Origin of the sequence: Sphingomonas sp. Mn802worker, assembly GCF_000382485.1 — a bacterium.
Classification (GTDB): domain Bacteria; phylum Pseudomonadota; class Alphaproteobacteria; order Sphingomonadales; family Sphingomonadaceae; genus Sphingomonas.
In genome coordinates, this window is sequence record NZ_AORY01000012.1 from 1 (window position 1) to 112,171 (window position 112,171).

Annotated in this window: 108 protein-coding genes and 6 tRNA genes (1 of these 114 cut by a window edge); 49 read left to right on the top strand and 65 right to left on the bottom strand. The window is 66.4% G+C overall.

Translation table 11 applies throughout. The features are described 5' to 3' along the window. Positions 1–268 precede the first annotated feature (268 nt). The 9 genes from SMN802W_RS0109945 to mazG all read left to right on the top strand — a co-directional run bounded on the left by SMN802W_RS0109945 (position 269) and on the right by mazG (position 9,001). Positions 269–1,231 (top strand): lytic murein transglycosylase, encoded by a 963-nt coding sequence (locus SMN802W_RS0109945; protein ID WP_019516760.1) that lies wholly within the window; start codon positions 269–271, stop codon positions 1,229–1,231. Next, complete coding sequence (locus SMN802W_RS16860; protein WP_019516761.1) at positions 1,215–2,042, top strand: SPOR domain-containing protein; 828 nt, start codon at positions 1,215–1,217, stop codon at positions 2,040–2,042. Before SMN802W_RS0109945 ends, SMN802W_RS16860 begins: the two co-directional genes overlap by 17 nt. Positions 2,043–2,081: 39 nt before the next feature. Further along, a complete protein-coding gene (locus tag SMN802W_RS0109955) occupies positions 2,082–3,263 on the top strand; it encodes a D-alanyl-D-alanine carboxypeptidase family protein (protein ID WP_019516762.1) in 1,182 nt (393 codons plus the stop codon). Beyond that, positions 3,263–3,889 (top strand): dTMP kinase, encoded by a 627-nt coding sequence (tmk, locus tag SMN802W_RS0109960; protein ID WP_019516763.1) that lies wholly within the window; start codon positions 3,263–3,265, stop codon positions 3,887–3,889. Before SMN802W_RS0109955 ends, tmk begins: the two co-directional genes overlap by 1 nt. Positions 3,890–3,909: 20 nt before the next feature. After that, a complete protein-coding gene (locus SMN802W_RS0109965) occupies positions 3,910–4,926 on the top strand; it encodes an AAA family ATPase (protein WP_037523911.1) in 1,017 nt (338 codons plus the stop codon). 9 nt (positions 4,927–4,935) lie between these two features. After that, positions 4,936–6,489, top strand: coding sequence for a methionine--tRNA ligase (metG, locus tag SMN802W_RS0109970; RefSeq protein ID WP_019516765.1), 1,554 nt, complete (start codon positions 4,936–4,938; stop codon positions 6,487–6,489). Next, positions 6,489–7,277 carry a TatD family hydrolase gene (locus SMN802W_RS0109975; RefSeq protein ID WP_019516766.1) on the top strand — a complete coding sequence of 263 codons (789 nt, stop codon included), beginning with the start codon at positions 6,489–6,491 and terminating at the stop codon, positions 7,275–7,277. Before metG ends, SMN802W_RS0109975 begins: the two co-directional genes overlap by 1 nt. Next, positions 7,274–8,038 carry an MBL fold metallo-hydrolase gene (locus SMN802W_RS0109980; protein WP_026325976.1) on the top strand — a complete coding sequence of 255 codons (765 nt, stop codon included), beginning with the start codon at positions 7,274–7,276 and terminating at the stop codon, positions 8,036–8,038. The genes SMN802W_RS0109975 and SMN802W_RS0109980 overlap by 4 nt, the downstream gene beginning before the upstream one ends. Before the next feature lie 219 nt (positions 8,039–8,257). Then, positions 8,258–9,001: a nucleoside triphosphate pyrophosphohydrolase gene (mazG, locus tag SMN802W_RS0109985; RefSeq protein WP_019516768.1), complete on the top strand. Its 744-nt coding sequence runs from the start codon at positions 8,258–8,260 to the stop codon at positions 8,999–9,001. Between the two features lie 12 nt (positions 9,002–9,013). Here the strand turns inward: mazG and hflX are convergent, their stop codons facing one another. The 7 genes from hflX to dusB all read right to left on the bottom strand — a co-directional run bounded on the left by hflX (position 9,014) and on the right by dusB (position 18,112). Continuing rightward, the gene (gene hflX, locus SMN802W_RS0109990) at positions 9,014–10,306 is read right to left on the bottom strand and encodes a GTPase HflX (protein WP_019516769.1); all 1,293 of its coding nucleotides are present in this window, start codon (positions 10,304–10,306) and stop codon (positions 9,014–9,016) included. A 28-nt stretch (positions 10,307–10,334) separates the two neighbouring features. Further along, positions 10,335–10,829: an RNA chaperone Hfq gene (hfq, locus tag SMN802W_RS0109995; RefSeq protein WP_019516770.1), complete on the bottom strand. Its 495-nt coding sequence runs from the start codon at positions 10,827–10,829 to the stop codon at positions 10,335–10,337. Between the two features lie 128 nt (positions 10,830–10,957). Further along, on the bottom strand, positions 10,958–12,328 hold the full coding sequence (gene ntrX / locus SMN802W_RS0110000) for a nitrogen assimilation response regulator NtrX (RefSeq protein WP_019516771.1): 1,371 nt from the start codon (positions 12,326–12,328) through the stop codon (positions 10,958–10,960). Positions 12,329–12,332: 4 nt separating this feature from the next. Beyond that, a complete protein-coding gene (locus SMN802W_RS0110005) occupies positions 12,333–14,534 on the bottom strand; it encodes a HAMP domain-containing histidine kinase (RefSeq protein WP_019516772.1) in 2,202 nt (733 codons plus the stop codon). A 91-nt stretch (positions 14,535–14,625) separates the two neighbouring features. Further along, positions 14,626–16,056, bottom strand: a complete 1,431-nt coding sequence (ntrC, locus tag SMN802W_RS0110010) for a nitrogen regulation protein NR(I) (RefSeq protein ID WP_019516773.1) — start codon at positions 16,054–16,056, stop codon at positions 14,626–14,628. Then, positions 16,056–17,117, bottom strand: a complete 1,062-nt coding sequence (locus SMN802W_RS0110015) for a two-component system sensor histidine kinase NtrB (RefSeq protein ID WP_019516774.1) — start codon at positions 17,115–17,117, stop codon at positions 16,056–16,058. Before SMN802W_RS0110015 ends, ntrC begins: the two co-directional genes overlap by 1 nt. Beyond that, positions 17,114–18,112, bottom strand: a complete 999-nt coding sequence (gene dusB, locus SMN802W_RS0110020) for a tRNA dihydrouridine synthase DusB (protein WP_019516775.1) — start codon at positions 18,110–18,112, stop codon at positions 17,114–17,116. The genes SMN802W_RS0110015 and dusB overlap by 4 nt, the downstream gene beginning before the upstream one ends. A gap of 76 nt (positions 18,113–18,188) precedes the next feature. On the opposite strand from dusB, the gene SMN802W_RS0110025 reads away from it, so the two are divergent. The 3 genes from SMN802W_RS0110025 to SMN802W_RS0110035 are packed head-to-tail and all read left to right on the top strand — an operon-like array spanning position 18,189 to position 20,370. After that, positions 18,189–19,313 (top strand): bifunctional 2-C-methyl-D-erythritol 4-phosphate cytidylyltransferase/2-C-methyl-D-erythritol 2,4-cyclodiphosphate synthase, encoded by a 1,125-nt coding sequence (locus SMN802W_RS0110025; RefSeq protein ID WP_019516776.1) that lies wholly within the window; start codon positions 18,189–18,191, stop codon positions 19,311–19,313. Next, positions 19,310–19,837, top strand: a complete 528-nt coding sequence (locus SMN802W_RS0110030; RefSeq protein ID WP_019516777.1) for a hypothetical protein — start codon at positions 19,310–19,312, stop codon at positions 19,835–19,837. Before SMN802W_RS0110025 ends, SMN802W_RS0110030 begins: the two co-directional genes overlap by 4 nt. Then, positions 19,834–20,370 carry a CinA family protein gene (locus SMN802W_RS0110035; RefSeq protein WP_019516778.1) on the top strand — a complete coding sequence of 179 codons (537 nt, stop codon included), beginning with the start codon at positions 19,834–19,836 and terminating at the stop codon, positions 20,368–20,370. Before SMN802W_RS0110030 ends, SMN802W_RS0110035 begins: the two co-directional genes overlap by 4 nt. Here SMN802W_RS0110035 and SMN802W_RS0110040 read toward each other — a convergent pair. Together SMN802W_RS0110040 and lipA are read right to left on the bottom strand one after the other, a co-directional pair. Then, positions 20,310–20,792 (bottom strand): type II toxin-antitoxin system RatA family toxin, encoded by a 483-nt coding sequence (locus tag SMN802W_RS0110040; RefSeq protein WP_019516779.1) that lies wholly within the window; start codon positions 20,790–20,792, stop codon positions 20,310–20,312. The two genes, SMN802W_RS0110035 and SMN802W_RS0110040, sit on opposite strands and share 61 nt — an antisense overlap. After that, a complete protein-coding gene (lipA, locus tag SMN802W_RS0110045; RefSeq protein WP_019516780.1) occupies positions 20,792–21,739 on the bottom strand; it encodes a lipoyl synthase in 948 nt (315 codons plus the stop codon). Before lipA ends, SMN802W_RS0110040 begins: the two co-directional genes overlap by 1 nt. A 51-nt stretch (positions 21,740–21,790) precedes the next feature. Between lipA and SMN802W_RS0110050 the strand changes: the two genes are divergently transcribed. After that, positions 21,791–22,426 carry a carbonic anhydrase gene (locus SMN802W_RS0110050; RefSeq protein ID WP_019516781.1) on the top strand — a complete coding sequence of 212 codons (636 nt, stop codon included), beginning with the start codon at positions 21,791–21,793 and terminating at the stop codon, positions 22,424–22,426. 20 nt (positions 22,427–22,446) lie between these two features. Here SMN802W_RS0110050 and SMN802W_RS0110055 read toward each other — a convergent pair whose 3' ends face one another. Together SMN802W_RS0110055 and aspS are read right to left on the bottom strand one after the other, a co-directional pair. Then, on the bottom strand, positions 22,447–23,832 hold the full coding sequence (locus SMN802W_RS0110055; RefSeq protein WP_019516782.1) for an APC family permease: 1,386 nt from the start codon (positions 23,830–23,832) through the stop codon (positions 22,447–22,449). Between the two features lie 76 nt (positions 23,833–23,908). Beyond that, on the bottom strand, positions 23,909–25,735 hold the full coding sequence (gene aspS / locus SMN802W_RS0110060; protein ID WP_019516783.1) for an aspartate--tRNA ligase: 1,827 nt from the start codon (positions 25,733–25,735) through the stop codon (positions 23,909–23,911). 146 nt (positions 25,736–25,881) lie between these two features. Here aspS and rnd point away from each other — a divergent pair, with 146 nt between their 5' ends. The 9 genes from rnd (at position 25,882) to SMN802W_RS0110105 (ending at position 35,923) form a co-directional block, all read left to right on the top strand. Beyond that, on the top strand, positions 25,882–27,057 hold the full coding sequence (rnd, locus tag SMN802W_RS0110065; RefSeq protein ID WP_019516784.1) for a ribonuclease D: 1,176 nt from the start codon (positions 25,882–25,884) through the stop codon (positions 27,055–27,057). After that, complete coding sequence (locus SMN802W_RS0110070) at positions 27,054–27,335, top strand: I78 family peptidase inhibitor (protein ID WP_019516785.1); 282 nt, start codon at positions 27,054–27,056, stop codon at positions 27,333–27,335. The genes rnd and SMN802W_RS0110070 overlap by 4 nt, the downstream gene beginning before the upstream one ends. Positions 27,336–27,373: 38 nt before the next feature. Next, positions 27,374–28,498, top strand: coding sequence for a metallophosphoesterase (locus tag SMN802W_RS0110075; protein WP_019516786.1), 1,125 nt, complete (start codon positions 27,374–27,376; stop codon positions 28,496–28,498). 81 nt (positions 28,499–28,579) lie between these two features. Then, positions 28,580–29,599, top strand: a complete 1,020-nt coding sequence (locus SMN802W_RS0110080; RefSeq protein WP_037523916.1) for a DHH family phosphoesterase — start codon at positions 28,580–28,582, stop codon at positions 29,597–29,599. 88 nt (positions 29,600–29,687) lie between these two features. Then, positions 29,688–30,215 (top strand): 2Fe-2S iron-sulfur cluster-binding protein, encoded by a 528-nt coding sequence (locus tag SMN802W_RS16865; protein WP_019516788.1) that lies wholly within the window; start codon positions 29,688–29,690, stop codon positions 30,213–30,215. Next, positions 30,212–31,195: an FAD binding domain-containing protein gene (locus tag SMN802W_RS0110090; protein WP_019516789.1), complete on the top strand. Its 984-nt coding sequence runs from the start codon at positions 30,212–30,214 to the stop codon at positions 31,193–31,195. Before SMN802W_RS16865 ends, SMN802W_RS0110090 begins: the two co-directional genes overlap by 4 nt. Continuing rightward, on the top strand, positions 31,192–33,519 hold the full coding sequence (locus SMN802W_RS0110095; RefSeq protein WP_019516790.1) for a xanthine dehydrogenase family protein molybdopterin-binding subunit: 2,328 nt from the start codon (positions 31,192–31,194) through the stop codon (positions 33,517–33,519). The genes SMN802W_RS0110090 and SMN802W_RS0110095 overlap by 4 nt, the downstream gene beginning before the upstream one ends. An 87-nt stretch (positions 33,520–33,606) precedes the next feature. Then, positions 33,607–35,268 carry a GGDEF and EAL domain-containing protein gene (locus tag SMN802W_RS0110100; RefSeq protein WP_019516791.1) on the top strand — a complete coding sequence of 554 codons (1,662 nt, stop codon included), beginning with the start codon at positions 33,607–33,609 and terminating at the stop codon, positions 35,266–35,268. A 169-nt stretch (positions 35,269–35,437) separates the two neighbouring features. Continuing rightward, complete coding sequence (locus SMN802W_RS0110105; RefSeq protein WP_019516792.1) at positions 35,438–35,923, top strand: gluconokinase; 486 nt, start codon at positions 35,438–35,440, stop codon at positions 35,921–35,923. Here SMN802W_RS0110105 and SMN802W_RS0110110 read toward each other — a convergent pair. Then, positions 35,920–36,597 (bottom strand): FadR/GntR family transcriptional regulator, encoded by a 678-nt coding sequence (locus SMN802W_RS0110110; RefSeq protein WP_019516793.1) that lies wholly within the window; start codon positions 36,595–36,597, stop codon positions 35,920–35,922. The two genes, SMN802W_RS0110105 and SMN802W_RS0110110, sit on opposite strands and share 4 nt — an antisense overlap. Before the next feature lie 283 nt (positions 36,598–36,880). On the opposite strand from SMN802W_RS0110110, the gene SMN802W_RS0110115 reads away from it, so the two are divergent. Further along, entirely contained in the window at positions 36,881–37,138 is a 258-nt protein-coding gene (locus tag SMN802W_RS0110115; protein WP_019516794.1) for a response regulator transcription factor, read from the top strand. 36 nt (positions 37,139–37,174) lie between these two features. Here the strand turns inward: SMN802W_RS0110115 and cobO are convergent, their stop codons facing one another. Beyond that, entirely contained in the window at positions 37,175–37,777 is a 603-nt protein-coding gene (gene cobO / locus SMN802W_RS0110120) for a cob(I)yrinic acid a,c-diamide adenosyltransferase (RefSeq protein ID WP_026325983.1), read from the bottom strand. A gap of 38 nt (positions 37,778–37,815) precedes the next feature. Continuing rightward, the gene (gene cobU / locus SMN802W_RS0110125; protein ID WP_019516796.1) at positions 37,816–38,337 is read right to left on the bottom strand and encodes a bifunctional adenosylcobinamide kinase/adenosylcobinamide-phosphate guanylyltransferase; all 522 of its coding nucleotides are present in this window, start codon (positions 38,335–38,337) and stop codon (positions 37,816–37,818) included. 30 nt (positions 38,338–38,367) lie between these two features. On the opposite strand from cobU, the gene SMN802W_RS0110130 reads away from it, so the two are divergent. Genes SMN802W_RS0110130 through SMN802W_RS0110140 form a run of 3 tightly spaced genes read left to right on the top strand, consistent with a single transcriptional unit; the run spans position 38,368 to position 41,823 of the window. Beyond that, entirely contained in the window at positions 38,368–39,384 is a 1,017-nt protein-coding gene (locus SMN802W_RS0110130) for an aminotransferase class I/II-fold pyridoxal phosphate-dependent enzyme (RefSeq protein ID WP_019516797.1), read from the top strand. Then, positions 39,377–40,315: an adenosylcobinamide-phosphate synthase CbiB gene (cbiB, locus tag SMN802W_RS0110135; protein WP_019516798.1), complete on the top strand. Its 939-nt coding sequence runs from the start codon at positions 39,377–39,379 to the stop codon at positions 40,313–40,315. The genes SMN802W_RS0110130 and cbiB overlap by 8 nt, the downstream gene beginning before the upstream one ends. Next, on the top strand, positions 40,303–41,823 hold the full coding sequence (locus SMN802W_RS0110140; protein ID WP_019516799.1) for a cobyric acid synthase: 1,521 nt from the start codon (positions 40,303–40,305) through the stop codon (positions 41,821–41,823). Before cbiB ends, SMN802W_RS0110140 begins: the two co-directional genes overlap by 13 nt. Here SMN802W_RS0110140 and cobS read toward each other — a convergent pair. The 4 genes from cobS to SMN802W_RS0110160 are packed head-to-tail and all read right to left on the bottom strand — an operon-like array spanning position 41,754 to position 44,450. After that, on the bottom strand, positions 41,754–42,470 hold the full coding sequence (cobS, locus tag SMN802W_RS0110145; RefSeq protein WP_026325986.1) for an adenosylcobinamide-GDP ribazoletransferase: 717 nt from the start codon (positions 42,468–42,470) through the stop codon (positions 41,754–41,756). The genes SMN802W_RS0110140 and cobS overlap by 70 nt on opposite strands. Then, the gene (locus SMN802W_RS0110150; RefSeq protein ID WP_019516801.1) at positions 42,458–43,036 is read right to left on the bottom strand and encodes a histidine phosphatase family protein; all 579 of its coding nucleotides are present in this window, start codon (positions 43,034–43,036) and stop codon (positions 42,458–42,460) included. The genes cobS and SMN802W_RS0110150 overlap by 13 nt, the downstream gene beginning before the upstream one ends. Further along, positions 43,033–44,043 (bottom strand): nicotinate-nucleotide--dimethylbenzimidazole phosphoribosyltransferase, encoded by a 1,011-nt coding sequence (gene cobT, locus SMN802W_RS0110155; protein WP_019516802.1) that lies wholly within the window; start codon positions 44,041–44,043, stop codon positions 43,033–43,035. Before cobT ends, SMN802W_RS0110150 begins: the two co-directional genes overlap by 4 nt. Next, on the bottom strand, positions 44,040–44,450 hold the full coding sequence (locus tag SMN802W_RS0110160) for a DUF1636 domain-containing protein (RefSeq protein ID WP_019516803.1): 411 nt from the start codon (positions 44,448–44,450) through the stop codon (positions 44,040–44,042). Before SMN802W_RS0110160 ends, cobT begins: the two co-directional genes overlap by 4 nt. A 233-nt stretch (positions 44,451–44,683) precedes the next feature. On the opposite strand from SMN802W_RS0110160, the gene SMN802W_RS0110165 reads away from it, so the two are divergent. Next, a complete protein-coding gene (locus SMN802W_RS0110165; RefSeq protein ID WP_019516804.1) occupies positions 44,684–46,885 on the top strand; it encodes a TonB-dependent receptor in 2,202 nt (733 codons plus the stop codon). 226 nt (positions 46,886–47,111) lie between these two features. Here SMN802W_RS0110165 and SMN802W_RS0110170 read toward each other — a convergent pair. Both SMN802W_RS0110170 and SMN802W_RS0110175 read right to left on the bottom strand, forming a co-directional pair. Continuing rightward, positions 47,112–47,187: transfer RNA gene (locus tag SMN802W_RS0110170), tRNA-Ala, on the bottom strand. 86 nt (positions 47,188–47,273) lie between these two features. Further along, a complete protein-coding gene (locus tag SMN802W_RS0110175; RefSeq protein WP_019516805.1) occupies positions 47,274–47,597 on the bottom strand; it encodes a TIGR02300 family protein in 324 nt (107 codons plus the stop codon). Between the two features lie 95 nt (positions 47,598–47,692). Here SMN802W_RS0110175 and aroA point away from each other — a divergent pair, with 95 nt between their 5' ends. From aroA to SMN802W_RS0110210, 7 genes are all read left to right on the top strand, one after another. After that, positions 47,693–49,027 (top strand): 3-phosphoshikimate 1-carboxyvinyltransferase, encoded by a 1,335-nt coding sequence (gene aroA / locus SMN802W_RS0110180; RefSeq protein ID WP_019516806.1) that lies wholly within the window; start codon positions 47,693–47,695, stop codon positions 49,025–49,027. After that, positions 49,024–49,650, top strand: a complete 627-nt coding sequence (gene cmk / locus SMN802W_RS0110185) for a (d)CMP kinase (protein ID WP_019516807.1) — start codon at positions 49,024–49,026, stop codon at positions 49,648–49,650. Before aroA ends, cmk begins: the two co-directional genes overlap by 4 nt. 267 nt (positions 49,651–49,917) lie before the next feature. Continuing rightward, positions 49,918–51,624 (top strand): 30S ribosomal protein S1, encoded by a 1,707-nt coding sequence (gene rpsA / locus SMN802W_RS0110190; RefSeq protein ID WP_026325987.1) that lies wholly within the window; start codon positions 49,918–49,920, stop codon positions 51,622–51,624. A gap of 172 nt (positions 51,625–51,796) precedes the next feature. Beyond that, positions 51,797–52,075: an integration host factor subunit beta gene (locus SMN802W_RS0110195; protein ID WP_019516809.1), complete on the top strand. Its 279-nt coding sequence runs from the start codon at positions 51,797–51,799 to the stop codon at positions 52,073–52,075. A gap of 69 nt (positions 52,076–52,144) precedes the next feature. Beyond that, a tRNA-Leu gene (locus SMN802W_RS0110200) sits at positions 52,145–52,228 on the top strand. Positions 52,229–52,245: 17 nt separating this feature from the next. Further along, the gene (locus tag SMN802W_RS0110205; protein ID WP_037523876.1) at positions 52,246–53,676 is read left to right on the top strand and encodes an ABC transporter substrate-binding protein; all 1,431 of its coding nucleotides are present in this window, start codon (positions 52,246–52,248) and stop codon (positions 53,674–53,676) included. 6 nt (positions 53,677–53,682) lie between these two features. Next, a complete protein-coding gene (locus tag SMN802W_RS0110210; protein WP_019516810.1) occupies positions 53,683–54,108 on the top strand; it encodes a DUF4112 domain-containing protein in 426 nt (141 codons plus the stop codon). Here SMN802W_RS0110210 and SMN802W_RS0110215 read toward each other — a convergent pair. Beyond that, on the bottom strand, positions 54,105–55,301 hold the full coding sequence (locus tag SMN802W_RS0110215; RefSeq protein WP_019516811.1) for an exo-beta-N-acetylmuramidase NamZ family protein: 1,197 nt from the start codon (positions 55,299–55,301) through the stop codon (positions 54,105–54,107). The two genes, SMN802W_RS0110210 and SMN802W_RS0110215, sit on opposite strands and share 4 nt — an antisense overlap. After that, positions 55,298–55,828 (bottom strand): DOMON-like domain-containing protein, encoded by a 531-nt coding sequence (locus tag SMN802W_RS0110220; RefSeq protein WP_019516812.1) that lies wholly within the window; start codon positions 55,826–55,828, stop codon positions 55,298–55,300. The genes SMN802W_RS0110215 and SMN802W_RS0110220 overlap by 4 nt, the downstream gene beginning before the upstream one ends. A 50-nt stretch (positions 55,829–55,878) precedes the next feature. Here SMN802W_RS0110220 and rimO point away from each other — a divergent pair, with 50 nt between their 5' ends. Further along, on the top strand, positions 55,879–57,210 hold the full coding sequence (gene rimO / locus SMN802W_RS0110225) for a 30S ribosomal protein S12 methylthiotransferase RimO (RefSeq protein ID WP_026325991.1): 1,332 nt from the start codon (positions 55,879–55,881) through the stop codon (positions 57,208–57,210). Between the two features lie 55 nt (positions 57,211–57,265). On the opposite strand, the gene SMN802W_RS0110230 is transcribed toward rimO, so the two are convergent. The 4 genes from SMN802W_RS0110230 to SMN802W_RS0110245 form a co-directional block, all read right to left on the bottom strand. Then, entirely contained in the window at positions 57,266–57,670 is a 405-nt protein-coding gene (locus tag SMN802W_RS0110230; RefSeq protein WP_019516814.1) for an HIRAN domain-containing protein, read from the bottom strand. A gap of 42 nt (positions 57,671–57,712) precedes the next feature. Then, positions 57,713–57,789, bottom strand: a tRNA-Met gene (locus SMN802W_RS0110235). A gap of 55 nt (positions 57,790–57,844) precedes the next feature. After that, complete coding sequence (locus tag SMN802W_RS0110240) at positions 57,845–58,393, bottom strand: 2'-5' RNA ligase family protein (RefSeq protein WP_019516815.1); 549 nt, start codon at positions 58,391–58,393, stop codon at positions 57,845–57,847. After that, a complete protein-coding gene (locus tag SMN802W_RS0110245; RefSeq protein ID WP_019516816.1) occupies positions 58,390–60,306 on the bottom strand; it encodes a KUP/HAK/KT family potassium transporter in 1,917 nt (638 codons plus the stop codon). The genes SMN802W_RS0110240 and SMN802W_RS0110245 overlap by 4 nt, the downstream gene beginning before the upstream one ends. Before the next feature lie 141 nt (positions 60,307–60,447). Between SMN802W_RS0110245 and SMN802W_RS0110250 the strand changes: the two genes are divergently transcribed. Next, complete coding sequence (locus SMN802W_RS0110250) at positions 60,448–60,663, top strand: DUF3072 domain-containing protein (protein ID WP_026325993.1); 216 nt, start codon at positions 60,448–60,450, stop codon at positions 60,661–60,663. Positions 60,664–60,708: 45 nt separating this feature from the next. On the opposite strand, the gene SMN802W_RS0110255 is transcribed toward SMN802W_RS0110250, so the two are convergent. The 18 genes from SMN802W_RS0110255 to SMN802W_RS0110340 form a co-directional block, all read right to left on the bottom strand. Next, a complete protein-coding gene (locus SMN802W_RS0110255) occupies positions 60,709–61,350 on the bottom strand; it encodes a tetratricopeptide repeat protein (protein ID WP_019516818.1) in 642 nt (213 codons plus the stop codon). Positions 61,351–61,369: 19 nt separating this feature from the next. Beyond that, on the bottom strand, positions 61,370–61,804 hold the full coding sequence (gene ccmE / locus SMN802W_RS0110260) for a cytochrome c maturation protein CcmE (RefSeq protein WP_019516819.1): 435 nt from the start codon (positions 61,802–61,804) through the stop codon (positions 61,370–61,372). 97 nt (positions 61,805–61,901) lie between these two features. Next, positions 61,902–62,627: a heme ABC transporter permease CcmC gene (ccmC, locus tag SMN802W_RS0110270; protein WP_019516821.1), complete on the bottom strand. Its 726-nt coding sequence runs from the start codon at positions 62,625–62,627 to the stop codon at positions 61,902–61,904. Between the two features lie 54 nt (positions 62,628–62,681). After that, complete coding sequence (locus tag SMN802W_RS0110275) at positions 62,682–63,728, bottom strand: Leu/Phe/Val dehydrogenase (RefSeq protein WP_019516822.1); 1,047 nt, start codon at positions 63,726–63,728, stop codon at positions 62,682–62,684. Positions 63,729–63,751: 23 nt separating this feature from the next. After that, positions 63,752–63,828 (bottom strand) — tRNA-His (locus SMN802W_RS0110280). 63 nt (positions 63,829–63,891) lie between these two features. Beyond that, the gene (gene gspN / locus SMN802W_RS0110285; protein ID WP_019516823.1) at positions 63,892–64,608 is read right to left on the bottom strand and encodes a type II secretion system protein N; all 717 of its coding nucleotides are present in this window, start codon (positions 64,606–64,608) and stop codon (positions 63,892–63,894) included. Further along, positions 64,608–65,084 (bottom strand): type II secretion system protein GspM, encoded by a 477-nt coding sequence (gene gspM, locus SMN802W_RS0110290; RefSeq protein WP_019516824.1) that lies wholly within the window; start codon positions 65,082–65,084, stop codon positions 64,608–64,610. The genes gspN and gspM overlap by 1 nt, the downstream gene beginning before the upstream one ends. Before the next feature lie 30 nt (positions 65,085–65,114). After that, complete coding sequence (gspL, locus tag SMN802W_RS16870; RefSeq protein WP_238560183.1) at positions 65,115–65,897, bottom strand: type II secretion system protein GspL; 783 nt, start codon at positions 65,895–65,897, stop codon at positions 65,115–65,117. Further along, positions 65,855–66,211 carry a hypothetical protein gene (locus tag SMN802W_RS18750; protein WP_238560184.1) on the bottom strand — a complete coding sequence of 119 codons (357 nt, stop codon included), beginning with the start codon at positions 66,209–66,211 and terminating at the stop codon, positions 65,855–65,857. The genes gspL and SMN802W_RS18750 overlap by 43 nt, the downstream gene beginning before the upstream one ends. Next, positions 66,208–67,176, bottom strand: a complete 969-nt coding sequence (gspK, locus tag SMN802W_RS0110300; RefSeq protein WP_019516825.1) for a type II secretion system minor pseudopilin GspK — start codon at positions 67,174–67,176, stop codon at positions 66,208–66,210. The genes SMN802W_RS18750 and gspK overlap by 4 nt, the downstream gene beginning before the upstream one ends. After that, positions 67,163–67,828 (bottom strand): type II secretion system minor pseudopilin GspJ, encoded by a 666-nt coding sequence (gene gspJ / locus SMN802W_RS0110305; protein ID WP_019516826.1) that lies wholly within the window; start codon positions 67,826–67,828, stop codon positions 67,163–67,165. Before gspJ ends, gspK begins: the two co-directional genes overlap by 14 nt. Next, a complete protein-coding gene (gspI, locus tag SMN802W_RS0110310; protein ID WP_019516827.1) occupies positions 67,825–68,250 on the bottom strand; it encodes a type II secretion system minor pseudopilin GspI in 426 nt (141 codons plus the stop codon). Before gspI ends, gspJ begins: the two co-directional genes overlap by 4 nt. Next, positions 68,237–68,722: a GspH/FimT family pseudopilin gene (locus SMN802W_RS0110315; protein ID WP_026325995.1), complete on the bottom strand. Its 486-nt coding sequence runs from the start codon at positions 68,720–68,722 to the stop codon at positions 68,237–68,239. Before SMN802W_RS0110315 ends, gspI begins: the two co-directional genes overlap by 14 nt. A 120-nt stretch (positions 68,723–68,842) precedes the next feature. Next, complete coding sequence (gspG, locus tag SMN802W_RS0110320; RefSeq protein ID WP_019516829.1) at positions 68,843–69,313, bottom strand: type II secretion system major pseudopilin GspG; 471 nt, start codon at positions 69,311–69,313, stop codon at positions 68,843–68,845. Between the two features lie 21 nt (positions 69,314–69,334). Beyond that, entirely contained in the window at positions 69,335–70,558 is a 1,224-nt protein-coding gene (gene gspF, locus SMN802W_RS0110325) for a type II secretion system inner membrane protein GspF (protein ID WP_019516830.1), read from the bottom strand. Between the two features lie 8 nt (positions 70,559–70,566). Next, the gene (locus SMN802W_RS0110330; RefSeq protein ID WP_051083602.1) at positions 70,567–72,090 is read right to left on the bottom strand and encodes a GspE/PulE family protein; all 1,524 of its coding nucleotides are present in this window, start codon (positions 72,088–72,090) and stop codon (positions 70,567–70,569) included. Positions 72,091–72,173: 83 nt separating this feature from the next. After that, positions 72,174–74,414 carry a type II secretion system secretin GspD gene (gene gspD / locus SMN802W_RS0110335; protein WP_026325996.1) on the bottom strand — a complete coding sequence of 747 codons (2,241 nt, stop codon included), beginning with the start codon at positions 74,412–74,414 and terminating at the stop codon, positions 72,174–72,176. Further along, the gene (locus SMN802W_RS0110340; protein WP_026325997.1) at positions 74,414–75,214 is read right to left on the bottom strand and encodes a type II secretion system protein N; all 801 of its coding nucleotides are present in this window, start codon (positions 75,212–75,214) and stop codon (positions 74,414–74,416) included. Before SMN802W_RS0110340 ends, gspD begins: the two co-directional genes overlap by 1 nt. A gap of 120 nt (positions 75,215–75,334) precedes the next feature. On the opposite strand from SMN802W_RS0110340, the gene SMN802W_RS0110345 reads away from it, so the two are divergent. Next, complete coding sequence (locus tag SMN802W_RS0110345) at positions 75,335–75,964, top strand: prolyl hydroxylase family protein (protein ID WP_019516834.1); 630 nt, start codon at positions 75,335–75,337, stop codon at positions 75,962–75,964. A 58-nt stretch (positions 75,965–76,022) separates the two neighbouring features. Here SMN802W_RS0110345 and SMN802W_RS0110350 read toward each other — a convergent pair whose 3' ends face one another. From SMN802W_RS0110350 to lon, 6 genes are all read right to left on the bottom strand, one after another. Continuing rightward, complete coding sequence (locus SMN802W_RS0110350) at positions 76,023–78,755, bottom strand: TonB-dependent receptor domain-containing protein (RefSeq protein WP_026325999.1); 2,733 nt, start codon at positions 78,753–78,755, stop codon at positions 76,023–76,025. Positions 78,756–78,830: 75 nt separating this feature from the next. After that, on the bottom strand, positions 78,831–80,423 hold the full coding sequence (locus SMN802W_RS0110355; RefSeq protein ID WP_019516836.1) for a hypothetical protein: 1,593 nt from the start codon (positions 80,421–80,423) through the stop codon (positions 78,831–78,833). 178 nt (positions 80,424–80,601) lie between these two features. Then, entirely contained in the window at positions 80,602–81,585 is a 984-nt protein-coding gene (locus tag SMN802W_RS0110360) for an NADP-dependent oxidoreductase (RefSeq protein WP_019516837.1), read from the bottom strand. Positions 81,586–81,703: 118 nt separating this feature from the next. After that, positions 81,704–81,778, bottom strand: a tRNA-Val gene (locus SMN802W_RS0110365). A 77-nt stretch (positions 81,779–81,855) separates the two neighbouring features. Then, positions 81,856–82,137, bottom strand: coding sequence for an HU family DNA-binding protein (locus tag SMN802W_RS0110370; RefSeq protein WP_019516838.1), 282 nt, complete (start codon positions 82,135–82,137; stop codon positions 81,856–81,858). A 210-nt stretch (positions 82,138–82,347) separates the two neighbouring features. Then, positions 82,348–84,744, bottom strand: coding sequence for an endopeptidase La (gene lon, locus SMN802W_RS0110375; protein ID WP_019516839.1), 2,397 nt, complete (start codon positions 84,742–84,744; stop codon positions 82,348–82,350). Between the two features lie 524 nt (positions 84,745–85,268). Here lon and SMN802W_RS0110380 point away from each other — a divergent pair. Next, positions 85,269–86,984 carry a M1 family metallopeptidase gene (locus SMN802W_RS0110380; protein ID WP_026326001.1) on the top strand — a complete coding sequence of 572 codons (1,716 nt, stop codon included), beginning with the start codon at positions 85,269–85,271 and terminating at the stop codon, positions 86,982–86,984. A gap of 258 nt (positions 86,985–87,242) precedes the next feature. On the opposite strand, the gene SMN802W_RS0110390 is transcribed toward SMN802W_RS0110380, so the two are convergent. The 7 genes from SMN802W_RS0110390 to SMN802W_RS0110420 all read right to left on the bottom strand — a co-directional run bounded on the left by SMN802W_RS0110390 (position 87,243) and on the right by SMN802W_RS0110420 (position 93,867). Further along, complete coding sequence (locus SMN802W_RS0110390) at positions 87,243–88,247, bottom strand: calcium:proton antiporter (RefSeq protein ID WP_019516842.1); 1,005 nt, start codon at positions 88,245–88,247, stop codon at positions 87,243–87,245. Positions 88,248–88,363: 116 nt separating this feature from the next. Continuing rightward, a complete protein-coding gene (locus tag SMN802W_RS18285) occupies positions 88,364–88,723 on the bottom strand; it encodes a hypothetical protein (RefSeq protein ID WP_019516843.1) in 360 nt (119 codons plus the stop codon). 130 nt (positions 88,724–88,853) lie between these two features. Continuing rightward, positions 88,854–90,122, bottom strand: coding sequence for an ATP-dependent Clp protease ATP-binding subunit ClpX (clpX, locus tag SMN802W_RS0110400; protein ID WP_019516844.1), 1,269 nt, complete (start codon positions 90,120–90,122; stop codon positions 88,854–88,856). A gap of 94 nt (positions 90,123–90,216) precedes the next feature. Further along, positions 90,217–90,906, bottom strand: a complete 690-nt coding sequence (locus SMN802W_RS0110405) for an ATP-dependent Clp protease proteolytic subunit (RefSeq protein ID WP_019516845.1) — start codon at positions 90,904–90,906, stop codon at positions 90,217–90,219. Positions 90,907–90,986: 80 nt separating this feature from the next. Further along, complete coding sequence (locus tag SMN802W_RS0110410; protein ID WP_019516846.1) at positions 90,987–91,964, bottom strand: glycosyltransferase; 978 nt, start codon at positions 91,962–91,964, stop codon at positions 90,987–90,989. Positions 91,965–92,033: 69 nt separating this feature from the next. Beyond that, entirely contained in the window at positions 92,034–93,722 is a 1,689-nt protein-coding gene (tig, locus tag SMN802W_RS0110415) for a trigger factor (RefSeq protein WP_019516847.1), read from the bottom strand. A 60-nt stretch (positions 93,723–93,782) separates the two neighbouring features. Then, a tRNA-Leu gene (locus SMN802W_RS0110420) sits at positions 93,783–93,867 on the bottom strand. Between the two features lie 109 nt (positions 93,868–93,976). Between SMN802W_RS0110420 and SMN802W_RS18585 the strand changes: the two genes are divergently transcribed. Next, positions 93,977–94,141: a hypothetical protein gene (locus SMN802W_RS18585; protein WP_019516848.1), complete on the top strand. Its 165-nt coding sequence runs from the start codon at positions 93,977–93,979 to the stop codon at positions 94,139–94,141. A 7-nt stretch (positions 94,142–94,148) separates the two neighbouring features. After that, on the top strand, positions 94,149–94,352 hold the full coding sequence (locus tag SMN802W_RS0110430; protein ID WP_019516849.1) for a hypothetical protein: 204 nt from the start codon (positions 94,149–94,151) through the stop codon (positions 94,350–94,352). A 54-nt stretch (positions 94,353–94,406) separates the two neighbouring features. Here SMN802W_RS0110430 and gatB read toward each other — a convergent pair whose 3' ends face one another. From gatB to gatC, 3 genes are read right to left on the bottom strand one after another with little or no spacing between them, the layout of a single operon-like run. Next, positions 94,407–95,873: an Asp-tRNA(Asn)/Glu-tRNA(Gln) amidotransferase subunit GatB gene (gatB, locus tag SMN802W_RS0110435; RefSeq protein WP_019516850.1), complete on the bottom strand. Its 1,467-nt coding sequence runs from the start codon at positions 95,871–95,873 to the stop codon at positions 94,407–94,409. 31 nt (positions 95,874–95,904) lie between these two features. Then, a complete protein-coding gene (gatA, locus tag SMN802W_RS0110440) occupies positions 95,905–97,389 on the bottom strand; it encodes an Asp-tRNA(Asn)/Glu-tRNA(Gln) amidotransferase subunit GatA (protein ID WP_019516851.1) in 1,485 nt (494 codons plus the stop codon). Next, positions 97,389–97,676 (bottom strand): Asp-tRNA(Asn)/Glu-tRNA(Gln) amidotransferase subunit GatC, encoded by a 288-nt coding sequence (gatC, locus tag SMN802W_RS0110445; protein ID WP_026326003.1) that lies wholly within the window; start codon positions 97,674–97,676, stop codon positions 97,389–97,391. Before gatC ends, gatA begins: the two co-directional genes overlap by 1 nt. Positions 97,677–97,795: 119 nt before the next feature. Here gatC and SMN802W_RS0110450 point away from each other — a divergent pair, with 119 nt between their 5' ends. Genes SMN802W_RS0110450 through trmFO form a run of 3 tightly spaced genes read left to right on the top strand, consistent with a single transcriptional unit; the run spans position 97,796 to position 100,718 of the window. Continuing rightward, entirely contained in the window at positions 97,796–98,896 is a 1,101-nt protein-coding gene (locus tag SMN802W_RS0110450; protein ID WP_019516853.1) for a DUF3089 domain-containing protein, read from the top strand. After that, on the top strand, positions 98,893–99,363 hold the full coding sequence (gene ruvX / locus SMN802W_RS0110455) for a Holliday junction resolvase RuvX (RefSeq protein ID WP_019516854.1): 471 nt from the start codon (positions 98,893–98,895) through the stop codon (positions 99,361–99,363). Before SMN802W_RS0110450 ends, ruvX begins: the two co-directional genes overlap by 4 nt. Before the next feature lie 44 nt (positions 99,364–99,407). After that, complete coding sequence (trmFO, locus tag SMN802W_RS0110460) at positions 99,408–100,718, top strand: methylenetetrahydrofolate--tRNA-(uracil(54)-C(5))-methyltransferase (FADH(2)-oxidizing) TrmFO (protein ID WP_019516855.1); 1,311 nt, start codon at positions 99,408–99,410, stop codon at positions 100,716–100,718. On the opposite strand, the gene SMN802W_RS0110465 is transcribed toward trmFO, so the two are convergent. Continuing rightward, positions 100,715–101,191 carry an EF-hand domain-containing protein gene (locus SMN802W_RS0110465; RefSeq protein WP_019516856.1) on the bottom strand — a complete coding sequence of 159 codons (477 nt, stop codon included), beginning with the start codon at positions 101,189–101,191 and terminating at the stop codon, positions 100,715–100,717. The genes trmFO and SMN802W_RS0110465 overlap by 4 nt on opposite strands. Positions 101,192–101,252: 61 nt before the next feature. After that, positions 101,253–101,762 (bottom strand): hypothetical protein, encoded by a 510-nt coding sequence (locus tag SMN802W_RS18980; RefSeq protein ID WP_156818830.1) that lies wholly within the window; start codon positions 101,760–101,762, stop codon positions 101,253–101,255. A gap of 290 nt (positions 101,763–102,052) precedes the next feature. On the opposite strand from SMN802W_RS18980, the gene SMN802W_RS0110475 reads away from it, so the two are divergent. From SMN802W_RS0110475 to SMN802W_RS0110485, 3 genes are read left to right on the top strand one after another with little or no spacing between them, the layout of a single operon-like run. Then, positions 102,053–103,993 carry a TadE/TadG family type IV pilus assembly protein gene (locus tag SMN802W_RS0110475; protein ID WP_019516858.1) on the top strand — a complete coding sequence of 647 codons (1,941 nt, stop codon included), beginning with the start codon at positions 102,053–102,055 and terminating at the stop codon, positions 103,991–103,993. Next, positions 103,990–104,583, top strand: a complete 594-nt coding sequence (locus tag SMN802W_RS0110480; RefSeq protein WP_019516859.1) for a TadE/TadG family type IV pilus assembly protein — start codon at positions 103,990–103,992, stop codon at positions 104,581–104,583. The genes SMN802W_RS0110475 and SMN802W_RS0110480 overlap by 4 nt, the downstream gene beginning before the upstream one ends. Beyond that, on the top strand, positions 104,580–105,305 hold the full coding sequence (locus SMN802W_RS0110485; protein ID WP_026326006.1) for a TadE/TadG family type IV pilus assembly protein: 726 nt from the start codon (positions 104,580–104,582) through the stop codon (positions 105,303–105,305). The genes SMN802W_RS0110480 and SMN802W_RS0110485 overlap by 4 nt, the downstream gene beginning before the upstream one ends. Positions 105,306–105,324: 19 nt before the next feature. Here SMN802W_RS0110485 and SMN802W_RS0110490 read toward each other — a convergent pair whose 3' ends face one another. Together SMN802W_RS0110490 and pdhA are read right to left on the bottom strand one after the other, a co-directional pair. Then, a complete protein-coding gene (locus tag SMN802W_RS0110490) occupies positions 105,325–106,785 on the bottom strand; it encodes a pyruvate dehydrogenase complex E1 component subunit beta (RefSeq protein ID WP_019516861.1) in 1,461 nt (486 codons plus the stop codon). Position 106,786: 1 nt separating this feature from the next. Next, complete coding sequence (gene pdhA / locus SMN802W_RS0110495; RefSeq protein ID WP_019516862.1) at positions 106,787–107,836, bottom strand: pyruvate dehydrogenase (acetyl-transferring) E1 component subunit alpha; 1,050 nt, start codon at positions 107,834–107,836, stop codon at positions 106,787–106,789. 143 nt (positions 107,837–107,979) lie between these two features. On the opposite strand from pdhA, the gene SMN802W_RS0110500 reads away from it, so the two are divergent. Genes SMN802W_RS0110500 through SMN802W_RS16875 form a run of 3 tightly spaced genes read left to right on the top strand, consistent with a single transcriptional unit; the run spans position 107,980 to position 111,544 of the window. Continuing rightward, positions 107,980–109,260: an MFS transporter gene (locus SMN802W_RS0110500; protein WP_019516863.1), complete on the top strand. Its 1,281-nt coding sequence runs from the start codon at positions 107,980–107,982 to the stop codon at positions 109,258–109,260. Next, positions 109,257–110,177: a cysteine synthase A gene (cysK, locus tag SMN802W_RS0110505; protein ID WP_019516864.1), complete on the top strand. Its 921-nt coding sequence runs from the start codon at positions 109,257–109,259 to the stop codon at positions 110,175–110,177. Before SMN802W_RS0110500 ends, cysK begins: the two co-directional genes overlap by 4 nt. 23 nt (positions 110,178–110,200) lie before the next feature. Next, the gene (locus SMN802W_RS16875; RefSeq protein WP_019516865.1) at positions 110,201–111,544 is read left to right on the top strand and encodes a cell wall hydrolase; all 1,344 of its coding nucleotides are present in this window, start codon (positions 110,201–110,203) and stop codon (positions 111,542–111,544) included. A 25-nt stretch (positions 111,545–111,569) separates the two neighbouring features. Here SMN802W_RS16875 and SMN802W_RS0110515 read toward each other — a convergent pair whose 3' ends face one another. Then, positions 111,570–112,171, bottom strand: partial view of an acyl-CoA dehydrogenase C-terminal domain-containing protein gene (locus SMN802W_RS0110515; RefSeq protein WP_020424625.1) — the 3' portion only. Its footprint extends 1,201 nt past the window's final position; 602 of the gene's 1,803 nt are visible here — the last part of the coding sequence; its start codon lies beyond the right edge, outside the window; the stop codon is at positions 111,570–111,572.

The window sequence follows — 112,171 nt, forward strand, 5'->3', positions numbered from 1 at the left end:
ATTCGAACCCACGGTGAGCGTGAACCCACGGCGGTTTTCAAGACCGCTGCCTTAAACCACTCGGCCATCTCTCCGCACCCGAGGCTCGAGTGCCGGGCGTCGCTTAGGCCGGTTGCGGTGCCGTGTGCAAGCCTGACGACGATTGGCTGTTTGCCTGTCGGCCGCGCTATGTCACAAAGCGCCGATGCGAATAGTGCGAGTGATCTCTTCCCGGCTGCGGGCGGGTGTTGCAGCCGCGGCGTGCCTGCTGCTTGGCGCGCCGTCGGCGATGGCGCAGGACGAGAGCGGGTTCCAGGCCTATCTGAGTGGCCTGCGCTCGACGGCAATCGCACAGGGGGTGAGGCCCGCGACGGTCGCATCGGTGTTCCCCTCGCTCAGCTACAATCCACGCGTGGTAGAACTCGACCGGCAGCAGCCGGAGCAAAATAACAGCAGTGCGATCCCGATGTTTGCGCCCTATCGCACACAGCACGTCGATGCCGCGCGGATCCGGCGCGGTCGCGCCACCTACCAGGAACAGCGCTCCCGGCTTGCGCGGGTCGAGGCGCAGACCGGTGTGCCCGAAGAGATCATGGTCGCGATCTGGGGCCATGAAACCAATTACGGTGCGTACACCGGTAACTTCGACCTGCTGCGCAGTCTTGCTTCGCTTGCGTACGAGGGACGCCGCCGCAGCCTGTTCGAGGGCGAGTTCATTGCCGCGTTGAAGATGATTGATCGTGGCGTACCACGCGCGCGGCTGGTCGGCAGCTGGGCTGGCGCAACGGGTAATCCGCAATTCCTGCCCTCCGCCTATCTGCGGCTTGCCCGCGACGCCGATGGCGACGGGTTTGCCGACATCTGGGGCAGCGCGGCCGATACGCTCGCGTCGATCGGGAATTATTTCACTCAAGCGGGTTGGCGCGCGGGCGAGCCATGGGGCGTCGCCGTCAACGTACCGAGCGGGTTCGACCGCGGTGCCGTCACCAACCGGCTCGTCTCGCCGCGCTGTCCGCGCGTGTTTGCGAGGGCCAGCGGCTGGCGAACGATGGCGGAGTGGCGCGCACTCGGCCTCTCGCCGCAGTCGGGTAACTGGCCGCGCGACCCGGTGCAGGCGGTACTGATCGAGCCTGACGGGCCCGGCCGGACGGCATATCTGCTGACGGGCAATTACCGCGTCATCCTCGACTATAATTGTTCCAACTTCTACGCGCTGTCCGTCGGGCTGCTCGCCGATGAGATCGCACGCTAGCGTCCTGCTGCTCGCGCCGTTGCTCGTCGCGGCGCAGCAGCCCGACGCGAGTGTAACCGGTCCACGCGGCACGGCCGGTAACGGAGAGGCGGGCGTGTACGACCGTGTCGGGCGCGCGGAAACGCGACCCGGAGAAGCCTTCACCGCCGCACACGCACGATTGCCGCTCGGCTCAGTCGCGGAGGTCACCGACCTCGGCACCGGGCACATCATCCTCGTGCAGATAACCACACGACCGACCGACACGAGCGCGGTGGAAATTACGCTTTCCAGCGCCGCGGCCCGCGCGCTTGGTCTGGCAGGCGACCGCGGCACCGTACGCGTGCGCAGCGTGCAACCATCGTCGAGCGATCTCGCGGCGCTTCGGTCCGGCAGCAGTGCGGCACCGCGGCTGCCCGCACCTGACGCGCTGCTCCGCGCGTTGCGACGCGAAGTCGCCGCGCCGGCTGTAGCGGCAGCACCGCAGGCGACCGCCACGTCGGCTCTCACAAGACCTGTCGTGGGTAAGCCGAAGCGAAAAGCCCCGACCTCCGCGGCCCAGACGAAGCCCACCAGCAACGCTGCGCTCACGCGAGCTACCGTCTTATCCTCGAACACCCGCGCGGCCGGTCCGCTGGTTCAGGTCGCCGCCCTGCGCGATGAGGCACGTGCCCGCGCCGTTGCGCGAACCCTCGACGGCCATGTCGAGCAGGCGACGGGATGGTGGCGCGTGCGGCTGGGACCATTCGCCGATCGTGCCGCCGCGCAGCGCGCGCGTGACGCGGCGGTTTCGCGTGGTTATGGTGGCGCCTCGATCATCCAGGCTCCCTGAACGAGCCGCCAGCGAGCGGCCCAGTTGGAAAGTGCGTCAATGTCCAAGTTTCTGACCGCGCTCGCGGTTCCTGCCGTCCTCGTTGGCGTGGCCTTCCCGGTCGCGGCACAGGCACCTGCCGCCCCGCAGTTCGATACGCCGGCGCCGGTCGCGTTCATGGAGGATCTGTCGTCGGGCGCGATCTTGTTCGCGAAGGACGCCGACCGCCGCATGCCGCCCGCCTCGATGGCGAAGATGATGACGGTCTACACCGCTTTCGAGATGCTGCGTAAGGGTGATATCCGCCTCGACCAGGAGCTCGAGGTCAGGCCCGAGACATGGCAGAAATGGCATGGCCCGTCGGCGGGCTCGACGATGTTCCTGTCGTCGGGTGAGCGTGTCACGGTCGCGAACCTGCTGTACGGGATCGTGACGCTCAGCGGCAACGACGCCTGCGTCGTGCTGGCGGAGGGGTTGTCGGGTACCGAGCCGGCGTTCGTCGACCGCATGAATGAGAATGCGAAGAAGCTTGGTCTGACCAACAGCCATTTCGGCACGTCGAACGGCTGGCCCGACAATGGCGTGACCTATGTCACCGCGCGCGACCTTGCCAAGCTCGCCGCCGCGACGATCGAGGAGCATCCCAAGCTTTACAAGCAATTCTATTCGCGTCGGGATTTCACGTGGGGCAAGACGATGGGCGGCAACCAGATCACGCAGGCCAATCGCGACCCGCTGCTCGGACGCGTCGCCGGGGCAGACGGATTGAAGACCGGGCACACCGAGGAGGCGGGCTTCGGCTTCACCGGTTCCGCCGAACAGAACGGTCGCCGTCTCGTCATGGTGCTTGCCGGGCTCACTAGCTTCAACCAGCGCGCGTCCGAGTCGGTCCGCTTCATGGAATGGGGTTTCCGCGCCTGGCAGTCGAAGCCTGTGGTGAAGAGCGGACGCGTCGTCGGACAGGCCAATGTGCAGATGGGTGACGCGACCAAGGTCGACCTCGTCGCGCCACGCGCGGTCGCGGTGTCGGTGCCCGCGGGCACCAGCCCCGCGGTGTCGGGGAAGATCGTCTACCAAGGTCCGCTCAAGGCGCCGATCAAGGCGGGGACGCACGTCGCCGATCTCGTCGTCGCGGCGCCTGGTCTGTCGCCGCAGATCACGCCGCTCAATGCCGCCAGCGACGTCGCCGAGGCCGGCTTCTTTCGTCGCGCGTGGCATGGCCTGACCGGCATGTTCGGCTGATGCGTGGACGCTTCCTGAGCCTGGAAGGGGGCGAGGGGGCGGGCAAATCGACCCAGGTCCGCGCACTCGCCACCGCGTTGCAGGCGCGCGGGTGCGTGACCCGTGTCTCGCGCGAACCCGGCGGCAGTGAGGGAGCGGAGGCGATCCGCGCGCTGCTGATGCAAGGCGACGCGGGCCGCTGGAGCGCGCGAAGCGAGGCGTTACTGTTCGCCGCCGCGCGCGCCGATCACGTCGAGAAGGTGATCCGCCCCGCGATCGCGCGCGGCGAATGGGTCATCTGCGACCGCTACCTCGATTCGTCGCGTGCCTATCAGGGCGCGGCGGGCGGGATCGCCGACGCCGACGTGCTGGCGCTCCACGCCTTCGGATCGGAAGGGCTGCTGCCCGACCGGACCTATGTGCTGACGCTACCGGCCGAGATCGGCGCACACCGTGCTGCCGCGCGTGACGGGGCCGCGGCCGACCGCTTCGCCGCGCGAGACGCGGCGTTCCACGATGCCGTCGCCGCTGCATTCGAGCGTATCGCCGAACATGAGCCGGACCGCGTACGGCGAGTCGATGCCGCGCAGGCACCGGATGCGGTTACCGCCGCGATCCTCGCCGATCTGGAGCCGTGGCTGGCGTGACGAGCGCGACCGGCTCACCTATGCTTCACGGGCATGAAGCCGCCGCCGACGCGTTGCTCGCCGCGATGCGCGGACGCGCTCTACACCATGCATGGCTGATCACCGGCCCGCCGGGGATCGGTAAGGCGACCTTCGCACGCGCTGCCGCCGCGCGCCTGCTTGTGGAAGGAGCAGAGCCCGGAGTGTTGCCGCTGCGGCTCGCGCTGCCGCCGGGTAACCGCACCGCTGCGCTGCTCGGCGCGGGTGCGCATCCCGACTATCGCGAACTCCGGCGTTTGCCGAAGAAGGACAGCAAGGACGGTGAGCTGGCGCGCTCGATCACGGTCGATCAGGTGCGCGCGCTTGCCCCCTTCCTCGGCACGATGCCATCGATGTCGTCGCGCCGTATCATCGTGATCGACAGCGCCGACGAGCTCGAGCGTCCCGGTGCCTCCAATGCGTTGCTCAAAAGCCTCGAGGAACCGCCGGCCGATACGATCTTCCTGCTTGTCAGCCACGCACCCGGGCGATTGCTGCCGACGATCCGCTCGCGCTGCCGCGTTCTGCGCCTCGAGCCGCTCGACGATAGCGCAATGCGGCAGGCACTCGCGCAGGCGCTGCCTGAAGCCGACCGGGACGAGATTGGCGCGCTGGTAGGCGCAGGGGCGGGCTCGCCCGGGCGCGCGCTACGCTACGCCGAGCTCGGCATGGCGGAGATCGATGACGCGCTCCATGCGATCGCGCGCGACGGCGACCCGACCACCAGTCGCCGTGCCAAGCTCGCCAAGGCGCTCAGCCTCAAGGCGGCGCAACCACGTTATGAAGCGTTCCTCGACCGCGTGCCCGGCGTGATCGCAGAAGCGGCGCAGGATCGTCGCGGACCCGCGCTGCAGGTCGCGCTTGATGCCTATGGACGCGCGCGCGACGTGGCGGGTGCCGCACGCGGCTTGTCGCTCGATGCGGGCGGGACGGTGCTCGAACTCGGCGGCTTGGTCGCACGCCTCGCTGGCGACGCACCGACGCAACACGGGGCTGACTTACGCCGAACGCGCGGCTAGGAGCGGCGCATGGGTAAGCCGTTCTACATCACCACCGCAATCAGCTACCCCAACGGGCGCCCGCACATCGGCCATGCTTATGAGGCGATCGCGGCCGATGCGATCGCCCGCTTTCAGCGGCAGGCCGGGCGCGACGTGCGCTTTCAGACCGGAACCGACGAGCATGGGCTGAAGATGGCACAGACCGCCCGCGACCAGGGGCGTGACGTGCGCGAATTTGCGGGCGAGATGTCGGGCCATTTCAAGCAGATGTGCGACACGCTTGCGATCAGCTACGATCGTTTTATCCGCACCACCGACGAGGATCATTATCGCGCCAGCCAGGCGATCTGGCGCGCGATGGAGGCGAACGGCGACCTATATCTCGACCGCTACGAGGGTTGGTATTCGGTTCGCGATGAGGCCTTCTATGACGAAAAGGAGCTGGTCGATGGCGAGGGCGGGGCAAAGCTGTCTCCGCAGAATACCCCGGTCACTTGGACTGCGGAGGAGACGTGGTTCTTCCGCTTGTCCAAATATCAGCAGTCATTGCTGGATCTCTACGCACGTAACCCCGACTTCATTCGTCCCGAGAGTCGCCGCAACGAGATCATGCGCTTCGTCGAGGGCGGATTGTCCGATCTGTCAGTCTCGCGCACGACGTTCGACTGGGGCGTGCCGGTGCCGGACAGCGAAGGACACGTCATGTACGTCTGGGTCGATGCGCTGACTAACTATCTGACCGGTGCGGGCTACCCGGACAGCGAGATGCCATACTGGCCCGCAGACCTGCACCTCATTGGCAAGGACATTGTCCGTTTCCACGCGGTCTACTGGCCTGCGTTCCTGATGTCGGCGGGCATCATGCTACCGAAGACTGTGTTCGGCCACGGCTTCCTGCTCCACCGCGGCGAGAAGATGTCGAAGAGCCTCGGCAATGTCGTCGATCCGATCGGCCTCGCCGACGCATTTGGTGTTGACGCGCTACGGTACTTCCTGCTGCGCGAGGTCAGCTTCGGGCAGGACGGCAGCTATTCGGCCGAGGCGATCGTGACGCGCGTCAACGCCGAGTTGGCCAACGCCTTCGGCAATTTGGCGCAGCGCACGCTGTCGTTCGTCGCCAAGAACCTTGGAGGAGCGTTGCCCGACGCCGGCCGCGCCGACGACGCCGACGCCCAGCTGATCGAGGAAGTAATCGTCGCCTGCGCCGGAATGCGCAGTGCATTCGACGACCTGATGCTCAGCCAGGGGATCGAGGCATGGCTGCGCGGCGTGTTCGCGTGCAACCAATATATCGATGCCCAGGCGCCATGGTCGCTGCGCAAGACCGATCCCGAGCGGATGCACGCGGTGCTCGGCACGCTGATCCGGGCCATCCGAATGCTCGCGATCGCGATCCTGCCGGTGGTGCCGCGTGGTGCCGGCCATGTGCTCGATCTGCTCGGCGCGACCGAGCGCACCCATGCCGCGATCGATGACGACGGCTGGTACGCGCGGCAGGCAGGCTCCGGCTTCACGCTTGCCGCGCCGACGCCGGCGTTTCCGCGGTTGGAGATGCCCGCTGACGCCGAGGCAGCCGCCTGATGCTCGCCGACAGTCATTGTCACCTCAACTACAAGGGTCTGGCGGAGGACCAGCAAGCGGTCCTTTCGCGCGCGCGCAGCCGCGGCGTGACTGCGATGCTCAACATCGCAACGCGTGAAAGCGAGTGGGACGCAGTGCTCGCCACGGCCGAGCGCGAGCCCGACGTCTGGGCCAGTGTCGGCATTCACCCGCACGAAGCCGATCAGCACCCGCACGTTGGCGCCGCCGAGTTGATTGCGCGCGCCGCGCATCCGCGGGTGGTCGCGATCGGGGAGACCGGGCTCGATTATCACTACGATCACTCCGATCGGACACGGCAACAGGAAAGCTTCCGGGCGCACATCGAGGCCGCGCGGGTGGCGAGGGTGCCGCTCATCGTGCATACCCGCGATGCGGAAGAGGATACGATCGCGATCCTGGCCGCCGAGATGCAACACGGCGCCAACACCGGCGTCATCCATTGCTTCACCGCCAGCGATGCGTTCGCGGACCAAGCGCTTGCACTTGGCCTCTACATATCGATCTCCGGCATCGTCACGTTCAAGAATGCGCGTGACCTACAGGCGACCGCCACGCGACTGCCGCGCGAGCGCTTGCTGATCGAGACCGACGCGCCGTTCCTCGCCCCGGTACCGAACCGTGGCAAACCGGGCGAGCCCGCTTTCGTCGCCGACACCGCAGCATTCCTGGCGGACCTGCGCGGCGAGCACGTCGACGACCTGCGTGATTATACCGCGCGCAATTTCCATGCGTTGTTCAGCAAGACCGGGAACAAGGCTGCGGCGTGAAAGTCCGCATCCTCGGTTCGGGTACATCCTCCGGCGTGCCGCGGATCGGCAACGACTGGGGCGCCTGTGATCCAAGCGAGCCGCGCAACCGGCGTTCACGTGCCGCAATCCTTGTGGAGCATCGCGGCGCGCGCATCCTGGTCGACACCGGTCCCGACATGCGCGAGCAGTTGCTGGCGGCCGAAGTTGGTGTCGTCGATGCGGTGATCTGGACGCACGCGCATGCCGACCACGTCTTCGGTATCGATGACCTGCGGCAGATCTACCACGCGCGGGGCGCACCCGTGCCCGCCTATGCGCGACCGCATACCGCCGCCCTGTTGCGCAAGCAGTTCGGCTATGTGTTTGAGGGAAGCGGCGGCTATCCTGCGATCGTTGACCTTCGTCCTCTCAATGACGCGATGGAGATCGCGGGCATCGACGTGCGCGCGTGCGATCAGCCGCACGGTTCGATTACATCGGCAGGTCTGCGTTTCTCCGCGGGTGGGGCCGCCTTCGGCTACGCGACCGACGTGAGCGCGATGACCGACCAGATGCGAGCGTTATATGCCGGGCTGGACGTGTGGATCGTGGATGCGTTGCGACGACGGCCGCATCCGTCGCATGCCGATCTACCGACCGTGCTCGACTGGGTCTCAGCGCTGAAGCCCGAGGACACCGTGCTCATCCACATGGATCAGTCGATGGACTATCGGACGCTGTGTCGTGAGCTGCCGAAAGGGGTGGAGCCTGGCTACGACGGCTGGGAGCGTCGCTGGTGAGCGATCATGCCGGTCAGGCACTACTCTACGCAGTGTTGCTGGTCCTGCCTGTAGCGGCTCTGCTCGGTCGACGCGTTCCGATGGGAACGCTGGTTAGATATGCAGCAATCTGGATCGCTATATTCGTGTTGGGTCTGTTTTTGATCAGGCTGACCTACGGTAACCACCGCGAGTTTACATAATGTATATTATCGCTCGTAGCTTTGGGCGCGTCTTTTAATGATTGACCGACTTCTCACGATCATGCGCCGGCTGCGTTCCCCGGACGGTTGCGAATGGGACCGTTCCCAGACATTCGAGACGATCGCGCCTTACACGATCGAGGAAGCCTATGAGGTAGCCGACGCGATTGCCCGCGGCGATACGGCCGACCTTAAGGATGAGCTGGGCGACCTCCTCCTTCAGGTCGTGTTTCACAGCCGCATCGCCGAAGAAGCCGGTCACTTCACCTTCGACGATGTGGTCACGTCGATCAGCGATAAGATGGAGCGCCGCCACCCGCACATCTTCGGCGACGCACCCGATGGTGGTCATCACCTGTGGGATCAGGTTAAGGCGGCCGAGCGCAGCGCCAAGGGTGCGTCCGGCGCGCTGGACGGCGTCGCGTTGGGGCTGCCGGCGCTGCAACGCGCCGAGAAAATCCAAAAGCGTGCTGCACGAACCGGCTTCGACTGGGCCGACGCGACCGGCCCACGCGAGAAGATCGACGAGGAGCTTGGTGAGGTAATCGCCGCTCAGACCGCAGATGAGCGGGAGGACGAGCTTGGCGATCTATTGTTCGCAACCGTCAACTGGGCGCGACACCTTGGCGTCGATGCCGAAGCCGCACTCAGGCGCGCGACCGCCAAGTTCGAGCATCGCTTCCGCGCCATGGAGCGGATGAACGACGACTTCGCCTCGCTCAGCCTTGATGCGCAAGAGGCGCTATGGCAGCGCGCCAAGCGCCTCGATCAAACGGACTGACCGGCGCCTGTTTTACCCGGCGCGCTGCTGGAAACGTTCATAATCACGCTCCGCCATTCGCACTTCGTAACGCGCATGCTCCGGCTCGATCCGGTGCGACAAGACTTCGCCATGCTGATGCAGCCACGCCGCACCCGCACCGTCGGACGGGTCGAGCGTGATAACGTAGCGACGATGGCCGGTCGTCAACCGCGCCGCTGCGTGGCGGATCAGGTCATCGACCCCCTCCCCGGTCAGCGCGGAGATCGTCATCACGTCATCGCGGCGTTGCGCAGTGGCCGCCATCACCTCCCGCGTGTCCGCGTCGACCAGGTCAAGCTTGTTCCATGCCTCGATGCGCGGGGTGGTCTCTGCGACGCCGATCTCTTCCAGCACCGCCTCGACATCGACGCGCTGCGCCTCGGTATCGGGATGCGCGATGTCGCGCACGTGGATCAAGAGGTCGGCCGACACCACCTCCTCCAGCGTTGCCTTGAACGCCGCGACCAATTGTGTCGGCAGTTCCGACACGAAGCCGACCGTGTCCGACAGGATCGCCTTGTCGATGCCTGGCAAGGAGATCTGCCGCAGCGTCGGATCGAGCGTCGCGAACAGCAGATCCTCCGCCATCACATGGCTGCCGGTCAGCCGGTTGAACAGCGTCGATTTGCCCGCATTGGTATAGCCGACAAGTGCGATGACGGGCCAAGGCGCACGCTGCCGCCGTTCGCGATGGAGCCCGCGCGTGCGCGTCACCTGATCGAGCTCGCGCCGAAGTCGCGCCATGCGATCGCGGATCAAGCGGCGGTCGGCTTCGATCTGCGTCTCGCCCGGACCGCCTAGAAAACCAAAGCCGCCGCGCTGCCGCTCAAGGTGCGTCCAGCTGCGCACCAGACGGCCGGATTGGTAATCGAGATGGGCAAGCTCCACCTGTAACCGCCCTTCGGCGGTCGCCGCGCGCTCCCCGAAAATTTCCAGGATCAACCCGGTTCGATCGATCACCTTGGCCTCAAGCGCGGTCTCCAGATTGCGCTGCTGGATCGGTGTCAGCGCCCCGTCGAATACGACCAGCTGCGCCGCTTCCATCCGTGCACGCGTCGCAAGTTCCTCGATCTGCCCGCTGCCGATCAACGTCGCTGCGCGTGGCGTACGGACCCGCAACGCTACGCGATCAACCACTTTCACGCCGATCGCAGCCGCTAGGCCCGCGGTTTCATCCAGCCTCGCCTCCGCATCGCGCGACGAGCCGCCGAGATCGGGAAATACCACGATCGCCTTTGCGCCGCGCGCGACGTCATCGCGGTCGCGCTCGAACCCGCCGCTCACGTGCGCACCTGCACCACTCGCACCGCGGTCAATCCTCGTCCTGCTCCTCGGCGAGGTTGAGCGGACGCGACGGCTGGATCGTCGATACCGCATGCTTGTAGACAAGCTGCGACATGCCGTCGCGCTGAAGCAACATGCAAAACAGATCGAAGGCCGCGATCGCACCCTGCAACATGACGCCGTTGACGAGGAACATCGTCACCGGGTCTTCCGACTTGCGCACCGCGTTCAGGAAAATGTCCTGCAACAACGGCTGCTTGCGCGTGCTTTCTCCCAGCGAGCCGACGATGCCCTCAACGTCGATCTGCCCGGCCGGCATGATCGTCGAGATCGCGTGCTTGTAGATCAGTTGCGACTGGCCATCGCGCCGCAGCAGCACCGAGAAATTGTCGAACCACGTCACGATTCCTTGCAGCTTGACACCTTTGACGAGAAACATCGTCACCGGCGTCTTGGTCTTGCGGAGCGAGTTGAGGAACAGGTCCTGTAGCGAGGTCTGCTTGTCGGCCATAAGATCGTCCATGTTCTTGGCGGGAGGTTCCCCGCGATGCGCCGGTGCCCGGCGTCGGCATTGCTTGGTCGGTCGTTGCTGAAGCTATGTAACGCGCCCGCCCGCGTCCAGTGCCGGGCGCGGATTTCGCCGGTCCTGTGTCAATCGTCGCGGGTTTCGGTGATGCCGAGCAGCTTCAATTTGCGATGCAGCGCGGAGCGTTCCATGCCGATGAAGCTGGCGGTGCGCGAGATGTTGCCGGAAAAACGCCTGATCTGCACGCGCAGATACTCGCGCTCGAACGTCTCGCGCGCCTCGCGTAACGGCGCTCCCATGATCGCGCTGCTGCCCGCACCGGACGCATGATCGCCGAGCACTTCGGCGGGCAACAGGTCGACGTCGATCCGTCCAATCCGATTGCCGGGGGCCAGGATGATGGTGCGCTCGACCACGTTGCGCAGTTCGCGCACGTTCCCGGGCCAGTCGTACGATTGCAGTGCGACCATCGCCTCGGTCGCGATCTGCGGCACGGCAACGCGCCGTTCGGCGGCGTAGTGCGCGACGAAATGCTCGACCAATGGCGGGATGTCCTCGCGCCGCTCGGAGAGCGACGGCAGCACCACGGGCACCACGTTCAGCCGGTAGAACAGGTCCTCACGGAAACGACCCTCCGCGATTTCGGTCGGCAGGTCGCGAGCGGTCGCGGAGACGACGCGGATATCGACCTTGACGAGGCGCGTGCCGCCTACGCGCGTGAAACTCTGATCGGTCAGCACGCGCAAAATTCGCGCCTGCGTCGCGATCGGCATGTCGGCGATCTCGTCGAGGAACAGCGTCCCGCCGTGCGCTTGTTCGAGCAGCCCAGTCCGCTTGAGGTCGCCGTTCTCCTCGACCCCGAACAACTCTTCCTCAACCCGTTCGGGTGCCATGCCCGCCGCGCTCATCAGGACGAAATTGGCGTGCGCGCGCTGGCTCCAACCGTGCAGCAACCGCGCGGCGACTTCCTTGCCGACCCCTGCCGGCCCCATGATCAGCGTGCGGCTGCCCGTGCCCGCAACCCGCTTGAGCGTCGCGCGCACCGCATTGATCGCGGTCGAGTTGCCGGTCAGGTCGACCGCCCTGCCCACGGCCGCACGCAATGAGGCGACCTCCGCACGCAGCCGCTCGGTTTCGGTCGCGCGTTCCACCATCAGCAGCAGCCGCTCGGCCTGGAACGGCTTTTCGATGAAGTCGGCCGCACCCTTGCGAATGGCGGCGACCGCGGTGTCGAGCGTGCCGTGCCCGGAGATCACCAAGACCGGGATTGATGGGTCACGGTGCTTGATCTCGTCGAGCAATTCGAGCCCATCAAGGCGCGACCCCTGCAGCCACACGTCAAGCAGCACGAGACTGGGACGTCTTGTCGCGATGGCCTCCAGCGTGCTGTCGCTGTCGGCGGCGACGCGCGTGTCATAGCCCTCGTCCTCCAGCACGCCCGCTACGAGTTCGCGGATGTCGAGTTCGTCGTCGACGACAAGGATGTCGATCGCCATGCGTTTAATTCCGGCTCCTGGTCAAAGCGGCGATCGTGCGATCGTCGTCCGAATTGTCTTGCCCGTCATCAAGCGCGAGCGGTTCGAGCAGCGCGGGCTCGAACGTCAACGTCACGATTGTGCCGCCACCCGGACGATCGTCGAAGGCGATCGATCCGTGATGCTCCTCGACGATCTTCTTGACGATGGCGAGCCCCAGACCCGTACCGCGCGCGCGCGTCGTCATGTATGGCTCGACGATCCGCTCGCGCTCGGCCGGCAGCCCGACACCCGTATCGGCCACGCTGATCGTGACCCGCTGATCGGCCCGCGCGAGCCGCATCGTGATTGCCGGATCGGCGCGATCCGCCCCCTCGACCGCCTCGACTGCATTCTTGACCACGTTGGTGAGCGCCTGCCCCAATTGTCGGCGATCGCACACCAGCGCGGGAGCGGGATCGTCATGTTCCAGAGTGAAGCGGATGCGCGGATGCGCGACCTCATGGAGGAACATCGTCTGACGCGCGATGTCGAGCAGCGCTTCGTGCCGGAACACGGGTTTGGGCATCCGGGCGAACGATGAGAATTCGTCGACCATCCGCCGGAGGTCGCCGACCTGCCGCACGATCGTGTCGGTCAGTCGCGCGAACGTCGTATCGCCCTCCTCCACCTTGCTCCCGTAGCGGCGCTGCAACCGCTCGGCCGCGAGTTGGATCGGGGTCAGCGGATTCTTGATCTCATGTGCGATCCGACGCGCCACGTCTGCCCAGGCGGCACGGCGCTGATCGGTCAATTGCTGCGTGATGTCGTCAAAGGTGATGATCGGTCCTGATCCATCGCGTGCCACTCGTGCCGCAAAAGTACGCTGCTCACCCGCCACCAGCACCTGCACCGCGCCCTCGCGCGCGCCGTCCGACAGAAGCTGGTCGAGCTCGGTCGCGACGCGGGCAAGCGGTTGTCCGATCGGCGACGTGTCCAACCCGAGCAGCGTCTGCGCCGAGCTGTTGGCGAGCCGGATGGTACGATCCTCCGCGATCGACAGCACGCCCGCCGACACCCCCGACATCACGGCCTCGATCAGCGCGCGGCGGCTCTCAAGCTGAGTATTGGCGGTGACCAGCGCGGTGTTCTGCGTCTCCAGTCGCGAGGTCATCGCATTGAACGCGTTGGACAGGACGCCGACCTCGTCGAGCTCGCGCGTGTCCGGTACGCGCGCAGCCAGATCGCCGTTCGCCACGCGCCGCGCCGCCTCTACCAACTCACCGACTGGTCGGACGAGGCGATCGGCGACTTGCAACGCGATCCACACCGCAAAGGCGACGATCAACAGCGAGATGATCAGCAACGCCGCATTGAAACGAAGTTGGAGCGACCGCGCGCGTTCGAGCAACTGGCGGTAATCGCCCAGCACCGCCGCGCCGCGATCGATCTGTGCCGACAGCTGCGGGTCGAATACACGCGCCGAATAGAGGTAGGTGTTCGGCTGATAATCGAGCCGGGTCAGCGCACCCGCACGGTCCGCCCCCTGCACGATCACTGTCGGCCCGCCGCGCTCCAGCTTCGCAACCATCTGCGGCGTCACCACACGGTCTAACGGCCGGTCGTACGGATTGAGCAGTGCCAGCGTCCGCAACTCGCCGTCGGCACCGCGGCTCACGATCGCGGCCTCGGACAGGTTGCGCAGGTACAGCTGATACGCGAGCCCTTCGCTGAACCGCTTGCTGTCGATCGTGTCGGTACGCAGATAGTTGGCGAGGTCGCTCGACATCGTCGCAGTTTCCTGCGCCACGCGATTGAGTTCGCTGGTATAATTCTCCTGCGCCAGGCTCGCGGCATTCTCGAACATGCTGCGCGCGCGGTCCGAATACCAGAATTGCACACCGTACTGAAACAACAGCGACGCAAAAATCGTCACCAGCAGCGCAGGCACCGCGGCAACGGCCGAGAACAGCAGCACAAGCCGTACGTGCAACCGCCCCTCGCCCCCGACCGGAGAGCGCGCCGCGCGTCGCCGTGCGATCCGCCGCCCCGCCAGCATCATCAGCGCGATGCCGCCGACCAGATTGGCGACGAGCACGAGCGCAATCACGGGGGGCGCCAGCAGACCCTTCGGATCACCCTCGCCACGAACGATGAAGTAGCTGGCGAGCGCGACCGCGACTACGGCAGCGAGCACGCCCAGCTCGACCGCGGGCGTCACCGACAGCCTGCGCCGCGGGGCGATCATCGCGTGAGAAGCGGGCTGAGCGCCGGCATGCATCACCGGTGCGCTACACCATCAGTGTTGCATGGAAAACACATATTTCGACAGACAGAGGCTAAACCGCCGTCGAATTTGCGTCCGGATCGATGCCGAGCACATCCAGTCGCTTGCGCAGCGTGTTGCGGTTGAGCCCGATCGCACGCGCGGCCCGCAACTGGTTACCGCCATGGCGACGCAGCATCGCCTCGATCATCGGACGCTCCACTGCCGCGACCAGACGGGCATGAAGCGTGCCGTTGTCGAGCGCACGCGGCTCGCTGCGCGCCAGATGGTCAATCATCGCCGCGACCGCTTGGTCGAGATCAATGTCGGCCGGCTCACCTGCTGCCGTTGTCGTGCCAAGCACGCTTCGTATCTCGCCAGCGGTGATGCGATCGTCGCGCGACAAGGCGGCCAGACGCCGCATCAGATTTCCGAGCTCGCGAACGTTGCCGGGCCAGTAGAACGCCTTGAGCTCCGCCACCGCATCGCCGTCGAGCACCTTGTGCGGCAATCCGTCGGCTGCCGCACGGTCGAGGAAATGTCGCGCGAGTTCGGCAATGTCACCGCGCCGTTCACGAAGCGCTGGCAGCGAGATCGGCACGACGTTCAACCGGTAGAACAGATCCTCCCGGAACTGTCCGTCCGCGATCGCCCCGCGCAGGTCGCGGTTGGTCGCGGCGACGATCCGCACCTCGGCGCGGATCGCACGTGTGCCGCCTACGGTTGTGAACTCGCCCGATTGAAGCACGCGGAGCAGGCGCGTTTGTGCGTCGCGCGGCATGTCGCCGATCTCGTCGAGGAACAAGGTGCCGCCCGCCGCCTGTTCGAACCTACCGGCCGATCGTTGCGCCGCGCCGGTAAAGGCACCGCGCTCGTGCCCGAACAGTTCGGCCTCTATCAGGTCGCGCGGGATCGCCGCCATGTTGATCGCGACGAACGGACTGGCGCGCCTCGGTCCCAGATCGTGGATCGCACGTGCGACCAGTTCCTTGCCCGTTCCCGATTCGCCCGAGACCAGCACGGTCAGGTCGTTCGACACTACGCGCGCGATGATGCGGTATACTTCCTGCATCGCCGGTGAGCGACCGATCAGCGGCAGTGACGCGTCCGCGTGCTCGTCGGCGGGCAGGTCGATCCCGTTCTGCCGTGCCAGCGCTGCCGCGACGGTGCGGGTCAGCGTATCGAGATCGAACGGCTTGGGTAGATAATCGTACGTCCCCGCCTCGGTCGCGCGCACCGCGGTCGTCAATGTGTTGCGTGCGGACAGCACCACGATCGGCAATCGCGCATGGTCGGCGGCGATGCGTGCGGCATGATCGATCCCGTCGCCATCGGGCAGCACGACGTCGGTGATCAGTGCGTCGGGCAGCTTTGCGCGCATCTCTCGGTCGAGTTCGGCAAGGCACGTGGCGGTGCGCACCTGATGCCCCGCGCGGCGCAGCGCCTGCGCAACGACGAGGCGGATCGCATCGTCGTCATCGACGAGCAGGATGTCGGCCGCCATCACGCGGCGCGCGGCAGCAGGATGCGGAACACGGTCGCGTTCGGCGTGCCTTCTCTCGAATATTGCACGATCCCTCCCATGTCGCGGATCAGCTTGTCGACGAGCGCGAGGCCAAGCCCCTTCCCCTCCGGGCGGCTCGACACAAACGGGTCGAACAGGTGCTCCGCGATGTCGTCGGGCGCTCCCGGCCCGGTGTCGATGACGCAAATCTCGATCGGCAGCGCGACGCGTCCGGCGCCATCGCGCGCCGCTACGGTAATGCCGTGCCGATAAGCGGTATGGAGCGTGATCCGCCGCTCGCCGATCTCGCCCAGCGCCGCAGCCGCATTCTTGAGCAGGTTTAGCATGACCTGCAGCAACGCGTCATGGTTGCCCAGCGCCAGCGGCAAGGACGGATCGTAGCGTTCCTCGATCGCGATCCCGCGCGCGAAGCCAGCCAGCGCCACGTCGCGCGCATGGGCCAGCAGCGGATAGATGTTGATCGGCCCGGTCTCCCGCGGACGGGTATCGGTGAAATCCTCCATCCGGTCGATCAACGCGACGATGCGGTCGACCTCCTTGACGACCAGGCTGCACAACTCGCCTGCCGAGGCGCCCGAGGCGATCAATTGCGCCGCGCCGCGGATGCTGGACAGCGGGTTCTTGATCTCATGCGCCAGCATCGCCGCCGCCCCGACTGCCGATCGGGCGGCGGCTGCACGGTCGTTGCTCTGGCCGAGCCGGCGCGACGGCGCGGCATGATGAAGCGTCACCACACGCCAGCCGGGCCGGTCGGGCACCTCGGCCTCGACCAGGTCAACGCGCAAGGCCAATCCGCGCGCGGTGGTGACGGTGGTGTCGAAAAAGGCAGCGGCATGGCCCTCGCGACGCGGCGCACCGCCCGGCCATGTCAGTACGTCAGCCAGTCGCTGTCCCACCAGCGCGCGTTGCGACAGGTTGAGCAGCGCCTCACCCTCGGCGTTCACCTGCGCAATCCGCTCTTCGCCGTCGAGTAGCAGCATCGCCACCGGCAACGCCGCGATCAGCTCCGCGTCACTCGGGCTGACGTGCGTCGTCGTCACGCCGCAGCGCGGGTCAGATACGGCGCGTAGAATTCGCGCAACATCGCCTTGACGCGGTTTGCGTCAGGCTCCTGGTTGACGCGGTTGCGGAACTCAGCCGATCCGTTGATCCCCTTGGTGTACCAGCCGATGTGCTTGCGCGCCATGTTGACGCCCGTGACCGTGCCATAATGTTCGAGCATCGAGTCATAATGCTCTACGATCACGTGATATTGTTCATCGAGTGACGGGTCGGCAACGCGACGCCCCTCGGCGAACCACGTCATTAACTGGCCGAGCAACCACGGCCGGCCATAGGCACCGCGCCCAACCATGATACCGTCCGCACCCGATTGCTCCAGCGCTGCCTCGGCGTCCTCGATTCCGCAGATGTCGCCGTTGGCGATGACAGGAATCGACACCGCATCCTTCACCCCGCGGATGAAGCGCCAGTCGGCCGAGCCCTTGTACATCTGGTTGCGCGTGCGGCCATGGACGGTGACCATGCGGATACCCAGATCCTCGGCGATCCGCGCGAGCTCGGGCGCATTCAGACTATCGTGACACCAGCCCATCCGCATCTTGAGCGTGACCGGCACCTCCACCGCCTTCACCACGCCCTCGATGATCGAACGCGCGAGCACCAGATCGCGCATCAGCGCCGAACCCGCGTCTCCGTTGGTCACCTTGCGCACGGGACAGCCCATGTTGATGTCGATGATCGCCGCGCCCTTGTCGCGCGCCAGCTTGGCAGCCTCGCCCATCTCGTAGGGGGCGCAGCCGACCAGTTGCATCGACACCGGCTCCTCCGACAGGTGCCACATCGCCTTTTGCAGCGACTGCCGCGTCTCGCGAATCGCGGCTTGGCTTGCGATCATCTCGGTTACGTTCAAACCGGAGCCGTAGCGGCGGACGAGCGTGCGAAACGGCTGGTCGGTCACGCCCGTCATTGGCGCGAGCACAACGGGCTGGTCGATCCGCACCGAGCCGATCTGGATAGGAGTAAGTTTCTGCATGATGCCTGTTATTTAGGCAGTAATCGCTCAAACCTATGGTGGCAAGGTGAACCGGATGCGACTAATCGCCCGGCCGATGAAGACCGTTGCGATCATCGTCGCCGCCGGAACGGGTTCGCGCTCGGGCCAGACGGGACCAAAGCAGTTCAGTACTCTTGCCGGCCGCCCGATGCTGACGTGGAGCTACCATGCGCTGAACCGCCACGCGCGGATAGATTACGTGGTGGTTGTGGTCGCTGCCGAGCAGCAGGCGAGTCTGGCGACGATGCTGCCGACGGCATCCCACGTCATCGGTGGGGCCGAACGCCACGAGTCGGTAGCGGCCGGGCTCGCGGCGGTTCCCGACGCCGAGGTCGTCCTGATCCACGATGCCGCCCGGCCCTTCGTACCCGCCGAGGTGATCGATCGGCTGCTCGACGCTTTGGTCACGCACGACGGCGCAGTCCCGGTGCTGCCGGTCGCGGACACGCTGGTCCACACCGACGGCACGCTGGTCGCGCGCGACCCCTTGCGCCGCGTGCAGACACCGCAGGCATTCCAGCGCGAAACCCTTCAGCGCGCGCATGATCATTGGACCGGGGATGCGCCCACCGACGACGCGCAGATGGTGCGCGCGCTTGGCGGCCGGGTCGCGTTGGTGCAGGGCGACCAGATGCTCGAGAAAGTCACCTACCCCGCCGACTTCGCCGCCGCCGAGGCGCGCATCGGTTATGAAACACGTGCGGCGAGCGGCTTCGACGTGCATCGGTTGGAGGATGGCGAGGAGCTATGGCTCGGCGGCGTGCTGATCCCGCATCATCAGGGTCTGTCGGGCCACAGCGATGCCGACGTCGCACTTCACGCAATCACCGACGCGGTGCTCGGCACGATCGCGGCAGGCGACATCGGCACGCACTTTCCCCCAAGCGACCCCAAGTGGAAGGGCGCTGAATCGGGTCAATTCCTGTCGCACGCGCGTGAGCTCGTCGAGGCGCGCGGTGGACGCGTGACCTTCGTCGACCTGACGATCATGTGCGAGGCGCCCAAAATCGGCCCGCACCGGCCTGCGATGCAGGCACGGATCGGTGAGCTTCTAAAGCTGCCGATTGACCGCGTCAGCGTAAAGGCGACCACGACCGAGCGACTGGGCTTCACCGGTCGTGGTGAGGGGATCGCAGCGCAGGCAGTCGCCACCATCCGCCTGCCTGGGGCACTCGCGTGAAGAGACTGCTCGCGCTCACTGCGGCGCTGTCGCTCATCGGCTCGCCTGCCGCCGCGCAGGCGCCGTGTCTCAGCCAGTCGGAGGCCGAGTCGATCGCGCTGGTTACCCTGCCCGCGATCATCCGCGACGCCGGTCGCATCTGCGCCGCGTTACCCGCGACCAGCCTGCTGCGGCGCACCTCCGGTCCGTTTCTCGCCAAATACGACGCCGAGGCGGATCGCGCCTGGCCCGCGGCGAGACAGGCGATCACCAAGCTGAGCGATCCGTCGGTGGAACTGCTGCTGATGAGCGATTATGCCCGGCCCATGCTGACCAGCCTGTTCGCGCCGCAGATCACTGGGCGGCTGCAATCGCGCGATTGCCCGACGCTTGACCGGCTCGTCACGCTGCTCGAACCGCTGCCGGCGCGCAACACCGCGGGGATCGTTGTTGCGACGCTCCAGTACATCAAGGCCGAACACGCGCGCGGCGCGATGCGCGATGCACCCGACCTGCCGATCTGCGCGGCGCAGGCTTCGCGATGAGCGCCGATCATAGCGAAAGCGTACTCCCGGGGGAGCTACTCGCCGCCGCACGCCGCGTGGTGGAGGAGAATATTGCCGCCAAACGCCGGATCGCGGTCGCGGAAAGCTGCACCGGCGGGCTGGTGTCGGCCGCGCTGACCGAGATCGCGGGATCGTCCGCGGTGTTCGAATCGGGCTTCATCACCTACGCCAACGAAGCCAAGATCGCGATGCTGGGGGTCAGCCGCGACGTGCTCGACACCTTCGGCGCGGTGTCGATCGCGACCGCGTGGAGCATGGCGCAGGGCGCGCTGGCCAAGTCGGGCGCGGACGTGGCGGTCGCGATCACCGGCGTCGCCGGGCCCGGCGGCGGCAGCGAGAAGAAACCGGTCGGCACCGTCGTCTTCGCGCGCGCGGAGCGGCACGGCGATCCCGCGGACATCATCGCCGATCGCAAGTTCTTCGGGGATATCGGCCGCGGCGGCGTCCGGCTTCAGGCCGCGCTGTGCGCGCTCGAGCTACTGCTGCCGGGGCCTGCCGTCGAGGCGGAGTAGAGCACCGCCGCGCGTGTCTCGAACGCGCCGATCATCCGCCTGAGCGCGACCGAGAAGACCTGCCCCGCCAGCATCTCGAACATCCGGTTCTTGAATGCGAAATCGACCGTGAAATCGACCAAGCAGCCGCCGTTCCCGTCATCGCGAAAACGCCAGTCGTTGTGGAGGTACTTCAGCGGCCCGTCGACGTATTCGACGTGGATCGTCGCGGGCCGCTGCTTCTCGACCTTGGAGGTGAACGTCTCTCGCAGGCCCTTGAAGCCGACGATCATGTCGGCGACCGTCTCGGTGTCGCTGTCCTGACGCACGCGCATCGCGGTTACCCAAGGCAGAAATTCGGGGTAGCGGCGCACGTCCGCCACCATGTCGAACATCTGCTCCGGCGTGTACGGCAGCGCGCGCGTCTCGGAATGCTTCGGCATCAGGCGCGCGCCAGCTTCGCCTCTCGCGCGGCCCGCAGCTTCGCGAAATCGTCACCGGCATGGTAGCTCGACCGCGTCAGCGGCGACGAGGCGACGAGCAGGAACCCCTTGGCGCGCGCAATCGCAGCGTACGCGTCGAACGCCTTGGGCGTGACGAAATCGGCGACCTTGGCGTGCTTGGGGGTGGGTTGCAGATATTGCCCCATCGTCAGGAAGTCGATGTCGGCCGACCGCATGTCGTCCATGACCTGATGAACCTCCAGCCGCTCCTCGCCCAGCCCCATCATCACGCCCGACTTGGTGAAGATCGACGGATCGTGCCGCTTGACGCTCTCCAGCAGCCTGAGCGACGCATAATAACGCGCGCCGGGCCGGATCGTCGGGTAGAGCCGGGGGACGGTTTCCAGATTGTGATTATACACGTCTGGCCGCGCCTCGACGATTGACTCGACCGCGGCCTGCGCCTTGTTGCGGAAGTCGGGTGTCAGGATCTCGATCGTCGTCGACGGCGTGTTGCGGCGGAGAGCCTGGATCACCTTCACGAACTGCGACGCCCCGCCATCGGGCAAATCGTCGCGATCGACCGAGGTGATGACGATATGCTGCAACCCCATCTCCGCCGCGGCCACGGCGACATGCTCGGGCTCGAGCGGGTCGACCGCGCGCGGCATGCCGGTCTTGACGTTGCAGAAGGCGCACGCGCGCGTGCACGTGTCGCCCAGGATCATCACGGTCGCGTGCTTCTTGGTCCAGCACTCGCCGATGTTGGGGCATGCCGCTTCCTCGCACACGGTGGCGAGGTTCAGGCGGCGCATCAGCTGCTTGGTCTCGGCAAAGCCGGTCGAGGTCGGCGCCTTGACGCGGATCCAGTCGGGCTTGCGCGCCCTTGCCGGTGCAACGGCGGCCGGCGCGGTGGTGGGAGCCAGAAGCGAATTACTGTCGTTCATGCGGTGCGAGATAGCGTCGTCTGAGTGTTGAAACAACGTAGGAGCTACAGAATGCCAAGGGATGTTGCCGGTCTGATCGAGGGTTACCACCGCTTCCGCAACGAGGATTGGGAGCAGGAAAAGGCCGAATGGGAAACGCTGTCCAAGGGTCAGAAGCCGAAGGTGCTGGTGATCGCCTGTTCCGACAGCCGCGTCGATCCGACGCAGATCTTCGATGCCAAGCCCGGCGAGCTGTTCGTGATCCGCAACGTCGCCAATCTGGTGCCGCCGTTCGAGACCGGCGGTGGCTATCACGGCGTGTCCGCCGCGCTTGAGTTCGCGGTGACGCAGCTGAAGGTCGGTGAGATCCTCATCATGGGCCACGCCTCGTGCGGCGGCTGCGCGGCGGCATTGTCGCAAGGGTTCAAGGACGCCGAGAAGGGCGCGGGCGGCTTCGTCGCCGACTGGATCAGCCTGCTCGATGAGGCGCGCGAGAAGGTCGTGGCGGAGAAGGGCACTGGCGCCGAGGCACAGACCGCAATCGAGTGGGAGGGCATCCGCTCCTCGATCAAGAATTTGCGGACCTTTCCCTTCGTCAAGGAGCGCGAGGATGCGGGCGAGCTGAAACTGCGCGGCGCGTGGTTCGGCATCGCCGAGGGTCAGCTCCGCGTGATGCAGGATGGCGAAGGCGCGTTCGAGCCCGCCTGACACCTACCGGTGCCGGTCGCTCAGGCGGTCGGCACCACTGCCTGCCACCGGCGCCGCCGCAGTATGAGCAGGTAATAGCCGGCGGCGATGATGATCTGGATGATCGTGGCGATGATCGCCGGCCGCCCCTCCGCCACATCCTGCCACGTCGCGACCGTGATCAACGCCAGCGCGACCAGCGTGACGATCGGCGCCAGCGGGTAGAGCGGCATATGATAGGTCGCGTGGCGTGAGGCACCCGAGTGCCGTCCGACCATCGCGGCAATGGCGATCCCGGCGTAGATGGCAATCAGCCCCGCCCCGCTCCACACCTCTAGCAGGCGCAACGGTAGAAAGCAGAGCAGCATGCCAACGGCGCCGACCAGCAGGGTGCCGAGCCATGGCGATCCCCAACGCGGATGGATCGCGCTCATCCAGCGATCGAGCGGCCGCCCCCACGACCCATCGCGCGCGGTGCCGTAGAAGAAGCGTGCGCAGGCGAGTACCCAGGCGATGATCGCGTTGACGATCGCGAGCGCGACGCCGAGCGCCATCGCCTGCCCGGCGCGCGCTCCCGCCATCGCGGTCACCAGATCGCCGAAAGGATTGGGCGAGGCGAGCATCACTCGCAAGTCCACCGCGCCCACCAGCGCGGCGAGAAGCGGCACGCCCTCGAGCACCAGCGTGAAGATAAGCGCCAGCATGATCGAGCGCGCGATCCGATGCGGCGCCTCGTGCATCTCCTCGCCGAAATATACCGCGGCTCCGTAGCCGTTGAAGGCGAAGATCGCGATCGACGCCGCGACCCCGATCGCGGTCAACGACGCGGGCGCCAGACCCTGCCCCGCCGTCATGACTGGTTGCGTCAGAAAATTGAGCGGGTTGCGCTGTACGTCTATGAGACCGAACGCCGTCACTGCGAGCAACGCCACCACCTCGATCAACAGGAAAAGTCCGGTGACGAGCGCGTTGAAACGGATGTTGAGCAACCCGATGAGCGTGCACACCCCTACCACCACGATGGCGGTCGGCACCTGCGGCAGCGCTGGGATCACGCCGACCAGCACCTCACGGATGCCCAGCCCCGCGACCGGCAGGAAGATCAGGTTGTTGAACACGTTGATGCCGAGCATGACGAAGCCCGCCATCGGCCCCAGCGTATGCGCGACCATCACGTACTCGCCGCCGGCGACCGGCCAGGCAGATGACAGCTCGGCGTAGATATAAGCGGTCGCGACGCACACCAGCCCCGCGATGATCGTCGCCCAGATCGCTCCGGTGCCGGCGACCTGCAACATGCCCGGCACGATCACGAACACCGATGACGCGGGCGTCGTCACCGACAGCGTCAGGAACAGCACGCCCGCCACGCCCAGGCTGCGCGCGAGCGGCACCAGCGCCGCCGATGAAAGCTGTTCCTCTGGCATCGTCCCCCGCCTTAATGGCGCGGGCTTCTTGCATGGTTAACGAGGGGGTGCCAGCCCCTCGTACCTTTGCATTGGCTCAGCCGGCGCGCTTGCTGACCGCGGCGTCGACGTCGGCCTTCGGGCCGTCGACGGTCACGCGCAGGTTGAGCTCGCGCAGCTGCTTGGGCGTCGCGTAGTTCGGCGCGCCCATCATCAGATCCTCGGCCTTCTGCGTCATCGGGAAGACGATCACCTCGCGAATGTTGGGCTCGTCGGCCAGCAGCATGACGATGCGGTCGATGCCCGGTGCCGACCCGCCGTGCGGAGGCGCGCCATACTTGAACGCGTTGATCATGCCCGCGAAGTTGGTGTCGACGTCGGCCTGGCTGTAGCCCGCGATCTCGAACGCCTTGTACATGATGTCGGGACGATGGTTGCGGATCGCACCCGACGACAGCTCCACGCCGTTGCAGACGATGTCATACTGATAGGCGAGGATGTCGAGCGGGTCCTTTGTCTCCAGCGCCTCCATCTCGCCCTGCGGCATCGAGAAGGGGTTATGGCTGAAATCGACCTTCTTGTTGTCCTCGTCATATTCGAACATCGGAAAGTCGACGATCCAGCAGAACTCGAACCGGTTCTGGTCGATCAGGCCGAGCTGGTCCGCGACGCGCGTGCGCGCCAGACCCGCGAGCTTCGCTGCCTGCGCTTCCTTGCCGGCTGCGAAGAACAGGCCATCGTTCGGTCCAAGCCCGAGCGCGTCGGCCATCGCCGACATCTTGTCCTCGCCGTGGTTCTTGGCGATCGGTCCGCCCCATTCGCCGTTCTTGCGCGTGGCATAGCCGAGCCCGGCGAACCCCTCACCCTGCGCCCAGACGTTCATGTCGTCGAAGAACTTGCGGCTCTTCTCGTGCGTACCCGGTGCCGGGATCGCGCGCACCACGTCGCCCGCCTCGACGATGGAGGCGAAGCGGCCGAAGCCCGATCCGACGAACTGCTCGGACACGTCCGAGATGATCAGCGGGTTGCGCAGGTCGGGCTTGTCGTTGCCGTATTTCAGCATCGATTCGCGGTACGGGATACGCTTGAACGGCAGCGCCGAGACGGTCCGCCCCTTGCCCGGCCAGTTGGCGAACTCCTCGAACACGCCGTGAAGCACCGGCTCGATCGCTTGGAACACGTCTTCCTGCGTGACGTAGCTCATCTCGAAATCGAGCTGGTAGAATTCACCCGGTGACCGGTCGGCGCGCGCGTCCTCGTCGCGGAAGCACGGCGCTATCTGGAAATAACGATCGAACCCGGCGACCATCAGCAGCTGCTTGAACATCTGCGGCGCCTGCGGCAGCGCGTAGAACTTGCCCGGGTGGACGCGGCTAGGGACGAGGTAATCGCGCGCGCCCTCGGGGCTCGATGCGGTCAGGATCGGCGTCTGGAACTCGGTGAAGCCCTGGTCGACCATGCGGCGGCGGATCGACGCGATGACGCTCGATCGCAGCATGATGTTCGCGTGCAGCTTCTCGCGGCGCAAATCGAGGAAGCGGTTCCGCAGCCGGATCTCTTCCGGGTATTCGGCGTCTCCGAAGACGGGCATGGGCAGCTCGGCGGCGTGGCTCTGCACGGTCGCGGCGCGCGCGTAGACCTCGATCTCGCCGGTCGCGAGGTTCGGGTTCACCGTCGCCTCCGACCGTCGCTTGACGCTGCCGTCGATCGTCACCACCGACTCGACGCGCAAGCTATCGAGCAGCGCCAGCACCGGGCTGTCGGTATCCGCGACGATCTGCGTGATGCCGTAATGGTCGCGCAGGTCGACGAACAGCACGCCGCCGTGGTCGCGCTTGCGATGCACCCAGCCCGACAGGCGGACGGTCTCGCCATCGTTCTCGGCGGTCAGTTGGGCGCAGGTGTGCGAGCGATAGGCGTGCATGGGCGAGTCTCTTGATCGTCACCCCGGCGAAACCGGGATTGGTGGCGGCTGGCGGGTACGTCTCGTACCCGGCCGATAACCCGCGCGCCCTCCCCTTCCAACCACGCTTTGTCAAGCTGGCGCCGCCCCGCTATGACCCGCGGGATATGCACGTTCATCCCCTGATTACCGACAGCGCGACGCTCGCCAACCTGTGCGCCCGCCTCGCCGATGCGCCGTTCGTGACGGTCGACACCGAATTCATGCGCGAAAGCACCTATTACCCCGAGCTCTGTCTGATCCAGATCGCGGACACGGAAGAGGCCGCCGCGATCGATCCCAAGGCGCCCGGCCTCGACATGACGCCGCTGCTCGAGCTGCTGACCGAGAATGAGGACGTGCTTAAGGTCTTCCACGCGGGCGGGCAGGATATCGAGATCATCTACAATCTGACCGGCCGCACCCCGCACCCGCTGTTCGACACGCAGGTCGCGGCGATGGCGCTCGGACAGGGCGAGCAGATCGGCTATTCCAATCTTGTCGACAGCTGGCTCGGTATCCAAGTCGACAAGGGCGCACGCTTCACCGATTGGTCCCGGCGACCGCTCGACGACCGGCAGGTCGATTATGCGATCGGCGACGTGACTCACCTGTCAAATATCTTCCCCAAGATGCTGGAACGATTGAAGAAGACCGGGCGCGGCGCGTGGCTAGACCAGGAAATGGAGCGGCTCGCCGACCCGGCGAATTACGCCAACGATCCCGATCTCGCGTGGAAGCGCGTGCGCGTCGCGAGCCGCAAGGCCGACGTGCTCGGGCGGTTGAAGGCGATCGCACGCTGGCGCGAGCTGGAGGCGCAGGGCAAGGACCTGCCGCGTGGACGCATCGTCAAGGACGAGACGCTAGGCGACCTCGCCGGCCATCCGCCGCGCAAACAGGCCGACCTCGCCAAGGTACGCGGCCTGTCGCAGACCTGGGGCTCGAACGAGATCGGTGCGCGACTGATGGCGGCAATCGAGCATGCGCGTCCGCTGCCTACCGACGAGATGCCTGCGCGCGACGATCGCAAGCCGGGCCTGGGGAAGGACGGCGCGCTCGTCGCCGACCTGCTCAAGCTCTTGCTCAAGATACGCGCTCGCGACATCGACGTCGCACCGCGGCTGCTCGCGCGATCGGACGATTTGGAAGCCCTGGCGGCAGGCGCGCGCAGCGGGCTGTCGATCCTGGAGGGCTGGCGCTTCGACCAGTTCGGCCGCGACGCGCTCGATCTGGTCGAAGGGCGGATGGCGTTTGCGGTCACCGGCGGCCGGTTGAAGATGACCCGCGCGGAGGCGGCGGAATGATGCGGGTAGCGCTGTTGATCGCCATGGCGGCGATCTCTGCCTGCGCGCCGAAGAACGCCGGTCTCGTTGCGCCGGCTACCGCCTGCAACGCGGACGGCGCTCAGCACCTCGTCGGTCAAGCCGCCGACACCGCGCAGGCAGAGGCGCAGCGGCTGAGCGGCGCGCGCAGCGTCCGCCGCTACGCGACCGGCGACATGCTGACGATGGACTATCGCGCCGATCGCCTCAACATCGAGACCGACGCGAGCGGCCGGGTCGTGAAGCTCACCTGCGGTTGAGCGCCGCCGGCCGAACAGTCCGCCCGGCCGTGTGAGGAGTGACGTCGATCTTTCACCTGTTCTTCTCGATCCCCAGTCTGATCGTCATCGCGCGCTGGCTGGTTCCCTTGTCGCTGCCTGGTTGGATCAAGCTGGTGGGCGTCGTCGCCCTGCTCGCCGCGTCGCAATATCATCTGTGGAGCCGCCTCTCGTCGGGATCGGTATTCGCGCCCGAGTTTCCGCGCACCATCGTGCTGCTGTTCAACTGGGCATTTGGCGCGATTCTGCTGCTGGCGGTGTTCCAGCTTGCGCTCGACGTGGCGGGCGTCATCGGCTGGATCGTGCGACGTGGTGCGTGGGCGATGCCTGACGCCGCGCGCTATGCCGTGGCGGTGCTGGCAATGATCCTCGCCGCGATCGGCGTCGCGAATGCAGCGCGCGTGCCACTGGTCAAGGACGTCGCAATTACGATCCCGAACCTGCCGCCCGCGTTCGAGGGCTATCGACTGCTGCAACTGACCGATCTGCACCTCAGCCGGCTGTTCACCGCGCCTTGGGCTCGCCAAGTCGTCACGCGCGCGAACGCCGCGGGCGTGGATGCGATCGTGGTGACCGGCGACTTCATCGACGGCTCGGTCGCGATGCGCCGCGACGATGTCGCACCACTCGCCGACCTGCGTGCGCTTGACGGCGTCTGGGCGGTGCCGGGCAATCACGAATACTTCTTCGATTATGCCGAGTGGATGCGGCACCTGAGCGCGCTCGGCATCCGCATGCTGCCGAACGCCCACACGGTGGTCGAACGCGCCGACGCGGCGCTGGTCATCGCGGGTGTCACGGATCTGTCCGCGCGTGGCGCGGGCCAAGCAGGTCCCGACCGCGAAGCAGCGCTCGCCGGTGCACCGCCCGCCGCCCCGATCGTCCTGCTCGATCACCAGCCGCGCAACGCACGCGCTGCCGCCGCGCAAGGCGTTGCACTGCAGCTCTCCGGCCACACCCATGGCGGCATGATCGCCGGAATGGCGAAGCTGCTCGAGCCCGCCAATGGCGGCTTCGTCTCGGGCGTCTACCCAATTGGCGACATGACGCTCTACGTCAGCAACGGCACAGGTCTGTGGCCGGGCTTCGCGATCCGGCTTGGCCGTCCATCGGAGATGACATGCTTCACGCTCCATCGGGGGTGAACCTCGCCCGCCCCCGCCGGTTCTGTCGCCATGATCGGTTCGCTTACCAATGATGACCCCCGCGCCGACGCACGCGCCGGCATGGCTCGCTTCCTTGACGACGTACCCACAGGTCGCATCGTCGTAGCGGGTCACTTCGATGCGGACGGCCTGTCGGCTGTCGCGATCCTGCTACGAGCGTTGCGAACGAGCGGGCGCGAGGCCGAGGCGGCGATCGTCGGCAAGGGCGAGACGCCATGGGACAAGTCGTTCGCCGACCACCTGCACGCGATGTCGCCCGCCGGATTGATCGTCACCGATCTGGGTACGCGCGGCGAGCCCGTCCTCTCGGGCGTACCAACGCTGACGATCGACCACCATCGCCCGACCGGCACACCGCCCGATGGCGTGACGCTTAACGGGCACGAACTAAACCCGGAACCCACCAGTGCGCTGATCGCGTGGTGGGCGGCGGCTGCGCTGGGTGACGCGTCCGACCTGCAATGGCTCGCCGCCCTCGGGCTGATCGGCGACATGGCGCCCGAGGACGCCTTTCCCGAACTCGCCGAGGCGCAGGCACGCTGGGGCAAGACCGCGCTGCGCGACGCGACTTCGCTCGTCAATGCGCCCCGGCGCACCGCCGCAGCAGACGCATTACCGGCGCTCCGCCTGCTGCTAACCGCAGACGGACCCAAGATCATCAGCAAGGGCGACAGCGCCGATGCGCAGGCGCTGGTCGCCGCCAAGGCGGAGGTCCGCGCAGCGGTCGAGGCCGCCCGCCGCATCGCCCCACGCGTCGTCGGCGACGTCGCGCTGATCCTTTTCGCCTCACCCTGTCAGATCCATCCGTTGATCGCACAGCAATGGCGCGGGCGGCTGAAGGACAAGATCGTGATCGCCGCCAACAGCGGCTACCGCCCCGGCTGGGTGCATTTCGCCGCGCGTTCGGCGAGCGGGCGCGACCTGCTTGCGTTCCTCGCCGAGCACCGGCCTGAGGGTGCTGACGGCCGCTACGGCAACGGTCATGCTCAGGCGACCGGCGGCGCGCTGACGATTGCGCAATGGAACGACTTCGTGACCGGACTGGGCTTCGACCAAGCGGTGCTGCCCCGCGTCGATTGACGCTCCAGCTACGACCATGAAGCCACCCGCGGTCATTGCTGCGTGATCGTCGCGCGACTATTCTGTCCACCATCATCGGAGAAGCGTCATGCCGATCACCATCAATGGATCGCCCGTTCCCATTCCCAGCGATCCGCGTGTGTCGCTGCTCGACCTGCTGCGAGAGGGGCTTCACCTCTCCGGCACCAAGAAAGGCTGCAATCAGGGCGCGTGCGGTGCCTGCACCGTCCTGGTCGACGGTGAGCGGATCGTCTCCTGCTTGGCACTCGCGGTGCAATATGACGGCCGTGAGGTTACCACGATCGAAGGACTGGCGGACGGCGACACGCTCCATCCGCTCCAGGCTGCCTTCATCGAGCATGACGGGTTCCAGTGCGGCTATTGCACGCCCGGCCAGATCTGCTCCGCCGTTGCGATGGCCGACGAGATCGCGCGCGGCATGCCCAGCCACGTCACCGATGCGCTCGGCGGCGACACGATCACGCTGACCCGCGACGAGGTGCGTGAGCGGATGAGCGGCAATCTGTGTCGCTGCGGTGCGCATAACGGCATCGTCGATGCGATCCTCGAGGTCTACGGCCATGCCGATGAAAAGGTGCTGGAGGCCGCAGAATGACGCCGTTCAGCTTCAACCGCGCTCGCGACACGACGCAGGCACTCGAACTCGCCCGGCACGGTGCACGCTATCTCGGCGGCGGCACCAATCTGGTCGACCTGATGCGTGAGACGGTGGAGCGCCCCGCCGCGCTGGTCGACGTGACCGGCCTGTCGCGCGACATCACCGACACGCCCGGCGGCGGGCTGATGATCGGTGCGGCCGTGACCAACAGCGCGCTTGCTGCACATCCACAGGTCCGCACCCGCTATCCCGTCCTTGCCCGCGCGATCCTGGCGGGCGCCAGCGCGCAGATCCGCAACATGGCGACGGTCGGCGGCAACCTGCTCCAGCGGACGCGCTGCACTTATTTCTACGATGCCGAAGGGTCGCGCTGCAACAAGCGCCAGCCGGGACAAGGCTGCGATGCGAAAGACGGGTTCAACCGCATCCACGCCATTCTCGGCGCATCCGACGCCTGCGTCGCGACGCATCCGAGCGACATGTGCGTCGCCTTCGCCGCGCTCGACGCGGTCGTGCATCTTTCGTCCGCGACCGGCACGCGCACGCTGCCGCTGACCGACTTGCACCGGCTGCCCGGCGACCATCCGCAGCTCGATACTGTGCTGGAGGCGGGAGAGTTGATCACCGCAATCGAGCTGCCCTCCTCGCCGCTCGCCGCGCACTCGACCTATCGCAAGGTACGCGACCGCGCGAGCTACGCCTTTGCGCTCGTCTCGGTCGCCGCCGCTATCCAGGTGGAGGACGGTCACGTCAGCGACGTGCGCCTCGCGCTCGGCGGCGTCGCGCACAAGCCGTGGCGCGCGACCCGCGCCGAAGCGGCGCTGCGCGGCCAAGCCGCAACACCCGATACCTTCCGCGCCGCTGCCGACGCCGAACTCGCCGTCGCGGTGCCGCTGCGCGACAACGGCTTCAAGATAGAGCTCGCGAAACGGACGATCACGGCCGTGCTGGCCGAACTGGCGGGAGTGGACGCATGAAAGCGGTCGAGGACGCCAAACAGGCGGTGCAAGGCGCGGCGCAGGCCGTCATGGCAAAGGCGGTGCAACTCGCACCCGACAGCTGGATGCCCGGCGGCAAGCCCGATCCGCTGATCCGCGCGCAGCACGGTCATGTCGGCCGGGCGATCTCGCGTATCGATGGTCCGGTCAAGGTGCGCGGCGCGGCACCCTATGCGGCGGAGTTTCCGCTCGACGGCATGCTCTACGCTGCGCTCGTGTTCAGCACGATCGCCAAGGGCACGATCACTGCGCTTGAGACCGGTGCGGCAGAGGCTGCGCCAGGCGTCCGGCTCGTCATGACCTATCGCAACGCGCCGCGCATGAAGCGGATGCCGCTGTTCATGACCTCGGAAAAGGCGTGCGGCGGTAACGACCTGCCCGTGATGCAGGACGCGAAGGTGTATTGGAACGGTGAGCCGGTCGCGCTCGTGCTGGCCGAGACGCAGGAACAGGCCGATCACGCCGCCGCGCTGATCCATGTCGCCTACGCGGAAGAACATGCGGTCACCGCGCTGGCCGAGGCCAAGGCGAACGGCGTCGAGCCCGCACAGTTCATGGGGCAGCCGCTCAAGTTCGAGAACGGCACCGCCGAGGAGGCGCTGGCGCGCGCGGCGCACAAGGTCGACCGACGCTACACGACGCCGCGGCACAGTCACAATGCGATCGAGTTGCACGCGGTCACCGTTGCGTGGGACGACGAAACCTTGCGCGTTCACGACGCGACGCAGATGGTCGCGCACACCGCCTGGTCGTTAGGGCATGTGTTTGGAATGGCGGAGGATCAGGTCCATGTCACCTCCCCGTTCGTCGGCGGCGGATTCGGCGGCAAGGGATTGTGGCAGCATCAGGTGCTCGCCGCCGCCGCGTCTAAATTGGCCGGGCGTCCCGTCCGCCTGATGCTCTCACGCGAGGGCGTCTACCGCATCGTCGGCGGGCGTACGGTCACCGAACAGCGCGTCGCGCTTGGCGCGGACGCGGACGGCACCTTCGAGGCGCTGATCCACACCGGCACGACCGCGATGAGCCACCACAACGTCCTGCCCGAGCCGTTCATCCTGCCCGCCCGCAGCGCCTATGCGGCAAAAACGATGAAGCTCGACGTCGAGGTCGCCTATCTCGACATGGTCGCCAACACCTTCATGCGCGCGCCCGGTGAAGCGGTTGGCACCTTTGCGCTCGAAAGCGCGATCGACGAGCTCGCGCACGAGATGGGCGTCGATCCGATCGAGCTGCGGCTGCGCAACGAGCCCGAGAAGGACCCGACCACCGGCGCGCCTTTCTCCTCCCGAGAGATCGAAAAAGCTTATCGTGACGGCGCCGAGCGGTTCGGCTGGTCCGAACGCCATGCACCGGGCACGCGGCGCGAGGGCGAGTGGATGATCGGCACCGGTGTCGCCACCGCAACCTATCCCTATTATCGCATGCCGGGCGGCGCGGCGCGGATCACGCTCAGGCCGGACGGCGCGACGGTCGACATCGCGGCGCACGACATGGGCATGGGCACCGCCACCGCGCAGACGCAGGTCGCGGCCGATCGACTCGGGCTCGACATGGACCAAGTCGCGTTCAACTATGGCGACAGCACGCTACCAGGCACCGTCATGGCCGGCGGATCGCAGCAGACTGCCGCGATCGGCGCGTCGGTGATGGCCGCGCACCGCGCGCTCGTCACCGAGCTGCTGAAGCTCGCCGGCAACGACTCGCCGCTCGCCGGCCTTGATGTCGATGAAGTCGTCAGCGTGAACAGTGGCCTCGCAAAGGTCGACGATCCTTCGGCACATGAGAGCTACGCCTCGATCCTGTCTCGCGCGCAGCGCGACGAGGTATCTGCGGAGGCCGAGCCGCCCGCACCGTTGGAGACGACGCACTGGTCGATGCACTCGCACGGCGCGATGTTCTGCGAAGTGCGCGTGAATGCCGTGACGGGCGAGCTGCGCGTCTCGCGCTTTCTCGGCTCGTTCGACTGCGGCCGAATCCTCAACCCCAAGACCGCGGCGAGCCAGTTCCGCGGCGGCATCATCATGGGACTCGGCCTCGCGCTGATGGAGGAGACGCAATATGACGAGCGCAGCGGGCGCATCATGAACCCCAGCCTCGCCGAATATCACGTGCCCGTGCACATGGACGTGCCCGAGATCGAGGTCATGTGGACCGACATTCCCGATCCGCATGCACCCATGGGCGCGCGCGGCGTCGGTGAGATCGGGATCACCGGCGTTGCGGCCGCCGTCGCGAACGCGGTGTTCAACGCGACCGGCAAGCGTGTGCGCGACCTGCCGATCACGCTCGACAAGCTGCTCTGAAATAACAGGCGAGGCGACGCCCTGGCTTCGTCGCTTCGCCCTCTAGCCGGAGAAACGTTGTTAACCTGCCCGCCGTATGGCTCGCACATGCCCTCGTCGCTCAACGCTGCGGACACGCTGGTGCCGCATCAGGCCCACAACTCCGCGGTGGCGCCGGCACGTATCCTTGATCTGCTTCCCGGGTTGGTCGCCTATTTCGGACCCGATCTGCGCTACCGTTACGCCAATCAGACCTATGCGCGCTGGCGCGGCATGGACCCCGACAAGATCGTCGGCCGCTACGTTCGTGAAATCGTTGGGGAACGTAACTACCCGCTGATCGCCGACCAGCTACGCCGCGCCCTCGGTGGTGAGACGATTTCCTACGACTACCTGCTGTTCGACAACGACGACCAGCGATCGGTGCAAGGAAGCTACGTCCCGGATTTTGACGAAATCGGGCATGTCGCCGGCGTCATCGTCCTAGTGACAGAGACGTGCCGGCGCGACACCATCGATTTCGAAACGGCACGCAGCGAGGCAATGTTCGCCGAAGCGTTCGAAAACGCGCCATTCGGCCGTGCGATCGTCAGCCCGGATGGGCGCATCGTTCGCGTCAACCCGCGCTTCGCGGCGATGATTGAGCGCCCGGCGCAGGACCTTCTCGGCCTTGGCATCTCCGATATCACGCATCCGGACGACCTCGAGTCCGACCTGCGGCAACTAAACGAAATCCTTGCCGGTGTGCGTAACGGCTACAGCATGGAAAAGCGCTACGTGCGCCCGAACGGCACCGCCTTCTCCGCTCGGCTGGAGGTTTCGGCGGTGCGTAACGACTCGGGACAGGTCACCTGCTTCTTCGCTCATGTCGAGGACATCACCCAGCAACGCGAGGCCGAACGCCGATTGATCGAGATGAACGCACGCCTGTCGCTCGTGTCCGAAGCGGTACGCGGCGGATCGTGGCACATGGATGTGGCGAGCGGCACCTTTGAGACATCGCAGCAGCTTGCGCGCTTTGTCGCCGGTCCTGAGGCACAACCCTATGATCTCGATGGTTTCAGCGAGCACATCCTGCCCGAGGATCGCGCCAAGGCCGACCTGAGCGACCTGATCGAGGGGAAGCACGACCGCTCCTCGGTCGAATACCGCCTGCAGACCGCGAGCGGCATCCACTGGATGCGCTGCGACCGGCGGCTTCTACGCGACGAGCACGGCCGGCCCGAGAAGCTCGTCGGCGTGACGATCGACCTGACCGAGGAACACGAACGCCGCATCCGTGCCGAACTGGAGGCGACGACCGATCCGCTCACCGGGCTTCTGAACCGGCGCGGACTGGATCAGCGGCTGGCCGCGCTGCCTGCCGACCTCGCCTGCGGAGTGATGCTGGTCGACCTCGACGGGTTCAAGCAGGTCAACGACACGCTCGGCCACGACGCGGGCGATGCTATACTGGTCGAGGTCGGCGACCGTCTACGCGGTTCGGTACGCCGTGACGACCTGGTCGCGAGGCTGGGCGGCGACGAGTTTGCGGTCGTGCTGGTCGGCGCCGACATAGGCAAGCTCGAGTCGCTCGCGGCGCGCACGGTGACGGTTTTGCAGGGCCGCTTCGACGCATGTGGTGACAGTGGGCTCGATGTCGGCGCCAGCATCGGCGCGGCATGGTCCGCCTCCCCGCTCGTCACCCAGCGCGCGGTGATGACCCGCGCCGACCGGGCGCTCTACCAGGCGAAGGCAGCCGGACGCGGCACGTGGCGGCTCGCCGCCTGATAGCCGTGTGCAAAGAGGCGGTGTCGCCGTGTGATGGCGGCGCTTGCGACCTTGGTCCGGCTTCCGCGTTCCAGCCTCGCCGCCTAACGCTGCGGCGGTGTCGCAGAAGGAGCCGGACGACGTGACCCTTACCCCTGCCCGTGGCGCAGCCCCGCTCGCCATCATCGTCATGGGGGTCAGCGGGTCGGGCAAGTCGACGCTCGGCAGCCTGCTCGCGCGCGCGCTGGATTGCCCGTTCCTTGAAGGGGACGATTTCCATTCGGTCGAGGCGATCGCGAAGATGCGTGCGGGTCACCCTTTGAGCGACGTTGATCGCTGGCCGTGGCTCGACCGCCTGGGGGAAGCGGTCGGGACGGCGGCGCGCACGCATGGCCGCGCCGTCGCGACCTGCTCCGCGCTCAAGCGACGCTACCGTGACCGCCTGATCGCCGCGACCGCAGGCAGCGTCCGCTTTGTCCTGCTCGACACTGATCGCGACGAGCTGGTCGAGCGCCTCCAACACCGCGCACATCACTATATGCCCGCCAGCCTGCTCGACAGTCAGCTGGACAGCCTCGAGCTTCCTGCACCCGACGAGCCGGTGCTGGCGCTCGACGCGCATCACAGCCCGTCCGAACTCTGCTACGCGGCGATCACCTGGGCCCAGGGCACCTAGGGCATCAAGCGCTTGCGCCCTTCCGACAGGTGCCACCGCATCGCGAGTGCGGCCGCATCGCCGTCCTGCGCACCGATCGCGTCGACGATCATCTCATGCTCGCGCATCATCGCCCCGATCACCTCGGGCGGGCGCGAGCGCGAGATATCGACACCGGCCCGCATCACCTTCTCGACCTCGCCGACCAGCGCCTCGAACGCCGCCGGGAACGCCGGATTGGCGGTCGCCCCGACAATGCGGCGGTGCAATTCCATGTCCTCGTCGTGCGCCGGCGCATCGGACAGCAGCGCGCGGCGCAGGTCGGCGAGCGCTGCCTCGATCGCCGCCATCTCCTCGTCAGATCGCCGCGCTGCCGCCAGCCGTGCTGCCTCCGCCTCCAGCACGAAACGAACTTCGTAGGTACCGAGCGTCGCCGCCAGCCCCGAAGCCGGCATGAACGCCAGCATCCTGTGCGATGGCCTGCTCTTCACGAACGATCCCGCACCGCGCCGCGGCTCGGTGATCCCGTCTGACGCGAGCCGCGCCAGCGCCTCGCGCACGATCGTGCGCGACATGCCGAACATCTCCGCCAGCCGCGCTTCCGCCGGTAGCCGATCTCCGACGCTCAGATCCTGGTCGTCGATGATCTCGACGATCGCGGTGTAGGCGCGATCGGTCAGTCGTTCCTGCACCACGTGCACGCCCTCTCCCTTGGTAGCTCAGGATAGCGCGCATTCCGCCGGGACCAAGAGGTACCGCGTCCTTTTACGCTGTCGTTCGGTCTCCGCTTGAAACGGTCAGGCGCGAAACCTGTATGACAAGTCTTTTCTCTATCAGGACGCCGGCGCGCCTAAGATAGCGGTAAATTAGCTTCGGGGATTGAACCTGTCCAACCACTTGTCGTAAGGAATGCAGGAACAGAGTTCGCGCGAAACAAGGCGGACCGCGACCGTACCGTCGATCAAGGGAGGATGACGCATGACAGGCGAACAAGCACATGATCCAGCACACACGCTGGTGCCCCGACCTGCCCGGCTGACCCCGACGCAGCTGAAGGTGATGCACGGCGTCCGTTCCGGCCGACTCAACAAGCAGATCGCCTATGATCTCGGCATCGCCGAGGCGACCGTGAAGGCGCACATGACCGCGCTGATGCGCAAGCTCAACGTCCGCAACCGGACCCAGGTCGCGATGGCGGCGCAGGCGTTGGGTTACGACGCGCGGTTGGCGGGATAGGTTCTTCGGGACCGATGCGTCGGCACCCGCCGCCGGTCAGAACTCGATCCCGGCCTGTGCCTTCACGCCCTGCTCGCGGAACGGATGTTTGACGAGGCTCATGTCAGTCACCAGGTCGGCAAGCTCGATCAGCGCGTCGGGCGCATTGCGTCCCGTTACAATGACATGGGTCATTGCCGGCTTGGCACGCAGCACGTCGAGCACCTCATCCAGCGGCAGATAATCGTAGCGCAGCACGATGTTCAGTTCGTCCGCCAGCACCATGCGATAAGTCGGGTCGGCGATCATCCGCTTGACCTCCTCCCACGCCGCACGCGCCGTCGCGATATCGCGCGTGCGGTCCTGCGTGTCCCAGGTGAAGCCCTCGCCCATCGGCTTGAACTCGACGCCCAGCTGCCGGAACACCGGCGCCTCGCCGGTTTCCATCGCACCCTTAACGAACTGGACGACGCCGACCTTCATGCCATGTCCAACCGCGCGCACCACCATGCCGAGCGCCGCGGAGGTCTTGCCCTTGCCCTTGCCGGTGTGAACGATCAGCAGGCCCTTCTCGACCTGCTTCGATGCGACGATGCGATCGTGCGCGACCTTCTTCTTCGCCATCTTCTCGGCATGTTCTTCGTCACTGCGCATCGACATCGTCTCCATCGATCACGTCGGCCAGGCCGACGCCTTCCCTATCCCTTGATCCGCAGCGGCAGTCCTGCGACCACCAGCTCGACCCGGTCGCACACCGCCGCAACCCGCTGGTTCAAGCGGCCGGCCGCATCACGGAAGCGTCGTGCCAGCGCATTGTCGGGCACGATGCCGAAGCCGACCTCGTTGCTGACGAAGATCAGGTCACCGTCAGCCTGTTCGATCGCGCTCACCAAAGCGTCGCTCGCCTGATCCATATCGGCATCGCCAAGCATCAGGTTCGACACCCATAAGGTGAGACAATCGACCAGCAGCACACGGCCCGCACGCGCCTCCCGCCCGATCGCTCCGGGCAGGTCCGTCGGTGCCTCAAGCGTCGACCAGCGCGCGTCACGGTCGCGCCGATGCGCTGCAATGCGCTCGGCCATCTCGCCATCGAACGCCTGCGCGGTGGCGACGAAGACCAGCTCGCCCGTGCACCCTTCCGCCAGTTCCTGCGCGTGCCGGCTCTTGCCCGACCGCGCACCGCCCAGCACCAATGTCGTCGTCGCGTGCGCGCTCATGTTCCTGCCGACTTGCTCAAGCCCGCGTGAATGGCGAAGGCACACGCCGTGACGCAAGCAGAATCACACCCTTTCGCACACCATGGCGGCCGGCTGGACGACGCGCGCACGCGTTTCCCCGACGCGCCGACGCCCTGGCTCGATCTGTCGACCGGCATCAACCCCCGCGCCTGGACGCCGCCGGCCGCGGCGATCGACAGCGGCTCGCTGCCCGAGGTGAGCGCATTGCGCGCGCTTGAACGCACCGCCGCCGCCTTCTTCGGCTGCGCGCCCGAACAGGTCGCCGCCGTGCCGGGGAGCGAGATCGCACTCCGACTGCTGCCGCAACTCGGCCTTCCGCAACCATTCACCGCGCTCACACCCAGCTACGGCACCCACCACGACATTGCAGAGCATGCTGTCTCGCACGATGCGCTTGACCGATCTGGCTGGACGTGCGGAACGCTGCTCTTGGCAAACCCGAACAATCCCGACGGGTATCGGCGTGAGCCGTCGCGATTGCTCGCCCTGGCGAAGCACGCCGCCACTACAGGCGGTGCACTGGTCGTCGACGAAGCCTTTGCCGACGTCGACCCGGGAACCAGCCTCATCCCTCACCTCGACCAAACCGGCAACGTCACGGTCCTGCGCTCGTTCGGGAAGTTCTTCGGTCTTGCCGGTGTGCGCCTCGGCTTCATCGTCGGTCAAAACGAGGTGATCGAACGAATACGATACCTGCTTGGCGACTGGCCTGTCAGCACACAGGCAATCGTCTGGGGAACCGCGGCTTACAGTGACGCCGTGTGGATCGCACAAACCCGCAGTTGGCTACACGCTCAGGCTGCTCGGCTCGACTCCCTGCTGTCACGCCACGGCCTGTCCGCGACCGGCGCCTGCCCGCTCTTCCGGCTGGTCGAGCATCGCGACGCATGGCGACTGTTTGACCTGCTCGCCCGCGCGGGCATCCTCGCCCGCCCGTTCGCCGCGCAGCCGCACTGGCTCCGCTTCGGCCTGCCCGGCGACGAGGCCGCGTTCGATCGCCTCGACCGCGCGCTTGCCCGTGGCTGATCCGGTCGCGCTCGCCGCCCTCGCGCTCGACGCGTTGATCGGCTGGCCCGGGTCGCTCTACCGCCGCGTCGGACACCCGGTCGGCGGGTTCGCGCGCGTGATCGGCGCGTGCGAGCAACGCTGGAACACACCCGATCGCACCCAGCGGCAGCGTCGCACGCTCGGCGTCGCTGCGATGCTGCTGCTCCTCATCGGAACCGCGCTGTTCGCGCTTCTGCTCGAACTGCTGATCCGTCATGCACTCGGCGCGTCGGCCTGGGTCGCGATCGCACTCCTCGCCTGGCCCGCGCTAGCCCAGCGCAGCCTGTTCGATCACGTCCGCCCGGTCGCAGCCGCGCTCGAAGACGGAAACCTGCCCGCCGCCCGCCATGCGGTCGCGATGATTGTCGGCCGCGACACCGACGCGCTCGATTCCGCCGGCATCGCCCGCGCCGGAATCGAGAGTCTCGCGGAAAGCTTCTGCGACGGCGTCGTTGCGCCGCTGTTCTGGCTGCTCGTCGCCGGTCTGCCGGGCCTGTGGTGCTACAAGGCGATCAACACCGCCGACAGCCTGATCGGGCACAAGGAACCGCGTTGGCGCGCCTATGGCTGGGCGGCGGCACGGATCGACGACGCCGCGAACTGGATCCCCGCGCGACTTGCCGGCGTACTGCTGTGCATCGCCGGCGCAGGCGGCTGGCGCGTGATGTGGCTCGATTGTCGCCGTCACGCATCGCCCAATGCCGGATGGCCCGAGGCGGCGATGGCGGGCGCGCTCGGCGTCGCGCTCGCCGGGCCGATCGCCTATGACGGGCAGATGCAGATGAAGCCTTGGATCGGGGATGGCGCTGCCGCCGCCCGTGCCGCCGACCTGAACCGCGCGCTGGCGGTCTACGTGCGCGCCTGCGCATTGCTGTGGGTTCTCGTCGGGATCGTCGCATGGCTGCGGTGATGCTGCAGGGTACCGGCTCCGACGTCGGCAAGTCGGTGCTGGTCGCAGGGCTTTGCCGCGCGCTCGCCAATCGCGGGCTTCGCGTCCGCCCGTTTAAGCCGCAGAACATGAGCAACAACGCCGCCGTCACCGGCGATGGCGGCGAGATCGGGCGCGCGCAGGCGACGCAGGCGATCGCCTGCCGCGTGCCCGCGCACGTCGACATGAACCCGGTGCTGCTCAAGCCGCAGGGCGACCGCACCTCGCAATTGATCGTCCGCGGGCAGGTGCGCGGCACGCTCGCCGCACGTAACTGGCGCGAAGGGCGCATCGGGCTGCTCGGCGACGTGCTCGAGAGTTTCCGGCGCCTGCACGACGACGCCGACATCGTCGTGGTCGAAGGCGCAGGCTCCCCGGCGGAGATCAACCTGCGCGCTGGCGATATCGCCAACATGGGCTTCGCACGTGCGGCCAACGTCCCGGTCGTCCTTGTCGGCGACATCGATCGCGGCGGCGTCATTGCCTCCCTGGTCGGCACGCACGCGGTGATCGCAGCCGAAGACGCGGCGATGATCCGCGGCTTCCTGGTCAACAAATTCCGCGGCGACTCGGCGCTGTTCGTTGACGGCATGACTGCCGTCTCCGCGCGAACGGGCTGGTCCGCGCTCGGCATCATACCTTGGCTCGCCGCCGCCCGCCGCCTGCCGAGCGAGGATGCGGTCGCGCTGGAGCGTGCGTCCGGTCGCGCCAGCGATCGCCCGACCGACCGACACGTCATCGCCTGCCCGATCACGCCGCGGATCGCGAACTTCGACGATCTCGATCCCCTCCGCCTCGAACCTGCGGTCGATCTCGTCATGGTTCCGCCCGGCCGCCCGATCCCCGACGCGGCGATGATCGTCCTCGCGGGATCGAAGGCGACGCGCGCCGACCTGCAAAGCCTGCGCGATGAGGGCTGGGACATCGACATCCTCGCGCACGTCCGCAAAGGCCGTCCCGTCCTGGGCCTGTGCGGCGGCTACCAGATGCTGGGCCGCACGGTCAGCGATCCGGCTGGCGTGGAGGGTCCGGCGGGTACGACACCCGGCCTCGGGCTGCTCGACATCGACACCGTGCTGACCGGCGAAAAGACCGTTCGACAGGTCAGCGGCGAGGCACTTGGCGCGCGGTTCGATGGCTATGAAATCCATCTCGGCCATACGACCGGACCCGATACGGCTCGACCGCTAGGTTTTCTGTCGGATGGAACACCGGAGGGCGCGATGCGCGCCGATGCGCTCGTCGCCGGCAGCTACATCCACGGTCTGCTCGGTCAGGCGGCACAGCGGCGCGCATGGCTCGAACGCATTGGCATTACAGGATCGGGCGGCGACCATGCCGCCGACGTTGACGCAGCGCTGGATGAGATCGCCGCGCAGCTTGAGCAGCACGTCGACGTCGACGCGCTGATCGACCTCGCTCACACCCACCGATCGACGACGCAGGCGAGCAGCAGCATCGTCTCGGTCAGCTCGATCCCCGCACCGTGAACGTCGCCGGTCATGCCCCCGACCCGCCGCGTGAAGAAGACGCCGAGTACCGCCAGCACGACCGGTGCCAGCAACAACGACGGCACCGGGACACTTGCGCCCAGCAGCACCAGCACCCAGCCGACCAGATCACGCCGCCGCACCGCACCGGTGATCGCCGCGCCCAGGCCGCTCGCCTTGAGCAGCGGAACGAAACGCGCCCAGCCTAACGGACCGAGCCGAGCCACCACCGGGATCAGCACCACCGCCAACCAGCCGCCGGGAAGAATCAGGTGCAGCATCACCAGCTTGGCGGCGAGTTGCAGCACAATCGCGACCACGCCGAAGCTGCCGACGTGCGGATCACTCATTACCGCCAGCAGGCGGGACCGGTCGCCGTGCGCCGCGCCCAGCCCATCGCTCATATCGGCCAGGCCATCGAGGTGAAGCGCCCCCGTCACCCACACCCAGCCGAGCACCGCGGCCAGCGCGCCCAGCCATGGGTCGATCAACGCGCCCGCCCATCCCAGCCCCGCCACGATGCTGCCGACGATCGCGCCGACCAGCGGGTACAGCCGCACCGATGCGGCAAAGTCGCCGTCGCGCAACTTTTGCCGCGGTACCGGCAGCCGCGTCAGGAACGACAGCGCGACGATCAGCCGGCGCACGGCCACAGCCCCGTCACCTGCGCCCGTCTCGGCTCTCCATCCCTTACCCGAATCGAGACGATCGCCGCATAGGGCAGGTCGAACGCCCACACCTGCGCGCGATCGAACCCGCACAGCACGTGCAGCGCCGCGCGTATCGCGCCACCGTGCGTCACCACCAGCGTCGCCGCGGGCGGGGTCGCGGCGAGTGCGTTGCCGACCCGCGCGACCAGCTCGGACCAACGCTCCCCGTCCGGCGGCGGGCACGCGTCAGGATCGTTCCAGAACCGCCCCAATGCTTCCTGATCGAGGTCGCGTGCGAATGCGCCGTCCCACGCGCCGAAATCGAGCTCGCGCCAGCGCGCATCGATCTGCGTCGCACCGATCGCTTGGGCACAATCGTGCGCGCGCCGCAGGTCCGATGCCACAACGCGCGTCACGCGTTCGCCGCGGGCCTCAAGCATTCGCGCCTGCGCCTGACATGCCGCGACCCCGGCCGGAGTCACCGCACAGTCGGTCCGCCCCAGCATTCGTCCCGCCAGCACCGGCTCACCGTGCCGCATCAGATGCAGCGCGAAGCTCGTCACGCGTCCGCGACACCCGCTTCGGCAAAGGTCGCCATCCCGTTATGCGCGGCGAGCGCGGCACGGATCACGCTTACCGCCACCGCAGCCCCGCTCCCCTCGCCCAGCCGCATGTCGAGCGACAGCAGCGGTCGCAGTCGCAGCCGGTCGAGCAGTCTCCGATGTCCCGGCTCGGCCGAACAATGCCCGGCGATCAGGTGATCTACGATCCCCGGCACCGTCCGTGCAAGCGGTGCGACCGCGGCGGAGGCGATGAAGCCGTCGAGCACGACCGGAATTCGCGCATGTCGCGCCGCCACTACAGCACCCGCGATCGCGACGATCTCGCGCCCGCCCAGCCGGCGCAGGATCCCGAACGGCGTGTCGAGCGCGCCACGATGATACGCCAAGGCCGCATCCACCACGCTCGCCTTACGTGCCACGCCGTCGCTATCGACGCCGGTTCCCGGCCCGACCCAGTCGCGCCCGCTGCCGCCGAAGCTCGCCGCCGCCAACGCCGCCGCCGCGGTCGAGTTGCCGATCCCCATCTCGCCCAGCACCAACAGGTCCGCGCCCGCGATCGCCGCTGCGCCGGCGTTCAGCGCATGGAGGCATTCCGCCTCGCTCATCGCCGGGGCATGCGTGAAATCGGCGGTCGGCCGGTCGAGATCGAGCGGCGCGACGCGCAACGTCAGCCCGGCACTCCCCGCCAGCGCATTGATCGCCGCGCCGCCGGCCTCGAAGTTCGCGACCATCTGCGCCGTCACGGCGGGCGGGAACGCGCTGACGCCCTGCGCGACGACGCCGTGATTGCCCGCGAACACGACCGCGCGACCGCGCTCGATCCGCGGACGCGCGACGCGCTGCCATCCGGCCATGAAGATCGCGATCTCTTCCAGCCGGCCAAGCGATCCCGCAGGCTTGGTCAGTTGCGCCTGTCGCGCTTCGGCGGCCGCGCGTGCATTCGCATCCGCCGCCGGCAGGTCGCGCAACGCAGCCTCGAACGCCGCCGCGCTATCGATCCCGATCATTCGACCACGAAGCCCTGTGGCGGCGTCCGCGTGATGAAATGCCCCTTCACCCCTTGCGGCCATTGCTTGAACGGCACCTGTCCCCACTCGCTGTCCGCGTAAGCGCGCGCATAGTCGAGGATCGCGCGTGCCGCGTCCTCGTCGGGGACGAAGCGGCCCATGACATAGCCGACCTTGTCCGGCGCACGCAGGTGCACCGTGCAGAAATCCTGGCACGCGAACAGGCACGGCATCTCCTCGACCGCAACGCCGGCGTAAGCCGGATCATCGGATGCGACCCTGCGCAGCGCCTCGACCAGCCGCGCACCGCCGCGCTTCCCCTCGCCGTCCTCACGCGCGTCACTCGAATGGCGGCACGTATTACAGGCGACGACTGCCACGCCCGAGCTGCTTGGCTTCAACGCCATCGATTATGCTCCCATCACCGAAAAGCCATGCCGCTCGATCCGGTCGATCATCTTATTCGTCTCCGCCGCTAGCCGACACGCCCGCCTCGATTGCCTGCTTCGCCTAGCGACATGCAGCGCCATTGTCGCCCGGCACATGTACGCCGCCACATCAGCTAATGCGATGATGTAACATAGCTCTTGATGTGCGTGGATGCTCCGATTAGGCGATCCATCGAGTGTTCAGGGAAACAATGATGACCAGCTTCTTGCGTGCAACCGTCAGCCTCGCCGTGCTCGCGGCCGCCACGCCGGCGTTCGCGCAATCCTCGTCGGGAGGGACCGGCGCCACCAACGTCCGGCAGGACGGTGGTTCGGCCACGGTCGCGACGTCCGCGCGGCAGCCGAGCGTCGGCGACATCATCGTCACCGCGCCCGTAGAACGCAGCGAGCGCGACGTGCTGCAAGGCACCTCGGTCCTCTCGGGCGAGGCGCTGACGCGCGACCTGCGCCCGACGATCGGCGAAACGCTGTCGCGCCTGCCGGGCGTGTCCGCGACCTCGTTCGGCCCGTCTGCCTCGCGCCCGATCCTGCGCGGTTTCCAGGGCGAGCGTATCCGCGTGCTGACCGACGGCATCGGCGCGATCGACGTGTCGAACACCAGCGTCGACCATGCCGTCGTCGTCGATCCCCTGCTTGCCGAGCGGATCGAGGTGCTGCGCGGGCCCAGCGCGTTGCTGTTCGGCTCGTCGGCGGTCGGCGGCGTCGTCAACGTGGTCGACACGCGCATCCCGCGCACCGTGCCCGACAACGGTTATCGGCTGAGCGGCATCGCCAATTACGGCTCGGCCGCGAACGAGCGTTCGGCCGAGATGGCGGGCGACGTTGCGGTCGGCCGGCACCTCGTCCTCCACGCCGACGGTTCGTACCTGAAGACCGACAATTTGCGCATCGGCGGCTACGCGCTGTCACGTGCCGCACGCGCGGCTGCGCTCAGCCAGGTCGGCCTGCCACAGGATGTCGAACCGGGCGAGGAGCCGATCGACTTTGCCTCCAGTGCTGCGATCCGCGGCAAGCTGCCTAACAGCCAGTCGGAGACGTGGACCGCTGGCGTCGGCGCCAGCATCATCACCGATACCGGTCAGCTCGGCATCAGCTACAGCCATTACGACAGCACCTACGGCATCCCGATCCGCTACGCGACGCAAGTGGGTCAGGAGCAGGAGGCTCCTCGCCTCGATCTCGTGCAGAACCGCGTCGACCTGCGCGGCGAGGTCGAAACCGGTGGCGGCTTCCTCGACCGCATCCGCATCCGCGCTGGCCAAGCGACCTACCGCCACTTTGAGCTCGAACCCGACGGTGCGGTCGGCACCGCTTTCTACAATAATGGTCTCGAAGGGCGGCTTGAACTCGTCCAGGCCAAACACGGCGCCTGGTCGGGGGCGTCCGGCGTCCAATATTTCAACCGCCAGTTCAACGTCGTCGGCGATGAGGCATTCCTGCCGCGCAACGAGACCAACCAGACCGGCCTGTTCACGTTGCAGCAGTTCGACTTCGGCAAGCTGAAGGCAGAGGCGGGCGCTCGCTACGAGTGGACCGACCAGGCGGCCAAGTCCGACACCGACCAGCGCTTCTTCGTCGGCAAGACCAGTTACGGCGCGTTCTCGGGCTCGCTCGGCGCCAGCTATGGCTTCACCGATGCGCTCCGCTTTGGCGTGAACGGCTCCTACACCGAACGCGCGCCCTCGGCCGAGGAACTGTTCGCCAATGGCGGTCACGCCGGCACGCAAGCGTACGAGCTCGGCAACCCCGACTTCCGGCTGGAGCGCAGCTGGGGGCTGGAGGCGACGCTCCACGCCCACACCGACCAAGTCAACTTCGACGCGTCGGCCTATTACAATTGGATCACCAACTTCATCTACGAGAACCAGGTCGGACAAGGCGTCTGCGAGGCCGCAGCGGTGCGCTATGGCGCAGCCGGGCGTGAGGTCGACCTGCCGTGCTTCCAGTACAATCAGGCCGACGCGCATTATTACGGCTTCGAGGCCGATCTATCGGCCAAGCTGTTCACGCTTGGCACCACGCGGATCAATGCCGACGTACTGGGCGACTACGTCCATGCCAACGTCGTCGATCAGGGACCGGTCCCGCGCATCCCGGCGCCACGCGTGCTCGGCGGGCTCGAAGCGCAGGGCGACGCCTTCACCGCGCGCGCGGAGGTGGAGCATTTGTTCGAGCAGAACCGCACTGCCGCGTTCGAGACGGCGACCAGCGATTATACGCTCGTCAACGCGAGCCTCGCCTTCTCGCCGTTCGGCCGGGCCAACAAGACGCAATTGGTACTGAGCGCCAACAACATCTTCGACGTCAATGCACGCCGCGCGTCGAGCTTCCTCAAGGACTTCGCGCCGCTCGCCGGCCGCGATCTGCGCGCGACGCTGCGCTTCGGGCTGTAGGTCGCGCTGGACGGGCGATGTCAGCGGCATCGCCCGTCCACGATGCACGATGCGTCTTGTGGACGTGCGCTCACGTCCGCGCCGATGCCGGACACACAACTGCTTCGTAAGGGCGGACCCCGTCGCCGCGCGACTGCCAAGCAGGCTACGCTCGCTGCAACGTCAGTTTTCTAAAGCTTTGACCTTTGATCGGCGGTCCGCTGTCGGACGCTCGCCTGATCGGAAATGGTGGAGCCGAGGGGGATCGAACCCCTGACCTTCGCAATGCCATTGCGACGCTCTCCCAGCTGAGCTACGGCCCCATTCCCGTTGGGAAGCGCCCACTAACCGGGCGCTGCGGGCTTGGCAAGCGGTGGATTGCACCATTTGCCAAGCCGGTTACGAAAAATCAGTTCTCGTCGTCGTCCTTGCTGGCTTCGACGCCCAGGTCGTCGTCGCCGCCCAGATCGACCTCGTCGTCGGCCGAGGGCTCCTCGTCCTCGTTCGGCGCCAGATCCATGTCCTCGTCGTCACCGGCGAGATCGTTGTCGGCGTCCTGCTTGGTCGTCTTCGCCGCCTCGAACGGCATCGGCTGCTTCGACTTCAGGATCGGCTCGGCCGACCAGGCATACCCGCAGTTGATGCAGGTGATGGGGTCGTCCTTGGTGAGGTCATAGAAACGCGTCGCGCATTTCGGGCACGTACGCTTCGTGCCCCATTCCGGCTGGATCATGCCGTGAAAGCCTTTCGGATGGGTGGTTCTGCAGGTAAGCCCTGCGAAGTGGGGCGCGCCTTGCCATAGCACAACCCGGCTGGCAAGCGGCGCGCATGTCGCATCCCGAACCCTCCTCGCTGACCGTGCCCCCCGCTACGCGCCTCGCCGGGCGCATCCGCGTTCCCGGCGACAAATCGATCAGCCATCGCGCGCTGATGCTTTCTGCGCTTGCGGTCGGCGAAAGCCGGGTCGAGGGATTGCTGGAGGGAGAGGACGTGCTCGCCACCGCCGCCGCGCTACGTGCGATGGGCGCACGGATCGAGCGTGACGGGGCCGGTGTGTGGACGATCAACGGCTTCGGGGTCGGCGGACTGCTGCAACCCGCCGCCGCGCTCGACATGGGCAATTCGGGCACCTCGACCCGGCTGCTGATGGGGCTGATCGCCTCGCATCCGATCACCGCGACCTTCACCGGCGACGCCTCGCTATCGGCCCGCCCGATGGAGCGCGTCATCACGCCCTTGTCGCGCATGGGCGCGGACATCACCGCCTCGCCCGGTGGTCGTCTGCCGCTGATGCTGCGCGGTCTCTGCCCCGCGGTGCCGATCGAGTATGCGCTGCCGGTCGCCTCCGCGCAGGTGAAGTCGGCGATCCTGCTCGCCGGGCTCAACACGCCCGGCATCACCCGCGTGATCGAGCCGGTGCTGACGCGCGATCACAGCGAGCGGATGCTCGCAGGCTTCGGTGCCGAAGTGCTGGTCGAGGAGACGAGCCGTGGGCGCATCATCTCAATCACGGGCGAGGCGGAGCTGCGCCCGCAGTCGATCGTCGTGCCGGGCGATCCCTCGTCCGCCGCCTTCTGGATGGTCGCCGCATCGATCGTGCCGGGCAGCGATGTCACGATCGAGAACGTCGGGCTCAACCCTACCCGTGCCGGCCTCGTCACTGCGCTCCGCATGATGGGCGCCGACATCACCGAGATCTCCCCGCGCACCGTCGGCGGGGAGCCGGTCGCCGACTTGCGCGTCCGCCACGCCGCGTTACGGGGGATCACCGTGCCACACGACCTCGCGCCGTCGATGATCGACGAATATCCCGTGCTGTTCGTCGCCGCGGCCTTCGCCGCCGGCCGAACCGTCGCGCGCGGCGCCGACGAACTGCGCGTGAAGGAAAGCGACCGCATCGCTGCGATGCGCGCCGCGCTGGAGGCAAGCGGGGTGCAGGTCACCGAGCACGAGGACGGCCTGTCGGTCGACGGCAGCGGCGGTGACGCGATCCCGGGCGGAGGCACCGTCGCGACGCAACTCGACCATCGCATCGCGATGAGCATGACCGTTGCCGCGCTTCATGCCCGCACCGCCATCACGCTCGACAACGTGTCGCCGGTACGCACCAGCTACCCGACCTTCTTCGACCAACTGGCAGCGCTTTCGGGAGAAGTCGCATGATCATCGCCGTAGACGGCCCCGCCGCATCGGGCAAGGGCACGATCGCCAAGGCGCTCGCACGCCACTATCACCTGCCCCACCTCGACACCGGGCTGCTCTACCGCGCGGTCGCTGCGACCGTGCGTCGCATGGAGCTCGACCCCGAGAAGGAAGCCGATGCCGTCGCCGCCTGCGACTTCGACGAGCTGACGCTCGCCGATCCGGGCTTGCGCGACGACGATGTCGGGCAACTCGCCTCGGTCGTGTCTGCCCACCCGCTCGTGCGCGCGGCATTGCTCCAACGGCAGAAACGCTTCGCGCATCAGGAGGGCGGCGCGGTGCTCGACGGACGCGACATCGGCACGGTGATCGCCCCCGACGCGCTCGCCAAGCTGTTCGTCCGCGCGACGCCGACGATCCGCGCGCAACGCCGCCACGCTGAACTCAAGAACCGCGGCAGCGGCGTCAGCTACGATCAGGTGCTCGCCGACATTCGCGCGCGCGACGAACGCGACAGCAGCCGCTCGGCCGCCCCGCTTGTACCCGCTGCCGACGCGGCGCTGCTCGACACCAGTTTCCTCTCGATCGACGCCTCGATCGCCAAGGCAATCGCGCTCGTCGAGGCGCGCCGCCCGCAGGGCTGATCGCCAGCGCCGATGCTTGCTTGTTCACCCCGCTTCGGCTAAGGGCGCGCGGTCCAGCGGGCTTAGGGTTCGCGGAGGCATGGCGCGGCTGTTCCTATCTGCCGCGCCCTTTTCGCATCAGCGTTCTGTGTCTCTGCATATTCTCGGCGCGCGCGGATACCGCGTCCGGCATGGGGTCGGCGTGGTGTTTTGGCCCTGGGGGTTGCCCCTAGACCAGCGGAACCAACCGCTTGGCCGGAAACGATAACGTTTAGGACTTACGGACTTATGGCCTCTACGGCAGCTCCCTCACGCGACGATTTCGCGGCAATGCTCGATGACATGTTCGGCGGCGCCGACAGCTTCGAGGGCCGCGTGGTGCTCGGCACCGTTACCGGCATCGAGAATGACCTGGCCGTCATCGACGTCGGCCTGAAGAGCGAAGGCCGCGTGCCGCTGCGCGAATTCGCGCCGGCGCCGGGCCAGAAGGCCGAGCTGAAGATCGGCGACGAGGTCGAGGTCTACGTCGACCGCGTCGAGAACATGCACGGCGAAGCGATGCTTAGCCGCGACCGCGCGCGCCGCGAGGCCGCCTGGGACAAGCTCGAGGTTGAGTTCGCGAAGACCGCACGGGTCGAGGGCACGATCTTCGGTCGCGTCAAGGGCGGCTTCACGGTCGACCTCTCGGGCGCCGTCGCCTTCCTGCCGGGCAGCCAGGTCGACATCCGCCCGGTGCGCGACGTCACCCCGCTGATGGACATTCCGCAGCCGTTCCAGATCCTCAAGATGGACCGCAAGCGCGGCAACATCGTCGTGTCGCGTCGCGCGGTGCTCGAGGAAACCCGCGCCGAGCAGCGTTCGGGCCTGATCCAGAGCCTGGCCGAAGGTCAGATCATCGAGGGCGTGGTCAAGAACATCACTGATTATGGTGCGTTCGTTGATCTCGGCGGCATCGACGGCCTGCTCCACGTCACCGATTTGTCGTACAAGCGCGTCCAGCATCCGTCCGAGATGATCAACATCGGCGACACGGTGAAGGTGCAGATCATCCGCATCAACAAGGACACGCAGCGCATCTCGCTCGGCATGAAGCAGCTTGAGAGCGATCCGTGGGACGGCGCCGGCGTCAAGTACCCGGTCGGTGCGAAGCTGTCGGGCCGCGTGACCAACATCACCGAATATGGTGCGTTCGTCGAGCTGGAGCCGGGTATCGAGGGTCTGGTTCACGTCTCCGAGATGAGCTGGACCAAGAAGAACGTCCATCCGGGCAAGATCGTCTCGACCAGCCAGGAAGTCGACGTGGTGGTGCTCGAGGTCGACGCCGAGAAGCGTCGCATTTCGCTCGGCCTCAAGCAGGCGCAGGCCAATCCGTGGGAGGCGTTCGCCGCCGCTCACCCGATCGGGTCGACCGTCGAGGGCGAAGTCAAGAACGCGACCGAGTTCGGCCTGTTCATCGGCCTCGACAACGATGTCGATGGCATGGTCCACATGTCGGACATCGCCTGGGGCGTGTCGGGCGAGGACGCGCTCAACCTGCACCGCAAGGGCGAGACCGTTCAGGCTGTCGTGCTCGACATCGACTCGGAGAAGGAGCGCATCTCGCTCGGCATGAAGCAGCTCGAGCGTGGCGGCCCCGTCACCGCTGGCGCGGGCGACCGCATCGGCAAGAACCAGGTGGTCACCGTCACGGTGCTCGAGGTTCGCGATGCCGGCCTCGAAGTGCAGCAGGGTGACGACGGCGCGACCGGCTTCATCAAGCGCACCGATCTCGGCCGTGACCGCGACGAGCAGCGTCCGGAGCGTTTCCAGGTCGGTCAGAAGTTCGACGCGATGGTGACCGGTTTCGACCGTTCCAAGAAGCCGACCTTCTCGATCAAGGCGATGCAGATCTCCGAGGAGAAGCAGGCCGTCGCGCAATACGGTTCGTCCGATTCAGGTGCGTCGCTCGGCGACATCCTGGGCGAAGCGCTCAAGGCACGCGAATCGAAGAAGTAAGCGTCTGCCCGCCAGGGCAAACGAAACACGCGAAGGGGTCGGCAGCGCCGGCCCCTTTTCGTTTGCGCCCGTGTCCAGGCGGATCGGTCCTATCGCGCGGGCGGATTTATCTGTATCAACGTCGGGCCGCAGCGGTCTGCGCGGTTGCGTGATGCGATGGTTGGGGAAGCAAATGATTCGGTCGGAACTCGTCAACCGGCTCACGGACGAAAACCCGGAATTGTCCCAGCGCGACGTCGAAGCGATCGTCTCCACCTTCTTCGACCAGATCACCGACCGTCTGGCGGCGAACGGCCGCGTCGAACTACGCGGCTTCGGCGCCTTCTCGACCCGCCAGCGTGACGAGCGCACCGGTCGCAACCCGCGCACCGGCGAAACGGTCGACGTCACCGCAAAGCGGGTGCCCTATTTCAAGCCGGGCAAGGAAATGCGCCAGCGCCTCAACGTCTGACCGACGCGCTCTCGTCGCTTCAACGCTTGACGCGCCCCCACCAAGCGCGCTCAAGCACGAAGCGGATGCGCGGACGTGGCGGAATCGGTAGACGCTGGAGACTTAAAATCTTCTGCCCATGGCGTGCGGGTTCGAGTCCCGCCGTCCGCACCATCTTTGCAGTCGCGGCGATGCCGCCGCTGCTCCTCACGACATCGTGCGATCGTCGCACCGATAGTGGCCCCGTCATCGTCAGCGTCATCGGCGACGCGCCAGCGATCGCCGGCACCGATCGCCGCCTGCTCGCGACCTCCGACCGCGTGCTGACCGACGCGGTGGCGGAAGGATTGGTCCGTTTCGATGCCGCCGGACAGATCGAAGGCGGGCTTGCCGAACGCTGGACCGTCACCGATGACGGTACCAGCTTCATCTTCCGCCTGCGCGAGGCACGCTGGGCCGACGGACAGCCTGTCCGCGCCAGCCAGATCGTCACCCTGCTCAAGCGGCAGCTTGCCCGCGGCGCACGCAACAGCCTCGCCCCTTATCTCAGCGCGATCGACGATGTGGTCGAGATGACGCCCGAGGTGATCGAAGTCGAACTCGCCCGCCCACGCCCCGATCTGCTCAAGCTCTTCGCGCAACCCGAACTGGCGCTGGTTCGCAGCGCACGCGGCGAAGGCGCCGGCCCGTTCCGCGCGACACCCGGTGGAGCGCGCGCCGTGCTGCTGCGCCCGATCGAGGATCCCGACCGTGATCCCGACGACGATCGCCCGCAACCGGAAGACAACGTCCGACTGATCGGCGAGCGCGCCGCCCGCGCGATCGTACGCTTCACGCAAGGCCGCGCCGACCTCGTCACCGGCGGCACCATCGCCGACTGGCCGCTCGTCCAGCGTGCGGAGCCGGTCGCCGGGACGCTGCGCCTCGACCCTGCCGCCGGTCTGTTCGGCCTCGCCGTCATGCGCCGCGATGGTTTCCTGGCTGATGCGGACAACCGCGCCGCACTGGCCGCCGCATTCGATCGTGCCGCGCTGGTGACGGCCGTGTCGCCCGACTGGGCGCCCGCGGAGGCGTTGTTGCCCGACCAGCTCGATTCGCTTGCGCCGCCCACGCAGCCTGCCTGGACGACGCTAGCGCGCGAGCAACGCCTTGCGGCCGTCCGCGCGCGTGTAGCCGCATCGCGCGTGGCCGCAGGCACGCCGACGCTCGGGCTTGCGTTGCCGGTGGGCACCGGTGGAACGCTGTTGTGGACGCGCCTCGCCACCGACCTCTACGCGATGGGGATCAGGCCGCTGCGGCTCAGTCCCGACGATCCCGCCGCCGACCTGCGGCTCGTCGACCTCGTCGCACCGTATGACAGCGCGCGCTGGTACCTGTCCGAAGCGTGCCTAGCCTGTTCCGATGTGGCGCAGCAGGCGATCGAGGATGCCCGCGTCGCCCCGACCGCCGACGCCCGCGCAGCAACCATTGCGCGCGCCGACGCGGCATTGACCGCCGACGCCACATTCATCCCGCTCGCCCGGCCGCTGCGCTGGTCGCTGGTCTCGGTCCGGCTGGCGCAATGGCAGGCGAATACACGCGCGTGGCATCCGTTGAACCACCTGCGCCGCGATACCAGATGATGGCGCATGACCATCCGTCCTGACGCCATCCCGCTCGGTCTCTCCTCTGCCAACCTGCCGCTCGGGCGTGATCCCGCTTCGGTGCGGCGCCGGCTGGTCGCGATGGAGCAGTTGCTGGAAGGATTGTTCGTCATCCCCGGCATCAACCGCCGCGTCGGCCTGGACTTCATCCTGGGGCTGATCCCGGTCGCGGGCGACGCGCTCGCCGCCGCACTCGGCGGTTGGCTGGTGTGGGAGGCACGCAACCTCGGCATGGGCAAGCTTGCGCTAATGCGGATGACCGGCCGCGTCGGCTTCGACGCGCTGGTCGGGCTCGTCCCCTTTTTCGGCGATGCCGCCGACCTCTATTACCGCTCGAACACGCGCAACCTGAAGCAGATCATGCGGCACCTCGACAAGCACCATCCCGCCACCGTCACGATCGACCGTTAGTAAAGCAGGAACGGCGCGCGCTTCTCCATCCAGGCACGCTCATCAAGAATCGTGAGCGCGTCCAGGTCACCGGGCTGAGCACCCGCCTCGTCGACCCACTCGCGTAATCCCGGTCCGCCGTTGATGACGTCGATCGCCAGCTTGTCGAACTCGTACTCATAAGGAAAGTCGCGCCACAGCGCGTAATCGGGGCGCAGGCGGCGCAGTGCCTTGAACGCCAGCGCCTGCAACCGCCACGGTCGGAACGCCGCATGGTCATAGCCCGCGCCCTCAGCGTGGATGAACACGCCCGCACACAACTCGCCCGCGTGCTTGTGGAACGTCGGCTGGAACCAGATGTCACGCAAGGTGCAACCCGCGAGCCATTTGGGCGCGAGCGCCTGCATCTCCGCGATCAATGCACGCGCGTCCACGTCAGGCGCACCGAACAATTCGAGCGGCCGCGTCGTCCCGCGCCCTTCCGACAATGTCGTGCCCTCCAGCATCACCGTGCCGGCATAGGCACGCGCCATGTTGACGTTCGCCGCATTGGGGCTCGGATTGATCCACACCCGCGTCTCGGGCCAGCCGAAACCCGGAGCCGCCTCGGGCGCCCAGCCTTCCATCGTCACGACGCGGTAGTCGACATCAAGCCGGTAATGCGCGACGAACCACTGCCCCAGCTCGCCCAGCGTCATCCCGTGCCGCATCGGCATCGGTCCCGCTCCGACGAAGCTTTCCCAGCCCTCGCGCAAGCTCAGTCCCTCGACCGGACGTCCCGCCGGATTGGGTCGATCCAGCACCCAAACCGTCTTGCCATGTTCCGCCGCGGCTTCGAGCACGTAGAGCAGCGTCGTCACGAAGGTGTAGATGCGGCAGCCCACGTCCTGCAAATCGACCAACATCACGTCGAACGTGTCCATCGACGCCGGCGTTGGACGGCGCACCTCGCCGTACAGGCTGAACACCGGCATGCCGTAGGTCGGATCGGTGAAGTCGGGCGACTCCATCATATTGTCCTGCAGGTCGCCGCGCACGCCGTGCTGCGGCCCGAACACCGCCGACACGTTGACGCCCGCCGCCACCAGCGCGTCGAGCGAGTGCGTCAGATCGGCGGTCACCGATGCGGGATGCGCCAGCAGCGCGATGCGGCGTCCCTCAAGCTGGCGGCGAAGGCTCGCATCGGCGAGCAGGCGATCGATCCCGAAGTTCATGGGCGCGCTGGTGCCGGGAGCCGTGCGGCAAAGCAATCGCGATGATGGAAGTCGGGCGCGCCCGGGGGATGCTCGAGCGCCCAGAACGAGCGACGTCCACCCGTTTCCTCGATCACCGCGGTCAGCGACATCAGCAGCTCGCCGTGCGGCAATCCGCTCAGGTCGCAGGCGGCCTCCACGCCAGTCGCGGTCCGTTCGACACGCGGCACGAGGTCACGCGGAAGGTCGCTCATCGCGTCGCGATACCCGTCAAAGGCGTACGCCGCCCACGCCCCGGACGGCGAGAGGTTGAACTCGACGTAATGCTCCTCGTCGTCGAACATCAGAAACAGCTCGAAACAGGTCGTCCGCCAGAGCTCGTCTGTGCGCACCGGGCTCGCCCGATCGGGCCAGACCACGGCCTCTTGGCCCTCGATGGTATAGCTAAGCAGCACGCCGAGCGGGTCGGTCACGCGCAAGTCGACCGTCGCCCCGCGTACGGCGAGCGGCGGGTGGTCGGGGTGCGGGATCAGCGAATAGCGCGTCATCCCCGCACCCTAGGAAATCGCGCGGGAAATCGCTATGTCCGAGCACTCTCATGGCAACGCAACTTCCCTCCCCGCCCCGCGTGGGCATGGTGTCGCTCGGCTGTCCCAAGAACCTGGTCGACAGCGAACGCATCCTGACGCAGCTCCGCGCCGACGGTTATCAGATGAGCGCCGATTATTCGGGCGCCGATGTCGTGCTGGTCAACACCTGCGGCTTTCTCGATTCGGCGAAGGAGGAGAGCCTCGAAGCGATCGGCGAGGCGATTGCGGAGAACGGCCGCGTCATCGTCACCGGCTGCATGGGCAAGGAAGCCGAGGCGATCCGCACGCGCTTTCCGCAGGTGCTCGCGATCACCGGGGCGCACGAATACGAGCAGGTGGTGGAGGCGGTCCACGTCGCCGCGCCTGCGTCGATCAGCCCCTACGTCGACCTGATCCCCGATGCGGGGCTGAAGCTCACGCCGCGCCATTACAGCTACCTGAAGATCTCGGAAGGCTGCAACCATCGCTGCTCCTTCTGCATCATCCCGTCCTTACGCGGCGACCTCGTCAGCCGCCGTCCCGACGCGATCCTGCGCGAGGCGGAAAAGCTGGTGGCCGCGGGCACGCGCGAACTGCTCGTCATCAGCCAGGATACCTCGGCCTACGGCATCGACATCCGCCGCGAGCCGCGTAGCTGGAAGGGACGCGAGGTCATACCGCACATGACCGATCTCGCGCGCGAACTGGGCCAGATCGCGCCCTGGGTGCGGCTCCATTACGTCTACCCCTACCCGCACGTCGATCAGGTGATCCCGCTGATGGCGGAAGGGCTGGTGCTTCCCTACCTTGACATCCCGTTCCAGCATGCCGCGCCCGCGGTGCTGCGCCGGATGAAGCGGCCCGCGAACGATGCCAAGGTACTCGACCGTATCCGTACGTGGCGTGACATCTGCCCCGACATCGCAATCCGATCGACCTTCGTCGTCGGCTTCCCCGGTGAAACTGAGGCCGATTTCGAGTATTTGCTCGACTGGCTCGACGAAGCACAGCTCGATCGCGTCGGCGCGTTCCGCTTCGAGCCCGTGGAGGGTGCGACCGCCAACCTGCTGCCCGATCACGTGCCCGAGGAGGTCAAGGAAGAGCGCTACGCCCGCGTGATGGAAAAAACCGCGGCGATCTCGGCGGCCAAGCTCCAGCGCAAGGTCGGTCGCACGCTCGACGTCATCATCGACGCGGTCGATGCGGAGAGCGGCGGTGCGACCGGCCGCTCCTACGCCGACGCGCCCGAGATCGACGGCGAGGTGCAGCTGCGCGATGCCGGCCACCTGAACCTCGGCGACATCGTGCCCGTCACGATCGAGGACGCGGACGACCACGACCTCTACGGCGTACCTGCCTGAGCGTTTTCCTGACCTGATCCCGTTTGGTGGATCAGGTCAGGGAACCGTTGATGCGTCAGGCGCCGAACTCCGGCCCCTCAGGATCGGGCCAGAAGTCCACCTCGCCCGCTCCCTCCTCGTCGCGCTCCCGCCCAACCGGCAGCGTCGGCGCGCCACCCCCGATCCGCACGCGCAGGTACCCGGCACCGCTTACGACACCCTGCAACACCGCGACCACCTCGTCGCCGGCCCTGATCCGCGCACCGATCCACGGTGCGCGTTCCGCACTCAGATAGCCGACCTGCAACCCGCTCGGGCTGAACACCGCCACGGCTTGTGGGTCGACCGGGTTGCGCGGCTCGGGCACCAGCATCATCGGTGCGCCGGGCGCCAGCAGCATCAGCTCCGACCGGCGGTTCGACCGCGCACGATCGTTGTTGGGAAAGTCGATCCCGACGATCGCCAAGGTCAGCTCCTTCACGGAGCCACAACGATGTCGGGATGCACTCGCAAGCACTCCAGTTGGTAGCGGAGGAGGGACTTGAACCCCCGACCCCAGGATTATGATTCCCGTGCTCTAACCAGCTGAGCTACTCCGCCATGAAGCGACCGGAGTGCTTGCGAGGCGCGGGCTATAGCAGCCATCGAAACGCCGTCAAGCGCTGAACTTGTGCACCGACAATTGCTCCCACGGACCGCCGCGATACCACCACGCGGCCAGCCCCGCGACCTGCAAGACGCGAGGCGCGAAGCTCGCCTGCAGCGCCGCCAGCGTCTTCTTCGCCTCAGCCGGCTCGACCTTGTTCTGGATCGTCACGTGCGGGCGCCAGCCTGCCTGATCCTGCGGCGTCAGCAACCCCGTGAACGCGTCCGCCAGCCGCGCACGCAGCGCGACCAGATCGGGGCTCTCGATCCGGTAAGCGACCCCTTGTCCGAGCGAGAACAGACCACCGACCCGCGCGTCCGGCGCCCGCACGCCGCGCGTCTCCTCGTTCAACCGCCGCTTTACCTCAGCTACGACACTCGGCGGCAGATGATGGAACATCGTCAGATGCGCATCGAGCTGGTTGCGCTCGGGCGGAAAATACTGGCGGCGCTGCGCGTCGAACCAGGCCTGGTCGGGCTTCGCGAAGATCGCGGTGACGATGATCGGCGCGTTCAATCCGCCGCCGTGCCCGCCCGCCTGATCCTCCGGTCGGCTCATATCTCGATCTGGCTGCCCAGCTCGACCACGCGGTTGGTCGGCAAGCGGAAAAACTCCATCGCGCTTTCAGCGTTGCGCAGCATCCACGCGAACAGCTTCTCGCGCCAGATCGCCATGCCCGGCCGCTCGGACGCAAGCAGCGTCTGGCGCGACAGGAAGAAGCTCGTCTCCATCATCCGGAACTCCGCGCCGCAGCCATGGAAATCCTTCAGGTGCGCGGGCACGTCGGGCTCCTCCATGAAGCCGTAGCGCAGCACGACGCGGTGGAACCCCTGCCCCAGATCCTCGTGCAGGAAGCGATCTTCTTCCGGGAAGTACGGGATGTTGGTCACACGCACGGTCAAGAGGATGACCCGGTCGTGCAGCACGCGGTTGTGCTTCAGGTTATGCAGCAGCGCCGGCGGTACGCCCTCGGGCGTCGAGGTCATGAACACCGCCGTCCCCGACACACGCGTCGCCGAGTTCGCCGCGGAGTCGATGAAGATCTTGATCGGCATCGCCGCCTCGCGCATCCGCTCGAGCATCAGCTTGCGGCCCGTCGACCAGGTCGTCAGCAGCAGGAACACGATGCTGGCGACCAGCAGCGGGAACCAGCCGCCGTCGGGCACCTTGGTCAGGTTGGACGCGAAATACAGCCCGTCGATCGTCAGGAACACCGCCTCGAACGCGATCACCAGCCACAACGGCCACTTCCATACGCGATAGACCAGCACGCCGACCATGCAGGTCGAGATGAACATCGTTCCCGTCACCGCGATGCCGTACGCCGCCGCCAGGTTGGACGACTCGCCAAAGCCGAAGATGAGCAGCAGCACCATCACCAGCAGCGCCCAATTGGCGCTAGGGATGTAGATTTGCCCCGCCTCCGACGCACTGGTGTGCTCGATACGGATGCGCGGCATCAATCCCAGCTGCACCGCCTGCTGAACGACCGAATAGGCGCCGGTGATAACCGCCTGGCTCGCGATCACCGTCGCCATGGTCGACAGAATGACGAGCGGCAGCCGCCACGCCTCAGGTGCCATCAGGAAGAACGGGTTCTCCGCCGCCGATGGCGTCGACAACAGCAGCGCGCCTTGCCCCAGATAGTTGATCATCAGCGCCGGGAACACGAACACCAGCCACGCGAGCGAGATCGGGCGACGTCCGAAATGCCCCATGTCGGCGTAGAGCGCTTCTGCGCCCGTCACGCACAGCACGACCGAGCCGAGCGCCAGGAACGCGAGCTTGCCGTCGTTCATCGCGAAGCGCACCGCCCAGACGGGGTTGAGTGCATAGAGCACGTCGGGGCGCGCGATGATGTGATACACGCCCATCACCGCCAGCACGACGAAATAGACGCCCATGATCGGGCCGAACAACCGTCCGACCTTCGCCGTGCCGATTGATTGCAGGTAGAATAGCGCGATGATGATCGTCACCGCGATCGGCAGCACGAATGCGTCGAAGCCCTGCTCGACGGTCGCCAGCCCCTCCACCGCCGACAAGACCGAGATCGCGGGTGTGATCATGCAGTCGCCGAAGAACAGCGCGGTCGCCAGCACCCCGAGCATGACGAGGCTGGTGCCCCACCGCTTGCCCGACTTCGACTGCCGCTGGATCAGTGCCAACAGCGCCAGGCTGCCGCCCTCGCCGTTATTGTCGGCACGCAGGATCATCAGCACGTATTTGACCGTGACGATCAGCATCAGCGACCAGAACATCAGGCTGACGACGCCGAAGATGTGGAGCTGGTCGACCGCGAGCGGATGGTGCCCGACGAACACCTCCTTCATCGAATACAGCGGGCTGGTGCCGATATCGCCGTAGACGACGCCGATCGCGCCGACCGCCAGTTTCAACAGCCCGTCGCGGGCGTGCGTGTCCGACGTTAGACCAGCCTGTACCCGCGCGGCGGGATCCTCGGTGTTCACGCCAGCGCCGATCGGCCCGAGGTCACGGCTGCGTCCGTCATGGTCCCCATATCGTCGCCGCGCCTAGCACTCTCACTATGCGCCCGCAACGCGGAACAGGAAGCGAACACGATGCGTTCGACCGCGCGAAAGGATCATCCGATGAGTGACACCAATCCCAAGTCCGAACCCTTCAGCAACGCAGAGAAAAATCCCGACGATTGGACCACCGGCGACGAGGCGATGACCGGCGCCCAAGCGAGCTATCTAAAGACCTTGAGCGAGGAAGCGCATGAGGAGTTCGACGACACGCTGAGCAAGGCCGACGCGTCGAAGAAGATCGATGAACTGCAGGAAAAAACCGGACGCGGTAAGTAAGCGATCCGTGCATGATGCGGTGGCCATTCCGCCGCGTCATGTTCGTCAGCGCACGGCGCCGCTGGAAAGCAGGCGCTCCAACAACGCCAACCTGATCCCGATCTCGCGCCGGTAATCAGTACCAGCCGGCGACAGCGCAAGCGCCCGCCGCCAGTATGTCCGCGCCGTCGCTAGGTCGCCGGCGCGGACATAGGCCAACCCGGCATAGAAGGGCGGTGCCGGATGCTCGGGCGCAAGCTGCGCCGCACGGCGGAACGCCAGCAGCGCCGGCTGTTGCACCTGCACTTGTCCACCCTCGCTCGACACTGCAGCCAGAGTCGTGCCCAGCCAGGTCCAGGCGATGAAGCTGTTCGGCAGCTTGCGCACCGCGCCCAACATCACTTGTGCAGACGCTTGCGGATCGCCGCTGCGCGTCATTGCGTCGGACGCGATCAGATAGGCGGCGTCCTGCGTATAGCTGCCGAGCAGGCTCGCACGCAGCGCGATCATCTCGGGCTCGAGCGGCGATGCATCGACGTGCGGACGCGCATCGGCGCTCTCCAGCAACGGACGTCCCTGCCACGCGTACCCCGCCGCCCCAAGGAATAACGCCGCGCCCACCAACGACCAGAGCGGTCGTGCCACCCTGAGCGCAACCAGCGCAGCAAACGAAGCCGCGCCCAGCAGCGCGAGCGTCAGATAGCCCATCGCGTGCCCCGACGCTTGCTCATCGCTCGAGCGTCTTCGTCTCGTGCATCCGGCCCTTCATCTCGGGCGGCATGTACTTCTCGTCATGCTTGGCGAGCAGGTTGGTCGCGGTAAACGAGCCATCTGGGTTGAAATGCCCCTCCGCGACGACGCCCGACTTCTCACGGAACAGATCGGGCGCGATGCCGGTGAAGCGCACCGGCGTCGTCGCCTTGCCATCCGTCACCACGAAGTCGATCGACACGCCATCGGCTGCGCGCCGGATCGAGTGATCCGCGACCATCCCGCCCAACCGCACTGCCTTGTCGGGCGCGGGCAAGCCGCCAGCGACGTCGGACGGCGCGTAGAAAAACGCCGCCTGATCCTTCAACCCCGACAGCGCCAGCACTGCCGCGACCGCAATCGCGAGCACACCCGCCCCGGCGAGCGCCATCCGCTGGTTCTTCGCCGTCACTTTTCGGCGCGCCGCATCGCGAGGTAGCTGACAAGCGACAGCACCGCCGCCCCGCCCAGCGTCACGCCATACGCCGCCCAGACAAAGGGCCACGCGTTCACGCTGCCGCCTTTCGCCGCATCCGCGCCTCGGCCTTCGCGGTCGCGAGCAACGCGCGCATCCGCATCAGCACGATCGCGGCGAACAGCAGCGTAAACCCAATCAGCGTGATCGGAAGCGGCCACAGGATCGACCGGTCGATCGTCGATTGCGTCAGTCCGATGCTCGGCCCCTGGTGCAGCGTGTTCCACCACACCACCGAATAACGGATGATCGGCAGCAGCACCGATCCCGCGATCCCGTACAACGCCGGTATCTCACCCGCGCCGCCCCGCTCACGATCGGCGCGCGACAGCGCCATATAGCCGAGATAGACGAACAGCAGCAGCAGCATCGACGTCAGCCGCCCATCCCACTGCCAATACGTCCCCCACGTCGGCCGCCCCCAGATCGCCCCTGTGACCAGACAGATCGCCGCAAACACCGCGCCCGGCACCGCAATCGCACGCGCCGCGATCGCCGCCAGTGGATGTCGCCAGACGAGGAAGGCGATGCTCGACAGCGCGATGCCGCTCCACCCGCCCATGCCCAGCCACGCGGCGGGCACGTGCAGGTAGATGATGCGAACGCTCTCGCCCTGCAGGTAATCGGGCGGCGTCATCGTCAGGCCCGCAGTCGCACCAAAGGCGATCAACGCAGCCCCGATCCAGAAGAGCACCGGCGTCAGTGGCCGCGCGACTTTGAGGAAACGCGCAGGATTGGCAAAGGCATGAAGCGCGGGCACGTCGCTACCGTTAAATCAGTCGCACGCGCGCGTCACGCGAGTCGTCGCAGCCGTTCAGCGTCCGATCAGGCGACGCGCCATGCGGTCGGCGACCTCGGCCGCGGACTCACCCGTCGCCTCGCTCTCGTCCCACACCTGGTGCAGCCGCTCGGGGATGCGCGCGATCCGCGTCATCACCTCGGCCTCGTCACCGTGGCCGAGATATTCGAGCCCGACGTTGATGATCCCGCCCGCATTGATGACGTAATCGGGTGCGTAGGTGATGCCCGCGTCATGCAGCCGCTGCCCCTCCGCGGCGGTCGCAAGCTGGTTGTTCGCACCGCCGGCGACGATCTTCGCCTTCAACCGCCCGATCGTCTGCTCGGTCAGGATGGCGCCCAGCGCATTGGGGCTGACGATGTCGGCCTCGGCGAACAGGATCTCCTCGGCGGGTGCAGTCTTGGCGCCCACCTCCGCCGCCATCCGCTCTGCGCGGGCCGTATCGACGTCGGCGATCGTCAGTACCGCCCCGTCCTTCGCCAACAGCTTGGCAAGCCCGCCGCCGACCGAACCGACGCCTTGGATGGCGACACGGACGCCGCGCATATCGTCGCTGCCCAAGCCCCGCTTCGCCGCTGCCTTGACGCCCAGATAGACGCCGTGCGCGGTGTATGGTCCCGGATCGCCGCCCGCAGCACCCGACGCGACCGGCAGGCCCGAGACGTACTTGGTCTCGGCCGCGATCACCTTCATGCGCGCCTCGGACATGCCGACATCCTCGGCCGTGACGTAACGTCCGCCGAGCGACTCGACCTTCTGCCCGAACGCGCGCAGTTGCGCCTCGCTGATGACCGCGCCTGGCTCGTCGGCCAGGATCACGCCCTTGCCGCCGCCCAGCTCCAGCCCCGCCATCGCGTTCTTGTAGCTCATGCCGCGCGACAGCCTGAGCGCGTCGGTGATCGCACCCGCCTCGCTCGCGTAATGCCAGAAACGCGCGCCGCCCGCTGCCGGCCCGAGCGCGGTCGAGTGGACCGCGATCACAGCCTTCAGCCCCGACGCCGGATCGGTGAACAGGTGAACGCCCTCGTGGTCGTCGAAATCAGGGAAACCCCAGTTCGCCATAACGCTCCAGCCGGGTAGATTGATGGGGCGACCGACGGGACTTGAACCCGCAACTTCCGGCATCACAAGCCGGCGCTCTAACCAATTGAACTACGGTCGCCGCGAAGGCCCGCGCATTAGTCGCCCGCGCAACATTCCGTCAACCGGCAAAGTGCGCGTCGCGTCAGAACCGCCCCTCGATCGCCAGCATCCGTGCTGCACCATTGGCGACGAACCCGGCGGTGTCGAGCCGAGTCGCGACCGCCGGATCGCTCGGCACCAGCGTCAATTCGGCGCGGTAGCGTCCGTCCGCCCACAGCCGAAGCGCCGCACCTTCGGTTCCCGCCGCGCTGACCAGCGGCAACAGCAGCGCGCCGCCGTCGCATCGGGCGGTTCCGCTCACCGCCCCCGGCAGCGCCGCGCCCAGGAACGTGCCCGAAATCTCCGCCCGCACGCGCCCCTCCGCCGCCTCGCACGCGCCATCAGCGAAGCGCACGCTCACCTCGTCCAGGTTAAGCGCGGTGACCGGCAGCGGCGCAAACGCGCTGCCCGGCTCGATCGGCCCGCTTGTGCCGATCACGCCCGCGCGGCCCCGCGACAGCTCGACGGTGCCCGACAGCTTCGCATCGCCGTTGCGGCTCTCCAGCGCCACGCGCGCGCGCCCGATCAGCAGTGCCAGCGGCGATACGCGCGCGTTCAGGTCGCCCAGCGCCAGATCGCCGAACCGCGCCTCGCTCAGCCGCCCCGACCAGACGCTGCCCCGCACCTCGCGCGCGGCGAACCCTTTATCGTCAAGTCCTGCCCAGCCAAGCACCACCCGCAGCGGCAAGAGCACCAGCAACGCAGCCACGAACATTGCCAGGAACAGCGTCCGCCGGTCGGTCGCAAGTCGTATCCGCATCACGCCGCCCGCGCCTTCAGCGTCATCTGCGCCGTAACCGTGCCATCGCCGTTGCCGCGCACGCTCAACCCGTCAACCAGCACGCCGTCGTTTTCCAGATTGCCGATCCACGCCATCAGCGCACCCGCCTTCGCGGTCGCGATCGAGGCACGAACGCGGTCGTTCGCCTCGGGCTCCAGCGTCGCGAGCGCGAACCCTGCCGCCTCGGCACGCGCGCGCACCTCGTCGGCGAGCGGCAGCTGCACCGGGCGAGGCTGCCGTCGCTGGATCAATTTCACCGCCGCCAATTCGCGCTCCGCGGTTCCCGCGCGCACCACCGCATCGACGTAGCGCTCACGCGTCGAGGACAGGCCGTTACGCACCGGGCGGATCACCAGCCCCCACACGATCGTCACCGCCAGCAGCCCCAGCATGACGAGGATCAGGCGCCGCTCACGCAACGATCGGCCCGCGAACCATCCACGCAGTTCGTTCATGCGTCCTGCTCCCGCATCACGGCGCCCCCATCACGGCGCCACCGTCAGGTCGCCGGTCAGCCGCCCGCCGGATTGCTGGAACACCCCGCTCGTCACGGTAAAGCCGGCGCGCTCCAGCTGGGTCTTGACCGTGTTCGCCTGCCCCTCGCCCGCTATCGACAAGGACACACGCAGCGCACCCGTCGGCTGGAAATCGAGCGCGGTCACCTCGCTGTCGGGCACCGCCTGCACGATCTGGTACACCGCCGCCGCGGTGCGGCTGAACCCCGACCCCGGACCCCGCAGCCGCGACAGCCGCTCGCCCAGCATCCGCGCCGCATCGCCGTCGCCGGCGCCGCGCGGCAATCCCTGCCGTGCCACCGCCTCGGCACGCACCTCCAGCGTATCCGCGCCGAGCGCGTAACGCGCGATCCGCACTAGATCGATCGCCAGCGTCGCCAGCAGGATCATCGCGACCAGCAATGCCAGCCGCCGGACCAACGCCCAGTCGATCGCCCGCCGCGTCCGCCGCGCAAAGCGTCCTTGCCTGAGGTCGAGCGGCCACGCAGCCGCGGCGATCGCGGCCGCACGCCACACTTCGTCGCGCGCCAGCGTCACCGGCTCGGCATCGCCGACAATCAACTCGGTCAGCCGCGCCTCGTCCGCGAACCCGGCGGAGCGTCCACGCACGATCGCCTGACCGCCTACCTCGCCGCGCAACCAGCCTTCCTCGGGCGCAGGCAGCAGCAGCGGCGCGGGCAGCATCGCGACCGGATCGACGCCGCGTGCGTTCAACTCGGCGAGCCACGTCGCCATCCGCTCAGGCGAAACCACCGCGATGGCGTGCTCCTCGCCGTCCGCCCCCCGCGCGCCGACCCGACCGCGACGTGCAGGTCGCCGGCCGTTGCGGTCGCATCGCTCACCACGATGCGCGCCGCCGCCGCCGCCTGCGCCGCCGACCGCGCGGGCAGCGCCGCCCAGTGAAGCGTCACCGCATCCGCCGGGGCCACCGCCACGACCGGGTCGGTCGCATCCTCGGCGACGGGCGGCATCCCCTCGCCCTCGTCGAGCACATCGTCGCGGATGCGCCACCAGCGCCACGGCTGATCCGCGGCAGGCGGCACGAAGAGGAGCGTCGTCGCGGTCATGATACGTCGCCCCATTGCCGCGAGACAAGCCGCGCGGGAAGGGTCCGCGCGTCGATCAATCCCTGTTCGTGCAATTCCGCCCCGTTCGCGACCACGTCGATCGTCAGCGCGAACCACACCGACTTCACCCCCGTCTGCGCCTTGGCATCCATCGCCGGCGTGCCCGTGCCGCCCAGCGACAGCGCGTTCCACACCGGATCGGTCGAGCCATAGCCCTGTTCGGGTCGCCTCAGCAGCACGCCCCGCACCGCCTCGACGCCGCCGCCCGTCTCCAGCAGCATCGCCAGCAGCGGTGCCTGTTCGGGCAGCAAGGTGTTGACGTTGATGATGGCTCGATCGACGGTCGGCAACGCGCACAGCCATGGCCGAAGCAGCTGATACTGCTCCGCCGTCACCCCCGACACCGCCCGCAGCTCGCTCACATCCGCCATCAGCGTGCCCGAGGTGCGATACCCGCGATAGGCGCCATCCTCCGCGCCGCCCGGCAATGCTGCATCGTCCGAGTCGATGAAGTCCGCCGCCGCCGCCGGGATCGCCTCACCGCCGGGCACGCGCAGCAGGCGGATCAGGCGCTGGAATTGCAGCAACGTCTGGTTGTTCGCGGCATAGCTGCCGTCCGGCGCCTCGACCACCAGGCTATTAAGGTTGAAGCAATTGCCCCCGTCGCGCACTCGCACCGTCGCCACGCCGCCGGGGATCGGCAGCCCGAACGGCCGGTCGCTCCATCCGCCGAGCAGCGCGACACGGTCGCCCGCTTTGCCAAGCAGGCTCGTCACCCGCGTCGTCGCCAGCGTCTCCGCGGCATAAGCGTAGCCGCGCGCGGCATCGAGCGCGCCCGCGTTGGCGGTCAGCCGCGTCGAGATGCGCAACCGCTCCAGCGCCGTCGCCGCCAGCACCGCGATCACCGCGACGAGCAACAGCACCGTCAGCAGCGCCGCTCCGCGCTCGCCCCTAGCGCCGCGCATTGGGCGTCGGCGTAGGAGTGGGTGACGGTTGCGCACCGGGCGCATCGCCGCGACGCGGGCGCGGCGCGCCGGTGCCGACGAGGAACATCATGCGATAGGCAGTGCCATTCTCGCGCACCAGTGTAAGCTCCGCCGCCTGCGGCAGCGCGGCGACCGGCGTGCCCTCCCATCGATCGCTCCACGCCCCGGCGTAGCGAAACCGCCATGTCGCCTGCCGCACGCCCTCAACGATCAGCGCCGCCGGCAGCGGTGCCGCCCCGTCGAGCGCCGGGTAACCGACACGCTCGATCCCGCCCGCGGTCAGCTGGTACTCAACCTTCTGCAACGTCGCGCGCGGCGACTGGTCGATGTTGCTCCACCCGCCGCGCACCAGCCGCAGCATCGGCACCTGCCCCGATCCGCCGGTAAAGGCGGGCAGCCGCGTCCCGTTCTGGTCGCGCGTCGGCCGGTCGACCGCCTGCGCCAGGTCCGCGGTCAGGATCGACGACAATCGGTTGATCGCGCCGATATCGTCGAGCGCTGCACCCGATGCGCCTTGCGCGCGCACGCTGAACGCCAGCAACGCGACGCCCGCCGCCGCGATCATGCCGAAGATCATCAGCGCGATCATCACCTCGATCAGCGTGAAGCCCGCCTCGCGCGTCCTTTTCACTGCTGCACGCTCGCCAGTTGCGCCGGCGGGCGGATCATCGTCGCGCGCCCCAGCACCGCGCCTTGGCCGTCCGCCACCGCCACGTCGACGCGCATCACGTCGCCGTCGCCGATCGCGCGCACGTCGCGGACCCAGCGCCACGCGCGCCCGCCGTTCTGCTCCGCGCCCGTCACCCGCCCGCGCGTCGGCGGCTGCACGTCGCTGACCGCCTCGATCGCCACGTTCCGGGCCACGATCTGCGCCAGCAGCGTCGATTGCAGCAGCGCAGTCGAGCGAATCGTCGCCCCCTCCAGCCGGATCAGCGCCAGCGCCGCCAGACTGAATACCGCCAGCGCCACCATGATCTCGATCAGCGTGAAGCCGTGTTCGGCGGAACGGCACAACGGCGTAAAGCCGTTGTTGCGCCGATCAGCCCGCGACACGGACGCTCCCGTCCGCCGCGATCGCGACGCTCGCGCTCGTTCCGTCACGCCGCAGCGACACGTTGAGCGACCGGTCCGCGAGCCCCGTCGTGTCGAACGTCACGCGTTCGCGCACCAAACCCGTCGCGCCCGTCCCCTGGCTCCACCGCTCGACGCGCAGCGGTTTCTCCACCATCGCCGCCCAGCGCCCGCCGCGCCATTGATCGAACCCGTAGCCGCTCGGCGTCACCCACACGCTGACCGGCCGTGCATCGATGATCGCACTGTCGTGCGCCGCGCGCACCCGCGTCGCGAAACGCGCCGCCTCGTCCATCAGCCGCCCGCGCGGATCGGGCATCGCCAGCACCGCCACCGCCGACGCCAGCCCGATGATCGTCACCACGACCATCAGTTCGATCAGCGTAAAGCCACGCTCGGCCGAGCGGAGCGTCGACGCCAAGCGCCGCTCGGCCGGCCACAGGACCGACGCCAAGCCACGCTCGGCGGGCCGCAGGACCGACGCCAAGCCAGGCTCGGCCGCGCGAAGCCTTGAGCCCCGCTGGCTCAAGCGAAAGGTGGAAAACACCGGCCTCGCTCGCCTACGCAGCCAGCCTTACTGCCAGCTGCCGATATCGGCATTGATCCCCTCGCCGCCGTCCTTGCCGTCGGCACCCAGCGTCCACACGTCGGCCGCCCCGTGCTGCCCGGGCGAGGCGTACAGATATGCGCGGTTCCACGGATCCTCGGGCAACCGCTTGATATACCCCCCGGCCTGATAACGCGACGCATCGACTCCCGCCGGTGCGCTCACCAGCGCCTGCAATCCTTGCGAGGTCGTAGGATAGCTGCCCTGCTGCAGCCGGTACATCTCCAGCCCCTGCTCGATCGTCGCGATATCGGCCTTCGCCTTCTGGATCCGCGCGGTGTCGCCCGACGGCAGCACGTTCAGCGCCACGATCGTCGCCAGCAGCCCGATGATGACGATCACGACCATCAACTCGACAAGCGTGAAGCCGTTTTCGGCGGAACGCCTCAAGGGCGTGAAGCCGTTACGTTTGCGGCGCTTCTTCTGTTCGGTACGCATATATTCTCTCACTGTCCTGACCTACTGGCCCGCAAGCGTGTTGAGCTGAAGGATCGGCAGCAGGATGGATAGCACGATCGTGGCGACGATACCGCCCATCACAACAATGATCAGCGGCTCCAACAGCGACAGCGCGGTGGCGGTGAAGCGATCGAACTCGCGTTCCATGTAATCGGCCGCGCGCTCCAGCATCTCGTCCAGCCGCCCAGCCGCCTCGCCCGATGCCGCGAGGTACACCAAAAGCGGCGGGAACACCGCGGTGCGCCGCATCGCCGCCGACAGGCTGCCGCCGCCGCGGATCGCGTCGGTGATCTCGTCCGATGCCGCCTTCAGCCGCCGGTTATGGATCGTTCCCGCGGTCAGGTTCAGTCCCTCCAGCAGCGGCAACCGGCTCGCCACCATCGTCGACAGCGTCCGTGCCATCCGCGCCGCGTGCAGGTCGCGCAGCAATCGCCCGACCAGCGGCACGCGCAGCAGCCAGGTGTCGAACGCGAGCCGGATCGGCGGTTGCCGCAGCAACGCCCACGCGCCCAGTCCGGCGAGCACCAGCACCAGCACCATCGCCCACCAGTAACCCGTGATCGCCGCCGACAGCGCGATCACCATCCGCGTCAGGAACGGCAACTCCTGCCCGACCGTGTCGAACTGCTCGACCACCTGCGGCACCACGAACGCCATCAACGCGATGACGACGCCCATCGCGACCGTCGCCAGCACCGCCGGATACGCCATCGCGGTGAACAGCTTGCCCCTGATCTCCGCCTGCCGCTCCAGCAGCAGCGACAATCGCTCCATGATCTCAGGCAGCGAGCCCGAACTCTCCCCGGCCGCGACCATCGCGCGGTAGAGCGGGGGAAAACTCTTCGGCTCGCGCGCCATCGCATCGGCCAGACGGCGGCCTTCGGTCACGCCCGCGTGGACGTTCTGCACGATCACGCGCACGCGCTCCTGCTCGGTCTGGCGCGACACAGTGCGCAAACTCTCCTCCAGCGGCGAGACGCGGTTCAATGTCGCCAATTGCCGCGTGAACAAGGTCAACTGCTTGCCCGACATCTTCGCCCGGCCGAGCTCGAGCCCGAACAGCGGGCGTCCCTTGCTCGCCGGTGCGCTACCCGCCTCGATCCTGACGACGAACAAGCGCCGCCGGTCGAGCACTGCCCGCGCCGCCTCGACCGACGCCGCCGCGACATGCCCGCGCGCCTCGTTGCCGCGCGTGTCGATCGCGACGTAATCGAAATCAGCCACGCCGCGCCTCAGGCATCCGCGATCGCTGCTTCAGCAGCGTCCGCCGCAACGGTATCGGTCGCGTCAGCGCGACTGACGCGCACCGCTTCCTCCGCGGTGGTACGGCCTTCCTCGACCAATCGCCGCGCCGCATCCGCCAGCGTTTCGCGCGCCGGATCGGCGAAGGCATGCCGCGCGATCGCGTCCTCATCCCCGCTGTCGTTGATCAGCCGGCGGATCGTCGGATCGATGCGAATGGCCTCGTACACGCCGATCCGCCCGCGAAAGCCGGTGCGGTTGCACTGCTCACACCCGACCGCCTCGTACACGATCGTCTCGGGCGCAATCCCCAGCAGCGGCGCCACCGTCTCGCGCGCCGGCACTGCCCGCCGGCACGTCGGGCACAGACGCCGGACCAGCCGCTGCGCGATCACCGCGCGCAACGTCGAGGCGAGCAGGAACGGCTCAACCTTCATGTCGCGCATCCGCGTGATCGCGCCGACCGCGTCGTTGGTGTGGACGGTGGAGAGCACCAGATGCCCGGTCAGCGACGCCTGCACCGCGATCTCGGCGGTTTCGCGGTCGCGGATCTCGCCGATCATCACCGTGTCGGGGTCCTGACGCAGGATCGCGCGAAGGCCAGCGGCAAAGGTCAGACCGACCTTGGCATTGACCTGCGTCTGCCCGACCCCCTCGACCGCATATTCGACCGGGTCCTCGACGGTCAGGATGTTGCGGCTGCCGTCGTTCAGCAGCCGGAGCGCGGCGTACAGCGTCGTCGTCTTGCCGCTGCCGGTCGGCCCAGTCACCAGCACGATCCCGTTCGGCACGGCGATCGCCTGACGCAGCAGCGTATTCATCTCCGCGCTCATGCCCAGCGCGTCGAGGTCGATCCCGGCATTTTCCTTGTCGAGGATACGCAGCACCACCCGCTCGCCCGCACGCGCCGGCAGCGTCGAGACGCGCACGTCGAGCAACTTGCCCCCCAGTGTCAGCCCCATGCGCCCATCCTGCGGCACGCGCCGCTCGGCGATATCCAGCCGCGCCATCACCTTGATGCGGCTGACCACCACGGGCGCCACATGCGGCGGCATCCTGAGCGTCTCGCGCAGCACGCCGTCGATCCGCATTCGGATGACGAGCCCGGTCTCATACGGCTCGATGTGGATGTCGGACACGCCGTTCCGCGCCGCGTCGGCGATGACGCCGTTGATGAGGCGGATGGCGGGCGCATCGTCGGCGGTGTCGAGCAGATCGTCCGCGGTCGGCAATCCTTCGGCTAGCAGGTCGAGCTCGTCGCCCATCCCGACCGCGGCCGCGGCGGTCGCCTGCCCGTCCATCGCGTAATTGTCGCTCAATAGCCGATCGAACGCCGGCGGCTCGATCACCACCACGTCGAACGCGCGCCCCAACACGCGCCTGACCTCGATCAGTGCACGCGGATCGCTGCCCTCACGCAAAGCGACGCGATCACCGTCGAGTGCGACGCCGAACTTGCGCGCGAACGCATAAGGCAATTGCACCGGCGCGACCGGCGCTATGACCTGCGGCATCTCGCCCAGCACCGCATCCGCGTCGATCGGTGCGACGCCGCTCGACAGCGCCGAATCGATCAGCACCTCGGCGCCGGTGCGGATCATTTCGGCCGCGCCGGGATCGTCGTTACCGAATTGCGATAGACCGGCACGCCGACGCGCGGGTCCTCGATGCTGCCGGGCTGACCGGCGGGTGGGATCGGCGGTGCTGCACCCATGTAGTCGCGCACCAGCGCGTCGATCGACGGCTCGGCCGCCGGGTCCTGCAATCCCTGCTGCAAGCGCAGGTAACCGTAGCGTTGCTCGGTCACACGGCGATTGTCCGCGGCCGAGCGGATCACTGTCGGGCGGATGAAGATCATCAGGTTGGTCTTCGACCGCGACTTCGCCTTCGACTTGAACAGGTTGCCCAGCACCGGAATGTCGCCCAGCAGCGGTATCTTCTCGATTGTCCGCCGCTCCTCGTCGCTCAGCAATCCCCCGATCACGCCGATCGCGCCGTCATCGACGGTCAGCACCGTCTCGACCTCGCGCTTGTTGAGGATCAGGTCCGAATTGTCGCTCGACACCGGTCCCGCGATCGAGCTGACCTCGATATGCAGGTTGAGCTTGATCGTACCCGACGAATTTACCTGCGGCCGCACGTCCAGCCCGATGCCGACATTCTGCCGCTGCGTGGTGCGGAACGTGTTGTTGAAATCGTTCGACAGCGCCTGTCCCGTCGTGATCGGGATCTCCTGCCCGACCAGGCTGTGCGCTTCCTGATTGTCCAGCGTCATGATGTGCGGGACCTGCAACAAGTTCGACTGATTGTCGCTCTTCACCGCATTGATGATCGCGCCGAACAACGTGCTCCCGATCGTCCCGCCGAATCCGCCGAACCCGCCGGTCGACCCCAGGATCGAGTTGATCGCCGATTGCGTCAGCTGGTCGCTCGAACTGCTGTCGGTGGTCGTCGTCGTGCTGCCGTCGGTGTTGCGCGTGACGGTGGTCGTCGTCCCCAGCTGTCGAGCGCCGATCGCACCCGCGATCTGCAGAATGTTGGGCGCCGAGTTGGAGAAGGTCGATGCGCCGAACGCCCCGCCCGACAGATTGCCGAGGATGAACTGCGCGCCCAGCCGGTTGACCGTCGTGTCCGACACCTCCGCCACGATCGCTTCGACCAGCACCTGCTCGCGCCTTGTATCAAGCTTGTCGATCACCTCGGCCAATTGCCGCTGGATGTCGCCCGGCGCAGCGATCACGATCGCGTTTGCGCCGGCGAAGCGCGTGACCACCGCCGCGGTGCGCCCGCCCTGCCCCGTGATTGCCGCCTGTTGCGGCTGACTGCCCGATTGTGTCGTCGTGGTGCTCTGCTGCGCGGTCGACTGGCGGAAGTTCGATGAATTCGACTGCTGGCTGATCGCCCCGCCCGTGGTCGGCCCGGTGCTGCTCGCGCCGAAGTTCGCGCGGCTGAGCGCCTGTTCCTGGATCGCATCGGGTTGCTGCCCGACCAGTTGCTGGAGCACCGGCAACAATTGCGCGGCGTCGGCATTCTCCAGGAACACGACCTTGATCTCGTTGGCGTTGCGCGCGCGTGTGTCGAGGTCGCGTGCGACCGCAACCAGCCGTGCCACCGTCGACGGATCACCGCGCAACGCGACTGCGTTCGAACTCTCGATCGCCACCGCCGACGCGCCACCCGGCGTTGCTGCACCTGGCTGCCCGCCGCCGCCACCCGCGCCGCCGCCGATCAACTGCGTCAGCGCGGTCGCGACCTCCTTCGCGTTGGCGTTCCTCAGCGCCACGATCCGCGTCGAGGCGACATCGGTGTCGATCCGCCGGATCACCTCGCGCACACGGCGCACGTTGTCGGCGAAATCGACCACAACCAAACTGTTGCCACCGCGGTTCGCGGTCACTGACCCTTGCGCGCTCACCAGCGGGCGCACCGTGTCGACCGCCTGCGTCGCATCGGTCGAGCGCAGCCGGATGATCTCGGTCACCAGCTGGTTGCGCGCCGCACCGCGCAGGCCGATCCGCCCCGGCTGGCTCGCCGCATTGTCGATCGGCTGAACGCGCAGCGCGCCGTTCGCGGTCGGGATCGCGACCAGTCCGTTCGCGCGCAGCGTGGACAGGAACACCTCGAAATACTCGGAGCGCGACAGCGGCCGGTCGGTCACCACCGTGACCTTGCCCTGTACGCGATTGTCGATGATGAACGTGCGCCCGGTGACCTTCGCCGCGTCGGCGATGAACGCGCGGATATCGGCATCACGCACGTTCAGCGTCGTCTGCGCCACAACCGGCGCGGCGGAGAGCGCGCAGGATGCCAGTAGCGCAGCCGCCACGACCCGCCGCATCATCGCACCCCTCCGGGCAGCGTGACCGGCAGCGACTGCCCCCCGCGCTCGATCGTCACTCCCGTCGCGCCGCCCTTCGCCAGTTGCTCCAGGTCCGCCACGCCGGTGATCGGTCGCCCGTTGATCGCGGTCAGCACGTCGCCATCCTGCAATCCCGCCGCCTGGAACACGCCCTTGCCCTGCCCGCGCAGCGTCAGCCCGTTGATCGCCCCCTTGTCGATCCGCGGGATCGCCGACACGTCGGCACGCAGGTCGGCCAGCGACGCGCCGCCGGCCGCCGGTGCCGCTGCCCCGGCGGTGGGTGCCGCCACCGGTGCGCTCATCCCCTCGCCCTGCGGCAGGAACAGGTCCTCGCTCGCACCGCCGCGATCAAGCGTCACGTGATCGAACGCCACCGATTTCAACACCACGCCCGGCGCCACTTCCTCACCTACGCTCACGCTCTTCTGCACTCCGTCCGGCCCTGCGATGATCGCCGATCCTCGCCCTTGCGCCTCATCGATCCGCGTGCCGAACAGCGTCAGTTGCAACGAGGTGACCGCCGCCGCCTTGGTCTGAACCCCGCTCACCCGGTAGAACGGATCGAAGCTCGCGAACACGCCCGCCGGATCGCCCGGCAGCACCGGCCCTGCCGGGGCCCACGCGCCCAGCGGCGCGATCGGCGTCACCACCGTCCACACCAGCCGCGCACACTGCACCGCCAGCACGCCCAGCAGCGCGATCTCGGCGGCCGAATAGACGTTCATTACGGGTATCCGCCGCAGGATCGCCCGCGCACGGGCGTCGAACTTCAATCGCATGCGCTTTGGCCAACTCCCCGCCCGACTGGCGCTAGGTCCGCGATGTTACAGCGCCGTTGCAGGCTTGTGTAATAATTCTGGTGTTGGGACGCGCCGCCCGGCCGCGCTACAGGAACCGTCATGGCCACCGACGCGATCACCGCCCATCTCGCCCAGCAGCCCGGCATCCAGAAACTGCCCAGCCCCAAGCTGACGCTGTTCGTCCAGCGCGGCTTCCTCGACGCCGACACCTGCGAAGCACTCTGCGCGATGATCGATGCCGAACGCCGACCCTCGACCATCTCGGACCATAACGGCGACAATGCATTCCGCACCAGCGAGACGTGCGACCTGCCCGCCGTCGACCCGCTCGTCGCACGAGTGGATGACGCGCTCGCCGCCTTAACCGGCCTCGATCCGTTCCACGGCGAGCCGCTACAGGGACAACGCTACGCAGTCGGTCAGGAGTTCAAGGCGCACACGGACTATTTCGAGCCGAACGGCGTCGACTTCGCGCGCTATTGCTCGGTTGCGGGCAATCGCACCTGGACCGCGATGGTCTATCTCAACGAACCCGAGGCGGGCGGCGCGACGCGGTTCAAGGCAGTCGACAAGACGATCCAGCCGGAGACGGGCAAGCTCGTCTGCTGGAACAATCACCGCCCCGACGGCTCGCTCAACCCCGCGACGATCCACCACGGCATGAAGGTGCGCGCCGGCACCAAATACGTCATCACCAAATGGTACCGCGAACGCCCGTGGGGCTGGTAAGCCTCTGTCGCTCGCGGTGAGGGAGAGCGGGTGCCGCGACGACCCCCGCTCCCGATCGTCAGAACTTCACGCCCAACCCCAGCGACACCGAAGCGCCAAGATCGTAGCGGTTGTAGTAGATGCGCTGCGCGTCGAACTGCTGGTACTCCTTGTACGGCGTCGCGGTGATGTTGCGCGCCTCGAACTTGATCTCGGTCTCCACGCCCGCGATTCGAACACCCTCGCGCGCCACGAAGTCGAGCCGGAAACCCGGATATTCGTACACGTCGGGCTGCGCGTTCGGCCCGCGCGTCGTTACCCGCTTCGATGCGTAGTTGAGCAGGAACGTCTGCTGCGACAGATGATCGGTGTCCTCCAGCCCGAGTTGCAGGTTGACCAGATGGTCCGACTGGCCCGTCAGCGGCGCGCCGTCGCGGAAGAACAGGTTCGCGTCGCGCGACACCCCGTTGATGATCGTCTGGTCGCCGTCCTGCACCTTCAGCTTCGATTGCGTCCAGGTATAGTTGGCGATCGCCAGCAAGCGCCGCGCTGACCAGAACTCACCGCCCAGACCTGCAAGCGGAAAGTATTTCTGCACCTCGACCTCGGCACCGTACAATTGCGCCTCGGGTGCGGTCGCGAAGCTCGTCTGCACCTGTCCGACGATCGCGGAATAGGTCTCGATCGGCTTGTCGATCTTCTTGTAGAACCCCGCCAGCGTGAAGCGCTGGTCGCGTCCGAAGAACCATTCGTAGCGCGCTTCGGCATTGTACAGCTGGCTGTCGACCAGCGAATTGTTGCCGCGGAACAGGCGGTTGGTGTCGGTGTCGATATAGACTTGGCTGATCAGCTCGCGGAACTGCGGCCGCGCGATCGTCTTCGATCCGCTCGCACGCAGCTGCATCCCCGGCTGCAATTCGTAGGTGACCGTCAGCGACGGCAGCCAGTAATCCTTGTTGAGCCGCGTGTTCAGCTGCCCCGCCAAGCCCGGCAACCCGGTGTTGAAGAGGTCGACCGCATCAACCGTCTGCTTCGCGGTCTCATACCGCACGCCGGCTGTCACGTTCAGCGCCGGGGTCAGCTGCGCGATCACCTGGCCGTAGCCCGCATGGGTACGAAGCGCCGCGTCGAACGCCGCCGTGCCGTCCTGCGCGGTCGTCTCCTGCAAGTAGATGCCGTACGCCTGGATCGTCTGGTCGGCGAGCAGATAGTCCGGGCGCAGCTGCTGGACCGGGATCGGCAGCGAGTTGGCGAGGAAGCTGATCGCGCGCCGGGTCGAGGTACGCTTGGTGTCGGTGTAGGCGTAACCCACGCCTAGCTTGATCCCGCCAGTCAGCGAATAGACCAGGTCTGCGCCGCCCGACCACAGATCCTCGTTCAGGTCGCTGAACGCGACGCTGGCGCCGCCCTTGCCGCCTGTGCCCAAATTGTTGGTGTACTTGTTGCCGATCGGATCGAACGGCAGGTTGGTGCGCACGTACAGGAACTCGCGCTCATACGGCGCCTCGCGCTGCGAGTTGGCGTAGCTGCCGCGCAGCTCGACCTTCAAATCGTCGGTTGGCTTGAACTCGCCGGTCAGCTGCGTGTCGATCAATTGCCGCTCGTACCATCCGGTGTTCTGGAGCAGCAGGTCCTGCCCCGCCCGGTCGAGGTCGAAGCCGACGCCCAGCCGCGCCTGCTTGATCGTGTCGCGCACGTACAGGTTGGTCCACCGGATCACGTTGTCGCCGAACTCGGCATTGATGCCGAGCAGGCCGTTCACCACCACGCGATTGTCGGTGATGACGCGGTTGAAGCTGTTCTGCAGCGTGCCGGCATTGCCGACGCCGTTGGCGAATTGCTGCAACGTCTGGCGCGTGCGCCACGTGTTGCCGATCCCGGCCGAGGCCAGCACGCCGAGCCGCAGGCCGCCCACGTCGAAACTCGTGCCTCCGGTCAGATTACCGGCGAAATTGACCGGCATCTGATACTGCGTCTGCAACACCGAGGTGCGCGAATTGACCAGGCTGGTCGCGATCTCGCCCAGTTGCGCACGCGTAAAGGTCGCATTCTCGCCGATCGGCGATCCGCTGTTGAGCGCGGCCTTCAGCGGTCCGGGCACGTCACGCGTACCGTTGTCGAACCCGGTCCAGTCGCTCGGGCTGCCGTAATAGACATAGCCCAGCCGCCCGGTCGTGTAGCTGTCGCCGCTGACCGACCCGGACACGGTCAGGAACGGCTCGTCGGGCGTCGTCTTGGTCGTCAGGTTGATGACGCCGCCACCGAACTCGCCGGGGAAATTGGCCGAATAGCTTTTCTGCACCAGGCTCGACGCGATCACGTCGGTCGGAAAGATGTCGAGCGGCACGACACGGCGCAGCGGCTCGGGGCTCGGCAGTGGCGATCCGTTGAGTAGCGCAAGGCTGTAACGGTCGCCCAGACCGCGGACGTAGACGAACCCGCTGCCGACCACCGACAGGCCGGTCACGCGTTGCAACGCGCCCGCGATGTCACCTTCGCCGGTTCGCGCGATATCCTCGGTCGACAATACCGAGATGACCTGCGGCGCGTTCTGCACCGCGTTGGCGCGCGCTCGCCCAACAACGACGATGTCGCCGCCGCCACCTGGGATCGACACCTGCGGCGCCCCATTCTCATCCTCCGGGCCCGTCTCCGCCTCGTCCTGCGTCGGGTTGCCCGACGGGCTCGACGGCGTCGCACCCGGCGCGGCGGTGGTCGGCGTGTTCGATCCACCCGCCTGCGCGAAGGCGGGCTGCGTGAACAGGCACGTGGTCAACAACAGGGCGCTCGCCATCGGCAGCCGCTTGGACATCTTCATTCCCCCAAAATCCTCAGATGCGAATCAGGGGACGGCATCGCTGCCGCTCCCTTGTGTGACCCGCGGGTCTCAGGTGGTCGGCAAGCTCAGGCAGGAACCGTTCGAGCTGCCGAAATCGGCGTAGCTGAGGTTGCAGGTCCAGTTGCGGTACCAGGTGTCGCTCGCATTGCGGACCGCGCCGACATACGGCGCCGACTGGAAGAAGCCGCCCGAGTTGACCACGCTCGCGCTCGACGGATCGACCGCGGTCGCCGCCGTCTCACCGCTCCCGTTGATGAACGTGCTCGTCAGCGTTGAGGTGAACGCCGCATTGTTGTTGCGCCCGCCGTTGAAGATCGCCGCGACCTGATCGTTCGACACGCCGCCGGTGCCGCTGAACGCCGGGTTGCAGCCCGACAGCAGCACCGAGGTGAAGCTCGGCGGCCCCGCCTTGTCGGTCGCAGCGTTCGCTGCCGCGATCGTCGTCGCGCTGTTGATGCGGACGCACGGCAGCCCCGAGTCGCTCACCACCACGCCGTTGTAGAGCGAGTAGTCCGCGCCACCGCGGAACAGCATCACCGCTGCGTCCGAACCGATCTTCGAATGGTGGATGAAGGTGAAGTTTGCCAACCGCACGTTGGAGCGCGGGGTCGCGTCCTCGTTGCCGTTCGAGTCGTGCTCGATCATCGCGTCGCCCGAGCTGCCACCCGGCCGCTGGATCGCGATCACGTACTGGATGAAGCCCTTGTAGCCCACGTCCGTGTCGAGCGAGTCGTCGTCCGCGCCCGAGATGACGAGGTAGTTCATGTTCGGACGCCCGCCGAACACCTCAATGCCGTCGTCGGACGAATTGACCGACTGGAAATGGTCGATCTGCGTGCCCGATCCGACACCCGACGGCGTCAGCGACTGGAGCTCGCGATCGGGCGCCAGCGCGTAACCCGAGTAGCGGATCTGCGTGTAGCTCATCCGGCCCGAGCTGTCGGTCGGCTGCGCACCGCCGTAGAGCGCGCCCGACGTGCCCTCTGTATCGCGCGAGCAGTTCGCGCTGCCCGGCGTCGCGGTCGGCTCCGAACAGTCGGTGATCGGCGCGCGGCCGAGCAGCACGACGCCGCCCCATTGGCCCTGCGACGTCGCGTCATTGGTGCCGACGACGTTGGCGCGGCTGGTGAAGATGATCGGCTGTGTCGGGGTGCCGACCGCATTGATCTGGTTACCGCGGTTGACCGCCAGGAACGCGGTGCCGGTCGAGGCGAACACGATCACGCCCGGATCGATGCCCAGCGTGACTTGGTAACCGGTCGAGGTCGGGCCTTGGTCGGTGCCGACATCGACGCGACCGTCGAGCGAGTAGATCACGCCCGTCGCCTTCGCCAGCTGCGTCGAGGCGGTAAAGCGAGCCGGCAGCGCGCAGTTGCGGTACGTGCCGGTCGGGCCGGAGATCGTGCCGCGATCGACCAGCGCGTTCGGACCCGCGATCGTCGGGCAGCTCGCCGCCGCGGTGACGAGCCCGGCGCCGGTGCCCGGCGTCGGGGTCGGCGTGGGAGCAGGCGCGGGCGTCGGCGACGGCAGCACGATCACGCCCTCGCCCGGCGAGGCGATGTCGTCGGCACCGCACGCGCTCAGCGCCGCGGTGGCGCAGCCGAGCATGAGCATAAGCGAAGCGCGCTTGAAGTTCTGCATTGAACACTCCCGAACCGTTGATGACGGGCGCGTGTTGGGCGCCCGGCCGACTCGATCCCCCGTGCCGGCCTCCACCCCGCGCTAGGCGTGGTGGATGACAGCGGCATGGATGTTCAAAGACAGTGGAGTGACGCCGGCATTTCGGTTTCGTGACAATGCGCCCGCCGGCCGCGCGCGACTACATCGTGAGCACGACCTTCCCGCGCGGATGCTCGTCGCGCGTGTAGGCATAGGCCTCGCGCACTCGGTCGAACGCGAACGTCCGGTCGACCGCCACCTTGATCGTCCCCGCCGCTACCAAGTCTACGACCTCCGCCAGCTGCGCCCCGTTCGGCTCGGCATGCCAGCGCGGCACCGTGCGGATCCCCATCTCGTGGCCCTTCGCCTCGTCGGGCTCAAGCGTCGACACCATCGTCCCGCCCTTCTTCAACACGGCGAAAGACCGTGCCTGCGTTTCCCCGCCCTGCGTGTCAAACACGAGGTCGAGGTCGGTCGCATGATCCTCGAACCGCTCGCGCTCGTAATTAATCGCGCGCGCGACACCCAGCGAGCGGACATAATCAAGGTCGCGCGCGCCGGCGGTTCCGAAGACGGTCGCGCCCTTCCACACCGCGAACTGCACCGCCAGATGCCCGACCCCGCCGGCCGCACCATGGATCAGCACGCGCTGCCCGGCCTCCAGCCGCCCGTGATCGAACAATCCCTGCCACGCCGTTATCGCCGCCAGCGGCAAGGCTGCCGCTGTCGCATCGTCCACCCCCGCGGGCGTCGCCACCAGCTCGACTGCCTTGACCACCACGTAATCGGCCTGCGCACCGCGATCCTGGCCGATGAAGGCCATCACGCGGTCGCCGACGCTCAGCATGTTGTGCGCGCGTGTCCCCAGCGCCTCGATCCGACCCGACAGGTCCCGCCCGAGCGCGAACGGCAGCTGATCCGCTCCCTTGGGCGGATAGTCGCCCGCCGCGGTCTTCCAGTCGACCGGGTTCACGCTCGCCGCCGCAACACGCACCAGCACCTCGTCGTCGACCGCCTGCGGCACCGGCCGCTCGGACAGCGCGATCACGTCCAGGTCGCCGAACCGGTCGACCCACACGGTGCGGTTGGCAACAAGCGGCTGGTGCTGGTCAGCCACGGTCTGGCTGGGCGTCTGGTCGGTCATGGCGTGTCGTGCTCCGCTGGTTCGGACAGCGCCAACGGACGACAATCGTGAGCGATCCCGCGCCGACCGACCGCAGATACGACAAGGCCCGCCGCCATCGCTGGCTGCGGGCCTGGAATGGTGGGCGCGACAGGGATTGAACCTGTGACCCCACCCGTGTGAAGGGTGTGCTCTACCGCTGAGCTACGCGCCCGACCCGTGTCGGAGCGGCGCGTTTAGGCAAGCACCACCGGCCTGTCCAGCGCAAAAGCGCTCGTCCAAGAACCGCGCTCACTTTGCGACGTTGAGCGAGTCCTTCAACACCTTGCCCGCCTTGAACTTGGGCTGCGTGCTCGCCTCGATCGTCATCGGCTCGCCGGTGCGCGGGTTGCGACCGGTCGATGCCTTGCGCTTGCTGACAGCAAAGGTGCCGAACCCGACCAGCCGCACTTCCTCGCCCTTCTTCAGGCAGGTCGAGATCGTGTCGAACACCGCCTCAACCGCGCGTACCGCCTCGGCCTTGCCCAGCCCTGCGCTGGTCGCGACCTGCGCGATCAATTCCTGCTTGTTCATCCCCGAGAACCCCCGTGTTACGCTTCGGTGTTGCAGTACAAATGGCGTGCGGATTCGCCCGCGACGAACCGCATCTCCCCAGTAAGGGCGCAGCCCCGATCCGAGTCAAACGAAACCGCCGCGCCTCGGTCCCGATGCGCGACGGCCTGTTGTTCCGCTACCACGGTCGCACCGTGGCGGCTACGTCATTACGGCCATGTAACCATCACCTCAGTGGTGCACCTCCGCACCCACCGGCATGATCGGCGCGGGCGGCAGTGCGGCGAGCTCGTCCGCCTCGGTCCAATCAATGGCCTCCAGCGGCGCGGTCAATGCGAGCCGCAGCACCTCGTCGACGTGCGACACGGGAATGATCTTCAGTCCTGCCTTCACGTTCGCGGGGATCTCCGCCAGATCCTTCTCATTCTCCTGCGGGATCAGCACCGTCGTAATGCCACCGCGAAGGGCGGCGAGCAGTTTCTCCTTCAAGCCCCCGATCGGCAGCACACGCCCGCGCAGCGTCACCTCGCCCGTCATCGCCACGTCGCACCTGACCGGCACGCCGGTCAGCGTCGAGACGATCGCGGTCACCATGCCGATACCCGCGCTCGGCCCGTCCTTCGGCACCGCGCCCTCGGGCAGGTGGATGTGGATGTCCTTGCGGTGGAACAGGCTCGGCTTGATCCCGAACGACGGCGCGCGTGCCTGCACGAAGCTGTAGGCGGCCTGCACCGACTCTTTCATCACGTCGCCCAGCTTGCCGGTCACCTTGGCCTGGCCCTTGCCCGGCACGGTCACGCTCTCGATCGACAGGAGTTCGCCGCCGACCTCGGTCCAGGCAAGCCCGGTCACCGCGCCGATCTGGTCCTCCTGCTCGGACAGGCCGTGGCGGAACTTCTGCACCCCGGCATAGTCGGCGAGGTTGTCGGGCGTGATCGTCACGCTCGTCGCCTTGCCTTCCAGGATCTGCCGCAGCGCCTTTCTCGCCAGCTTGGCGATCTCGCGCTCCAGCGTGCGCACACCTGCCTCACGGGTGTAGCGCTGGATCAGCGCGCGCAGACCCTCGGTCGTCAGCGTGAACTCACCGTCCTTCAGCCCATGCGCCTCGATCTGCTTGGCGACCAGATGCCGCTCGGCGATCTCGACCTTCTCGTCCTCGGTATATCCCTCCAGCCGGATGATCTCCATCCGGTCGAGCAGCGGCTGCGGCAGGTTGAGCGAGTTGGCGGTACAGACGAACATCACGTCGGACAGATCGATGTCGATCTCGAGGTAATGGTCGTTGAACTTTGCGTTCTGCTCGGGGTCGAGCACTTCCAGCAGCGCGGATGCGGGATCGCCGCGGAAATCCTGACCCAGCTTGTCGATCTCGTCGAGCAGGAACAGCGGGTTCGCCGCACCGGCCTTTTTCAGGTTGGTGACAATCTTGCCCGGCAACGAACCGATGTAGGTCCGCCGGTGCCCACGAATTTCGGCCTCGTCACGCACGCCGCCAAGGCTCTGGCGGATGAACTCGCGACCGGTCGCCTTGGCGATCGACTTGCCCAGGCTTGTCTTGCCGACGCCGGGCGGGCCGACGAGGCACAGGATCGGCCCCTTCAGCTTGTTGGTCCGCGCCTGCACAGCGAGATATTCAAGGATGCGATCCTTGACCTTGTCGAGCGCGTAATGGTCCTCGTTCAGCACACCCTCGGCCGCGATCAGATCGCGCTTGATCTTGCTGCGCTTGCCCCACGGTAGGCCGAGCAGGACGTCGAGATAGTTGCGCACGACCGTCGCCTCGGCGCTCATCGGCGCCATGGTCTTCAGCTTCTTCAGCTCGCTCGTCGCCTTGGCGCGCGCTTCCTTGCTGAGCTTCAGCGTCGCGATCTTCTGCGTTAGCTCGGCGATCTCGTCGCCGTTACTCTCGTCGTCGCTGTTGCCCAGCTCGCGCTGGATCGCCTTCAACTGCTCGTTGAGATAGTACTCGCGCTGCGTCTTCTCCATCTGGCGCTTGACGCGGCTCTTGATCTTCTTCTCGACCTGCAGGACGCCCAGTTCGCCCTCCATCAGCGCGAACGACATCTCCAGCCGCTTGACCGGATCGGTCTCCATCAGCAACGACTGCTTCTCAGCCACCTTGATCTGCACATTGCCCGCGATCGAGTCAGACAGCAGCGCCGCCTCGGTGATCTCGCCCAGCTGCGCAGCGGTTTCCGCCGGCAACTTGCGGTGCAGCTTGGCATAAGCCTCGAACTGCTTGACCACCGATCGCATTAGCGCGGCGACATCTGGCCCCTCGACCGGCTTGTCCTCGATCAGCGCAATGTCGGCCGCGAAATAGCCGTCGCGCTCGTTCAGCGCTTCCAGCGTCGCGCGCTGCTTGCCCTCCACCAGCACGCGCACGGTGCCATCGGGCAACTTGAGCAATTGCAGCACACTCGCGGTGACGCCCATCGAATACAGGTCGTCGCGGGTCGGGTCGTCGTTGGCGGGATCAAGCTGCGCGACGAGGAAAATCTCCTTGTCGGCGGCCATCGCCGCTTCCAGCGCCGCCACCGACTTGTCGCGTCCGACGAACAGCGGAACGATCATGTGCGGGAAGACGACGATATCGCGAAGCGGCAGGACGGGAAGCGTAAGCGTCATGAAAACTCCGGGGTCGCCGAACAGCGGCGACGTTCATGATCCTATATGGTGCGCCGGCGAAATCCATCAATCGTTGCGGCCGCGTACCGCCCGCGCTGTCCTACCTGCCAAGCGCATGTCATGCTGAACACTCATGCCGCGCACATTCGTACCGTCCTTCCCCACGACGCCGCATGTCGGAGCATCGGCCGACGCGCTTTACGCGATCGTTGTCGCCTCAACCCCCTCCATGCCGGCTCACGCCGCACTGTTTCTATTAGTAAGCGCAGGGTCTCGGGGCGTCCCGGATAGGTCCGCTTCAATGTCAACTTCGCACCCGCCCCGAGCGCTCATCAATCATGCCGCGACCGCGGAAGCCGACCAGCTTCGCCCGGAAAGACTGGCGCTATGACAATGTCTTACGCATCGCCGCGGTCATCACGTATCAAGCCGCCGACGAAGTTGAGAGAAGAAACAAAAACCTCCCCCAATCTCAACTTCCTCAACTTGTCATTTCTGCAATCGCTCAATCAGCCGAGAACTCGATGCCCCGCACCCTGCTTGCCGCCTTGCTCTCCCTACCCCTGCTGGCTCTCGCCCCACCGTCGAAGGGGAGCCCGCCGATCTCCGAGCAAACCCAGCGTTCGGGCGGGCCGCTACTGCCTGAACAGACCGCTCTCCGCTTCGACCACGCTGATCTATCGTTCGAGGTGCTGCCCGAGCGTCAGGCGCTGAACGGCGTTGCTACGCTCACCTTCACCGCCCGCGCAGCCCTCACCCGATTGCTGATCGACCTCGACCACAACCTGCCGATCTCCGCGATCAGCATCGACGGACGACCACTCGCCCGTACCGCCTGGACCAACCCCGATGGTCGCCTGACGATCACGCTGCCCCGCCCGCTTGCCGCCGGAAAACGGGTCGTCGCCCGGATCAGTTACGGCGGAACACCGCACGTCGCCGTCAACGCTCCATGGGACGACGGCATGGTCTGGTCGAAGACGCCTGACGGCCGCACCTGGTTCGCCACCACCGCAGAAGGCTATGGTTGCGACCTGTTCTGGCCCTGCCTCGACTTTCCGACCGGCGAACCCGGCTCGGTCGACCTCCACATTACCATACCCGCCGGGCTCAAGGCACCCTCGAACGGTCGCCTGCTCGGCATCGACCGACTGCCCGACGGCCGCACGCGCTGGAACTGGCGCGCGCGCCAGCCCAACACCTATGCCATCGCCCTCAATGTCGGACCGTACGAGGAGATATCGGGCAGCTACGAAAGCCGCTTTGGCAACACCATCCCGCTCCATTACTGGTACCTGCCCGGCGAGAAGGCAAAGGCCGAGGCGCTGTTTGCCGAATTCGCGCCGACGCTCGATTTCTTCGAGGCCACGGTCGGCCCCTATCCCTTCGGCGACGAGAAACTCGGGGTAGTCGAAACCCCGCACAAGGGCATGGAGCACCAGACGATCAACGCCTACGGCAACAAATACGCCAAGGCACCCGAAGGGTTCGACTGGCTGTTCCAGCACGAACTCAGCCACGAATGGTTCGGCAACCAGCTCACTGCCGCCAACTGGGACGATTACTGGCTGCACGAGGGGTTCGGCAGCTACATGCAACCGCTCTACGGCCGCTGGCGCGACGGCGACGCGCGCTACCACGTCATGCTCGACATGCAGCGAAACCTGATCGCGGGCAACCACCCCATCGTGCGCGATAAGGTGCTGACCGAGGAAGAGGTGTACGAACCCAAGCTCGGCGGACCCGGCACCGACATCTACTACAAGGGCTCGTGGATGCTCCACACCTTACGCTGGTTGGTCGGCGACGCTGCCTTCTTCAAGGCGATGCGCATAGAAATCTACGGTCGTGACGATCCGAAGCCCGGCAACTTCACTCCGCGCTACGGCTCGACGCGCGAGTATCAGCGGATCGTCAATCAGGTCACCGGCAAGAACTACGACTGGTTCTTCGACACCTATCTGCGGCACGCCGCCTTGCCCGATCTCGTCGCCACGTCGCTTCCGAACAACCGCACCGAACTCCGCTGGAAGGTTCCCGGCGGTGCCTCCTTTCCAATGCCGATCGAGATCAGCGTCGACGGCAAGATACAGCGTCTTACGATGGCTAATGGGGTCGCGACGATCGACACGCCTGCCGGTGCGCATCTCGTCATCGATCCGGAGGCGCGCGTGTTGCGGCGCAATCGGGCTGTTGAAGCGTTCCGTGCCTGGACGAACGAACAGAGGTCACGCAAATGAATGATCGCACATCGGTCAACGCCGCCGATGACAGTACCATCCTTGGCCTGAAACGAGCGGGCGAGATGGCGGCCGTCTTCATGATCGGGGACGGCTTGCTCGGGCTTCTCCAGCCCACCCGCCACGTCGATCTGTGGCGGTCGGAGGTGGGAGCTGTGGATGCCCTTGTGTCCCCTTTCGGCGGCAAGCCGACCCGACGCCGCATGTACGGCCTCGTCCAGCTAGCCGCCGGGATCGCCCTCGCTGCCAGTCTTCGCCCTAAGGGACAACCGTCGTGAACAGATAGGTCGCGAAGATCACGAGGTGCACTGCTCCCTGCAATACCGTCGTGCGCCCGGTGCCGAGCGAGATCGTCGCCACGAACAGCGACAACGCGAGCAGCAGGATGCTCTTGGCTCCGATGCCGAGCGCCAGCGGCAATCCGATGATCAACGACACGACCGCCACCGCGGGAATGGTGAGGCCGATGGTCGCCAACGCAGAGCCGAGCGCGAGATTGAGGCTGGTCTGAATGCGATTGCGCCGCGCGGCGCGCACCGCCGCCAGGCTCTCCGGCGCCAGCACCAGTGCCGCGATCACTACGCCAACGATCGCCAGCGGCAGACCCGCGCTCAGCACCGCCTTTTCGACCGTCGACGACAATGCCTTGGCAAGCAAGACGACAACAACCAGCGCTGCCAACAGCGCGCCAAACGCCGTCCACGCTGTGCAATCGCTTGGCGGCGGGGCGTGCGCTTCCTCATCGCTATCGTCGGCAGGCATGAAATACCCGCGGTGCGTCACCGTCTGCACCATCACGAACACGGCGTAGAGCAACAGGCTGACGGCCGCGACCAGCAGCAGCTGCGAGGTCGTGTAGCTCGGCCCCGGCGTACTGACGGTGTAATTGGGCAAGGCAAGCGTCAGCACCGCAAGCGAGGCGAGCGTGCACAAGGCCGCACTCACCCCGCGCAACTGGAACCGTTGCTCGCCATGCATGATCCCTCCGACCAGCAGACAGATACCGACGATACCGTTCAGAATGATCATGATCGCGGCGAACACCGTGTCCCGCGCCAGCGTCGACGCGTCACCCGCATCCGACAGCATCAGTGATACGATCAGCGATACTTCGATCACCGTGACGGCAATCGCCAGCACCAGCGTCCCGAACGGTTCACCAACCCGGTGTGCTACTACCTCCGCATGATGAACGGCCGCGATCACGCATCCGAACAGTACCAGCGCCGCCGCGATGGTGCCGATCGTACCAGCCTTCGCCAACCCAACAGCGATCGTCAGCGCCCCTGCCGCAGGGAAGGCCAACGTCCACCAAGGGAGCGTCGGCGCGCGGCGCTCCCCTGACGAGGCGGAACTTGGCGCTACCTGCACACCTCGGCTCAATTGCCGACCTTCAACGGCACCATCTGCTGATGCTGCACGACCCGCCAGTTCTCGTGCGACAGCCAGCGATAGGTCGAGGTGCAATATGCCGCGTAACGTTCGTCGCCGCGCGCTGCCGCGACATGATAGGCGACGACGATCAATCCTTCCTGCGGTCGCGCGACCTGCCGCTCCGTCAGGTCGACCCTTTCCCATCGCGGCGTCTTTTTCACCGCCTCGATTGCCTGCTGACCACTCAGCACAAACGGCGGCTCGGGCAGCACCATCAAGCACTTGTTGTCGATTGACTCCTCGTAATGCTCAGCGCTCGCCGTCCACAGGCTTTCCTCGAAACTCCACACACGATTGTCGTCCACGAACCATGCTCCCGTTGTTCGTTACGACAATGGGGCGTGTGCTCCTTCGTTCCCCCGCCAGAGCATCCGCAAACAGAAAGGGCGCCACCGACAAGATCGGTAGCGCCCTTTGAACATCTTGGAGGAGGGGTCAGGCGGCGCCGTCGGCCACCTTCTTCTTCTCCGCGTAGACGCGGATTGGTTCCTTGCGGCCCTCAACCACGTCCTTGTCGATCATGACCTCGTCGATCGAGTCCATTCCCGGCAGATCGAACATCGTGTCGAGCAAGATCGCTTCCAGGATCGAGCGCAACCCGCGCGCGCCCGTCTTGCGCTCGATCGCCTTCTTCGCGACCGTGGTCAGCGCGTCGTCGGTAAAGCCGAGCTTGGTGTCCTCCATCTCGAACAGCTTCTGGTACTGCTTGACCAGCGCATTTTTCGGCTCACTCAAGATTTTGACCAGCGCCGGTATGTCGAGATCCTCCAGTGTCGCGATCACCGGCAGGCGACCAACAAACTCGGGAATCAATCCGAACTTGAGCAGATCCTCCGGCTCGGTCTGTCGCAGCATCTCGCCCGTACGCTTCTCCTCCGGCGAGGCAACATAGGCACCGAAGCCGATCGACTTACCCTGCAAACGATCACCGATGATCTTCTCAAGTCCAGAGAACGCACCGCCGCAGATAAACAGGATGTTGGTCGTATCGACCTGCAGGAACTCCTGCTGCGGATGCTTGCGCCCGCCCTGCGGGGGCACGCTGGCGGTAGTGCCCTCCATAAGCTTGAGCAGCGCCTGCTGAACGCCCTCACCCGACACGTCGCGCGTGATCGACGGGTTCTCGGCCTTGCGGCTGATCTTGTCGATCTCGTCAATGTAGACGATGCCGCGCTGAGCGCGCTCGACGTTGTAATCGGACGCCTGCAGCAGCTTGAGGATGATGTTCTCGACATCTTCGCCGACGTAGCCGGCCTCGGTCAGCGTCGTCGCGTCGGCCATCGTGAACGGCACGTCGAGGATACGCGCCAGCGTCTGCGCGAGCAGCGTCTTCCCGCAGCCGGTCGGCCCGACGAGCAGGATGTTCGACTTGGCAAGCTCGACGTCCGCGCCCTTCGCGCCATGGTTCAGCCGCTTGTAATGATTATGCACCGCGACCGATAGCACCCGCTTGGCCTGCTTCTGCCCAATGACGTAATCGTCGAGCACATCGCAGATCTCCTGCGGCGTCGGGACACTGCCATCTTTCTTGGATACCAGCGCCGACTTCGTCTCCTCGCGGATGATGTCGTTGCACAGCTCGACGCATTCGTCGCAGATGAAGACCGTCGGACCGGCGATCAGCTTGCGCACCTCGTGCTGCGACTTTCCGCAAAACGAGCAATAAAGGGTGCTCTTGGAGTCGCCGCCGGAGAGCTTCGTCATTCAATCATCCTTCCCGCACATCTGCGGTGTGGTGGGGCAGGCATCGTAACCCGCCCCGCGTTCATTGGGCAATGCCGTACGGTAAGACACGCGGTCAGGCGGCGGCCGCCACGTCGTCGGCAGGCGCCGGTCGCTTGTCAAATACCTCGTCAATCAGACCGAAATCCTTCGCCTCGTTCGCCTCAAGGAAAGTGTCACGATCCATGCGGCGCTCGATCTCCTCGATCGGCTGCCCCGTGTACTGGCTGTAGAGCTCGTTCATCCGCTTGCGGATGCGCAGGATCTCCTTGGCCTGGATCTCGATGTCCGAGGCCATACCCTGGGCGCCGCCCGACGGCTGGTGGATCATGATCCGCGCGTTGGTCAACGCGACGCGCATGCCCGGCTCTCCGCTCGCCAGCAGGAAGCTGCCCATCGACGCCGCCTGACCGATGCACACCGTCCCGACGCGCGGCCGGATGTACTGCATCGTGTCATGGATCGCCATTCCAGCCGTGACGACACCGCCGGGCGAGTTGATGTACATGAAGATGTCCTTTTTCGGATTTTCCGATTCAAGGAACAGCAACTGCGCGGTGATGAGCGACGCCATGCCGTCCTCAACCCCGCCGGTTACGAAAACGATACGTTCACGCAGCAGCCGCGAGAAGATATCGAAGCTGCGCTCGCCGCGGTTCGACTGCTCGATCACAATCGGAACCAGCCCGGCCTGCGTCTGCTGCATACCGACGCCTGCGTTCGCTAGTTTGCCCGCGAAATCGCCGTTGTCGAACGGATTGTGCATGGAAGAACTCTCTTGAAGGGAAGATCAGCAACATCGGCGCTAGCGCAGGCTTGTTCAAGCCCCAACCGCTGCCGCCGGGGTCAAGACAACCGATACGGTGCCGCGTGCGCCAGATAGGCGAGCCGCCGAACCTCACGCCGGCCGCGTACCACCGTGTCGAGGATCAGCCCCGCGAAGAACGCCAATGTCGCGATGATCATCAATCCGGTTACCAGGATGGCCGTCGGCACACGCGGCACCAGCCCGGTGTGAGCATAGGTGATTGCCAACGGAACGGCGAGGATCACGCCAAGAAGGGCGAGCAGACCGCCCAGCGCGCCGAAAAACCACAACGGCCGCTCGATCCGGTACAGCGTCACGATCGTGCCGAGAATCCGCCAGCCATCGCGGTACGTCGACAGCTTGGATGCAGATCCTTCCGGACGCGCGAAATAAGGCGTGCTCACCTCGGCCACCGGCATCTTCAATTCCAGCGCATGAACGCTGATTTCGGTTTCGATCTCGAAGCCGACCGACAGCACCGGAAAGCTCTTCACAAACCGCCGCGAGAACACGCGATACCCCGACAATATGTCGCTGAAGCTGCGCCCGAACAATCGCGCGAGCATGCCGGTCAGCATTGCGTTGCCGAACTGGTGCCCGCGCCGATAAGCCTCGACGGCCTCGTGAACGCGGCTGCCCACCACCATATCGAGTTGTTCGTTCAACAGCCGGTCGACCAACGCGGGCGCGGAGGCGGCATCGTAGGTCGCGTCGCCGTCCGCCATCACGTAGACGTCCGCGTCGACATCGGCGAACATGCGTCGTACCACCGCGCCCTTACCCTGGATACGCTCGGTTCGCACGATCGCACCGGCCGCACGCGCCACCTCGACGGTACGATCACTGCTGTTGTTGTCGTACACGTAGATCGCGGCGTCGGGCAGTGCCGCTTTAAATCCGACGATCGTCTGCGCGATCGCGGCCTCCTCGTTATAGCAAGGAAGCAGGACGGCGATCGTCGGAGCATTGGATTGCGACACAAGGCACCCGTTCGAGCGGCGCCAGGGCGGCGCCATAGACTGATGAATGGCAGCCCACAGCGACGCCGCGGGTGAGCGCTACTTTCTAGCACCCACCCATTAACATCACGCTTCGGTCTTCGGTGCCTTCTTCGCGCGCGGCTTCTTCGCAGCAGGCGCGGTTTCGTCCGCCGCGAGCGTCCCTTCCGCTGCCTCAGCCGCGGCAGGATCAGCCTCAAGCACCTGCGTCTCGGCCTCGACCGGCGCACCCTTCTTGGCGCGTGGCTTCTTCGCCGGTGCCGCTACATCGCTGTCGCTCGGCTCGACTGTTGCATCCGCACCCTTGGCCGCCGGCTTCTTGGCGCTCTTCTTTGCCGGCTTCGCGTCAGTCGCCTCGGACACAGCATCGTCGGCCGAGGCCTTCTTGGCCTTCTGCTTCGGCTTGTGGTTGTCGTGATCGTGCGTGTGCGTGCCGGTCGCGAAACCATCCTCGCTCTCGATCGCGGCTTCCAGTTCCTCGCGCGTCGTCTCGCGATCGGTGATCTCGGCCTTGTCGAACAGGAAGTCGACCACCTTGTCCTCGTACAACGGCGCGCGGAGCTGGGCGGCCGCCATCGGCTCCTGCTGCACGTACTGAACGAACTGCTGGCGCTGCTCGGCCGGATACTGCTGCGCGGCCTGCATGATCAGGCGCTGCATCTCCTGCTGGTTGACCTCGACGCCGTTGGCCTGACCGATCTCGGACAGCAGCAGACCCAGACGCACGCGACGCTCGGCGATCTTGCGGTAATCGTCGCGCTCGTTCTCCATCTCGTTGAGTGCCGCCTGCTGGTCGGGCTCGTGCGTCGCTTCATGCTGGAGCTGCGCCCAAATCTGGTTGAACTCAGCCTCGACCATCGACGGCGGAACCTCGAAGTCGTGACCCTCCGCCAGCTGGTCGAGCAGCTTGCGCTTCATGTGCGTGCGGGTGAGCCCGTTATGCTCCTGCTCGATCTGCCCCTTCAGCAGACCGCGCAGCTGCTCAAGGCTTTCCAGGCCGAGATTGGTCGCGAGCTCGTCGTCGATCACGCTCTCGCCCGCGGTCTTCACCGACTTGATCGTGAGGTCGAACGTCGCGTCCTGACCGGCCAGCTCCTTGGCGGGATAATCCTCGGGGAAGGTGACCTTGATCTGGCGCTCTTCGCCCGCCTTGGCGCCGACGACTTGGTCCTCGAAGCCGGGAATCAGTCGACCCGAGCCGATCTCGACCGCCATGTCCTCGCCGGTGCCGCCCTCGAAGGCCGTGCCGTCCAGCGTCTTGCCGACGAAATCGACGGTGACGAGGTCGCTTTGCTCGGCCGCCTTGTCGCCGGCGTCGTCCCACTTCTTCTGCTGGTCGGCGAACTTCTGCAGGTGCGCGTCGACCGCCTCATCCGCGACCGGCACGGTCAGACGCTCAAGCTTCAGCGTATCGATCGCGGGCGTCGGCACCTGCGGCAGCACTTCCAGCTCGACCTTGAGCTCGGCATCCTTGCCTTCCTCGTAACCGTCGGCCAGCTCGACCGAGGGCTGGATCGCGGGACGCAGCTGCTTCTCGGCGATCAGCGACTGCACGCCGTCCTGGATCGAGGTGTTGAGCGCTTCCTGCATCAGTGCCGGACCGTGCATCTTGCGCACGAGGTTGGCTGGCACCTTGCCGGGACGGAAACCGGGCATGCGGATCTGCGGAGCGACGCGCTTCAACTCGGCATCGACCTTCTTCGCGATGTCGGCGGCGGGGATGGTGAGGGTGTAGGCGCGCTTCAGCCCCTCGTTCAACGTCTCCACAGTCTGCATGTTACGCCTTCGCTTCTAGGAATATCGTAGATGGTGGCACCCGCGCAGCGAGCGCGGGACTGGTGCGGGCGAAGGGACTCGAACCCCCACATCTTGCGATGGCAGGACCTAAACCTGCTGCGTCTACCAGTTCCGCCACGCCCGCACAGGACACCGTCGGTCGCGCGCCTCTATACCGTCGAAACCGCGGGAGCAAGCGCGGCGGCAACCGAACCCTCGCCGCCCGCGTTCATGCATCCGAAGGAGAACAGATCATGGCGACCAATCCGGGCGACCTGCCCGCCGACGTGCCCCAGCCGACCCAGCCCGCGCAGCCCGACGTGCCTCCGCCCGAGGTGTCACCGCCCGGACCCGATATCGACATGCCCAGTCCCGGCGCACCGAACGAGACGCCCGCACCTGCCAACCCGACGATCTGAGGACATCATGAGCGAACCGAAGACCATCGATCCCGTCCCCGATCGCGACGATGATCGCCCGGACATCCAGCAAGCGGTCGAAGCGCGAAGCGACGCGGTCGTCCGCGGCGAAGGCGGACCCGAGCCTGCGATGTTCACCGACACCGGAGAGTTCGACGGCAACAGCGGCACCGGCGGTGAGGTAAAGAACCAAGACGATACGCAGCAGTAACCCAAAAAGGGGCGGTCACAATGATGACCGCCTCTTCGCTATGCTGAACTCGAGCTAGCCTGCCAGCGCCTTCTTCAGCAGGTCGTTTACCACCGCGGGGTTGGCCTTCCCCGCCATCGCCTTCATCGTCTGCCCGACAAAGAAACCGAACAGCGCCTCCTTGCCGCCGCGATACTGTTCCAGCTGCTTGGGGTTCTTCTCCAGCACGGCGGCGATCACCGCCTCGATCGCGCCGGTGTCGCTAGTCTGCTTCAGCCCGCGTTCCTCGACGATCTTGCCGGGTGCATCGCCGGTCTCAAGCATCGCCTCGAACACCTGCTTGGCGAGGCTGCCTGACAGCGTTCCATCAGCCACCAGCGCGAGCAGCTCCGCCGCCTGCCCCGGCTGCACCGGGCTCTCGCCAATCGACTTGCTCAAGCGATTGAGCGCACCGAACAGCTCGCTCGTCACCCAGTTCGCTGCCGCCACCGGCTTCGCGCCCGCATCCAGCAACGCGTCGAACCAGCGCGCGCTCTCGACCTCGGCGGTGATCACGTCGGCGGCATAGGCGCTGATCCCGAGCGCCTCGTACCGCTTGCGCTTGGCACCCGGCAGCTCGGGCAGCGATGCGCGACATTCGTCTAGGAACGCATCGTCCAACTCAAGCGGCAACAGGTCGGGATCGGGGAAGTAGCGGTAGTCGTGCGCGTCTTCCTTCGACCGCATCGACCGCGTGGTGCCGGTGTCGGGGTTGAACAGCCGGGTTTCCTGCTGGATCGTGCCGCCGTCTTCCAGCACCGCGACCTGCCGCTTACCTTCATGCTCGATCGCCGCCATGACGAAACGTATGGAGTTGACGTTCTTCGTCTCGGTGCGGGTGCCGAATTCGTCACCCGGCTTGCGCACGCTGACGTTGACGTCGGCGCGCATCGAGCCCTGGTCCATGTTGCCGTCGCACGACCCGACGTAGCGAAGGATCGACCGAAGCTTGGTCAGGTACGCGCCCGCCTCGGCCGGAGAGCGCATGTCGGGCTTCGACACGATCTCCATCAGCGCGACACCCGAGCGGTTGAGGTCGACGTAGGAGCGCGTGGGGTGCTGATCGTGCATCAGCTTGCCTGCGTCCTGCTCGACGTGGATGCGCTCGACCCCGATCGTCTTGGTGCGCCCATCGTCCTCGATCTCGACCACGCCCTCACCGACCAGCGGATGGTAGAGCTGGCTGATCTGATAGCCCTGCGGCAGATCGGCGTAAAAATAGTTCTTGCGGTCGAACCGCGACCATTTGTTGATTTGTGCGTCGATCGCCATGCCGGTGCGCACCGCCTGACGGATGCACTCGCGGTTGGGTACGGGCAGCATGCCGGGCATCGCCGCGTCAACGAGGCTTACCTGACTGTTCGGCTCTGCGCCGAACGCAGTTGCCGCACCCGAGAACAACTTGGCGTTGCTCGTGACCTGCGCATGAACCTCAAGGCCGATCACGACCTCCCAGTCACCGGTTGCGCCCTTGATGCGGTAGGATGTTTCCATGTTCGTCATTCCGCTTCCACGTACGCCGCGCCCTTGCGCATCACCACCAACGCTCCGGCCGCGCGGTGAAGCCCGCCCGCTCCTCGATCGCGAGCGCTGCGTCCAGCACACCCTGCTCGTCGAGCGCGCGACCGATCACCTGAAGCCCGAGGGGCAGTCCCGCCTTGTCGAGCCCGCCCGGCACGCTCATTGCCGGCAATCCCGCCAGCGAAGAAGGGACAGTGAAGACGTCATTCAGGTACATCGCCAGCGGATCGGCACTCTTCTCGCCGAGTGCAAACGCGGCGGACGGCGCGGTCGGGGTTAGCAGCACATCGCACTGCTCCCACGCACGCTCGAAATCCTGTGCGATCAGCGCACGAACCTTCGATGCCTGCGTAAAATATGCGTCGTAGAAGCCGGCCGACAGCACGTAGGTGCCAATCAGGATACGCCGCTTCACCTCGTCGCCGAACCCCGCCGCGCGGGTCGCCGCGTACATGTCCTGCAGGTTCGCGCCCTCTGGCAGGTCACGCTGGCCGTAACGCACGCCGTCGTAGCGCGCGAGATTGGACGACGCTTCCGCCGGCGCGATGATGTAATAAGCCGGCAGCGCATAGCGCGTGTGCGGCAGCGAGACCTCGACGATCTCGGCGCCCGCATCCTTCATCCAGGCGATACCCTGCTGCCACAATGCCTCGATCTCCTCGGGCATGTTGTCGACGCGGTACTCGCGCGGAATGCCGACGCGCTTGCCTGCCATACTGGCGTTAAGCCCGGCACTCCACGCCGGCACGGGCAGGTCGAGCGAGGTCGCGTCCTTACGATCGAACCCGCTCATCGCCTCCAGCATGATCGCGCAGTCGCGCACGTCGCGCGCCATTGGTCCCGCCTGATCGAGCGAGGAGGCAAAGGCGATCGTGCCCCATCGCGAGCAGCGCCCGTAGGTCGGCTTGATCCCCGAAATGCCGACGAACGCCGCCGGCTGCCGGATCGAGCCGCCGGTATCGGTACCCGTCGCGCCCGGCGCGATCCGGCCAGCGACCACCGCGGCGCTACCGCCCGACGATCCGCCGGGAGCGAGCGGCGCATTGCCGCCGTCGCTCCGCCGCCAAGGGCTCACCACGTTGCCGAAATAGCTCGTCTCGTTCGACGACCCCATCGCGAACTGGTCGAGGTTCAGCTTGCCGAGCATGCCTGCGCCCGCGTCCCACAGCTTCTGCGAGACAGTCGACTCATATTCGGGCTTGAAGCCTTCGAGAATATGGCTGGCGGCCGTGGTCTGCACGCCGTTGGTGCAGAACAGGTCCTTCATTCCGATCGGCACGCCCGCCATCGCTGGCAAGGTCTCACCCGCGGCACGCGCCTGGTCGACCTTGTCGGCAGCGGCGAGCGCGTGCTCCGGCGTCTCGACAATGAAGGCGTTGAGCGGCTTGGCAGCAGCGACCGCGGCGTTGAACGCCTCAGCCACTTCGCGCGCGGAGAAATTGCCGCTCGCCACGCCGTCGCGGATCTGGCGGATACCCAGGTCGGTCAGGTCGCTCACTATTCGATCACCTTCGGAACCGTGAAAAAGCCGTGCTCGCCCTCGGGCGCGTTGGCGAGCACCTTTGCGCGGATACCGCCATCGGTCACCACATCGTCGCGCAGACGCAGGTGGTTGGGGATCACGGCGGTCATCGGCTGCACCGACGAGGTGTTGACCTCGCCCAGTTGCTCGATCCAGCCGAGGATATTGCCCAGTTCGGGTGCGAGACGCTCGGCCTCTTCGTCACGGATCGCGATCCGCGCAAGCTTGGCCACACGCTTAACGGTTGCTGTGTCTACGGACATATCCGCGCCGCTACCACCAGCCGGCGCCCACGCGCAACTGCGGCGATTGCGCGTAGGCGGACACTGCGGCAGAGCGGGCGAACCAGTTCCGCCTCTGCTCTCGTCTGGACACCACGCTTTTGGTTCGCAAGTTCCTCTACATCGTCGCCGGACTGATCGTTCTCGCGCTCGCCGGGCTGATCGCCTATCGCATCTGGGGTGTCGAGCTGATGCGCGCCGCGATGGTGCCGGGTGAAGACTTCCGTGCCGTTCGCCAACTCACCCCGGCAGATTATAGCAACACAAAGCTATGGCTGGCGCGGCCTGACATCGCGAACAACCCCGCATTGTGGACGCCAGCGGGGGAGCAGCCGCGCCGTGAGCCGGGCGGCGCCGCGGTATTCTTCATCCACCCGACCTCGTACCTCAACCGAGCGCACTGGAACGCGCCGCTCGACGACAAGGAGGCGAACGACCGTGCCGCGCTGTTCCTTCGCGGACAGGCCAGCGCCTTCAACGCAGTCGGCGAGATCTGGGCGCCGCGCTATCATCAGGCGACATTCGGCGCTTTCCTGACCGATCAGGCGAACGCCACACGCGCGCTAGATCAGGCGTATCGTGACGTGCTGGCCGCCTTTGATGCCTTCGTGGCACAGGTCGGCCCTGACCGCCCGATCATCCTTGCCGGCCACAGCCAGGGCGGGCTGCACCTCACGCACCTGCTGCGTGACCGTGTCGCAGGCAAGCCGCTCGCGCGACGGATCGTGGCGGCCTATGTCGTCGGTTGGCCGATCTCCACCGCGACCGACCTCGCCGCGCTCGGCCTGCCCGCCTGCGCGCGCGCCGACCAGCGCGGCTGCATCCTGTCGTGGCAGAGCTTCGCCGAGCCCGCCGACCCGTCGCTGATCACCGACAATTACGATCAAACCACCGGCTTCGATGGTCGCCCGCGAAAGGGAACGCAGATGCTGTGCACCAATCCGATCACCGGCGTGCCGTTTACCGCCGCTCCAGCCAGCGCCAATTTGGGCACGCTTTACCCGAGCGAGGACCTGTCGTCCGCGCAGCTTCGCCCCGGCACCGTCGGCGCGCGCTGCGACGCCCGCGGATTGCTGCTGATCGGATCGCCGCCCGATGTCGGCCCCTACGTGCTGCCGGGCAACAACTACCACGTCTATGACTACAGCCTGTTCTGGGCCAACGTCCGAGCCGATGTCGCGCGGCGGATGGCAGCACGGTGATCACGACTGACGCAACCGAGTTCGCCGCCGCGCTGCCGGTTGGTGGACGCCTGCTAGGCCTCGACCTTGGCACCAAAACGATCGGCACCGCTTTGTGCGATGCCGGCTGGAGTTTCGCCAGCCCCGCGCCTCTTGTCCGCCGCACGAAGTTCACCGCCGACAAGGCAGCACTAGCCCAACTAGTACGGGCGCAACATGTCGTCGGCCTCGTCATGGGCCTGCCGCTCAACCTTGACGGCAGCGTCAGCCCGCGCAGCCAGTCTACACGTGCCTTTGCGCGCAACTGCGTCGACATGAACCTGCCGATCCTCTTGTGGGACGAACGCTGGTCGACCGTTGCCGCCGAACGCGCGCTGATTGAGCAGGACATGAGCCGCGCCAAGCGTGCCGAGCGGATCGATTCCGCTGCGGCCGCGCATATCCTGCAGGCGGCTATTGACGCCTTGGTCAGCGTTCCTCGCGATTGATACCGTGCTTGCCGTGAGGTCGGCAGGCGCTATCTGCGGCTTCCATGACCCATGACATTCACGTGATCGGTGGCGGGCTTGCAGGCTCGGAGGCCGCGTGGCAGCTTGCCGAGGCAGGCTTCAAGGTGCGACTGTCGGAAATGCGCGGCAGCGGCGAGAACACGCCTGCGCATCATACCGACCATCTGGCCGAACTCGTTTGCTCGAACAGCTTCCGCTCGGACGATGCCGAGTCGAACGCGGTAGGGTTGCTGCACCAGGAGATGCGCGCGCTCGGCTCGATCATCCTACGCTGCGGCGACACACACAAAGTACCCGCCGGCAGCGCACTTGCAGTCGATCGCGACGGCTTCTCGGCAGGGGTGACCGGCGCGCTCGAGTCGCATCCGAACGTCACGATCATCCGCGAGCGCGTCGATGCGCTGCCGCACGGGCCTGCGATCATCGCCACGGGTCCGCTGACCGCGCCCGCGCTATCCGATAGCATCGCGGCCGAGACCGGTCGCGACGCGCTCGCCTTCTTCGACGCCATCGCGCCGATCGTGCACCGCGATTCGATCGACATGGAGGTCGCCTGGGCGCAGTCGCGCTGGAACAAGGGTGACGGAACCGACTACATCAACTGCCCACTCGACAAGGAGCAGTATCACGCCTTCGTTCAGGCGCTGCTCGACGGCGAAAAGACCGAATACAAGGAGTGGGAGAACGTCCCCTATTTCGAAGGCTGCATGCCGATCGAGGTGATGGCATCGCGCGGACCCGAGACGTTGCGCTTCGGACCGATGAAGGGTGTCGGGCTCGACGTACCAAGCAGCGGTCGCTGGCCCTATGCCGCGGTGCAGCTGAGGCAGGACAATGCGCAGGGAACGCTGTGGAACATCGTCGGCTTCCAGACCAAGCTGAAGCATGCCGAACAGGTACGCATCTTTCGCACCATTCCAGGCCTGGAGAACGCCGAGTTCGCGCGGCTTGGAGGGCTGCATCGCAACACCTTCCTGCGTTCGCCCGAGCTGCTCGACGATACGCTGCGGCTATCGTCGCGCCCCAACATCCGCTTCGCGGGGCAAATCACCGGATGCGAAGGCTATGTCGAAAGCGCCGCGATCGGGCTGCTCGCCGGGCGGTTCGCGGCGGCCGAACTCGCCGGCAAAGAGCTTCCCTCCCCGCCGCGTGAGACGGCGCTCGGTGCGCTGCTGTCGCATATCACCGGAGAGGCAGTGGCGGAGACCTACCAGCCGATGAACGTGAACTTCGGCCTGTTTCCACCGATCGCGGGCAAGACCAAGAAGGCGGACCGGAAGCGGATGTACACCGATCGTGGCCGCGCGGCGCTGGCAGACTGGCTCGCCGCCTAGTCGTCGTCGCGCGGCGACGCTGCCGGGCAGGCGCACACCGGACGCTTCGATTTGCGCTTCGGCTTGGTGGTCGCGAACTCGGTTGCATTGAGCGCGCCCGACCGGTCAGCGTCAGCGTCAGCAAAGCGCTTGGCCGTCTTTGCCGACCATTCATCGAATGACAGCTGACCATCACGGTTCAGGTCCAGCTTCGCGAATGCCTTTCGCCGGCTGAGCAGATATTCTTCCCGTGTAATCTTCGCATTGCGGTCCTTGTCGTAGCGGTCGAACCGCTTTTGCTCGCGCGTTCGCTCGGGTGCTGCGGGCAGGTCGGCCGGAACATCGTCCGCTTGGGGCGCGCTCGCCTGCGTCATCGCGGGCAGGATCGTGGCGGCACGCGCCGTGGCGTCGCCGGATTTATCGTTCAGAAAAATAAGCCAGCCCGCACCACTCAGCAGCAAAGCAGCCAATCCGCCCACCAGATAGCGCCACATGATCGATCACTCCCCCGCCCGCACCGGAATGCTAGCGAGGCAGAATCGCGGTAGAAAGGCGCTAACGCCCAATCATACGAAATAGCGCGATACGAGCTGCACGGCGGGGACCATCTGCCACGCCCAGCCCTGTCATAGCCATATGGGCGTCGAGTGCTAATGCACCGAGCGAACGCGCCTCCCGCCAGCGCAACGCAAACAATTCGCCCGCTATCGCGAGCGCAGATGATCTCGCCTGCATCCTGACGCGGTCGACGCTGATGTTGGCGGCGAGGTCGGACAAGGCCCAAAGCGCACCCGCCGCGCCAACCTGCTCATTATCTTGTCCCGTCAGCGCTCCCATCGCCTGAAACAACGTGGCGCCGCGCAACTGCGCGAACTGCGCAAGCGATGCCGGATCGTCACGGGCAGGATCGAGCAGGACCTCCCACCCTTCGGTCATCGTCGCGAGGGCGCGGCCCGTCACCCTGCCGCTTGCAATGTATTCGGCCGCCGCCTGCAGCAGCGGCTGCGCGGGAACATCGCCGTCATCGAGCTTTGTCAACGCGTCGAACCACCACGTCAGCCGCATTTGCCCGACAATCGGCTGCTCGGTCGTTCGTACGATCTGTCCGAGCTGCCGATCGAGCGCAAACAGGGTCTCGATCCCTGTTCCGGCAAAGCGCGCGCCGCACCAGGCGAAGATCTGGGACGGACTGCTGAGCGGCTTGATTGCTGACACACGCGCTATCTGGCGAGGCGGGCGATGATCGACAACTATGGTTGCGGCCACGTTAACCGGATTTCTTGAAGCGAAATTGGACGTTTCCGCGGCATCGAGAGACGGTGACCTGTCGATCGATCCCGCCCGAGGCGCTCTAGATGCCTGACCGTACCGGCTTCTTCGCGCGATTGTTGCGCGATCGGACCGCGAACACGCTCGTGATCGTGGCGGCTTCGCTCTTCCCCCTGACCGCACTCGCCGGCGCGAGCGTCGACATGGGGCGTATGTACGCGGTCAAGTCGAGGCTGCAGCAAGCCTGCGACGCCGGCGCTCTGGCCGGTCGCAAGTTCATGAAGTCCGACGGCTCGAATACGCTCGACCAGAATGCGAGCACCCAGGCGCAGCTGTTCTTCAAAAGCAACTACCAGGGTGGCTGGATCGGGACATCGAACCCCGTATTCATGCCAGTGAAGACGAGCGACCAGCAGGTTTCGGGCACCGCGTCCGTGACCGTGCCGATGACGGTGACCAAGATCATCAACGCCAGCAGCGCGACCGTCAGCGTGTCATGCAAGGCGCGCTACGACATTTCCGATACCGATGTGATCTTCGTCCTCGACACCACCGGGTCGATGGCCTGCCGTCCCGAGGATACCGACTCGCAGTGCAACGCCTATGTGCAGGCCAATCCGGCGGTGTCGTACTCACGACCGAACGACAGCTATGCAATGCCCGGTTATTCGGCGCAGAACGGCTTCGGCGTGCCGGAAACCAATGCAGGCAATGGATCGCGCATCAAGGCGCTGCGGCAGGCGGTGAAGGACTTCTACTCCGTCGTCGCCAGCAGCGTCGATGCGAACACGCGTGTCCGCTACGGTTTCGTCAGCTACACCTCGATCATTAATGCCGGAAAGGCGATCTACGACGTTAACCCAGCCTATCTCGTCGGCAATTCGGCAGGTGAGACCGTCAACTATCAAACCCGCGTGGTGACGGGCGAATACGAGATTTCGAGCAGCTACGCTGACAAGAGCAACGGACGTACGCAAGCCAATTGCGAACCAGCCTCTCCCAACACGCGTGATCCAGCCACCACGTCTGCAAACCCGTACCCGTTTCGCACCTCGGACGGACGCGCGACGACATCCAAGTACACGTGGCGGAACGGCGGTTGCTACGACACATCGAAGGTGACCGGACCGGTTTGGACCTACGGCCAATATCCGCAAAATGTCTCACAGCTGATCAAGGGCGGCAACGTCGTCGACCCGACTCACGTCGACGGTACGCAGACGGCGTGGGACGGCTGTATCGAAGAACGCCAGACGCAATCCGGTACGACCACCTTCAACGCCAACGCCTATGATCTTGACCCGACGCTGATCCCGACTGCCAACGCGGCGACCCGCTGGCGACCTGCGTGGGCCGCGATCGAGTGGGCGCGATACAGCTACGCCTCTACCGCAGCGCAGAACAGCAACGATGAGGATTTCAGCCCTTATCCATACGGCTACTATTATAAGGGCCTAAATCTTGGCGCGGACAACCAGCGCAAGTCCGGCTTCTATTCCTGCGGCAAGCCGATCCGGCGACTCGCGGTCATGTCGCCGTCAGACATCTCGGGCTACGTCGACGCGGCGGATTTCAAGCCGCTGGGTGGCACCTACCACGACACCGGGATGATCTGGGGCGTGCGCCTGCTCGCGACGAACGGCATCTTCGCAGCCGACAACGTAGGTCGTACCGGCCAGCCGTCACCGAAAAAGGTGATCGTTTTCCTGACCGATGGCGACATGGCGCCCAGTTCAAGCATCTACGGCCAATATGGCATCGAATATTACGACCAGCGCGTCAGCGGCGGCAATAATTCGACCTCGCTGAAGGACTACCACAACGCCCGCTTCCTCTACGAATGCGCACAGGCCTCGCAGCTGAAGATCGATGTCTGGACGGTCGCGTTCGGCCCCAACACGACCAACGAGCTCACCCAATGCGCGAGCAATCCTGCGCAGGCATTGTTCACGACCACCGGCAGCGGTTTGTCCTCCTTGTTCCAGAAAATAGCCAAGCAGGTCGCGATGTTGAGGCTTGATCAATGATCCGGCGCTTCGTCCGTCGCCTGCGTCGCGATCGGCGCGGTGTCACTATCATCGAGTTCGCGATCGTGACGCCCGTGCTGTTCACGATGCTGATGGGTCTGTTCGACTTGATGTACCGGTCGTACGCGCAGACCGTGCTCGACGGTGCGATGTACAAGGCCGGCCGCGACTCCGCATTGGAAACCAACGCATCGTCTGCCGCCGCAATGGACGCCAAGGTGATCGACATGGTGAGCGTGCTTGGCCCGGGCATGAAGTTTCAGGCCATGCGCCGCAGCTATTCCAGCTACCTGGTGGCCAAACCCGAGAACTTCACCGACAAGAATGGCAACGGCGTTCGTGATCCCGGCGAATGTTTCGACGACGTGAACGGCAACCAGCAATGGGATGCCGATCCGGGTCAGGTCCAGTCGCAAGGCGGCGCCAACGATGTCACGCGCTACACCATGACCGTGACCTACCCGCGCATCTTCCCGGTCGCCGGTCTACTAGGGCTGCCGACCACGCAGACGATCAGTTCGGAAACATTCCTGAAGAACCAGCCCTACAAGACCCAGGTCGTTCAGCCGGTCCAATCGATATGCACGTGACAACAACACGCAAGGTCGGGCGCGCCAGCCGTTTCGCAGCCCGCCTCCGCCGCTTTGAGCGCGATCGCTCCGGCCTTGCGCTGATCGAATTTGCGATCTCGTTGCCAGTTGTCATGGCGCTCGGATGCTATGGTGCTGAGACGGCGAACCTCGTCCTGATGAACGAACGGATCAATCAAATCGGGCTGTCTCTGGCTGACAACGCGTCGCGGGTCGGCAACATGCAGAGTGACAATTCGTCGCAGCTGCGTGAAATCGACATCAACGACGCGCTGACCTCCGCGCGTATTCAGGGATCGCGCTGGAACGTCACGCAAAACGGTCGCATTACGCTGTCCAGCCTGGAGGAGCATGACGGGAAACAATATATCCGGTGGCAGCGCTGCCTCGGGCTGAAAAAAGGCGCAAATTACGACTCGCACTACGGGTTCGCGACGGCTGATTCAGGTATCCAGCCTTGGCCCGCGGCGCCCGGAACCCAGGTGACCGGGATGGGCGACGCGAACGCGGTCGTGACGGCGCCACCTGGATCGGGGGTCATGTTCGTCGAAATCAATTACGACTATCAACCGATCATCGGCGCGACCTGGGTGCCGAGCACCACCATGCTGATGCACTATAACTCGGTCTTCGTCGTGCGCGACAAGCGCGCGTTCAGCCAGATCTTCAATCCCTCGCCCGAGGCGACGAGGTACACCTGCGACCGCTACACCGCGACGTGAGCGATCGCAGGCGCTTGGCTCACTTGCGGTAACAGACCTTCTTCACCGCCGCGATCACCTTGTCCGCCGACACCAGCGCCAGCTTTTCAAGGTTCGCCGCGTAAGGCAGCGGCACATCCTCGTCGGTCACGCGCATCACCGGCGCGTCGAGGTCATCGAAGCCTTCTTCCATCGCGATCGTGCTGATCTCCGACGCGATCGAGCAGGTCGGCCAGCCTTCCTCGACCACGACCATGCGGTTGGTCTTGGCAAGCGACTTCAGCACCGTCTGCTTGTCGAGCGGACGCAGCGTGCGCAGGTCGATCACCTCAGCGTCGATCCCTTCTTCAGCCAGCTTGTCGGCCGTTTCTAGTGCCAGCCCGACGCCGATCGAGTAGCTGACGATCGTCACGTCGCTGCCCTCGCGCATGATCCGCGCCTTGCCGATCGGCAACACCCAGTCATCGAGCTTGGGAACCTCGAACGAGCGACCGTAAAGCAGCTCGTTTTCTAGGAACACGACCGGATCGGTCGAACGAATCGCGGCCTTGAGCAGCCCCTTCGCGTCCGCCGCGTCGTACGGTGCGATGACGATCAGGCCGGGGACGCTCGCGTACCACGGGCCGAAGTTCTGGCTATGCTGCGCGCCGACGCGGCTGGCGGCGCCGTTCGGCCCGCGGAACACGATCGGGCAACGCATCTGCCCACCCGACATGTAGTTGGTCTTTGCGGCCGAATTGATGATGTGATCGATCGCCTGCAACGCGAAGTTGAAGGTCATGAACTCGACGATCGGCTTCAACCCGCCCATCGCCGCGCCCGAGCCGATACCGGCGAAGCCGTATTCGGTAATAGGCGTGTCGATGACGCGACGCTCGCCGAACTCGTCGAGCAGCCCCTGCGTGACCTTGTACGCGCCCTGGTATTGCGCGACCTCTTCGCCCATCACGAACACGCGATCGTCGGCGCGCATCTCCTCCGCCATCGCGTCGCGCAGCGCCTCGCGGACGGTGACCTTCACCATCTCGGTGCCCTGAGGGATCGCGGGGTCGCGCACTTCGGCGTCGTGCTTGGCCGCCTCGAACATCTGGCGCGCGCCGGTTTCCACCTTCTCCTGCGCGGGGTGTGCCGAGTCTTCGACTTGGTCCGACTTTCTCTCGTCGGCCTTTGCGTCCGCGGCGGGATTGTCGTCCTTCGTCGCGGCCGACTGATCAGCAGGTGCCGCTTGCTCGGACGCGGTCGAGCTACCCGCGCCGGCATCCTCGCCGTCCAACTGCATGATGACGGTGCCGACCTTCACGTTGTCAGTACCCTCACCCACCAGGATCTTCGAAACGACGCCCTCGTCGACCGCCTCGAACTCCATCGTCGCCTTGTCGGTCTCGATCTCGGCCATAATGTCGCCCGACTTGACCGTATCGCCTTCCTTCACCAGCCACTTGGCCAGCGTGCCCTCTTCCATCGTGGGCGACAGCGCCGGCATCTTGATGTCGATCGCCATGTCAGTACTTCTCCACCAGAACGTCGGTGTACAATTCGGAAGGCTCCGGCTCGGGGGTGCTCTCGGCGAAGTCGGCGGACTCGTTCACCTGGCGGCGGATGTCCTGCTCGATCTTCTTCAACTCGTCCTCGGCGACGCCCTGTTCGGACAACAGCTTTTTGACGTGCTCGATCGGGTCTGACTTGTCGCGCACCGCCTGCACTTCGTCGCGCGAGCGATACTTGGCGGGATCGGACATCGAGTGGCCGCGGTAGCGATAGGTCTTCATCTCAAGGATGATCGGCCCCTTGCCCGCGCGCACCCAGGCCAGCGCCTCTTCGGCCGCACCGCGCGCCGCCAGCACGTCCATGCCGTCGATCTGCAGGCCCGGAATACGGAAGCTCTCGCCGCGGCGGTACAGCTGGTCCTCGGCCGAGGCGCGATTGACGCTGGTGCCCATCGCGTACTGGTTGTTCTCGATCACGTAGATGATCGGCAGCTTCCACAGCTCGGCCATGTTGAAGCTTTCGTACACCTGGCCCTGGTTCGCCGCACCATCGCCGAAATAGGCGAGCGCCACGCCGCCGTCGTTCCGGTACTTGTGCGCGAACGCGAGCCCGGTGCCGAGCGACACCTGCGCGCCGACGATGCCGTGCCCGCCGTAGAACTTATGCTCGACGCTAAACATGTGCATCGAGCCGCCCTTGCCCTTCGAGATGCCGGCCTGACGCCCGGTCAGCTCCGCCATCACGTCCTTGGGCGGGATGCCGCACAACAGCATGTGACCGTGGTCGCGGTACCCGGTGATGACCGAGTCATCGCCCGACAGCGCCGATTGCAGGCCGACCGCAACCGCTTCCTGGCCGATATACAGGTGACAGAAACCGCCGATCAGGCCGAGGCCGTATAGCTGTCCTGCCTTTTCCTCGAACCGGCGGATCAGCAGCATCTGCTCGTAGAATTTCAGCAGCTCGTCCTTGGTCGCTGCATAGGGTTGCGGCTCGCTCGGACGCTCGCGATTGGACGTAGGTGGCTCGCTTGGCGCGGGTGCGCGGGCGGGGGCTTTGGCCACGGACAAAAACCTCGTACCTGGGGAAAGGGATGCGGGCCTATAGGCGCGATTGCGCGGCGGCTGCAACGCTTGGCATTTGCAGCGGCCGCTACGGCAAGCAGCCGGTTGCCACGCAAGAAGCCGCCGCCTAAGCCGCGCGCGAGATGGAACAGACCGTGCACCCGCTGCGCATCGCCAATTTCCGTGCCTATTGGGTGTCGCGCTTTGCCGGCACGATTGCGACCAGTGCGCAGGCAATCATCATCGGCTGGCAGGTCTACGGCCTTGCCCGACAGACGATGGAGGTCGAGCAGGCCGCCTTTCTGCTTGGCATGATCGGGCTGGTGCAGTTCGTGCCGCTGTTCCTGCTGACTCCCGTGGTGGGACTGGTCGCCGACAGCGTCGATCGCCGCTGGATCGTGCGCGGGACCACCGCGCTCTTGTGCACCGTGGCCGCAACGCTCGGCTACCTGACCTACACTGACGCGCTGACCTTGCCGGCGCTGTTCGGGGCGGCAGTACTTGTAGGTGTCGCGCGTGCTTTTGCCGGCCCTGCCTATTCAGCGCTCGCGCCCAATCTGGTGCCTAAGGAAAGCCTGCCGACCGCGATCGCGATCAGCTCGATCGCATGGCAGACCGGCACCATCGTGGGACCAAGCGTCGGCGGTTTCCTGTACGGTCTGCATCCTGATCTCGCCTACGCGGTCGTGTCGGGCATGTTGCTGCTCGCACTCGGTCTCATGTTCTTGATTGGGCGCGTGCCGCAGCCGCCGGCGCAGAAAGACCGTCGACCGATGCAACGCATCTTCGACGGGTTCCAGTACGTGCGGCAGAACCGCCTGGTGCTTGCCGCGATCACGCTCGATCTGTTCGCGGTCATGCTCGCGGGCGCGACCGCGCTGCTGCCGATCTACGCGCGCGACATCCTGCACGTCGGCGCGACGGGGCTCGGCTTCCTCGCCGCCGGCATGGGGATCGGCGCCGCGTCAACGGCGCTTTGGTTCTCGTTCAATCCGATGAAGCGCAACGTTGGGGTCAAGATGCTGGTCGCGGTCGTCGTGTTCGGGGCGGCGATTCTGACATTCGGCATTTCCCGGTCCTTCCCGCTCAGCCTCGCTGCGTTGATCGTTGCGGGCGGCGCCGACATGGTGTCGGTCTATGTCCGCACCTCGCTGATACAGTTGCATACGCCCGACGCGATGCGGGGACGCGTCAGCGCCGTGTCGCAGCTCACCATTTCGGCGTCGAACGAGCTTGGCGAAGCGGAAAGCGGCTTCCTCGCCTCGCTGCTTGGCCCGGTCGGAGCGGTGGTGGTAGGCGCGGTTGGAGCGATCGCGATCACGCTTGTGTGGGCGCGGCTTTTCCCCGAACTCAAGAACGCACGGACCTTTGACCCGCCCGAGGCGCTAGAGCTCGGACCGCAGAACGGAGGCATACAGCCATGAAGGCAAACACCATCCTCGACACGATCGGCAACACCCCGCACGTTCGCGTGCAGCGGCTGTTCCCCGACAGCGAAGTATGGATCAAGTCGGAGCGCGGCAATCCCGGCGGCTCGGTCAAGGACCGCATCGCGCTAGCAATGATCGAGGCGGCGGAAAAGTCCGGCGAGCTGAAGCCCGGCGGCACGATCATCGAGCCGACCAGCGGCAACACCGGGATCGGGCTTGCCATGGTCGCGGCGGTCAAGGGCTACAAGCTCGTGCTCGTCATGCCGGAGAGCATGTCGCTGGAACGTCGCCGGCTGATGCTCGCCTACGGCGCGACTTTCGATCTCACCCCCCGCGAGAAGGGCATGAAAGGGGCGATCGAACGCGCGCTTGAACTGGTCGAGCAGACCGAGAATGCGTGGATGCCGCAGCAGTTCGAAAATCCGGCAAACGTCGACGTCCACGTCCGCACGACTGCGCAGGAAATCCTCAACGATTTTCGCGACACGCCGATCGACGTCATCATCACCGGCGTTGGCACCGGCGGGCACATCACCGGTGTAGCCGAGGTGCTGAAGAAGGAATGGCCTGACCTCAAGGTATTCGCGGTGGAACCGGCGGCATCGCCCGTTATCGGCGGCGGTCAGCCTGGCCCCCACCCGATCCAAGGCATCGGCGCAGGCTTCATCCCGGCGAATCTTCACACGCAATTGCTCGACGGCGTGATCGAGGTCGACGCTGCGGTCGCCAAGGACATGGCGCGACGCTCCGCACGCGAGGAAGGCATGCTGGTCGGCATCTCGTCCGGCGCGACGCTCGCTGCGATTCTGCAGAAGCTGCCAGATCTGCCCGACAACGTCCGCGTGCTCGGTTTTAACTACGATACGGGTGAGCGTTACCTGTCGGTGCCGGATTTCCTGCCCGAACAGTGAGCACACCATCATCAGGCGCGCAGGTGAGCTATCGCCTGCGCGCCGTCCTTTCACTCGTCGGCATTGCGGCGGTGGGCGTGCCCGCGTGGGTTATCACGCACCCGCCCACGATGCAGCACCGCCCCGCGGCGCTGCGCGCGCTCGCCAAGCGCAAGGTACTTCCTGCGACCGTGCTGCCGCCGGTTGAACCGGTCGAACTCGTCGACCTGAGTCCGCAGGACGCAAAGGCGTTCAACGACGGCGTGCCATTCGTAACCGGCCCAAACCCGGCAGCGCGCCCCTTCCAAATCGCCGGCGACGCCGCCAGCATCGCACGCGCGACCGACTGCCTCGCCGCGGCCGAAATCTACGAAGCGGGCAACGACCCCGAAGGACAACGTGCGGTTGCGCAGGTGGTGCTCAACCGGCTGCGCCACCCCGCCTTTCCCAAAACGGTGTGCGGCGTCGTCTTCGAAGGGCAGGAGCGCGCCACAGGCTGCCAGTTCACCTTCACCTGCGACGGTGCGCTCACGCGCTGGACACCCAGCGAGACGATGCTTCGCGATGCCCGAACGCGCGCTACTCAGGCACTTGGCGGGCGCGTGTACAAACCGATCGGCTATTCGACGCATTACCATACCGACTGGGTGGTGCCGTACTGGCAGTCGAGCCTCGACAAGGTCGCGGCAGTCCACAGCCACCTGTTCTTCCGCTGGGCCGGTTGGTGGGGGACGCCGCCCGCGTTCAACCGCAGCGTCGCCTCGGCCGAGCCAAGTATCGCGAAGCTCGCGGCGATCTCCGACGCGCATCGTCTGGCTGGCGCGATCGACGAAGCGGAAGACGCGCTCGCCGCGGCGGTGCCACTGTTCGCCGACCTACCCGCCGGCGCGCAACCTGGGGCCGCTCCCCTTCCGCTCGCGCAAGCCGGCACGTTGAAGCCGGTGTCCGAGGACACCGACACGTTTCTGGTCGTCATCGACCCGCGACAGGCCGACGCGTTGCCGGCGCTGGCGCAGCGTGCCTGCGGCGATCGCCCGCGCTGCAAGCTGATGGGCTGGGCCGATGCGCGGCTCGTCCCCGCGTCGGCGACGATCGCGCCGCAGCAATATGCCACGATGGGGTTCAGCTACCTGCGCGACCGCGCCAACGGCTTCGATCGCGCACTATGGAACTGCGGCCAGTTCAAGCGCGTCGATCCGGCGCAGTGTATGCGCGGGCGCGGGGCAATGACCGCGGTACCGGTCAGCCGCACCGCGTCAGAAGACGTAACCTCGCCACGTGGCCCTGCCGCGCTCCCCGGTGTGCGTCGCGGCTCTGTGCCGACAACTGCACCGACGCCATCGGCAGCGAAGGCCGATGCCGCAGCAGGCCAAACCGCCGTTCAGTGACAGGCACTGGACGGCGGTAACACCCTCAGGCTGCCGCGAACATCTCGACCGGCAGCGCCATGATCGCCTCGGCCCCGCCCTCGATCTTGCGGCGCAGTGCACCGGCCTCGGGCAGGACGCGTTCGGCGAAATAGCGCGCGGTCACCAGCTTGGCGTCGAGGAAGGCTGCATCGCCCTCGCCCGCGCCCTTCAAGCGCGCCGCCGCCGAAGCCATCCGCAGCCACATCAGCCCGACCGAGACGATGCCGACCAGGTGCATGTAGGGCACAGCGCCCGCGCCGATATTGTTGGGGTTCTTCATGCCGTTGGCCATGAACCACATCGTAGCACCCTGCAGCTCGCCCGCGGCCTTTTCCAGCCGCGCAGCGAAATCAGCGGTCGCCTCGTCCTGCTTGCCCGCAGCGATCTCCTCGGTCACCATCTTGCCGAGCGCCATCACCGCGCGGCCACCGTTCTGCGCGAGCTTGCGGCCGGCGAGGTCCATCGCCTGCACGCCATTCGTGCCCTCGTAGATCTGCGCGATCCGCGCGTCGCGGACGTACTGCTCCATCCCCCATTCCTGGATGTAGCCGTGCCCGCCGTAAACCTGTTGCGCATTGGTCGCGATCTCGTAACCCTTGTCGGTAC

Excerpts from the sequence above, each read along its gene's own strand:
- SMN802W_RS0109945 (WP_019516760.1), top strand. The coding sequence starts at position 269 with ATGGCGCAGGACGAGAGCGGGTTCCAGGCCTATCTGAGTGGCCTGCGC.
- SMN802W_RS16860 (WP_019516761.1), top strand. The coding sequence starts at position 1,215 with ATGAGATCGCACGCTAGCGTCCTGCTGCTCGCGCCGTTGCTCGTCGCG.
- SMN802W_RS0109955 (WP_019516762.1), top strand. The coding sequence starts at position 2,082 with ATGTCCAAGTTTCTGACCGCGCTCGCGGTTCCTGCCGTCCTCGTTGGC.
- tmk (WP_019516763.1), top strand. The coding sequence starts at position 3,263 with ATGCGTGGACGCTTCCTGAGCCTGGAAGGGGGCGAGGGGGCGGGCAAA.
- SMN802W_RS0109965 (WP_037523911.1), top strand. The coding sequence starts at position 3,910 with ATGCTTCACGGGCATGAAGCCGCCGCCGACGCGTTGCTCGCCGCGATG.
- metG (WP_019516765.1), top strand. The coding sequence starts at position 4,936 with ATGGGTAAGCCGTTCTACATCACCACCGCAATCAGCTACCCCAACGGG.
- SMN802W_RS0109975 (WP_019516766.1), top strand. The coding sequence starts at position 6,489 with ATGCTCGCCGACAGTCATTGTCACCTCAACTACAAGGGTCTGGCGGAG.
- mazG (WP_019516768.1), top strand. The coding sequence starts at position 8,258 with ATGATTGACCGACTTCTCACGATCATGCGCCGGCTGCGTTCCCCGGAC.
- hfq (WP_019516770.1), bottom strand. The coding sequence starts at position 10,829 with ATGGACGATCTTATGGCCGACAAGCAGACCTCGCTACAGGACCTGTTC.
- ntrX (WP_019516771.1), bottom strand. The coding sequence starts at position 12,328 with ATGGCGATCGACATCCTTGTCGTCGACGACGAACTCGACATCCGCGAA.
- SMN802W_RS0110005 (WP_019516772.1), bottom strand. The coding sequence starts at position 14,534 with ATGATCGCCCCGCGGCGCAGGCTGTCGGTGACGCCCGCGGTCGAGCTG.
- ntrC (WP_019516773.1), bottom strand. The coding sequence starts at position 16,056 with ATGGCGGCCGACATCCTGCTCGTCGATGACGACGATGCGATCCGCCTC.
- dusB (WP_019516775.1), bottom strand. The coding sequence starts at position 18,112 with ATGCAGAAACTTACTCCTATCCAGATCGGCTCGGTGCGGATCGACCAG.
- SMN802W_RS0110025 (WP_019516776.1), top strand. The coding sequence starts at position 18,189 with ATGAAGACCGTTGCGATCATCGTCGCCGCCGGAACGGGTTCGCGCTCG.
- SMN802W_RS0110035 (WP_019516778.1), top strand. The coding sequence starts at position 19,834 with ATGAGCGCCGATCATAGCGAAAGCGTACTCCCGGGGGAGCTACTCGCC.
- SMN802W_RS0110040 (WP_019516779.1), bottom strand. The coding sequence starts at position 20,792 with ATGCCGAAGCATTCCGAGACGCGCGCGCTGCCGTACACGCCGGAGCAG.
- lipA (WP_019516780.1), bottom strand. The coding sequence starts at position 21,739 with ATGAACGACAGTAATTCGCTTCTGGCTCCCACCACCGCGCCGGCCGCC.
- SMN802W_RS0110050 (WP_019516781.1), top strand. The coding sequence starts at position 21,791 with ATGCCAAGGGATGTTGCCGGTCTGATCGAGGGTTACCACCGCTTCCGC.
- SMN802W_RS0110055 (WP_019516782.1), bottom strand. The coding sequence starts at position 23,832 with ATGCCAGAGGAACAGCTTTCATCGGCGGCGCTGGTGCCGCTCGCGCGC.
- aspS (WP_019516783.1), bottom strand. The coding sequence starts at position 25,735 with ATGCACGCCTATCGCTCGCACACCTGCGCCCAACTGACCGCCGAGAAC.
- rnd (WP_019516784.1), top strand. The coding sequence starts at position 25,882 with ATGCACGTTCATCCCCTGATTACCGACAGCGCGACGCTCGCCAACCTG.
- SMN802W_RS0110070 (WP_019516785.1), top strand. The coding sequence starts at position 27,054 with ATGATGCGGGTAGCGCTGTTGATCGCCATGGCGGCGATCTCTGCCTGC.
- SMN802W_RS0110080 (WP_037523916.1), top strand. The coding sequence starts at position 28,580 with ATGGCTCGCTTCCTTGACGACGTACCCACAGGTCGCATCGTCGTAGCG.
- SMN802W_RS16865 (WP_019516788.1), top strand. The coding sequence starts at position 29,688 with ATGCCGATCACCATCAATGGATCGCCCGTTCCCATTCCCAGCGATCCG.
- SMN802W_RS0110090 (WP_019516789.1), top strand. The coding sequence starts at position 30,212 with ATGACGCCGTTCAGCTTCAACCGCGCTCGCGACACGACGCAGGCACTC.
- SMN802W_RS0110095 (WP_019516790.1), top strand. The coding sequence starts at position 31,192 with ATGAAAGCGGTCGAGGACGCCAAACAGGCGGTGCAAGGCGCGGCGCAG.
- SMN802W_RS0110100 (WP_019516791.1), top strand. The coding sequence starts at position 33,607 with ATGCCCTCGTCGCTCAACGCTGCGGACACGCTGGTGCCGCATCAGGCC.
- SMN802W_RS0110105 (WP_019516792.1), top strand. The coding sequence starts at position 35,438 with ATGGGGGTCAGCGGGTCGGGCAAGTCGACGCTCGGCAGCCTGCTCGCG.
- SMN802W_RS0110115 (WP_019516794.1), top strand. The coding sequence starts at position 36,881 with ATGACAGGCGAACAAGCACATGATCCAGCACACACGCTGGTGCCCCGA.
- cobO (WP_026325983.1), bottom strand. The coding sequence starts at position 37,777 with ATGTCGATGCGCAGTGACGAAGAACATGCCGAGAAGATGGCGAAGAAG.
- cobU (WP_019516796.1), bottom strand. The coding sequence starts at position 38,337 with ATGAGCGCGCACGCGACGACGACATTGGTGCTGGGCGGTGCGCGGTCG.
- SMN802W_RS0110130 (WP_019516797.1), top strand. The coding sequence starts at position 38,368 with ATGGCGAAGGCACACGCCGTGACGCAAGCAGAATCACACCCTTTCGCA.
- SMN802W_RS0110140 (WP_019516799.1), top strand. The coding sequence starts at position 40,303 with ATGGCTGCGGTGATGCTGCAGGGTACCGGCTCCGACGTCGGCAAGTCG.
- cobT (WP_019516802.1), bottom strand. The coding sequence starts at position 44,043 with ATGATCGGGATCGATAGCGCGGCGGCGTTCGAGGCTGCGTTGCGCGAC.
- SMN802W_RS0110160 (WP_019516803.1), bottom strand. The coding sequence starts at position 44,450 with ATGGCGTTGAAGCCAAGCAGCTCGGGCGTGGCAGTCGTCGCCTGTAAT.
- SMN802W_RS0110165 (WP_019516804.1), top strand. The coding sequence starts at position 44,684 with ATGATGACCAGCTTCTTGCGTGCAACCGTCAGCCTCGCCGTGCTCGCG.
- SMN802W_RS0110175 (WP_019516805.1), bottom strand. The coding sequence starts at position 47,597 with ATGATCCAGCCGGAATGGGGCACGAAGCGTACGTGCCCGAAATGCGCG.
- aroA (WP_019516806.1), top strand. The coding sequence starts at position 47,693 with ATGTCGCATCCCGAACCCTCCTCGCTGACCGTGCCCCCCGCTACGCGC.
- cmk (WP_019516807.1), top strand. The coding sequence starts at position 49,024 with ATGATCATCGCCGTAGACGGCCCCGCCGCATCGGGCAAGGGCACGATC.
- rpsA (WP_026325987.1), top strand. The coding sequence starts at position 49,918 with ATGGCCTCTACGGCAGCTCCCTCACGCGACGATTTCGCGGCAATGCTC.
- SMN802W_RS0110195 (WP_019516809.1), top strand. The coding sequence starts at position 51,797 with ATGATTCGGTCGGAACTCGTCAACCGGCTCACGGACGAAAACCCGGAA.
- SMN802W_RS0110205 (WP_037523876.1), top strand. The coding sequence starts at position 52,246 with ATGCCGCCGCTGCTCCTCACGACATCGTGCGATCGTCGCACCGATAGT.
- SMN802W_RS0110210 (WP_019516810.1), top strand. The coding sequence starts at position 53,683 with ATGACCATCCGTCCTGACGCCATCCCGCTCGGTCTCTCCTCTGCCAAC.
- SMN802W_RS0110215 (WP_019516811.1), bottom strand. The coding sequence starts at position 55,301 with ATGAACTTCGGGATCGATCGCCTGCTCGCCGATGCGAGCCTTCGCCGC.
- SMN802W_RS0110220 (WP_019516812.1), bottom strand. The coding sequence starts at position 55,828 with ATGACGCGCTATTCGCTGATCCCGCACCCCGACCACCCGCCGCTCGCC.
- rimO (WP_026325991.1), top strand. The coding sequence starts at position 55,879 with ATGGCAACGCAACTTCCCTCCCCGCCCCGCGTGGGCATGGTGTCGCTC.
- SMN802W_RS0110240 (WP_019516815.1), bottom strand. The coding sequence starts at position 58,393 with ATGAGCCGACCGGAGGATCAGGCGGGCGGGCACGGCGGCGGATTGAAC.
- SMN802W_RS0110250 (WP_026325993.1), top strand. The coding sequence starts at position 60,448 with ATGAGTGACACCAATCCCAAGTCCGAACCCTTCAGCAACGCAGAGAAA.
- SMN802W_RS0110255 (WP_019516818.1), bottom strand. The coding sequence starts at position 61,350 with ATGGGCTATCTGACGCTCGCGCTGCTGGGCGCGGCTTCGTTTGCTGCG.
- SMN802W_RS0110275 (WP_019516822.1), bottom strand. The coding sequence starts at position 63,728 with ATGGCGAACTGGGGTTTCCCTGATTTCGACGACCACGAGGGCGTTCAC.
- gspN (WP_019516823.1), bottom strand. The coding sequence starts at position 64,608 with ATGCGGATACGACTTGCGACCGACCGGCGGACGCTGTTCCTGGCAATG.
- gspM (WP_019516824.1), bottom strand. The coding sequence starts at position 65,084 with ATGAACGAACTGCGTGGATGGTTCGCGGGCCGATCGTTGCGTGAGCGG.
- SMN802W_RS18750 (WP_238560184.1), bottom strand. The coding sequence starts at position 66,211 with ATGACCGCGACGACGCTCCTCTTCGTGCCGCCTGCCGCGGATCAGCCG.
- gspK (WP_019516825.1), bottom strand. The coding sequence starts at position 67,176 with ATGCGCGGCGCTAGGGGCGAGCGCGGAGCGGCGCTGCTGACGGTGCTG.
- gspG (WP_019516829.1), bottom strand. The coding sequence starts at position 69,313 with ATGCGTACCGAACAGAAGAAGCGCCGCAAACGTAACGGCTTCACGCCC.
- SMN802W_RS0110330 (WP_051083602.1), bottom strand. The coding sequence starts at position 72,090 with ATGCCGCAGGTCATAGCGCCGGTCGCGCCGGTGCAATTGCCTTATGCG.
- gspD (WP_026325996.1), bottom strand. The coding sequence starts at position 74,414 with ATGCGGCGGGTCGTGGCGGCTGCGCTACTGGCATCCTGCGCGCTCTCC.
- SMN802W_RS0110340 (WP_026325997.1), bottom strand. The coding sequence starts at position 75,214 with ATGCGATTGAAGTTCGACGCCCGTGCGCGGGCGATCCTGCGGCGGATA.
- SMN802W_RS0110345 (WP_019516834.1), top strand. The coding sequence starts at position 75,335 with ATGGCCACCGACGCGATCACCGCCCATCTCGCCCAGCAGCCCGGCATC.
- SMN802W_RS0110350 (WP_026325999.1), bottom strand. The coding sequence starts at position 78,755 with ATGTCCAAGCGGCTGCCGATGGCGAGCGCCCTGTTGTTGACCACGTGC.
- SMN802W_RS0110355 (WP_019516836.1), bottom strand. The coding sequence starts at position 80,423 with ATGCAGAACTTCAAGCGCGCTTCGCTTATGCTCATGCTCGGCTGCGCC.
- SMN802W_RS0110360 (WP_019516837.1), bottom strand. The coding sequence starts at position 81,585 with ATGACCGACCAGACGCCCAGCCAGACCGTGGCTGACCAGCACCAGCCG.
- SMN802W_RS0110370 (WP_019516838.1), bottom strand. The coding sequence starts at position 82,137 with ATGAACAAGCAGGAATTGATCGCGCAGGTCGCGACCAGCGCAGGGCTG.
- lon (WP_019516839.1), bottom strand. The coding sequence starts at position 84,744 with ATGACGCTTACGCTTCCCGTCCTGCCGCTTCGCGATATCGTCGTCTTC.
- SMN802W_RS0110380 (WP_026326001.1), top strand. The coding sequence starts at position 85,269 with ATGCCCCGCACCCTGCTTGCCGCCTTGCTCTCCCTACCCCTGCTGGCT.
- clpX (WP_019516844.1), bottom strand. The coding sequence starts at position 90,122 with ATGACGAAGCTCTCCGGCGGCGACTCCAAGAGCACCCTTTATTGCTCG.
- SMN802W_RS0110405 (WP_019516845.1), bottom strand. The coding sequence starts at position 90,906 with ATGCACAATCCGTTCGACAACGGCGATTTCGCGGGCAAACTAGCGAAC.
- SMN802W_RS0110410 (WP_019516846.1), bottom strand. The coding sequence starts at position 91,964 with ATGGCGCCGCCCTGGCGCCGCTCGAACGGGTGCCTTGTGTCGCAATCC.
- tig (WP_019516847.1), bottom strand. The coding sequence starts at position 93,722 with ATGCAGACTGTGGAGACGTTGAACGAGGGGCTGAAGCGCGCCTACACC.
- SMN802W_RS18585 (WP_019516848.1), top strand. The coding sequence starts at position 93,977 with ATGGCGACCAATCCGGGCGACCTGCCCGCCGACGTGCCCCAGCCGACC.
- SMN802W_RS0110430 (WP_019516849.1), top strand. The coding sequence starts at position 94,149 with ATGAGCGAACCGAAGACCATCGATCCCGTCCCCGATCGCGACGATGAT.
- gatB (WP_019516850.1), bottom strand. The coding sequence starts at position 95,873 with ATGACGAACATGGAAACATCCTACCGCATCAAGGGCGCAACCGGTGAC.
- gatC (WP_026326003.1), bottom strand. The coding sequence starts at position 97,676 with ATGTCCGTAGACACAGCAACCGTTAAGCGTGTGGCCAAGCTTGCGCGG.
- trmFO (WP_019516855.1), top strand. The coding sequence starts at position 99,408 with ATGACCCATGACATTCACGTGATCGGTGGCGGGCTTGCAGGCTCGGAG.
- SMN802W_RS0110465 (WP_019516856.1), bottom strand. The coding sequence starts at position 101,191 with ATGTGGCGCTATCTGGTGGGCGGATTGGCTGCTTTGCTGCTGAGTGGT.
- SMN802W_RS18980 (WP_156818830.1), bottom strand. The coding sequence starts at position 101,762 with ATGCGGCTGACGTGGTGGTTCGACGCGTTGACAAAGCTCGATGACGGC.
- SMN802W_RS0110475 (WP_019516858.1), top strand. The coding sequence starts at position 102,053 with ATGCCTGACCGTACCGGCTTCTTCGCGCGATTGTTGCGCGATCGGACC.
- SMN802W_RS0110480 (WP_019516859.1), top strand. The coding sequence starts at position 103,990 with ATGATCCGGCGCTTCGTCCGTCGCCTGCGTCGCGATCGGCGCGGTGTC.
- SMN802W_RS0110490 (WP_019516861.1), bottom strand. The coding sequence starts at position 106,785 with ATGGCGATCGACATCAAGATGCCGGCGCTGTCGCCCACGATGGAAGAG.
- SMN802W_RS0110500 (WP_019516863.1), top strand. The coding sequence starts at position 107,980 with ATGGAACAGACCGTGCACCCGCTGCGCATCGCCAATTTCCGTGCCTAT.
- cysK (WP_019516864.1), top strand. The coding sequence starts at position 109,257 with ATGAAGGCAAACACCATCCTCGACACGATCGGCAACACCCCGCACGTT.